This is a genomic window from Nesterenkonia sandarakina (assembly GCF_013410215.1).
Lineage (GTDB): Bacteria > Actinomycetota > Actinomycetes > Actinomycetales > Micrococcaceae > Nesterenkonia > Nesterenkonia sandarakina.
Genome location: NZ_JACCFQ010000001.1, coordinates 961,913 through 1,074,958 on the forward strand (window position 1 = coordinate 961,913; position 113,046 = coordinate 1,074,958).

Below are 113,046 nucleotides of genomic sequence, written 5' to 3' on the forward strand. Positions count from 1 at the left end.
AGCCCTCGGGGCGCCACGCTGCTTCCGGCAGCTCCTCCGCCCGACGCATCCTGCTCACCCGGTAGGTCCGCGCGGACCGACGATGCGCCGCCACCAGGTACCAGTGCTCGCCCTTGAGGACCAGCCCCAGCGGGTCCACCACCCGGGTCACTGCGCCTCCGGCGCCCCGCTGGTAGCGGATCCGCAGTCGGTGGCCCGACCACACGGCCTGAGCCACCGCTGGAAGGGCCTCCGGCCGCTCGGGCTCGGTGAACCAGGCCTCGTGGTCGAGCAGGAATCTCTCCTGAGCGGGCAGCACCGCCGCGCTCTGGCCGGTGGTCGCCGTGGCGGCGAGCATCTTCAGCCGCGCCATCTGGAACTCGGTCTCCAGGCCGAGGCCACGCGAGCCGGCCTCGCCGATGATCAGCGCCTGCAGCTCCGGGACGGTCAGGCCGGTGAGCGGCGAGCGCCAACCCTTCACCAGGCCGACGCCGCCGCCCGGTCCGGGCCGCGTCCACAGCGGCACCCCCACGGCCTGGAGTGCGGCGATGTCCCGCTCGATGGTGCGCACACTGACCCGATGACCCGCAGCGAGCTGCGCCGCAGTGGCTACCGGGGTGCGGCCGAGCTCGAGCAGCAGCGCCACCAGCCGTGCGGATCGCATGGCAGCAGTCTAGACAGATCCCGACACCGGATGTCGGGAATTGCTGGGACCCTGAGGTTCGAGGCACCGCAAGGGGCCTCACTCCAGCTCTCGCCCGCCGTGGCGCACGCGCGCACGGCACACCGCTCCAGGAGGAACCCATGACTGCCCAGTCCAGCTCAGCAGCGCCCAGCTCACCGACCTCCGCCACGCCGGCGCATCCGTCAGGCCAGTCAAGCCAGGCTGGCCACCCCCACCACCCCGACCTCTCCGGCCGGGTCGCACTGGTCACCGGAGCCACCCGCGGAGCCGGTCGGGCAATCGCCCGCGAGCTCGCGGCCTCCGGCGCGCTGACCTATTGCACCGGTCGCTCCACGCCGGAAGCCCCCTCTGACTACGGCCGGCCCGAGACGGTGGCGGAGACCGCCCGGCTGATCAACGACGCCGGCGGCATCGCGCATCCGGTGATCGTGGATCACCTCGAGATCGAAGCGGTCCGGGCGCTGATCGCGCGCATCGACGCCGAGCAGGGACGCCTGGACATCCTGATCAACGACATCGGCGGGGAGGCCTATGTCCAGTTCGGCAAGACCCTGTGGGACTACGACCTCGACGCCGGGAAGAAGCTCTTCGACACCGGGTTCACCACGCATCTGAACACCAGCCATGCCGCTCTGCCGCTGCTGATCCGCCACCCGGGCGGGGTGGTGGTGGAGGTGACCGACGGGACCCGCAGCTATAACGCCTCGCACTTCCGCGAGAGCGTCTTTCATGATCTGACCAAGACCGCGGTGGATCGCCTGGCCTTTGCGCAGGGGCATGAGCTCGCCGCCCACGGTGGGACCGCCGTGTCGGTCTCTCCCGGCTGGCTGCGTTCGGAGATGATGCTCGAGGGCTTCGGGGTGACCGAACAGACCTGGCGCGCCGCAGCGGAGGCCAACCGGGGCAGGACCGATGTCGTCCCGCCCTATGAATTCGTCATCTCCGAGACCCCGGCGATGCTCGCCCGCGGTGTCGCGGCCCTGGCGGCGGACCCGGCACGCGAGCGCTGGAACACGCTCTCGACCAGCTCCTACGAGCTTGCCCAGCACTACGGCCTCACCGACATCGACGGGTCCCGGCCGGATGCATGGAGCTTCATCACCCAGCTGGAGACCACCGAGGCGGCGAGGCTGGAGGCCTCGGACTACCGCTAGAAGTCCCGGGCCATGTCCTGGAAGCGGGCGTAGTGACCCTGGAAGGCCACCGTGATGTCCCGGGTCGGGCCGTTACGGTTCTTCGCCACGATGATGTCGGCCTCACCGGCGCGCTCGGTCTCCTTGTCGTAGACCTCAGGCCGGTGCAGCAGCATCACCATGTCCGCATCCTGCTCGATGGACCCGGATTCGCGCAGGTCCGAGACCTGCGGCTTCTTGTCCGGGCGTGATTCCGAGCCACGGTTGAGCTGGGAGAGCGCGATGATCGGGACGTCGAGCTCCTTGGCGAGCAGCTTCAAGGTACGGGAGAACTCGCTGACCTCCTGCTGGCGCGACTCCACCCGCTTGCCCGAGGAGAGCAGCTGCAGGTAGTCCAGCACCACGAGCTTGAGGTTGTTCCGCTGCTTGAGCCGGCGGCACTTGGCCCGGATCTCCATCAGCGACATGTTCGGGGAGTCATCGATGAACAGCGGCACGTCGTTGAGCCGGTCCACCGCCTCGGACATCTTCTCCCAGTCCTCGTCACGGATGTTGCCCTTGCGCAGATCCGAGAAGAGGATCCGGGACTCGGCGGAGAGCAGGCGCATCGCGATCTCATTGCGCCCCATCTCCAGGGAGAAGAAGGCGGCGGTCATCTTGTTGTTCACCGCGGCCGCGCGGGCGAAGTCCAGCGCCAGGGTGGACTTACCCATGGCCGGGCGGGCCGCGATGATGATCATCTGGCCGCCATGGAAGCCGTGGGTCAGGTCATCGAGCTCGCGGAAACCGGTGGGGATCCCGGTGAGCCCGCCGTCGTGGGCCGAGTTCGTCTCGATCTCATCGATGGTGGGTCCCAGCACCTCGGAGAGCGAGACGTAGTCCTCGCTCTGCCGGTTCTCGGCGACGTTGTAGATCTCCGACTGCGCCTGGTTCACGATGCCCTCGACCTCACCGTCGGCGGTGTGCCCGAGCTGCACGATCTTGGTGCCGGCGTCCACGAGTCGGCGCAGGATGGCCCGTTCCTGCACGATCTGGGCATAGAAGCCGGCGTTGGCGGCGGTGGGCACCGACTGGGCCAGGTTGTGCAGGTAGGCCGGTCCGCCGATGCGCTGGAGCTCCCCGCGCTTGGTGAGATGATCCGAGATGGTCACGACGTCGGCGGGCTCGCCGCGGCCGTAGAGATCGATGATCGCGTCGTAGATCAGCTCATGGGCGGGCCGGTAGAAGTCCGAGCCGCGCAGCACCTCGACGACGTCGGCGATGGCATCCTTGGAGAGCATCATGCCGCCGAGCACGGACTGCTCGGCCACCATGTCCTGCGGGGGTGTGCGGGAGTCCACCCCGGCCGGGGATCCAGTGTCGTAGAGCTCGGTAGTCACCCCTTTACGATACTCGGTGCCCGCAGCCCTTCGACCACTGCCCCCAACCAGGTGTGCATGGTCTCCCGGGCCTGTGGGGTATCGGGATAGCGGCAGCGCAGATGCAGCCCGGTCTCGTTGACCACGAACCAGATCATCACCCCGTCGGTCTGGACCACGGCCGAGACATGCTGCGCATTCAGCGCCTGATCGACGTTGACCGGGAGCCGACGGTGATCCAACCAGCTCATCGCGAACATCCCCGGTTCGGCGGGCATCCCGCCATAGGGACGCATGATCGGAGCCATCGGATGCGAGCCCAGTCGGATCGCCTCCTTGACCGCCTGGTAGCTCCCGCGCAGGCTCTCGTCGTCGTTCTCCAGCACCGCGTTGGTGATGAACCAGCCCACCGAGTCGAACCAGCGCGGCTCGTCCCGGCTGTGCACCGGGAACACCGTGCGCAGCGGCTGGTCCCCGAGCTCCCGAAAGAGCCGCGTCATCACGGACACGGCGACGGCGATCAGCCGGACCCCCTGCTCCTTGGCGTGGGCCTCCAGCACATCCAGCTCCGCCGAGTCCAGCACGTCGCGGACCTCGACCTTCTCGCTGACCGGCAGCGAGATGTCCCCCAGCGGCAGCGGGAACCTCGGCATCACCCCGCCCCCGGCCTGAAGGATCTCCCGCCATCGCGAGACGATCTCCTCCGGCGGGAACGGTTTGTTCTCCATCGCCAGGGTGTGCGCCGCGAAGGACTCCGGCACCTTCAGCCCATGCGCCACCGGGCGCCCCGCTCGCAGGTTCTCCAGGACCGCGGTGAAGTCCCGCACCAGCACCAGCAGGGACCAGGCGTCCACGTGGGCGTGATCGGAGCCGATCACGATCTGCGGGGAGCCGGCGGTGTCCCGCACGGCGGCAGACTCGCCGTCGTCGATGACACAGAGCCGGTGTGAGGGGGTGCCGAAGGGGTCACACACGGAATCGAAGTGCGCCCGCAGAGCCGCCTTGACCTCGGCGGCGCTGAGCTGATCGCTCGGAGCGTCAAGGTGCGCGGTCTGCAGCCCTGTCCCGCTGTGCATGCTGAACCCGACCGGGCGGCTTTCACGCTCCGGCGCCTCGAGCTGTTCCCAGGCGCCGGGCAGCATGGTGACCTCCCGCAGATACAGATCGGTGATCGGGCCTCCGGAGCGTTTGCCGGGGCCAGCGTGAGCGTGATCTGCATCACTTCGGCGTGGTGCGTGTTCTGGGCGCCAGTCGAAGACCGTGCGCAGCGTGCCGTGACGTTGGATCACCACCTGCCAGGCGGCAGCGATCTCTTCCAAGGAGGCCGGGCCGTCGAGCTGAAAAGAAACCGCCATCCACGATCCGGGCCGCGACCCGAAGCTGACATGGCGGTTCTGATCAAAGGACACCGGCAGCCCGCGGGGCGGATCCGGCGTCGGCGCTGCGGCTTCTGGCGGTCCAGCGGTGAAGCCGAGGCCCGCGCCGACGTTCGGATCAGGTTCGGCGGCGGCCTGGGCCACCACCGAGTAGCTGGAGAGACGTCCCGGCCTGGCGTGCATCTGTGCCACATTGGTCAACCGCATACGGCGTAGTGTAGATGGCGTTCACGACGCCAGGATGGTTCCGGCGCAACTTGTTGTTCACCTGAGACGCAGGAGTCAGAGACCGTGGGGCTTTTTCAGACGGCCGGGGCGAAGCTCGCGTATGAGCTCACCGGTGAGGGGCCGACCTTCGTCCAGCTGCACGGGCTGACCTCCTGCGCCTCCCGGGAGCGCCGCGCCGGGCTGGATATGACCCTGAACCTTCCGGACTGCCAGGTGCTGCGCTACGACGCGCGGGGGCACGGCTCCTCCACTGGTCGGGCGGTCCCCGAGGACTATCTCTGGCCGCGGCTCGCCGAGGACCTCCTGGAGCTGCTCGATGAGCTCGCTCCCGGGGAGACGGTCCACGCCGCCGGCCCCTCGATGGGAGCCGCGACCCTGCTCTATGCCGCGCTGCGCGATCCCGACCGCTTCGCGTCACTGACCCTGATGGTCCCGCCCACCGCCTGGGGCACCCGCTCCGGGCAGGCCGAGACCTATCAGAGGTCGGCTCAGCTGGTGGAGGACCAAGGGATCGGCGCCTTCGTCCGGGTGGGCCGTCAGGTGCTCCCGCCGCCGGCCTTGGCTGACCGGCAGAAGGAACGCGTCCCCGCGGTCAGCCAGGAGCTGCTGCCCTCGATCTTCCGCGGTGCTGGGATGACTGATCTGCCAGATCCAGAGGCGCTGCGCGAGCTCAGGGTCCCCACCCTGATCCTGGCCTGGGTCGACGACTACGCGCACCCGGTCTCCACGGCCGAGAAGCTCCACCAGCTGATCCCGAACTCCAGGCTGCAGATCGCCGAGACCCCGGAGGAGCTGGACACGTGGCCACGCCGGGTGGCCCGCTTCGTCGCGGCGCATCCGGTCGCGGGCGCAGTCCGCCGCTGAGGATCGGATCGCCGGGCACGCAGCAGGATCACGAACCCTGGGTGCGTGATCCCCTTCCCTTCGCCGGCGTCCCGGCGATCCGATGTGCCTCCAGGCCCGCCGTCTCATGCCCCGCATCGCGGTGCAGGGGCGCGGAACCAGGCCCGCCTCGGATTCCCCGAGGCCTCGGACACGTCGAGCATGGGACACCGGGAATCGCTTCCCAGCCCCCTGTCTCCGTTCCGGCCGCGGATCGCGGCGCCGCGTGAATGCGCGCTGGAGGAGTCCAGCCAATATTCACGTCCGAGGGACTTTCCACACTGTATGTTCCGGGGCAGGCAGGAGCAATAGCCCAGAATGCCCCTGCCTGTGGAGAAAATGTGGACTATGCGGCGTGTCTTGTGCACAACGTGTGCAGGAAGCTGTGGACAGAGTCGGGATAACGGTCCAGTCAAGCCTCTGAACTGCAGTTATAGGTTCTTCACACTGTGCACTGCGGTTTTCTGATACCAATTTTTCCATCATTATGTGGCCTTGCCGTAACCCTGCCGTTAAGTGTATGCGGGCACCATCGCCGTGTTTTCCACAGCTTGTCCACAATCTGGTGAGAACGCCCAGGCAGGCGGTTCGTTCCCCAGCGGGTAGCGTAGGGAGTCCCACACTTCAGGAGTCTCCCGGTGCAAGAATCGATCAACACATATCTCCGCGAAGTCCTCAGAGAGTCCGGTGAGGATGTCAGCGGCAAGCTCGCCGCCTACATCCCCCGACTGCGTGACGCTGATGAGAACCTGCAGGCGCTCGCCCTGGCGACGGCCGACGGCCAGGAGTGCTCCGCGGGAGACGACGAACACCTGTTCACCATCCAGTCGATCTCCAAGCCCTTCGTCTATGCGCTGGCTCTGGATGACATCGGTCTGGATCGGGTCCGCGACATGGTGGGGATGGAACCCTCCGGCGAGGCGTTCAACGAACTCTCCCTGGAGGGTGGGACCGGACGTCCGCTGAATCCGATGATCAATGCCGGTGCCATCGCCACGCATCATCTGGTGGACCACAGCAGCCACGAGCAGCACCCCGGGGGTCAGGAGAGCCTCTCACGCACCCCTGAGGTGCGCAGCCGGACCACCCGGATCCTCGACGGCCTCTCCGCCTTCGCCGGGCGCCAGCTGGAGATCGACTGGGATGCCGCGGAAGAGGAGTACGCCACGGCGTACCGCAATATGGCGATCGCCCACATGCTGAAGTCCCACGGCTCGCTGGAGACCGAGCCGGATGAGGCGGTCCGCGGATATATCGACCAGTGCTCGATCATGGTCACGGTCAAGGACATCGCCCGGATGGCCGCCACGCTGGCGAACAACGGCGTCAATCCGGAGAACGGCGCGCGTGTGATCTCCGCAGAGTCGGCCCGCACCACGCTGGGGATCATGGCCACCTGCGGCATGTACGACGCCTCGGGTCGCTGGCTGACCCAGATCGGCATCCCGGCGAAGTCGGGGATCTCCGGTGGCATCATCGGAGTCCTCCCAGGTCAGGTCGGTATCGCCTCGTTCGCGCCGCGACTCAATGAAGAAGGCAGCAGCGTCCAAGGCGTGGCCATGTTCCAGCATCTCTCCAACGAGCTCTCACTGCATCTGATGAGCAACCAGCGGATCAACGTGATCGAGGAGCTTCAGCGACGCGTCTGAGCCGAGTCGGCAGGACCCCCGCAGCGGAGACCAGCCGGGCGGGACTGCACCTGGTCAGGCCACGGCGGCTGTGCCGCCGCCTGGAACGGGATCTCGGCCCTCCTCGCGACGGCGCAGCAGGCTGGCGTGCGTGGGTGCCTGCGGAGTCCCCTGCGGGGCGCGGGCGGCCACCTCCTTGCGCAGGACCGGGACCACCTCTTCACCGAGCAGATCGATCTGCTCCAGCACGGTCTTCAGGGGCAGCCCCGCGTGGTCGATCAGGAAGAGCTGTCGCTGGTAGTCCCCGGCGTACTCCCGGAAGCTCAGCGTGCGTTCGATGACCTGCTCAGGGGTGCCCACGGTCAGCGGGGTCTGCGCGCTGAAGTCCTCCAGCGAGGGCCCGCCGCCGTAGACCGGTGCCCGGTCGAAGTAGGGCCGGAACTCGCGAATGGCGTCCTGCGAGGTGCGGCGCATGAAGACCTGGCCCCCGAGACCGACGATGGCCTGCTCCTGGGTCCCGTGGCCGTAGTGCGCGTAGCGGGAGCGGTAGAGGTCGATCATCCGCCCGGTGTGTTCCTTGTTCCAGAAGATGTTGTTGTGGAAGAACCCGTCGCCGTAGTAGGCGGCCTGCTCCGCGATCTCAGGAGACCGGATGGACCCGTGCCAGACGAAGGGCGGGATGTCCTGTAGTGGACGCGGGGTGGAGGTGAATCCCTGCAGCGGGGTCCTGAAACGCCCGGAGAAGTCGACCTCGGTCTCGCGCCAGAGCCGGTGCAACAGTGCGTAGTTCTCCACCGCTAAAGGAATCCCGGAGCGGATGTCTTTGCCGAACCAGGGGTAGACAGGTCCGGTGTTCCCGCGTCCCAGGGTGAGATCCACCCGGCCCTGGGCCAGGTGCTGGGCGAAGGCATAATCTTCTGCGATGCGCACCGGGTCTGTGGTGGTGATCAGCGTCGTCGCCGTGGAGAGCTGGATCCGGGTGGTCTGGGCGGCCAGGTAGGCCATCAGGATCGGCGGGTTCGCCGGCGCGACGAAGGGCGGGTTGTGGTGCTGGCCCACGGCGAAGACATCGAGGCCGACCTCCTCGGCCCGTTTCGCGATCGCCACCATCGACTGGATCCGCTCGTGCTCGGAGGGCACCCGACCGGTCGTGGGATCAGGTGTCATGTCCCCGATGCTGAATACGCCGAACTGCATAGCTGCTCCCTGCGCCGTCACGGTTGACCCGGTCTCCCCGGGGCACTGTTCAAGATTTCAACAACACCCAGCATAGCGGGCACAAGAAGGCCCCGGCCTCCCAAGGGAGTCCGAGGCCTTCTCAGTTCTCAGCCGCGAAGGGGCCGGGATATGTGCTGCCTACTTGGAACCGACGACCTGAAGGTCGAGGGTCGCTGAGACATCGGCGTGCAGGCGGACAGTGGCCTTGTAGTTGCCGACTGCCTTGATGCGCGCGGGGATCTCGACGGTGCGCTTGTCGATGGAGCCCAGGCCGGAGGCCTCGACTGCATCGGCGATCTGCGCGGAACCGACGGTGCCGAACAGGCGGCCGGAGTCGCCGGTCTTCACGGTGATCTTCACGGGGGCAGACTGCAGCTTGGTGGCCACTGCCTGTGCTTCCTCGACCGTTGCGATCTCGCGAGCCTTGCGAGCGGAGCGCAGGCGCTCCACGTCCTTCTCGCCGCCCTTGGTCCAGGCCAGTGCGAAGCCACGCGGCAACAGGTAGTTGCGTGCGTAGCCGCTCTTGACCTCGACCACATCACCGGAAGCGCCGAGACCGGTCACTTCCTGAGTCAGGATGAGCTTTGCCATTGGGTTGTTCCTTTCCTTCCCAGTCAGTCCTGGATCAGCCGCGGCCAGCGCCGGCGTACGGCAGCAGTGCGACTTCGCGAGCGTTCTTGATCGCCTGGGCGATCTTGCGCTGCTCCTGGACAGTCACACCGGTCACCCGGCGTGCACGGATCTTGCCTCGGTCGGAAATGAACTTCCGCAGCAGAGCGGTGTCCTTGTAGTCGATGACCGTGATGTCAGCAGCCTTCAGCGGGTTCGCCTTGGGCTTTGGCTTCTTGAGTTCAGCCTTTGCCATCGTGGTGCTCCTTTTCATTCTCGGAGCCCGCACCTGTGGGATGCGGGATGGTGGATAGTGTGTGTTCTTGAGCCGCTGCTCCGTGGCTCAGAGACGCGTGGCGCCTGCTGAGATCAGAACGGTGGCTCGTTGTTGTCAGGGGCTCCCCAGTTTCCGCCGCCGGAGGGCTGTCCGCCCCACGGGTCCTGCGGCGCGGAGTCGTTGCTCCAGCCGCCGGAACCACCGGATGACGAGCCGCCGCCGGAGTTTCCGCCGCCGAAGCCGCCTCCGGAGGCTGCACCGCCGCCGAAGCCGCCGCCGCTCGGGCGGCCGCCCTGGCCGCCGCTCGAGCGCTGGACGCTGGCGGTGGCGAAGCGCAGCGAGGGACCGATCTCGTCGACGTCGAGCTCCCAGGAAGTGCGGTTCTCGCCCTCCTTGGTCTGGAACGACCGAGCCTTGAGCCGACCCTGGGCGATCACGCGGGTGCCCTTGGTCAGTGACTCTGCGGCGTTCTCCGCGGCTTCACGCCACAGGGAACAACGGACGAAGAGGGTCTCCCCGTCCTTCCATTCATTCGCTTGACGGTCGAAGAACCGCGGCGTAGACGCGATGGCAAAGTTGGAGACCGCTGCCCCTGAAGGGGTGAAGCGGAGCTCTGGATCTGCCGTCAGGTTGCCTACAACGGTGATGATGGTCTCGCCGGCCATGGAAGTGCTCCTTGGTTGCTGGTTCGCCCTGACAGGTGGATCGTCCACCTGGAGGATTAATCGATCTTCTGTTCCTCGGGGCGGGTGATCTTGGTGCGCATGATCGTCTCGTTCAGGCGCAGCAGTCGGTCGAGCTCAGCGGCGGCGTCGGGAGTCGAGTGGAAGTTGACGACGGCGTAGACCGCTTCCGTCTTCTTCTGGATCTCGTACGCCAGGCGGCGTCGGCCCCAGACGTCGACGCTTTCCACGGAGCCGCCGTCCTTCTTGACGACCTCCATGTACTTGCCGAGGGTCGGCTCTACGGTGCGCTCATCAACCTCGGGGTCGACGAGCACCATCAGTTCATAGTGACGCATTGTGTTAACCCACCTCCTTTGGCCTTGCGGTCACGGGATTTCCGTAACAGGAGGGTCTATCTGCATCGGCATCTGGTCCTGCTCGGCCGGCCCTCGGCATGAGGGCAGGCTGAAACCAGGTCAGACAACCTGCACTATGGTACCGGCTTTGCCCGCGCGTGACGAACGGGTCGGCTCAGCTGTGCAGCGGGGTGGCGAAGAAGCTCGCCACGGCGTCCCGGAGGTGACCGAGGTCCTCGACCCCGCACATCTCCCGCGCGGAATGCATCGAGAGCAGCGCGATGCCGACGTCCACGGTGCGGATCCCGAGCCGGGTCGCGGTGATCGGCCCGATCGTGGAGCCGCAGGGGAGGTCGTTGTTCGAGACGAACTCCTGAGTGGGCACCCCCGCGGCACGGCAGACCTGGGCCCACATCGCGGCACCCGGGGCGTCGGTGGTGTACCGCTGGTTGGCGTTGATCTTCAACAGCGGCCCGCCGTTGGGCAGCGGGCGGTTCGCCGGGTCATGGCGCTCGGAATAGTTCGGGTGCACCGCGTGACCGGCGTCGCTGGAGAGGTGCCAGGAGGCGGCCAGGGCCTGCGCCCGCTGGGTGGCGGTGGCCCCGGGCTGACCGGCCGCGCGGCCGAGACCCTCATAGATCCGCTCCAGCACCTCCTGGAGGAACGGCCCTGCGGCGCCGGAGCGCGAGGCGGAGCCCAGCTCCTCATGGTCGAAGGCGGCGAGCATCGGAATCACCGTGCCGGTCTCGGCCTGATCGGCGATGCTCTGCAGGGCGGTGAGCCCGGCATGGACCGAGGAGAGGTTGTCCAGACGGCTCGAGGCGAAGAACTCCTGGTTCGAGCCGAACCTCGCCGCCGGCTGGGCGTCGGCCAGCACGATGTCATATCCATCCACCTCGGAGGGGTCCACACCGGCCGCCTCGGCCAGCAGCGCCAGCACGTCCGCGGCTGCGGCCTGCTCGGAAGTACCAGCCAGCCCCAGGACCGGGCTGGTGTGTGCCTGCTTGCCCAGCTTCAGCCCCTCGTTGACCTGACGATCCAGATGGATGGCCAGCTGCGGGATCCGGGCCACCGGGCCGGTGCAGGCCAGGTGCGTGACTCCGTCGCGGGTGACCAGACGCCCAGCCAGGCGCAGCTCCCGGTCCAGCCAGGAGTTCAGCAGCGGCCCGCCGTAGACCTCGACCCCGGCCTGCACCCAGCCCTGGCTGATGACCGTGGACCTGGGCTTGAGCTTGAATCCGGGGGAGTCGGTGTGCGCACCGAGGATCCGCAGCGGGGTGGTCGGAGCGGCATTGGCGGGCAGCACCCAGGCCAGCACGGCTCCGTCGCGCAGGACCACATAGCCGCCGGGCTCGGCGGGCCAGTCCTGGTGTTCTCCCAGCTGGGTGAAACCGGCGCTGACCAGGCGCTGCGCCGCGACGGCGGCCGCGTGGTAGGAAGACGGGGAGGCGGCCACATAGGCGGCGAGATCTTCGACGAGCTCTTCGGATGTCATGCCCGCCATCCTAATCAGAGCCTCGATTCCTGCGGGGCCCGCTGCTAGCGTGGCCGCATGTCATCACTCTGGGCCGGCCTGCTCCTCAATCTCCTGTTCTTCCTGGCAATGCTGCTCATCGTGATGTTCGTGCTGCACGCCACGATCCGCGCCGCGGTGCGCAATGCGCTGCGCGACCACGACTCCTACCGCCAGGAGCAGGCCCAGGCCGCAGACCGGAGCCGCAGCCAGCCCGAGACCTGACCAGCCGTGCGCCCCTAGAGCGGGCCGAGCAGACCGGTCTGGAACACGTAGACCACGGCCTGCACCCGGTCCCGGAGCTGCAACTTGGTCAGGATCCGGCGCACATGGGTCTTGACCGTGGCCTCGGAGAGGAAGAACTTCGCCGCGATCTCCGCATTGGAGAGCCCCTCGGCCACGGCGAAGAGCATCTCGGTCTCACGCTGGGTCAGCGCCTCCCGCGGGACCCCATCATCCATCGCCTCGGCGATCTCCCGCCCATCGGGCAGGGAGGGCGCCGCGCCGTCGGCCCCTGCGCGGACCCCACGAGGCTGACCGGGACGGGGATCCTGTGGGGCTGGGGCCTCGGCCGGGACAGCCCCGCGCAGGTAGACCTCCAGCAGCCGCTGGGTGATCCGCGGGGCCACTACGGCGTCGCCCTCGGCCACCACCCGCACCGCCTGGACCAGGTCCTCCGGGGTGACGTCCTTGAGCAGGAAGGCGCTCGCGCCAGCCTGCAGCCCAGAGAACGCATACTCGTCGAGATCAAAGGTGGTCAGGATGATCACCCGGGTCTGCGGGAACTGCGCGACCACCCGGGTGGTGGCCTCGATGCCGTCCATCCGGGGCATCCGCACGTCCATGAGCACCACGTCCGGGCGGCGTGCCGGGTCAAGGGAGTTCAGCTCGTGCAGCGCCTCGATCCCATCGGCGGCCTCCGCCACGACCTCGAAGTCCTCCTCACCCTCCAGGATCAGCCGGAACCCCATGCGCAGCAGATGCTGATCATCGACCAGCATCACCTTCAGCGGCCCGCCGCGCGGCTCCTCCTGGGTCTGCGCGGCCTGGAGCTGTGCAGGGTGTGCCTGTGCGGCTTCGAGCTGTGCTGCCTGTGCCTGTGCGGGGTGTGCCGCGTCGTCGTCGTGGTGGTTGTGCACCTGGTCATCCCTTCTGCGGCGGTTCCAGCACCGCGCGCACCATCCAGCCCCGGCGCGGTGCCGGGCCTGCGTAGACCGATCCGTTGTAGAAGCCTGCGCGCTCGGACATCCCGTGGATGCCCTGGCCGCTGCCCACCGATTCCCGGCGCTCCCCCTGCGCCGGGTGCACCCCGTCATCGGTGACGGTGAGCACCACCTGCCCGCAGGAGGGCATGCCCAACGCCGCCTGATCCGCCGCGCTGAGCCCCTGGGCGCTCAGTCGGCGTGACTCGCTGGGCTCCGGTCCGGGACGATGCTCGATCTGCACGCTGACAGCGGTGACCTGGCGGCCGTAGCGCAGCACATTGGTCAGCGACTCCTGCAGGATCCGGTGCACGGTGAGACCGAACCCGGCGTCCTCGGGAAGGGCGGGGCCGGTCAGGCTCACCGTCAGCGGCAGGCCGGCCTGGCGGAAGTTCTCGTAGAGCTCCTCCAGCGATTCCCCGATCGGGCGGCGGGCGGCGCCGACGTCCTGACCCTCACGCAGCACCCCGATCACGCGGCGCATATCCCCCAGCGCGGTGCGCCCGGTCCCGGAGAGCTCCTCCAGGACCTCTCCGGCCCGGTGGGGATCCTTCCGGGCCACGATCCGGGCGCCGTCGGCCAGCGAGATCATCACCGAGAGGGAATGCGCGATCACATCATGCATCTCCCGGGCGATCCGGTTGCGCTCGGCCACCTGTGCCAGCTGCTGGTTTCGCCGGGCCCACTCCAGGACCTCCTGCTCGTGGCTGCGGCCGCGGCGCACGGCGGCGCCGATCCCCGCGGAGATCCCCACGGTGAAGAACATCATCACCGCCAGGATGCTCAGCGACTCGAACTCGCTGAGCCCCATCGGGTCGTAGTAGTTCTCCATCCACCAGCTGGGACCGTGCCGCTCGGTCCAGATCTCGGTGCGCAGGAAGCTCAGATAGCCCAGCACGCAGGCCGGCAGCCCGGTGATCAGTCCCACCAGCAGTCCGCGCTGCAGCGCCACGGCGTAGGCGGCGAAGCACAGCCCCCACATCTGCACCCCCTGCCAGGGGTAGAAGAGCAGCAGCGCGGCCTCAGCCAGGGCCACCAGGGCCAGCACGCTGAGCGGGTGCGAGCGCCGGAAGCACAGGGCCGCCACGATCACCGCGTATCCGGGCAGCAGCCACAGCGCGCCGCGGCCGAGATCGTAGAAGGCATAGGGGTAGACCCACAGCGTCAGCAGCACGTAGACCCCGATGACCACCGCGTTCATGGTCTTGGGGTGCCGGCGGAACCATCCGCGCATCCCGCGGCCGCGCACGATGGCCAGGTCCTCGAACCCAGGGGGCATCGCCTGTGCGGCGGGGGATTCGGTGAGCGACGGGGTGATCACGGCGTCGACTCTACCGAGGCCGACGGCGCGAAGCTCAGGCATCGCGCCGGGTGAGCAGCAGCCATCCCGGGATCAGGACGACGCCGGCCCACACCAGCAGCAGCGCTCCGGCCAGCGCCGGGGGCAGGTCGCCGGCCATCGAGGCGCCACCGATGAATTGGCGCTGCAGCGCGAAGATCTCGAATCGCATCAGCTCGATGACCCACTGCGCGCCGTCGCTGATGCCCAGCAGCAGGCCCAGCACGATCGGCCCGCTGAAGAGCAGCAGACAGTAGGTGATCACCGCGCCGGCGGTGCTGCGCAGCAGGGCCCCGAGGCCGAACCCGAGCGAGGCGGTGATGATCACCGCGGCCCAGCTGCTGAACACCAGCCACCAGAGTCCCGGATCCAACAGTTCGGGCATCACGTCATAGAACCCGGCCAGCGGCAGCAGCACCAGGAAGCTCAGCGCCACCAGGACTGCGGTGAGCCCCGCGATGAACCCGCAGACCGCCAGCAGCTTGGCGGTGAAGAACATGCTGCGATTGGGCACGGCGGCCAGCGAGGATCGGATCGAGCCGGTGCTGTGCTCGGAGGTGATCGCCACCGCGGCGAGCGCCCCCATCAGCAGCGTGACCAGGGTGAAGCTGGAGAAGACGTTCTCGAAGAGGGTGAACCCGTCCAGCGGCGCCGCCGAGTTCTGGAGTGCGGAGTTCTGCTGTGCCGTGTCGGAGAGCTGCGCCCGGGTGCTGAGCACGGTGCCCAGCAGCGTGAGCAGCATCATGCTCAGCGCGACGAGGCTGAGCCACCAGTTCAGTCGCAGGCTGGTCAGCTTCAGCCATTCCGCGCGCAGCGCCCGCGGGAAGCTCAGCTCTGCGCGGCCCAGCGCCGCCGGCGGTGCGGTGGTGATGCCGCCGGGGCCGGCGCTGCCTGGGGCGCGGGATGTGTGCGGGTTCATGAGAGTCCTCCGGAGCGATGTTCGACGTAGTCCCCGGTGAGCCTGAGGTAGGAGTCCTCCAGCGAGGAGTGCAGCGGGGTCAGTTCATGGACCACCACGCCCAGCTCCAGGGCGCGGCGTCCGATGCTGCGGGCATCGACCCCGCGCACCTCGAAGGTCTCGGCGTCCTGACAGGTCAAAGTGACCTCCGCTCCGGCCAGGCCGGCCATCAGCGTCTGGGAGTCTTCGGTGCGGACCAGCACCCGGGTTTCCCCGGCCGTGTCGAGGAAGTCTCCCAGCGGCTGATCGGCGATGATCCGACCCTGCCCGAGCACGATGAGGTGGTCAGCGGTCTGTGCCATCTCCGACATCAGGTGCGAGGAGAGGAACACGGTGCGGCCCTGGCCGGCGAGCCGGCGGACCAGTTGGCGGACCCAGCGCACCCCTTCCGGGTCCAGCCCGTTGATGGGTTCATCGAAGATCAGCACCTGAGGGTCGCCCAGCATCGCCGCGGCGATGCCCAGGCGCTGACTCATCCCCAGGGAGTAGCCCTTGGTCCGCCGGTCGGCCACCGAGCTCAGCCCGGTCATCTCGATGACCTCCTGGACCCGGGACCGGGGGATCGCGTGGGTGGCGGCGAGGATGCGCAGCTGCTGCTCCCCGGTCCACCCGGGGTGGCCTGCCCCGGCGTCGAGCACCGCCCCGACCTCGCGCAGGGGTGCGCGGTGTTCAGCGAAGAGCTTGCCGTTGATGGTGATCTGCCCGGCACTGGGGCGGTCCAGTCCCATGGCCAGTCGCATGGTGGTGGACTTCCCGGCCCCATTGGGTCCCAGGAATCCGGTGACCCGGCCCGGTTCCAGCGCGAAGCTGATGCCGTCCACCGCGGTTCTGCTCCCGTAGGTCTTGCTCAAGCCGCTGGCTGTGATCATGCTTCCACGCTAGATCCGCCCGACCCCCGGACACATCACGCTGAAGGATGATCCTGCGGGCGGCTCGGAGAGTTCGGTTTCACGGGAAACATCCTGCTGGAGTAGGTCCAGGCGCGCAGCGGCGCCTCCAGGGGGCCACGGGTGAAGAAGTGCAGCCACAGTCGTGAGAGCCCCAGCTGGCTCAGCCACAGCAGGACGACGACGGCGCCCACCTGGCTGGCGCTGAGCTCTCCCGCCAGTCCCAGACCCAGCGGGGTGCCGAGCGCGGAGAAGATCAACGCGAGCACCAGGGACTGTCCCAGGTAGTTGCTCAACGACATCCGGCCGGCCGGCGCCAGCAGCCGCACCAGCCATCCGAGCCCCGGATGACGCAGGATCAGCAGCGCTGCGATCACATAGCCTGTGGCCTGCACCGGGCCGGCCAGGAAGATCAGTCCCGAGCTGAGCGTCTCCGCTCCGAGCCCGCCGGAGTCGGCGCCCCAGAGCATCCACGCGGCGCTCAGGCTGAGCGCGCCGCCCACCGCCAGGGCGGGAAGCATGAGCGCGAGCAGCCGCGCCGTCGGAATCTCCCCGGCGATGATGCGCTCCAGCATCCGAGCGCGCCCGACCACCAGCCCGAGCAGGAAGGCGGCGAGCGCGACCGGGCCCTGCACCAGCAGGATCGAGGGCGCGACGAGGGCGTAGGCGCCCAGCTGGAAGGCCAGGTAGCTGCCCAGACTCCCGGTATAGCCCGCGCGGGCCTCCTCAGCGGACACGATCAGCCCGGAGCTCGCCCCCGTGGCGCTCTCCATCATGGCCCCGTCGATCATCCCGGAGGACTCCATCACCGCGGTCAGCGCGCCGATGCCGAGGATCGCCAGAGCCACCACGGCCCAGAGCCCGCCGGCCAGCAGCAGCGCGGCGCGGGTGCTGATCCCACGCAGCCCCAGCAGCGCGAAGCCCAGCACCGCGTAGGCGAGCAGGATGTCCCCGACGAAGAGGAAGATCCCGTGCAGCACACCGAGGACCGCCAGTCCCAGGAAGCGACGCTGGGATCGTGAGACCTCACTGACCCCGGCGCGGTGCGCGGAGCCGGATTGCAGCACGAAGGAGAGCCCGAAGAGGAAGGAGAAGATCACATAGGACTTGCCCTCGAAGATCGCCGTGGCCGCAAAGGCCACCCATTGATCCGCACCGGCGAGCCCGGCGTCCCCGCCGACGTCCTGGCTCATCCCGGCCGAGCGACCGCCGCCGGTGAGGTTCTCCGGGAACGCGAAGTACCAGACGTTGACGGACAGGATTCCCAGCAGGGCCAGGGCGCGCAGCGCGTCGACGGCGTGAAGTCTCTCCATCCCCCCAAAATACCGGGGCGTACGTGGTCTACCGGGGACACCGTCCGCACGGTAGACCACGTAAGCCCCGGTAAAACGGAGGGGGGAGGGTCAGCGGTCGATCTCGCCTCGGATGAAGGCCTCCACCTTCTCGTGGGCGACATCATCATGGAACTGCTCCGGCGGGGACTTCATGAAGTAGCTCGAGGCGGAGAGCAGCGGCCCGCCGATGCCACGGTCCAGCCCGATCTTCGCCGCCCGGATGGCGTCGATGATCACCCCGGCGGAGTTCGGTGAGTCCCAGACCTCCAGCTTCAGCTCGATGGAGACCGGGGCGTCGCCGAAGTTGCGACCCTCCAGCCGGATGAACGCCCATTTGCGGTCATCGAGCCACTGGATGTAGTCGCTGGGCCCGATGTGGACATCGCGGTCCGCCAGGGGCGCCGAGGTGTTGGAGGTGACGGCCTGGGTCTTGGAGATCTTCTTGGACTCCAGCCGGTCGCGCTCGAGCATGTTCTTGAAGTCCATGTTCCCGCCCACGTTGAGCTGATACGTCCGGTCCAGGTGGACCCCGCGATCCTCGAAGAGGTGGGCCAGCTCCCGGTGCGTGATCGTCGCCCCGATCTGTGACTTGATGTCGTCTCCGACGATCGGCACTCCTGCCTCGGTGAACTTGGCTGCCCACTCCGGAGTCCCGGCGATGAAGACCGGCAGGGCGTTGACGAAGGCCACCCCGGCGTCGATCGCCGCCTGGGCGTAGAACCGAGCCGCCTCCTCGGAGCCGACCGGCAGGTAGCACACCAGCACCTGGACCTGCGCCTGCTTCAGCGCGGCGACCACATCCACCGGTTCCGCGGCGGACTCCTCGATGGTCTCCCGGTAGTACTTCCCGAGCCCGTCCAGCGTCGGTCCGCGCTGGACCGTGACGCCGGTATGCGGGACCTCCGCGATCTTGATGGTGTTGTTCTCCGAGGCCGAGATCGCCTCCGCCAGGTCCAGGCCGACCTTCTTGGAATCCACGTCGAAGGCCGCGACGAAGCTGACATCGCGCACGTGATAATCCCCGAAGCGGACATGCATCAGCCCGGGAACGTTCTGATCATCAGGAGCATCCTTGTAATACTCCACGCCTTGGACCAGCGATGCCGCACAGTTTCCGACGCCGACCACGGCGACTCGGATGGGTTGTTCTGCCAAAAGTTCTCTCCTTGGTGTCCTGATGGCCCCCGGTGCGTGACGCATGGGAACCCGAAGGTGATCTCAGTCATAGAGGTGTCTCCGAGAGTGAAGCCTATAGCCCATGGACCCCGAGGGTTATCGTGGAGCCGATGACCCAGTCCCCGAAGACCCCGACACCGGTCGCCCCAACCCGGGACGACCCGCTGCTGCGGCACCTCTCGGAGCGCCTCGGCGGACCCGCAGGCCGCCGGCTGCGCCCCCGGCGATCACCCGCCCCGCTGCTGCTGGGGCTGACCCTGCTGGGAATCCTGCTCTCCGCGCTGACCAGCCAATACTGCCGGATCAACGGCTGGGGCGGGGTCGAGGTGTACCACGCCGGCTGCTACTCGGACATCAGTGCGCTCTTCGCCCAGCGCGGGCTCGACGACGCGCCGTGGGGCCCCCTGCTGGGCACCGGATATTTCGAGTATCCGGTGCTCACCAGCCTGATCGCGGCGCTGCTGGCCGCCGCGACCCGGTTCCTGCTCGCCCAGGAGATGACCGCGGCACTGGGCTGGAGCGTCGAACGCGGCTCGCTGCTGTACTGGGATCTCAGCTTCGCCGCCGCTGCGGTGGTGTGGCTGGTGCTGGTGCTGGTGGTGATGAAGGCCGCGGGTGCACGGCCCTGGGACGCTGCGATAGTGGCGGTCTCTCCTGCGGTGATCTTCGGCATCGGGATCAACTGGGACATCTGGGCGGTGACCGCGATGGCGCTGGCCATCCTGGCCTTCCAGCGCGGGGCCCATCTCAGTGCAGGCGTGATGATCGGCGTCGGAGTCTCCTTCAAGCTCTTCCCGCTGTTCATGCTGGGCGCCGTGCTGGTCCTGGTGCTGCGCCGCGACACCGGCCTGGGCTTCGGGGTCTTCCTGAAGGTCCTCGGCGCAGCGGTGGTCAGCTGGCTGATCCTGAACCTGCCTGCCATGGCCCTGAGCTCCAGTGCCTGGTCTGAGTTCTTCGAGCTCTCCGCCGAGCGCGGCGCCGGATACTCCTCGCCCTGGTACCTCTGGCAGCTCATCGCTGAGGGCCGGGGAGCCTCCGGGCTGAGTGCGACGGCGATCTCGGGATTCTCACTCGGGCTCTTCGCCGCCGCCTGCGCAGGCATCCTGCTGCTGGGTCTGCGCGCAGAACATCCCGCGCGGATGGTCCAGCTGCTGTTCCTGATCGTGGCCGCGTTCCTGCTGCTGAACAAGGTCTACTCGCCGCAGTTCATGATCTGGCTGGTTCCGCTCATCGCGCTGGCGGCGCCACGCTGGCGGGATGCGCTGATCTGGCAGGGGTTCCAGCTGCTGCACTTCTGGGCGGTGTGGATGCACCTGGCGGGCATCGTCGGGGATCACGAGGCGCAGCATTCCTTTGACACCGCGCTCTACATCACCGCGGTGCTGGGCCACATCGGTGCCACGCTCTACCTGATGATCCAGGTGGTGCTCGACATCCTGCGCCCCCAGCGAGACCCCGTGCGCCAGGTCGGCCGCGGCCCAGAGCCCGGTGCCGCTCGCACGCCTGAACCTCGTGCCGCTCGCACGCCTGAGCCCCAGGTCGGTCGCGGCCCAGAGCCTGGCTCCGCACCGGAGCCGGCGCCGGGCTCAGCGCTGCGCTGAGGCCCACTCCTTCAGGATCTCCACGGCCTCTGCCTTCTCCACCGGCCCGTGCTCCATGCGGTGTTCGAGCAGGAACTTATACGCCCGGCCCACCTCGGGTCCTGGAGCGATGCCCAGCACCTCCATGATCTGTTCCCCGTCCAGGTGCGGGCGGATCCGGTCAAGCTGTTCACGTTCGGCGAGTTCCACGATGCGCGCCTCGAGGTCGTCGTAGGCGTGGTCGAGCCGGGCCGCCTTCTTCTTGTTCCTGGTGGTCACATCCGATCGGGTGAGCCGGTGCAGACGCTCGAGCTGGTCTCCGGCGTCGGTGACGTAGCGGCGCACCGCGGAGTCGCTCCACCCCTGGTCCCCGTAGCCGTAGAAGCGCATGTGCAGCTCCACCAGCAGGCTCACCGCGGCGATGCTGGCCTTGTCGAAGCGCAGCTCCTGCATCCGTCGTCGGGTCTGCTTGGCCCCGACCACGTCGTGGTGCCGGAAGCTGACCCCGCCACCGGGTTCGAAGCGCCGGGTCTTGGCCTTGCCCACGTCGTGCATCAGCGCCGCGAAGCGCAGCACGAAATCGGGTCCGGGCACCGGGCCGTCCTCGTCGGTCTCCAGGGCGCAGGCCTGTTCCAGCACCTGCAGCGAGTGCTGGTACACGTCCTTGTGCCGGTGATGCTCATCGTCGGTGAGCTTCAGCGCGGGCACCTCCGGGAGCATGATCTCCGCGAGCCCGGAGTCCACCAGCAGGTCGATCCCGGCACGCGGGTCCGCGCCGCAGATCAGCTTGACCAGCTCCTCGCGGATCCGCTCTGCAGAGACGATGCTGAGCCGGGCAGACATCTCGGTCATCGCAGCGAGCACCTCTTCGGCGACCTCCATGCGCAGCTGCGAGGCGAAGCGCGCCGCGCGCATCATGCGCAGCGGGTCATCGGAGAATGACTCCTCCGGGGTGGCCGGGGTGCGCAGCACGCCCAGGTGCAGATCCTTCACGCCCCCGTGCGGGTCCACCAGTTCGAAGCCCGGCAGCTTCAGCGCCATCGCGTTGACCGTGAAGTCCCGCCGGATGAGGTCCTCACCCAGGTCGGTGCCGAAGTTGACCTGCGGCTTGCGTGAGCCAGGGTCGTAGGCCTCGGCGCGGTAGGTGGTGATCTCGATCGAGTCCGCGCCCTTGCGGATCCCGATGGTGCCGAAGTCCCGGCCGATGTCCCAGTGCGCGTCGGCCCAGCCGGAGACCGTCTCGATGATCTCATCTGGGGTGGCGGCGGTGGTGAAGTCCAGGTCCGGGGAGGTGCGTCCCAGGAAGAGGTCCCGTACGGGACCTCCGACCAGGGAGAGCTCGAAGCCGTGGGCGGCGAAGCGTTCGCCGAGTTCGACGACGACCTCGGGCAGCCAGGCGCCGTCGGGAAAACCAGAGGGAAGGTAAGGCATAGCGGAAACAGTGTCCCATATGCCTCGCCGGGTGCCGCTCCCACCCGCCTCAGCACTGGGATCCACGCCCGGCGCGGGACATCACGCCATGATCACAGCGACGATCCGATTAGAGTGTTCTGTATGAACAGACCGGAGACCGGCGATGAACGGCGCACCCCATTGACAGTGTCAATGGGTGCCCGGCGTGTGCCGGCCCGCCAGAGCACCCGGCAGCAGGGGAGCCTTCCCACGGTCGAGGAGGTCAGCGCAGGAGGCGTGGTCATCCGTCCCGCATCCCCCGGTTTCGAGGTGGCCATCATCGCGCGCTACAACCGGGGCGGACGCCTGGAATGGTGCCTGCCCAAGGGCCATCCCGAAGGCTCAGAGACCTTCGAGGAGGCCGCGCTGCGCGAGGTGGCCGAGGAGACCGGAGTTCAGGGCGCCATCCTGACCTCCCTGGGCAGCATCGAGTACTGGTTCACCGTCCCCTCGCACCGGGTGCACAAGACGGTGCACCACTACCTGATGGAGGCTGTGGGCGGGGAGCTCAGCATCGAGAACGACCCCGACCATGAAGCCGTCGACGTCGCCTGGGTGGACATCGACGCACTGGAGCGGACGCTCTCCTTCCCCAATGAGCGCCGGATCGTGAACCTCGCGCGTCAGGTGATCGATGAGTCTGTGCAGTCCAGCTGACCCGGCTATAGTCCTCTGACGATGACTGCTGCTTCCCCCCATCAGACCGACCCGGGCGCTCCGCCGCCTCCGCCTGCGACTCCGGCGACCCCGGACGGCACCGCAGCCAGCGAGAGCTCCGCAGAGCCCGTAGGCCCCGCGGGCACCTCCGGCTCCGGCTCAGACCCCGCGGCGGATCAGAGCCACCTGCCCGCCAAGGGGCTGGCCCGGGCCAGCGCGATCATGGCGGCGGGGACGCTGGTCTCCCGAGTGCTCGGCTTCGTGCGCACCGCGCTGCTGGCGGTGGCCATCGGGTCCACCACTCTGGTCGCGGATGTCTTCGAGAAGGCCAACACCGTCCCCAATGTGATCTACCTGCTGCTCGCCGGCGGGATGTTCAACGTGGTGCTGGTCCCGCAGCTGATCAAGGCCGCCCGGCGCCCCGACCGGGGCGCGGACTACACCTCCCGGCTGCTCACGCTGACCACCACCGTGCTCGCGGTCTTCACCGTGCTGCTGACCCTCGCGGCGTACCCGATCGTGCTCGCCCTGACCCGGAACTGGACCGAGCCGATGCTCGCCCTGGGCACTGCCTTCGCGATCTGGACGCTTCCGCAGATCTTCTTCTACGGGCTCTACGCGGTGACCGGGCAGGTGCTCAACGCCAACGCCCGCTTCGGCTGGTACATGTGGGCCCCGGTGCTGAACAACTTGATCGCCATCGGGGTGATCCTCAGCTTCATCATCACCTTCGGCCGGTATGCCGCCAGCGACGACCAGCTCACGGAGTGGACCGCGCAGCAGACCATCTGGCTCGCCGCCGGGCACACCGTCGGGATCATCGCCCAGGCGCTGCTGCTGCTGTGGCCGCTCTCCCGGCTCGGGCTGAAGCTGCGCCCGAAGTTCGGGCTCAAAGGGATGGGCCTGGCCTCCACCGGCCGGATCGCCGGGTGGACCCTGGTGACCATGCTCATCGGCAACATCGCCAACCTGCTCTATATGCGCCTGATCTCCGGAGCGACGGCGACCCGTGAGGGGATGGGGGAGCTCGGCGCCTCGGTGCCCGGTGAGTACGCGGCCAACGTCGCCGAGCTGATCGCGATCCTGCCGCACTCGGTGTTCGTGCTCTCCATCGCCACGGTGCTCTTCAACCAGCTCGCCCGCGCGATGGACCTGGGCCGCTATTCCCGGGCCCGGGAGATCATCAACGAGGGGCTGCGGATCTTCGCGATCCCCGTGATGTTCTGCATGGTGGCCGTCTTGGTCCTGGCCGGCCCGCTGGGCCGGATCTTCGGCGGTGCCGCGGCCGACGCGAACCTCGCCGGCGCCGCCATCGGGCAGCTGCTGGTGCTGCTGGCCCTGGGCATGCCCTTCCGCTCCGCCAGCTTCTACCTGATGCGCGTCTTCTACTCCGCGGAGGACGCGAAGACCCCGATGCTGATCTACGCGATCATCGCGGCGGTGGGCCTGAGCACCGCCTACGGGTTGGCCCAGGTGGTCCCCGACGAGCTGATCCCCTACCTGGTCATCGGACTCTTCACCGCGCTGCACATGCTGCAGTACCTGATCTGCCACCTGCTGGTGGTCCGCCGCTGGGGCGGCTTCGACTTCGCCTCGGTGCTGGGAGCGTATCTGCGTTCCGGGGCCTGCGCGGCCACCGCCGGGCTCGCCGGGGCGGCGACGCTGTGGCTGCTCGGCGGCTACAACTGGGGCTTCGCCTGGAACACCATCTTCACCGCGGTGATCAGCTGCGCCGCCGTCGGGGTGGTGATGGCGGTGGTCTTCGTGGTGATGCTGCGCTGGCTGCGCGTGGAGGAGTTCACCGCTGCCATCGCGCCGCTGGCCAGGCGCGTTCCAGCACTGTCCCGCCTGGCCCGGTAGGCTTGGGATGATCAGTTGCTGGCCGTCCGGAGCGGTGGCCAGGATGTTTCCCGGACCGAGGAGAACTTGTGGCGCAGCCTTTCGGCGTCGGCGATCTAGTGGGTGGGCGCTACCGCGTCACCCATCACGTGGTGACGTCTGCCGACCAGGACATCGTCTTCCAGGCGAGCGATGAGGTCCTGGACCGAGATGTGAGCATCCTGCTGGCCTCACGCTCGAACGCGAAACAGGTGGCCACCTCGGCACGGGAACTGGCGATGGGGTCACGAGACTCCGAGGTCCAGGTGCTCGACCTCGGGCTGACCGATGAGCGGACCTACCTGATCTCCACCCTGGTGGACCCCAACACGCTGCTGGATCTGGTGGTCCCGGACACCGCCCCCTACGTGGAGCCCTTCTTCACCGACTCGTTGGGATCCGAGCTCTTCGGGCAGTCCCGGGTGATGGAGCCCGAGACCTACGAGGACGACGACGAGTACTACGCCGGCCTGCACGCCGGGGCCTCCGATGATCGCTCCCAGGATGCCGCACGCCGCTTCCGACGACGTCGGCCCGCCTTCCTGGACAAGGTGTCTGACTCCTTGAATCGACGGCTGAACACCGAGAACGACGCCGCCGCGCTGGCCATGGCCGCAGGCCAGAAGGATCCAGAGCACACCGCGGCCGCGGACTTCCTGCGCCTGGACATGGAACTGACCTCTGCCGACCCGGCTGGGGACACCCCGGAGGACTTCAGCGGCACCCGGGAGATCGCCTCGACTGCACCCCCCGCCACGGCCTCCGCCGCTGCAGCAGTTCCGGCGGCACCCGGGTCAGCATCTCAGGCCCCGGCGACGGAGCCTGACGGAGCCTCCGGGGGCACACCCGTCTCCACCGCCTCCACTTTCCATGGGGAGGCGTCTGACCACGGGGAGGCCGCAGGTGCAGCCGGTGCCCGTCAGGACGATCTGGACGGGGATGAGGTCGTGGACAATCCCCCGGACTCCCCGATCGACACGTTCAACCCTCCGCCAGGTCCACCGGAGGCCTCGCAGCCCCCGCTGCCCGGACCGCCGCGGTCACGTCGCCTCAATGAATCGGTCTCCTTCACCGGTCTGATCCGGCCGGTCCCGCGTCTGGACGAAGAGACCACGCTGCAGGGGACAGCTGAGCCCTCCGCAGACTCGAATGCTGACGCTGCGGAAGCGGCAGGCGGCAGCACGGTCCCCGCGGCCGGTGCAGCTGCTGCTGGATCCGCTGCTGCATCCTCTGGGGCGGCCTCTGATGGCGCCGCGGGCTCACGCTCGGTCCCTGCGACCGCGGAGCCCGCTGACACGGACTTCCGGGATGAGAAGCCCGGAATAGGACGCTGGATCACCGCTGCAGGGCTTGCCGCGCTGTTGCTGATCGCCGCCGTGGTGATGTTCTTGAACCTGCGCGGCGGGGAGTCCGAAGACACCGCCGCCACTGCAGATCAGACCCAGGAGGAGGCTGACGAGGGCGCTGCAGCAGAGGGCTCCGACGAGGCCGGGGACCAGGAATCCTCCTCCGAGGAGTCCGCACCCGCTGAGACCTCCGGTCCAGAACCGGAGATCGCGGGCATCACCCGGGTTGTGCCGGATTCCCCGGATCTGATCGCCGATCGCGACGGGCAGCTTTCCAACCTCTTCGACGGCGACCCCTCCACCACCTGGGTCACGCTGTCCTTCGCCACCGCCGATTTCGGTGGCTTCAGCTCAGGCGTCGGCCTCATCGCCGAGCTGGAGGAACCCACAGAGATCTCCTCCGTCACGGTCAACCAGGTGGGCGAGAGCTCCGGGGGCGCCTTCGAGGTCCTGGTCAACGATTCACCCAGCTTCGAAGGTGCCCAGCAGGTCGCAGAGGGCACCTTGAACTGGGACGAGACCACCGTGGAGGTCGACGCCGAAGGTGCGGCAGGCTATGTGATCATCAACATCACAGAGCTGCCGAGCCAGGATTCGCCCAACGCCGACGGGCTTCCCTTCAGCACCGAACTGGCACAGATCCGCATCGACTGAACCCTCACTGCGGTGGGGTGCCGGACATGGCTCCAGTAGGCTGGCGGGTGATGGAATAGGGTGAACATCGATGATGTTCAATATTCCAGACACCACGACCGTTGCTAAGGACATGTGATTGTGACTGAACAGACCCCTGACCAGGTTCATGACGTGGTCATCATCGGCTCCGGCCCTGCTGGCTACACCGCGGCCGTCTACATGGCCCGTGCAAACCTGAACCCCATCATCCTCACCGGCTCTGTGACCGCAGGTGGGGAGCTGATGAACACCACCGAGGTGGAGAACTTCCCGGGCTTCCCCGAGGGCATCATGGGCCCTGACCTGATGATGAACATGGAGCAGCAGGCACGCCGGTTCGGCGCGGACATCCGCCACGAGGATGCCACCGAGCTGCTCCTGGATCAGCCGATCAAGCAGATCACCACCGGTGCCGGGGACGTGCTGCATTCCCGCGCCGTCGTGCTGGCCACCGGATCCGCCTACCGCGAGCTCGGCGTGCCGGGCGAGAAGGCGCTCTCCGGCCACGGCGTCAGCTGGTGCGCCACCTGCGACGGCTTCTTCTTCCGGGAGCAGAACATCGCGGTGGTCGGCGGCGGAGACTCCGCCATGGAGGAGGCTCTGTTCCTCACGAAGTTCGCCTCCAAGGTCACCGTCCTGCACCGCCGCGGTGAACTGCGCGCCTCCCAGATCATGGCGGACCGCGCGAAGGCCAACGAGAAGATCGAGTTCATCTGGAACACCGAGGTCACCGAGGTCCAGGGCGAGGGCAAAGTCAGCCGGCTGCTGCTGCGCGACACCACCACCGGGGAGCCATCCTCCCTGGATGTGACAGGTGTCTTCGTGGCTATTGGTCATGACCCCCGCACCGAGCTCTTCAAGGATCAGATCACGCTCACCGAAGAAGGCACGGCTTGGGTCGAGGGGCGTACCTCCAGGACCTCGCTGCCCGGCGTCTTCGCCGCCGGAGATGTGCTTGATCCGACCTACCGGCAGGCGATCACCGCTGCAGGCTCCGGCTGTGTGGCGGCCCTCGACGTCGAACACTGGTTGGCGGACACGCTGAACTCTGAGGCCGCCAAGGTGCCGACTCCCCCTACCAACACTGCCCCCGTACCGTCCTAAGAAAGGAGATCTACATGTCAGATCTCAAGAACGTCACCGATGCAAGCTTCGAGCAGGACGTCCTGCAGGCCGATAGGCCGGTTCTGGTCGATTTCTGGGCCGAGTGGTGCGGCCCCTGCCGCATGCTGACTCCGATCCTCGAGGAGCTGGCCGCCGAGAACCCGGAGAAGATCGAGGTCGTGAAGGTCAACGTGGATGAGAATCCCGGCACCGCGGCCAAGTTCGGGATCACCTCGATCCCTGCGGTCTACGCCTTCAAGGGTGGCGAGCACGTGCAGTCTTCGATCGGCGCGAAGCCCAAGCAGGTCCTTGAGCAGGAGTTCGCTGATCTGCTGAAGTAGCAACCGGCCCCGAACTTCGGGGCTCTTACAGGTGGGGCCCGGAACGCAGCTGCGTTCCGGGCCCCACCTGTTTCACGTGAAACTCGATGACCCCTTCCAGGGGCGCGAGGTCAGCGATTCATGGGCGCGAACCGATCATGTCCATCAGACGGTGCAGATCATCGATGGAGCCGAAATCGATCGCGATCCGGCCCTTCTTGGCTCCCAGGGTGATCTTGACCTGCGTGTCGAGACGATCCGTGAGCGCTTCGGAGAACTCCTCGAGCTGACGCACCCGAGGGCTCTTCGCGCGTTCCCGGCCCAGGTCTCCCGTGTTCTGGTCGCGCTGGGCCAGGGTCACGGCCTCCTCGGTGGCACGCACCGACAGCCCCTCGGCCACGATCCGTCCGGCCAGCTGATCCATCTGCTCCAGAGACTTCAGCCCCAGCAGGGCCCTGGCGTGCCCAGCAGAGAGCACCCCGGCGGCCACCCGGCGCTGCACGGCCGGGGGCAGCTTCATCAGACGCAGGGTGTTGCTGATCTGCGGTCGGGATCGCCCGATGCGCTCCGCCAGCTCGTCCTGGGTGCAGTTGAAATCATCAAGTAATTGCCGGTATGCAGCGGCTTCCTCCAAAGGATTGAGCTGCGATCTGTGGATATTCTCCAAAAGAGCGTCGCGGAGCAGATCATCGTCGGTGGTCATCCGCACGATGGCTGGAATCGATGTCCGCTCGGCGGTCTTGGAAGCCCGCCAGCGCCGTTCACCCATGACCAGCTCATACTGGTCAGGTCCCGCAGGTCGCACCACGATGGGCTGCAGCACGCCGATCTCTCGAATCGAGTGGATCAGCTCATCCATATGCTCCTCGTCGAACTCCTGACGAGGCTGACGTGGGTTCGGCACGATCGCATCCACTGGGATGGACCTGAACTCGGCTCCGTCCACCGTGCCGCCGGTTTCACGTGAAACGGTCTGGGTCCAGGCAGCCTCGGTGGGCTCGCTGGCCGGGAAAGAGTCCTTGGTCGCCTGATCTGTGCCGGATCTATCTTCCAGCGACGAGGCATTGCTGGCCGCAGGAGCGTGCCCCGTTGCGGCCGTGCTGGATCTAGACGCGGTACGCGAAAGCACGTCTGGCATGGGAGCACGCTGGCCACCGGGGGATCGCCTGGACGAGGTGCTTGGCGGTGCAATGGTGGCAGATTCCCGGGCGATGACCTGCCGATCCAGGTCTGATTTCGCTGAGAAGAAGACATCTATCGGGCGCGGAGCTGGTGCCCGGATTCCCCCGGTTTCGCGTGAAACCTGCTGGGATCCCGCTGACGAGTCCGCGCTATCCGCCGACTCTGGAGCCCGTGAGTCATCGCGCCGGCCCCGGCCAGCCGTCTGGGAGGCAGAGTCCGACCTTCTCGCTGGCTCGGCCCCGGTCTCGGACTCCTCATGCGTCGACCCTGTACCTGCCGCGCCTTCAGCCACCGACCCTACACCTGCCGACCGCTGCTCTGCCCTCGCGGGCGGTGCGGACTCTGCTGCTGCTGCCTCGTCCGCCGCAGCCTGCTCGGCAGCCGCAGCCTCTTCGGCCGCATCACTGTTGATCAATGCCCCTAAGCCCCGACCAAGCCCGCGACGTTTGCGTTCTGCCATGCGGCAGCCTCCTAGCAGATAGAACCGGCGCCGTTCCACGTGCAGGACGGCCGCATCTATTCTACGGAGCAAAACCACGGGTTCGGGTCAGGCGAGACACCAGGGTTCAGCGTTTCACGTGAAACCTGGGGCCGCACCCAGGCGTGACTTTGCGCTCAAGGTGTGGTTCCATCCATATCGTCGCGCTTTGTCGACCAGCCCGTTGCGCGCGATCGCGGTGTCTCCGCAAGAGATGCTCTCGAGTCTGGCAGTCGCAGAGTCCACCCGCGCGGCGCTTTCTGCCAGGTGATCTTGGCTCTGTTCCACGTGAAACACCAAGACCTCCATCGAGAACCGCCTGCTGCAAGAAGTGGAGCATGCGCAAGCAAGCGTGCACCGCAGTCGCCGACATAAGGGATGGCGACTTGAAGGACGGCGCCGTGGTGGGATCAACACCGCGACAGCGCAAGCAGGTTTCACGTGAAACCCACGCTGTTCACGCGCCCGAAGCAAGAAAAGTGCGCGTTTCACGTGAAACTCTTTCTAGAACGGGCCGAGGCGCTGGTGACGACCGAGTTCGCGGAGGGGACATGGACTCTACCTGGACTCACCCCCCCTGCCACTGACCGCACACCAGCGCGCTGTTCGTGCAGATGACCCCGTGGCCGGCATCTGATCTGTCATCCCGTGCAGTAGGTCTCCGGCCAGCCTCGACCAGGCGGGCGGTCCGGGAGGAGCAGGATCCTACGAGCGCCGTGATCCAGTGATCCATGAATCAGCAGTATCTGCGCCCCAGACGCTTTGCTGCGCGATTGCGCCGCAAGTGCAGGATCGGATGATTCTCAGCACACAGGTCCAACGTTCCACGTGAAACGCCCTCCGGACAGAGAAAGTCCGCTGAGGTGGGCTTGACGGGCAACGCAGCCACTCGAGAAGGCACAGATTGCCGCTGGAGGTTCCACGTGAAACGCGCCAGACCAGTGACAAGCGATCCGGCACAGCAGGTTTCACGTGAAACGAGGTCAGAAAGTGCATTGCCCGTTACTACACGGCCACGACCGCCATGGCGGCAGATCACTCGGCCCTCAGCTGACCTCCGCCGGCCAGTCATCTCGCCGGAGCCACACGAGTCGCTCTGCACACCCAGCCGCCGCAGCGCCGACAGGTCCACGGCCACATGAACTCCGAACTCAGGAGCGCTGAACCAGCTCCGCGGCCGCCTCGAGGTAGGCCAGCGCTCCCGTGGAGGAGCGGTCGTAGGTGATCACGGTCTGCTGGTAGGAAGGCGCCTCGGAGATGCGCACGCTGCGTGGAATCACAGACTTCAACACCGAGTCCGGGAAGTGCTCGCGGACCTCACCTGCCACCTGCGAGGCCAGATTGGTGCGGCCGTCGTACATGGTCAACAAGATCGTGGAGACCTTCAGGGGTGGGTTCAGATGCTTCTGAATCATGCCGATGTTGTTGAGCAGCTGACTCAGGCCCTCCAGTGCGTAGTACTCACACTGGATCGGGATGAGCACCTCCTGGGCAGCGACGAAGGCATTGACCGTTAGAAGCCCAAGACTGGGTGGGCAGTCGATGAACACGAAATCCAGCCGCTGGAGTCCGTTCTCCTCGCGGTAGCGGTGATACTCCGCCAGCGCGCGGGCCAGCCGCTGCTCTCTGGCGACGAGGGAGACCAGTTCGATCTCGGCTCCCGCGAGGTGGATCGTCGCAGGCACCACTTGGAGTCGCGGGATGTCCGGACAATCAGTGACCACATCGGCCAAGGCGAAATCCTCGATCAGAACGTCGTAGACGGAGTCCGTGTCCGCGGAGTGCTCGACCCCCAGTGCGGTGGACGCATTGCCCTGCGGATCGATGTCGATCACCAAGACGTTGAAGCCCTGATCAGCCAGCGCTGCAGAGAGGTTGACCGTGCTGGTGGTCTTGCCCACCCCGCCCTTCTGATTGGAGACGGTGATGGCTCGGGTGTGTCCCGGTCGAGTGAGCTCGGTCGTGGTCAGCTTCTTACGGCGACGATTCTCATCGGCGAGTTCGGCCGCCAGGGGAGAGGACGCGGTCAGGGACTCCAGGATGGACGAGCCCTCTGCAGTGCTGGCGGCGGCGTTGGCGGCCTTCGCCGCACCACTGGTTTCACGTGAAACGCGCTTCTCCTGCACGGGCCACCCTTTCCTTGTCTTCACTGGGCCACTGCGGCATGCTCTCCGCTTCTGCAGAGGCACCGCGGGCGCACGGGTATGAGTCTAGATCACTGCAGTCCTGGCCGGCGGCACACATGCTCGAGAGTCAGTCTCAGCATCCCGGGACGCGGGTCTCAGCGTCGTCCTGCTGAACGACGCCGGCACCGCACCACGGTGCTGGGTTCCTCCAGGAGACCTTCGCCGAGCAGTTCCACGGTTGGCTCTGCGAGCTTGTGCTTGCTGAAGGACTTTCCAGCGGCAGCGATCTCGCCACGAGCGCTGCGACCCTTGATCAGCAGCAGCTCGCCGTCGTCGGCCAAAAGTGGGACTGTCATGGGCAAAAGCTTCTTCAGTGCTGTCACAGCGCGGGCGGTGACCACCTCGGCCATCACCTCATCGGTGACCTCCTCGGCGCGGGCCCGGATCAGCTGCACGTTCTCGAGCTGGAGATCCTCCACCACGGTGCTCAGCCATTCCACCCGGCGCTCCATCGGCTCGATCAGGATGAAGTCCACATCGGGGCGGGCGATGGCCAGTGCGAGACCTGGCAGGCCGGCACCCGAGCCGACGTCGGCCACTGTGGTCCCAGCCGTGAGTTCGGGGCCGAGCACAGCACAGTTGAGCACATGGCGGGACCACATGATGGGCACCTCTCGGGGACCCAGGAGGCCGTGCTCGATGCCCGTGGAGCACAGGTGGGAGACGTACTGCTTGGCCAGATCCAGCCGGTCGCCGAAGAGCTCTTCGGCGGCGCGCTGTTCCTTCTCGGTCAGCTCAGGGGCCAAGAGCTCAGGTCCCTGTCCGGGGATCTCCGGCTCATTGAGCTGGGCGTCGCTGACCTGCTCTGCGATCGCTTCCTCGCGGTCCTGCTGCGGATCGCTCATGACTTGCTCCTTGGGATGAAGGACCGAATGACTGGCTTCTCTGTGCTCGGGGGCCGTGTCGCGGGGAGTCGTCTACGATCAGGCGGCTGAGATGACCACGTGGCGACGCCGGCCTTCGCCCTCGGACTCGCTGAGGAGCCCAGACTCGGCGACGAAGTCGTGGACGATCTTGCGCTCATAGGCGCTCATCGGCTCCAGGTGCTCGTCCTCACCGCGGTCCTTGACCTTCGCGATCGCGGTCTCCGCCTGTTCCTTGAGCTCCTCCTGGCGCTGGTCGCGGTGTCCGGCGATGTCCAGGATCAGACGGGTCCGTTCACCGGTGGCGGTGAGCACTGCCAGCCGGGTCAGTTCCTGCAGCGCATCGAGCACCTCGCCGCGGTCCCCGACGAGGTCATCGAGCTCTTCCCCGTTCTCCTCCGTGAGGATGGAGACATAGGTGCGTCCGCCACGTACTTCGATGTCGATGTCACCGTCGAGATCCACGATGTCGAGGAGCTCCTCGAGGTAGTCCGCAGCGATGTCACCCTCGTCGGTGGCGCCTTCGGTGCTCGCCTGATCACCTTCAACGGCCTCAGCATCCTCGCTGCCGGCCTCGGCGTCCTCATCACGCACCGAGGCGGGCTCGGCTGCCTCAGAGGCGCTGTGCTGCGACTCAGACGCCGTCGTCTCCTGCGCTGCCGCCGGGTCAGAGGCCTCGGTCTCGCTCAGCTGGGTCTCGTTCTCGCTCATGGCTGCTACTTCTTCCTCTTCTTCTTCTTCGCAGGCTGGGAAGTCTGCCCCAGGTGCTTTCCGGTCGGCTTGGGCTGCTCGGCAACCGGCTTGGGCGCCTCGTTGAAGGGCGCCAGTCCGCGCGCGGCACGCCGCAGGTTCAGTTCCTTCTCGGCCAGCGACCCCGGTGTCGGGTTGTTGCGGATGACCCACCACTGCTGACCCATGGTCCAGAAGTTCGTCGCCGTCCAGTACACGAGCACGCCGACCGGGAAGTTCACGCCACCGACCACGAAGACCAGGGGCAGCACGTAGAGCATCATCTTCTGGGTCTGCGCGAACTGGCCCGTCAAGGCCGCCTCGGACATGTTCTTGCTCATCAGCTGCTTCTGCGTGAAGAACTGCGTCGCCACCATCGCCACGATCATGATCGAGGTCAGGACCACCACGTCCCACCGGGTGGGATCGGCGCTGAAGGCCGGCAGGAAGATGTCCGACATTCCCACACCGAAGATCTCCGAGCCGTCGAAGCTCTGCACCTCTGCGGCGGTCAGCGCACCGTAGCCGTCGAGCTGGTTCTGCTCCTCGCGCATCCGGTTGAGCATCCAGAACAGCGCGAAGAAGATCGGCATCTGGGCCAGCAGCGGCAGGCAGGTCATGAACGGGTTCACGTTGTGCTTCTTGAACAGCGCCTGCTGCTCCTGCGCCATCTGCTGGCGCGAGACCGGGTCCTTCTTGCCCTTGTACTTGGCCTGCAGCTTCTGCACTTCGGGCTGGATGATCTGCATCCCGCGCTGGGACTTGATCTGCTTGACGAACAGCGGGATCAAGATGATGCGGATCACGAGCACGAGCAGAACAATGGAGATCACCCAGTTCCACCCGGAGTTGAAATCCATTCCCACAGCTGTCAACAGCCCGTGGAAGGTGCTCAGGATGAAGGAGACGGCCCAGGTGAAGGGCCACATGATTGTGTCGAAAAAGCCCATGTATCTCTCAGATGTCGTGGCCAGGCGTCATATGCAAGCGGCCTGCCGGCTCGGCGGCGTCGATGGCATCAGTCATCGTCGCCGAGGGGTATCGGTGGGTGGTTTGTCTCTATGATCGTCGGTACTCCACCTTGCGGCCAAATCCTTGCCGTGGGCGGGACCGGGTCTACTCCACCACCGGTGAAGGGATTGCAGCGAAGGATCCGCCACAGCGTGAGCGGGATGCCGCGCATGACCCCGTGAGTGGTCACCGCTTCCAACCCGTATGCAGAGCAGCTCGGATAGAAGCTGCATACCTGACCGTACAGCGGTGAGATGACTCTGCGGTATCCCCGCAGCAGCCAGCACAGTGCGAGCGAGGGTGAGGAGCGGAGCAGGCCCCAGTGGCCCCGCCGCAGCTCGGGCTGGGTGATCCCCGAGACCGTGCGCCCGGGGATCTCCCCGTCTTCCACGTAGAAGTCGCGGTGTCGCACCCACTGCGTGGTCGCCGCACTCTGATGCCGATGGCGTGCACCGTGCAGGTGCGAGTCCTGACTCTGATTCATGCCCGCACCCTTCGACGCAGCGCTTTCCGCTGGGCCCGCTGCGCCGCCGAGACCACCTCGGTGCGCAGCTGAGAGTGGTTCAGCTCGGTGATCTCTGGGGAGGCGCGGATCACGATGTCACGGGAGGCCTCTGGAACCGGCTCGAGCGCGCCCTCTCGCATCATCTCCATCACGACATGTCGCAGCCGGCGCTGTACGCGGTGTCGGACCACGGCATTGCCCACGGCCTTGGACACGACCAGGCCACAGCGCCAGGGCGCAGGATCACTGAGACTTTCCTGCGAGCGCAGCAGCACCGAGACCACCAGCCCGGTGCCCCCGGCTCGAGAACCGTGGCGCATGGCGGCTCGGTGGTCACCTGAGGAGGTCAGACGGTGTCCCTTGGGAAGCACGGCGTGTGATCTCCCTTCGCTGGAACCGACGTGGCGCGGTGCAGGCACCGAACCTGGGTCTGTACAGGGGGCCTGGATGCACGAACGGCCCGATCCCTGATGGTTGGGACGGGCCGCGGTGTTGGTCCAGAAGCACGTGGCTCGGACCGGCTGACCGATAGGTCAGCGTGAATCGCTGTGAATCAGGCCGAGAGTTCCTTGCGGCCCTTGGCACGGCGGGTCGAGATGATGGATCGGCCGGCACGGGTGCGCATACGGGAACGGAAACCGTGCTTGCGGCTGCGACGGCGGTTGCTCGGCTGGAAAGTCCGCTTGCTCACTGTGTACTCCCACTTGGATGGTTTGAAGTCGTTAGGGCCCCGGAAAGCTTCTGCGTGCAGGCACGGCAGTACTCTGGGGCGACCTGTCAACACTAGGGGGCTCCTGAGGGCCGCGTCAAGTCGCTCCGGATCAACCCCTTCAACAGCTGTGTAGAACACTGTGTATAAAGGCGGTTGGGACCCATTGGCCGGGGGTGCGGACTGGCTTATCGTTGAGCTCCCGGCGCTGGCCGGGGTCTCGAAAGGACTGGTCATGACTGGTCACGATCCCGTGATCCAGGTGCAGGGGCTCAGGAAGCGCTTCGCTGAGGTCCGCGCGCTGGATGGGCTGTCTCTGACGGTCAACCCGGCTGAGGTGCATGGTTTCCTGGGACCGAATGGATCGGGGAAGTCCACCACGCTGCGGGTGCTGCTGGGTCTGCTCCGCCCGGACGGCGGGACGGTCAAGGTCTTCGGCGCCGATCCGTGGCGGGACGCGGTGACCCTGCATCGCCGCCTCGCCTATGTTCCTGGCGAGGTGGAGCTCTGGCCCAACCTCTCCGGGGGTGAGGTGATCGATGTCTTCCTGCGGCTGCGCAGCCGCGACGCCCACTCCAGGGCGGTGACTCGGCGCCGCGAGGAGCTGATCGAACGCTTCGGCCTGAATCCGAGGAAGAAGACCCGGACCTATTCCAAGGGCAACCGGCAGAAGGTCGCTCTCATCGCCGCTCTGGCCGCCGACGTCGACCTGTTGCTCCTCGATGAGCCCACCGCAGGCCTGGACCCGCTCATGGAGATGGTCTTTCAACAGGTCATCGCGGAGACCCAGCGGCAGGGGCGTTCGGTGCTGCTCTCGAGTCATATCCTCGCCCAGGTGGAGGCGCTCTCGGACCGGATCTCGATCATCCGTCAGGGTCGCACCGTGGAGACCGGCACGCTCGCGCAGATGCGTCACATGACACGGACCACCATCGAGGTCGAGACGCAGCAGCCCGCCGCAGCGCTGGAACGCCTCGAAGGCGTCCACGACCTGCGCCTGAAGAACACCGCCGGTTCGCCCCGGACTGTCCTGGAGGTCGACAGCGAGCATCTCGCGCAGGTCACCTCCTATCTGGCCTCGCTGGGCGTGCATTCCCTGGTGGCCCATCCCCCGACGCTGGAACAGCTTCTGATCCGGCACTACGGCGTGATGACCGAGCCTGATCCATCTGCTCCCAGCACGTCAGCGTCATGATGAGCCTCCAGACCCGTGCCGCCTCGCGAAGCCCCGAGGACGCCCGCACCAGCGCCGGCGGAAACCTGGTGGGCACCGGCATCATGCTGCGCTTCATGCTTCGCCAAGACCGGGTGCGGCTGAGCCTCTGGGTGGTCGGCATCGGTCTGATGAGCTTCTACGTGGCAAACGCCGTTCAGGCCCTGGTCACCGATGAGGCCGAACTGGCGCAGCTGGCAGGTCTCTTCGCGGATCCGGTGGGACGCCTGATGACCGGCCCCGCCTACGGCATGGAATCACCGAGCTTCGAGCGCTTCTATGCGGCGGGCTATGTGCTCTTCATCTACATCCTCACCGCTCTGATGAGCATGTTCACGGTGATCAGGCATACGCGTGCGGAGGAGGCCTCGGGCCGGGCCGAGCTGCTGCGCGCGGCTGTGCTGGGCCGGCATGCCACACTCACCGCGGCGCTGCTGCTGGCCCTGCTCGCCAACGCTGCCGCGGCCGCGCTGGTGCTCCTGGGGGCGCTCTCCGGGGGTTTCGCGCTGACCGGTTCTCTGCTGGTCGCCGGTTCAGGCGCCTCCGTCGGTGTGCTCTTCGCCGCAGCGGCTGCGCTGTGCGCTCAGCTGACCGAGACCTCGCGCTCCGCCTCGGCACTGATCGGGACTCTGCTCGGGCTGGCCTACCTGATCCGGATGATCGGAGACATGGCCGCGGTGCAGGGAACCACACTGTCCTGGTTCTTCCCACTCGGCTGGTCCCAACAGACCGCACCCTACGTCGAGGACCGCTGGTGGCCGCTGCTGCCGGCTCTGATGCTCACCGGCGCCGCGGTCTCCGGGGCATATGCGCTGAGCACCCGTCGAGACCTCGGTGCGGGACTGCTGGCGTCACGTCTTGGCAGGTCCCACGCCCACCCCCGTCTGGGGACCCCACACGGGGTGGCGCTGCACACGCTGCTCGGGGGACTGCGCGGGTGGGGGATCGCCGTGATCGCCTGCGGTGCGCTCTTCGGCGGCTACGCCCAGTCCATGGGGGACACCGCGGCTGATCTCCCAGAGGAGTTTCGCAGCTTCTTCAGCGGCGAGTCCGTGATGCTGGGATACCTGGCGTATATGGCGATGTTTCTGGCGCTCTTCGTGGCCGCAGCAGGGGTCGGCGGCGTCGCGCAGCTGCGCACCGAGGAGAAGCATGGACGGGCCGAGCTGCTCTTCAGCGCCTCCCTGAGCCGGGCTCAGTGGCTCAGGGCGCATCTCACGGTGATCCTCGGGGGGCTGGGCGTGATTCTGACGCTCACCGGGGTGGCCACCGGCGCCGCGGCAGCCGCTGTGCTCCAAGACGATCCGGGTCCGCGCTTCCTCGAGATCCTGCTGGCGAGTCTGCATCAGGGCCCGGCAGTCCTGGCCGTCGTGGGAATCACGCTTGCCGCCTTTGGCTGGGCGCCCCGGTTCGCCGCCGCGCTGGGGTGGCTGATCCTCGGCTACGCGGCGGTGATGACCAACTTCGGTCCGCTGCTTGACCTCCCGGAGGTGTTCTCCGCGTTCAACCTCTTCGGGCACCTCGCGCTCTACCCGGTGGAGCCTGTGGCATGGGGCCCGGTCCTCTGGCTCAGCGGCATCGGGGTCGGCGGCATCGTGCTTGGATTCACAGGCTGGCGACGACGCGAGATCAACAGCGTCTGACCTGCCAGGACGCGGGAGAGGCGGTTTGTTCCACAGGGCTCTCCACAGAAGCTGTGGAATACTATGGGCAGAATTTCGACGACCTACACGAGGGGAGCAGCGTGCCTGCTGAGTCCGAGATCGATGTGCCGCGCCAATGGCAGCAGGTTCTCGCAGAGCTCCGGGAGAACCACCGCATCGGGGCCCTGAACCTGACCGACGTGGGACGGGCCGTCCCGCAGGGAGAGCAGCTCCTCGGTGACACCCTGCTGCTGACCGTCGCGGTGCCCCATGAGCGGGTGCGGGAACTGATGCAGTCGACTCTGACGGTGCAGCTCAGCGAGGCGCTGCGCACCGTGTTCGGCCGGGAGGTGCTCTGCGCGTATGTGATCGACCCCGAGATGTCCCAGCGTCAGCGCGAGCACCCGCCCGAGAGCGCCGCGAGCTCGGCACCTTCGGCGGCCTCGGCCTCCTCCACGGCGGTGGACGACCTTTACCCCAGCGAGACCCCCATCGAGGCGCCCCGGCGGGCAACGGAGGTGAACACCGCGAGCTATGACCGCGCCGAGCGCGCCCAGGAGCGTCGCGGGATCGGAGCCGACCGGGCTCGCGAGGAGTTGGGGCAGCCAAGCTACATGCCCCCTGACTACTCACACTACGAACGCGGCGCCGCGACCCCCCAGGAGCAGCGTCCGATGGAGCGCCGCGCCGCGAATCGTTCGGTCCCCGCTGAGTCCTTCACCGCCAGCGGCGGTGGCGAGTCCTATGAGACCTCCCGGTTGAACCCGCGCTACACCTTCGACACCTTCGTCATCGGCTCGTCCAACAGGTTCGCTCACGCGGCCGCCAACGCCGTGGCCGAGGCCCCCGCGAAGGCCTATAACCCGCTGTTCATCTATGGGGACTCCGGGCTGGGCAAGACTCACCTGCTGCACGCCATCGGGCACTACGCCCAGCGGCTCTATTCCGGCATTCGCGTGCGTTATGTGAACTCCGAGGAGTTCACCAACGACTTCATCAACTCGATCCGCGACGACGAGGGTGCCAGCTTCAAGCACCTCTACCGCAACGTCGACGTCCTGCTGCTCGATGACATCCAGTTCCTGGCGGATAAGGAACGGACGGTCGAGGAGTTCTTCCATACCTTCAACACCCTCTATAACAACAACAAGCAGGTCGTGATCACCTCTGACCTGCCCCCGAAGCAGCTCTCCGGCTTCGAGGAACGCCTGCGCTCCCGGTTCGAATGGGGGCTGATCACCGATATCCAGCCCCCCGAGCTGGAGACCCGGATCGCGATCCTGCGCAAGAAGGCGACCGCGGAGAACTTCTCCTGCCCCGACGATGTCCTGGAATACATCGGTTCCAAGATCTCCACCAACATCCGCGAACTCGAGGGTGCGCTGATCCGAGTCACCGCCTACGCCGCGCTGAACAAGCAGGCCGTGGACCTCGCCCTGGCGGAGCAGGTGATGCGCGATCTGATCTCCGATGACCACGCCCAGGAGATCACCTCGGAACAGATCATCAACGCCACGGCCGACTACTACAGCTTCACCGTGGAGGAGCTGACCTCGAAGTCGCGCAATCGCACCCTGGTCACCGCGCGTCAGATCGCGATGTATCTGCTGCGCGAGCTCACCGAGATGTCCCTGCCGAAGATCGGTCAGGCTCTGGGCGGACGCGACCACACCACCGTGATGTACGCGGAACGCAAGATCCGGGAACTCATGGCGGAGCGTCGAGCCGTCTTCAATCAGGTCACCGAACTGACCAACAAGATCAAACAGCAGCGCTGAACCGATAGAGCCGACCGGGGCAAGTCAAGTCCGTCGCTGACACCTGTGGATAACTCTTTGCTCCACAACTCACACGGATGTCATTTCCTGGGGCTCGTGGCATCCGGGCTAGTTGACACCGAGGATATCCACAGCTTTTCCCACATATCCACAGGCTGCGGTGGAGTTTTCCCGATTCTTGTTAACAGCTGTGGAGAGAACCGTGCACCTCGCGGTGTAGAAACTCGGATTTCTGTGGATAACTTCATGCGGCCTGGGGAATCGGGGTCAACAGGCCGTAATGGTCTCCACTGCCGCTGCACAACCACAACGGAGCCGCTCCACGTCCTGGTGCACAACCGGATACGCCCCGCTACCGGGATGCAATGGGTTATCCACAGATTCCACAGCACCTGTTAACACTTCTGACCCTTAACCTTTTGATCTACAAAGAACAATCACCACGGCCTCTGAAGCACCCCAGACCGAGCACCTGCAGAACACTCGGCTCGTTGATCAGGGGCCGTGCTGCGACGCTATGGATCCCAGATCTTGTGGCACATGCCCGACACAGCCGCTCATATGGTGGTCCCCGAGCTGGTTGCTGGCTTCTGGCGCGCTCTTGCAGGTAAGCTCAACACTCGACACAGCCACCAGATGCTTGACATTCCCCGCAGGACTGTCGAAGAACCACAGAAGGGCAGGGATCAGTGGAGTTCACTGTTGAGCGGGACGTTCTTTCCGAAGCGGTCTCCTGGGCCGCCCGTTCGCTGTCTCCCCGACCCCCGGCACCAGTGCTGGCCGGACTGCACATCACTGCTGCGGACCAGACGGTCACGATCTCCAGCTTCGATCATGAGATCTCCGCGCAGCTGCACATCGAGGCTCAGGTCCAGCAGGAAGGGACCATCCTGGTCTCGGGCAGGCTGCTCAATGACATCGTGAAGTCTCTTCCCAACGCTCCGGTGACCGTGCATCTGCAGGACTCCCGGGTCCAGCTGACCTGCCGGTCCTCGAAGTTCACGCTCTCCACCATGCCGGTGGACGAATACCCGGAACTCCCAGGGATGCCTGAACTGGCAGGCACCGTTGACGGTGCCGCGTTCGCCCGGGCCGTCTCCCAGGTGATCACGGCGGCCTCGAAGGACGACACCCTGCCCATCCTCACCGGCGTGAAGGTCGAGATCGAGGGTGACACCATCACGTTCCTGGCCACGGACCGGTACCGACTCGCCATGCGTGAGATCCACTGGTCGCCTGCCGAACCGGACATCTCCACCTCGGTGCTGATCAAGGCCAAGACGCTGAACGACGTCGCAAAATCTCTGGCCGGAGCCGGGGCCCTGCAGATCGCGCTCTCAGAGAGCACAGAGCTGGTCGGGTTCTCCTCCGGAGGGCGCCGCACCACGTCAGTCCTGGTGGACGGGGACTACCCCAAGATCCGTCAGCTCTTCCCCGAAGAGACGCCGATCCACGCGGTGGTCAACACCGCAGAGTTCATCGAAGCCGCTCGCCGGGTCTCCCTGGTCTCAGAACGCAATGGGCATGTGCGGCTGCAGTTCACCCAGGACAACGAGGTCATCCTCGACGCCGGGGTGGACGACGCCGCCTCAGCTTCAGAGATCATCCCCGCCACACTCACCGGAGAAGCCATCACCGTCGGGTTCAACCCGGCCTACCTCAACGAGGGGCTCAACGTCATCGACACCGAGTTCCTGCGCTTCTCCTTCGTCTCCGCACCGAAACCAGCGATGATCACCGGCCAGGCCGAGGCTGAGGGTGAGAAGTCCATCGACTTCCGGTACCTGCTGATGCCGGTGCGCCTGATCAACTCCTAGCCGCTCACCGCCCAGGAGACCATGCGGATCTCGCAGCTGACCCTCACAGACTTTCGCAGCTACGCCCAGGCCGAGCTGCAGCTGCATCCTGGCCCCAACGTGCTGCTGGGGTTCAACGGGGTGGGCAAGACCAACATCGCAGAAGCCATCGGGTACCTCTCCACACTGAGCTCCCACCGAGTGAGTCAGGACGGCCCGCTGGTCCGTCACACCGCGAAGCAGGCCTTCATCCGGGCCGAAGCACATCGGGGGACCCGCCAGGCGCGCCTTGAGGTCGAGATCAATCCCGGGCGCAGCAATCGGGCCCGGATCAATCGTGGAAACCCGGTGCGCGCCACCGATGTGCTGGGCATCCTGCGGACGGTGCTCTTCGCCCCGGAGGACCTGGAGCTGATCAAGGGCTCCCCCGGGGTCCGACGTCGGCTTCTGGATGACCTTGCGGTGCAGCTGCGGCCGGCCCTGGGACGCGTTCGTCTTGACTACGAGAAGGTGCTCAAACAGCGCAACGCGCTGCTCAAGTCGATCCGACACCAGGGGTTCACCGCTACACACGAGTCCACCCTCGAGGTCTGGGATCACCAGCTGGCAGAGGCCGGGGCGCACCTGCTCCACGCGCGGCTGAAGATGCTCAGCGCGCTGCGTCCGCATGTGGCCACCGCCTACCAACAGCTCTCCGGCAGCGTGCGCACCGCTCGGCTGCAATATCTGAGCTCGCTGGACGCCCCGGAGGACCCCGGGGCGCCTGAGGCTCCCGGGCCGGAGAGTGAGGCCGAGAACGTGGACCCCGCAGCACAGCCCGGGTCGCTCGACGTCTCCGCGCTGGAATCGTGCTCCCGCGAGGAACTCACAGCCCTGATGCTGCAGCGTCTGAACCAGGCCCGCCGAGAAGAGCGCGAGCGTGGCATCACCCTGGTGGGTCCGCACCGCGATGACCTCTCCCTCACCCTGGATGAGGTTCCGGTCAAGGGCTTCGCCTCGCATGGGGAGACCTGGTCCTTCGCACTGTCGCTGCGCCTGGCGGCCTACCGGGTGATGGTCGATGACGATCCTGAGGAAGGGGCCCGTCCGGTCCTGATCCTCGATGACGTGTTCGCCGAGCTCGACGCCAGGCGTCGTCGTCGACTTGCAGAGCTCGCCGCCGAGGCGGAGCAGCTCATCGTCACCGCCGCTGTGGACGACGACGTCCCGGAGAGTCTGCTGGGCAACGCCCTGCGCGTGGAATCGGTGGACCAGATCAGCCAGGTGACCCTCCATGAGCCCGGCTGAGAATCCCGCAGAGAACCCCGCTAGGCACCCGAGTCAGGACCATGAGGATGCCGCCAAGATCCTTCTGGCGAGGATGCGCGCGGCAGCGCGTGGACGGGGAGAACATCGGATGCGCGGGGTTCCGCGGGGCTCCTCACTGGCTGGTGACCCGCGCAGCGCAGCCGGGCAGTCGGCCTCGCGCGGCACAGGTGCCGGGGACTCCGCCACGGAGCGTCGAGACCCCAATCTGCTGGGCGGGGTGGTCGGAGGGTTGATCAAGACCCGCGGATGGAGCTCCCCGGTGGCGGTGGGCTCGGTCGTCGCGCGCTGGGAGCAGCTGGTGGGGTCCGCCATCGCCGAGCACTGCACCCCGGAGAAGTTCGAGAACGGCGTGGTGGAGGTGCTCTGCGACTCGACCGCCTGGGCCACGAACCTCAAGCTCATGCAGCCCCAGCTGATGGACGTCTTCAACCGGGAGCTGGGCCCCGGCATCGTCACCGGACTCGCGATCCGCGGTCCCGCGGCGCCGAGCTGGAAGAAGGGCCGCTACTCGGTGCGCGGCCGGGGCCCCCGCGACACCTACGGCTGACACGCCAGGCTGCGATATGCCGCACTCGGGCCCTCACAGTGGAACCCATCCTCACCCGGGCATCCCCGAGCAGGTCCCAGGGCCGTTCATCGGCCGCTGATCATGCCTTCTGTGCGCTCACAGTGCCCGAAGAATGCGGATTCTGCTGCCTCGGCGCGGTAGACTGGACCGACGGCCCGAGAGTACCCACCCCTCGGGCTGGTCTGTGTCATGACAGGGTCAGCAACCTCGACCTTCCCGGCAACTCAAGGAGACGGCATAGCCCGTGACCTCGGCTAACGAGAACAAGCAGCATCAGGGCAACTACGGCGCCTCGGACATCACCGTCCTGGAGGGCCTGGAAGCGGTCCGGAAGCGCCCCGGCATGTACATCGGCTCCACCGGTGAGCGCGGTCTGCACCACCTGGTCTACGAGGTGGTCGACAACTCGGTGGATGAGGCGCTGGCAGGGTACTGCTCGCACATCCAGGTCACGATGCAGGAGGACGGCGGCGTTCGGGTCGAGGACGACGGACGCGGCATCCCGGTGGACATGCACCCCACCGAGGGCAAGCCCACCGTGGAGGTGGTGATGACCGTGCTGCACGCCGGCGGCAAGTTCGGCGGCAGCGGCTACGCCGTCTCGGGCGGTCTGCACGGGGTCGGGATCTCCGTGGTCAACGCGCTCTCCCGCAAGGTCCGCACCACGGTGCGCCGGCAGGGTCATGAGTGGAGCATCGGTTTCGGCAACGGCGGCGAGACCACCCAGCCGCTGACCCAGGGCGCGGAGACCCAGAGCACCGGCACCACGATGGTCTTCTACCCGGACCCGGAGATCTTTGAGAGCATCGAGTTCGACTTCGAGACGCTGCGCGCGAGATTCCAGCAGATGGCCTTCCTGAACAAGGGGCTGCGCATCACCCTGCGCGACGAGCGCAAGATCCCCGGCAACGAGGTGGTCCACGATGAGGTGCTCGAGGAGCACCATGAGGAGGCCGCGGAGCTGGAGCCCACCGAGGCCGGCGGCGGACACGACGGGATCATCGAGACGCCCAAGGGCCGGGTGGTGGTCTACCAGTACGACGCCGGGCTGCTGGACTACGTCAACCACCTCAACGCGACCAAACGGGCAGAGGTGGTCCACGACGATGTGATCGCCTTCGACGCCGAGGACGCCGATCGGGGCATGGCCGCTGAGCTGGCGATGCAGTGGACGCTCTCCTACTCGGAATCGGTGCACACCTACGCGAACACGATCAACACCCACGAGGGCGGCACCCACGAAGAGGGCTTCCGCGCCGCGATGACCACACTGATCAACCGGTACTCCCGGGAGAAGCAGATCCTGCGCGAGAAGGATGACAACCTCACCGGCGAGGACATCCGCGAGGGACTCACCGCGGTGATCTCGGTGAAGCTTCGCGAGCCGCAGTTCGAGGGCCAGACCAAGACCAAGCTGGGCAACACCGAGGCCCGTGGCTTCGTGCAGAAGGTCGTCAACGAGTATCTCGGGGACTGGCTGGAGCGCAATCCCGGCCCGGCCCGCGACATCGTGCGCAAGGCACAGTCCGCCGCGCATGCCCGGGTGGCCGCCCGCAAGGCGCGCGAGAACGCCCGCCGGAAGTCCCCGCTGGAGACGATGGGCATGCCCGGCAAGCTCGCCGACTGCTCCTCCAAGGACCCGTCCGAGTCCGAGATCTACCTGGTGGAGGGCGACTCCGCCGGGGGCTCCGCGAAGCGAGGCCGCGACCCGCGGACCCAGGCGATCCTGCCGCTGCGCGGGAAGATCCTCAACGTGGAGCGGGCACGTCTTGATCGGGCGCTGGGCAACCAGGAGGTCCAGTCGATGATCACCGCCTTCGGCACCGGCATCGGGGAAGACTTCGACCAGGCCAAGCTGCGCTATCACAAGATCGTGCTCATGGCCGACGCCGACGTGGACGGCCAGCACATCACCACGCTGATGCTCACCCTGCTCTTCCGCTATATGCGTCCGCTGATCGAGCACGGAAACGTCTTCCTGGCCCAGCCGCCGCTGTACAAGATCAAGTGGCAGACCGGGCCGCAGGACTACGTCTACACCGACGCCGAACGCGATGTGGCGCTGCGTGAAGGCCGGGCCGCCGGGCGCAAGCTGCCCAAGGAGCTGGGCATCCAGCGGTATAAGGGCCTCGGTGAGATGGACTACTCGGAGCTGTGGGAGACCACCATGGACCCCCAGCACCGCACGCTGCTCCAGGTCTCCATGGAAGACGCCGCGGCCGCCGATGAGGTGTTCTCCATCCTCATGGGTGAGGACGTCGAGTCCCGCCGCGGGTTCATCCAGCAGAACGCCAAGGACGTCCGCTTCCTCGACATCTGACCCGCTGCCAGCCCCTCACGGCGCAGCCGCGAGACGATGCCGATTTCCGCATAAGGGAGAACACCACACGTGAGCGATAACACCGAAGAACCGCAGGACCCGCAGGGCGGCTCCGCCGAGGCCGTGGAGGGCGTCGTCGTCGACGGCCCGGCGACCTCGGACCGGATCCGCCAGATCGACCTGCAGACCGAGATGAAGCGGTCCTACCTGGACTACGCGATGGCAGTGATCGTGGGCCGTGCGCTGCCCGATGTGCGCGACGGGCTCAAGCCGGTGCACCGCCGGGTGCTCTACGCGATGTACGACGGCGGCTACCGCCCGGACCGTTCGTTCAACAAGTGCGCCCGCGTGGTCGGTGACGTGATGGGCAACTATCACCCGCACGGCGACTCGGCGATCTATGACGCCCTGTCCCGGCTGATCCAGGACTGGGTGATGCGCTACCCGCTGGCCACCGGCCAGGGCAACTTCGGCAACCCCGGCGACGACGGCCCGGCGGCCCCGCGTTACACCGAGACCAAGATGGCCCAGCTGGCCATGGAGATGGTCCGGGACATCAACGAGAACACCGTCGACTTCCAGGACAACTACGACGGCAAGCAGCAGGAGCCCGTGGTGCTGCCCTCGCGGTTCCCGAACCTGTTGGTCAACGGCTCCTCCGGGATCGCGGTGGGCATGGCCACCAACATCCCGCCGCATAACCTGCGCGAGGTCGCCGACGGCGTGAAGTGGTACCTGCAGAACCCGCAGGCCTCCCGGGAGGAGCTGCTCGAGGCGCTGCTGCAGCGGATCAAGGGCCCGGACTTCCCCACCGGTGCGCAGATCCTGGGCACCCGCGGGATCGAGGAGGCCTACCGCACCGGTCGCGGTTCGATCACGATGCGCGCGGTGGTCAGCGTGGAGGAGCTGCAGGGACGCACCTGCCTGGTGGTCACCGAGCTGCCGTACCACGCGAACCCGGACAACCTGGCCCGGAAGATCGCGCTGCTGGTCAAGGACGGAAAGGTCTCCGGGATCGCGGATCTGCGCGATGAGTCCTCCGGCCGCACCGGTCAGCGCCTGGTCGTCGTGCTCAAGCGCGACGCCGTGGCCAAGGTGGTGCTGAACAACCTCTATAAGCACACCCAGCTCCAGGAGAACTTCTCCGCGAACATGCTGGCCCTGGTCGACGGCGTGCCGCGGACCCTGAGCCTGGACGCGTTCGTCCACCACTGGGTCACCCACCAGATCGACGTGATCGTCCGGCGCACCCAGTTCCGCCTGGACAAGGCCCAGCGCGAGGCCCACATCAAGATCGGTCTGCTCAAGGCCCTGGATGACCTGGACCGGGTGATCGCCACGATCCGGGGCTCCTCCACGGTCGAAGAGGCGCGGCAGAACCTGAAGTCGCTGCTGGATATCGACGACGACCAGGCTCAGGCCATCCTGGACATGCAGCTGCGCAAGCTGGCCGCCCTGGAGCGCCAGCGCCTGCAGGACGAGTACGACGAGCTGATGAAGATGATCGAGGACTTCCAGGACATCCTGGCCTCAGAGGACCGTCAGCGCCGGATCATCGGCTCCGAGCTGGACACCATCGTGGACAAGCACGGCGATGACCGACGCACCCACATCCAGCTCGGCTACGACGGGGACATGTCCATGGAGGACCTGATCCCCCAGGAGGACGTGGTCGTCTCGATCACCCGCGACGGCTACGTGAAGCGGACCAAGATCGACAGCTACCGCGCCCAGCACCGAGGCGGCCGCGGGGTCCGCGGTGCCCAGCTGCGCACCGACGACATCGTCGAGCACTTCTTCGTGACCACCACGCACCACTGGATCCTGTTCTTCACCAACCTGGGCCGGGTCTACCGGACCAAGTGCTACGACCTGATCGAGTCCGGTCGGGACTCCAAGGGCCAGCACGTGGCGAACATCGTGGCCTTCCAGCCGGATGAGCACATCGCCGGGGTGCTGCCGCTGCGCACCTACGAGGACGCCCCCTACCTGGTGCTCGCCACCAAGCGCGGCCTGGTGAAGAAGACCGTGCTCAGCGACTATGACACCCCACGCCAGGCCGGAGTGATCGCGATCAACCTGCGCGAGGACGACGAGCTGGTCTCGTCGAAGCTGATCTCGGCCACCGACGACCTGATGCTGGTCTCCCGAAAGGGCCAGTCGCTGCGCTTCACCGCCACCGATGAGGCGCTGCGTCCCATGGGTCGCGCCACCTCGGGAGTCACCGGGATGAAGTTCCGCGAGGATGATGAGCTCCTGGCCGCCGATGTGGTCACCGAGGACTCCTTCGTCTTCGTGGTCACCGAGGCCGGGTACGCCAAGCGTTCCGATGTCAGCGAATACCGGGTCCAGGGTCGCGGTGGCCTGGGCATCAAGGTGGGCAAGCTGGTGGAGGATCGCGGCGATCTGGTCGGGGCCATGGTGGTCGAGGGCGACGACGAGGTGCTGGTGGTCATGGAATCCGGCAACGTGGTCCGCTCTCCCGTGGCAGGGGTGCCCTCCAAGGGACGCGACACCATGGGCGTGATCTTCGCCAAGCCCCGGAAGAAGGACCGGATCCTGAAGGTGGCGCGGAACTCCGGGGTGACCCTTGCCGCCACCGGAGAGGACGCCGCCTCAGAAGAGGCTCCCGGGCAGGAGAACCCAGCGGACCCCGAGGCGCAGATCGAAGGGACACCCGAGGCCGGCCCCGGCCACGCTGAGCCGTCCCGGGCAGCCGATGCAGTAGCGTTGGACCCTGACGAAGCGGACCGGGACGAAACGGACCGGGATGAAGCGGATCAAGATCATGCCTGATGGAGGACTTCAGTGAGCGCAAGCAACGGCGCAGGTAATTCAGGGAGCCAGGCGGGCTCCTCCGCGGCGCGCCCGGCGAACCGGTTCCCCGCGCCTCGGCCGCGCGCCCAGGCCGCCGGCGGAGCCACCACCTCCACCCGGCCCGGCTCTGACCAGTCAGGGACACCTCGGCCGCGACCGACTGCCGGAGCCCGCCCCAGCGGGCAGGGCAGCCGTCCCGCGCAGGGTCAGCGCCCCAGCCGCCCCCAGCCCGGCCTGGTGCGCCCGACGCCGAAGGCGAAGGTCCGCAAGGCACGCCTGCTGATCTCCAAGGTGGATCCCTGGTCGGTGCTGAAGATGAGCTTCCTGCTCTCCGTGGCGCTGGGCATCATGACAGTGGTCGCAGCCGTCACGCTGTGGACCGTCATGGATGTCTCCGGGATCTTCAACAGGGTCAATGAGCTGCTCGGCCAGATTCTGGGCACCGAGGGCGGCGGAGGGTCCTTCCGTGTGGAGGAGCTCGTCACGATCGCCCAGGTGGCGGCGTTCGCCACGATCATCGCGGTGGTCAACGTGGTGCTGCTCACGGTGCTCTCGATGCTCGCCGCGGTGCTCTACAACCTCTCCGCCTCCCTGGTGGGCGGGGTCGGGGTGACGCTCACCGACGACTGAGCGGCCCAGATCCCAGGATTTGGACCCGTCGCCGGGAACAGGGTAATGTGTAGTGGTCGCCCTCGCGGGGGTGACGCACCTGAAACAGGTGTCCGGGCGTATAGCTCAGGCGGTTAGAGCGCATCGCTGATAACGATGAGGTCGGAGGTTCAAGTCCTCCTACGCCCACCCGGACTCCAAGGAGGGAAACATGAAACGCATCGTCTTTGTGGCTCTCTCTGTGGCGGGGATCCTCGGCTATCGCCAGTGGCGCAGGTCCGAGGACACCCGGCAGGTCTGGTCTCAGGCGACAGATTCGCTCTGATAATCTGAGAAGCACCTTCGGGGGCATGGCGCAATTGGTAGCGCACCTGCTTTGCAAGCAGGGGGTTAGGGGTTCGAGTCCCCTTGCCTCCACCCGAGGCTAGAGAACCGAGGAAGCTCCCCGCATCTGATGTGCGGGGAGCTTTTTCGTGCTGTGGACGCTCCACCGAGCCGAGGCTCAAGAGTCCGCGGCGCCGCTGCGAGGGCATCCCTTCTGGGACGTCACGGCGGGCCAGCCTCGGGCGCGGACTTCCTTCTGCGCGAACTTGAGCTATAGTCTCGATCTAATGGATCACTCTAGAGTCTGAAGAGGTGCCTGACACAGGTGTACGACTTAGAACGCGCAGCACTTCGCCGCCGACGATATCGTCCCGCGAGTGCTGCGAACGCAGGAATCCCTGATCGCCTTCGGTGCACGAGGCAGGTGACCCGGTGATCGAAGTCCTGCTCCTTCTGCTGGGCATCCTGGCAATCCTGGTCATCATCGCAGGCAACGGCTATTTCGTCGCCCAAGAGTTCGCCTACATGTCCGTGGACCGCAATAAGCTGCGAGCCCTGGCCGCTGAGGGTGACAAGTCCGCGAAGCGCGCCCTGGACGTCACCGGGCGCACCTCGTTCATGCTCTCCGGAGCTCAGCTGGGCATCACCGTGACCGGTCTGCTCGTCGGCTATGTGGCCGAGCCGCTGGTCGGTGAGAGTCTCGGCGCCATGCTCGGCGGGATCGGGATCCCCGCCGCACTGGGGATCACCATCGGCACCATCACCGCGCTGGCCGTCTCGACCATCGTGCAGATGATCTTCGGCGAGCTGTTCCCCAAGAACTACGCGATCGCCAACCCCACCCCGCTCTCGCTGGGCCTCGCCCGCTCGACCAAGCTCTACCTGGCGGCCTTCGGCTGGCTGATCTGGATCTTCGACGTCTCGGCGAACGCGCTGCTGAAGCTGCTTCGGATCGAACCGGTGCACGACGTCGAGTCCAGCGCCACGGCGAAGGACCTCGAGCACATCGTGACCAGCTCCCACGAGAGCGGCGACCTCGCCGAGGAGATGTACCTGACCCTGGATCGGATCCTGGACTTCCCGGACCACGACGTCGAGCACGCCATGATCCCGCGCTCGCGCACAGGGCTGATCCACCCAGACACCACGCTCGGAGAGATCCGCGCCCTGATGGCCGAGGAGCACACCCGGTATCCCGTGGTGGACACGCAGGACGAGCCGATCGGCGTCGTCCATCTCGTGGACCTGCTGGGCACCAAGTTCACCGACGCGGCCGCGGCGACCGAGATCATGCGCGCCCCGGTGATCGTGCCGACGCTGATGCCGCTTCCCGAGGCGGTGCGCACCCTGCGCGACGCCAATGCCAAGCTGGCCTGCGTCATCGACGAGTACGGCGGCTTCACCGGCGTGGTCACCATGGAGGACCTCGCCGAGGAGATCCTCGGCGAGATCACCGATGAGCACGACGACGAGGCCCCTGCCGGTATCGAGAATGTCGGTGAGAACCACTGGCGGGTCGACGGCGACCTGCACCTGGACGAGGTGGAGCGGGTGATCGGCCAGGACTTCCCAGAGGGCGACTATGAGACGCTCTCCGGGCTGCTGATGTCCCAGGAGGGCGCTCTGCTGACCGAAGGTCAGCAGGTGCGCATCGATCTGCCGGCCGATCCTGCTGACTATGGAGAATCCTCGCCCCCGACGCGTTGGGTGGATGTCACGGTGATCAGCGTGGACCGCCACGTTCCCGAATCGGTGCATCTGCGCCTGACCGAGCACTTCGAGGAGGAACGATGAGCGACTGGCTGATCCCGACCATCGCCACCATCGGCATCATCGCGGTCTCGGCGTTCTTCGTGATCCTGGAGTTCGCGCTGCTCGCCGCTCGCCGCCACCGTCTGGAGGAGGAGGCGGAGCACAGCCGCTCCGCCCGGGCCGCGCTGCGCGGGCTCAATGAGCTCACCGTGATGCTCGCAGGAGCCCAGCTGGGCATCACCGCGTGCACCTTCGCACTGGGGGCCGTGAGCAAGCCTGCGGTGGACTACGCACTGACTCCGATCTTCGAGTCCTGGAACATGCCGCTCTGGGCCGCCGATGTGCTGGCCTTCGCTCTGGCGCTGTTGCTGATGACCTTCCTGCACCTGGTCGTCGGTGAGATGGCCCCGAAGTCCTGGGCGATCGCGCATCCAGAACGCGCGGCGAAGCTCATCGCGCTGCCCGCCCAGGTGGTCCTCTGGGGCTTCCGACCCTTGCTGCTCTGGATCAACAGCATCGCCAACCGGCTGGTCTCGGCCACCGGTGTCACACCCGTGGACAGTGCTGCCGCGGGAGGCTATGACTCCGACACGATCCGACATCTGGTGGCGCATTCCACCCAGACCGGCACGCTGGACCAGGCCTCGGCCTCACAGATCTCCCGCGTGATCGATCTGGAGACCCTGACCGTGGACGACGTCATCGCAGCGCGCACCCGTCAGGAGACCACCACGGTGCCGTTCTCCGCCACGGCCGCCGACGTGCAGGCTGCCGCCCAGCGCACCGGGCACCTGCGGATCCTGGTCCTGCCCGAGTCGGGGACCAGTCCGCTGGTGGTCCATGTCCGGGACACCCTGACCGTGGAGCCGGAATACCCGGTCAGCGAGCTGGCGCGCCCGGCCCTGGTCGTCTCCACCGGCGCCTCGGTCTACGAGGCGTTCCAGACCATGCGGGAGGCCGGTGAACAGCTCGCCGTGGTCTATTCCAACGGGGTGCTGGCCGGGGCGATCACCTGGAACGACATCCTGAAGCGGATGTGGCCCACCATGGAGGAGCAGTGGAGCGAATCTGAGGCCACAGCCCAGGCCCGCACACAGAGTGCGGCGGCACCCCGCTAGGCGGGCCGCCACCTCACGGGCCCGTCTTCCACGGGCCTTGCCATACGATGCCGGATCCACAGCCTGTGGGTCCGGCATCGTGGTTTCTGTGGAGAACCCCCTGGGATGCGTTATCCACAGGGTTTATCCACAGTGTGCATAAGTTACACGCGTGTGTTTCCCCTTGTCAGAGCGATATCCACAGGATTTTGCAGATTGTGCATAAAACTGTGGAAGAGTCCTGCACAACCTGGGGATGACCCGGTCGAGACTCAGCCGGCGGGAGTGACCAGCTGCATGCCCACAATGATGAGAAGCAGCAGGAGCCCGGTGATGCCCAGCAGCCCGAGGCCCTGTCGGCGGGCCTGCCGCGCAGCGTCCCTGCGTCGGTCGCCGGAGGCCGCGGGAGCGGACTTGGCGAACACCAGGGCGCAGAGCGCGCCGACCACCAGTCCGCCGAAGTGACCCTGCCAGGAGATGCCGGGGATCACGAAGCTGATCACCACATTGATCCCGATCAGGGTGAGGATCCCGCCGGTCTGCGATCCTGTGGCGCGCATCAGGATGAACAGCGCGCCGAAGAGCCCGAACACCGCACCGGAGGCGCCGAGGGTGGGGGTCATGGCGGGGGTCAGGAAGAGCACCGCCACGGAGCCGCCGAGCGCGGAGAGCAGCAGCAGCGCGAGGTAGCGCAGCGCCCCCAGGGCCGGTTCGATGGCGCGCCCGATGAACCACAGGGCGAACATGTTGAAGAGCAGGTGCATGGCGTTGCTGGGGGAATGCACCAGCGCGGAGCTGAGCATCCGCCAGGGCTCGAAGACCCACGGGGAGGTCTGCAGCGGGGCATACCAGAGCGCCGCGGTCACCGGATCGGGGTTGGCTCCGGTGATGGTGCCGCTGAGCAGCTGCAGGCCGAAGAGCACCACGCACAGCCCGATGAGGCTGAAGGTGATGATCGGGCGCTTCCCGGGTCGCACCACGGCGCCGAACTGGGAACGCGCCGGTGGCCGGCGGGCCTGCCACTCGTCCCGGGCGCGCGCCAGGCAGTCTACGCACTGGAACCCGACCGGGGCCTGACGCAGGCACTCAGGACAGGCCGGGCGGTCACAGCGCTGACACTGCACACTGGCCGGCCTGTCCGGGTGCTGCGAACAGAATGTTGCGTTGATCGTTCTAGATCCTCAGAGCTTCTCGATGTCGATCTTCTCGATGACGACATCGTCCTTCGGGCGGTCCCGGTTATCGGTGGGAACCGTGTTCAGGGCGTCGACGACCTTCTGCGAGGCTTCGTCGGTGACCTCTCCGAAGATGGTGTGCTTGCCCTGGAGCCAGTTGGTGGCGACCGAGGTGATGAAGAACTGGGATCCGTTGGTGCCCGGGCCGGCATTGGCCATGGCCAGCTTGTACGGGGAGGTGAAGTCCAGCTCCGGGTGGATCTCATCACCGAACTTGTAGCCCGGGCCGCCGACGCCGAGACCCAGCGGGTCCCCGCCCTGGATCATGAAGTCAGAGATGATCCGGTGGAAGACGGTGCCGCTGTAGAGCGGGGTGTCCACCATCTTCTCGCCGGACTCCGGGTGGGTCCAGTCACGCTCGCCGGTGGCGAGACCGACGAAGTTCTCCACAGTCTTCGGCGCATGGTTGCCGAAGAGCTCGACGCGGATCTCTCCCTGGGAGGTACGGATAGTTGCCTGATGTGTTGCGATAGCAGTCATGAGCCTCATTGTCTCACTCCTGGTGGTTGCGTGTTCTCAGTCTCGGTGCATGATGAAGGGATCGGCTGGGCCGTAGCAGGCCAGGAAGAGACCACGTAAGCTGAAGCCAGCAACCGATCCGGATTCGGAGGACATGCATGTTCGGCAAGAAGAAGAAGCGGAACCACAGCTGGGAGCACCTGGTGCTCGCAGGGGTGGAGACCGCACGTGATTGGACCGCACCAAAACTGGGTGCGGCAGCAGATTGGGCCGAAGGTACCTACCGCAAGGGTGCCCCGAAGGTGCACGACGCCTCGGGCCGCGCTCTGAGCGCTGTCAACGACGGCGCCTCGGTGGCGGGGAAGAAGATCAAGGAGTACTCCTCGGTCGCCGGCGGCGGCATCTCGTCCCAGTATGAGAAGCTTCCCCCGCAGGCCAAGGCCGAGGTGGCCAAGGTCATCGCCAAGTACGACACTGCCAAGACGCAGTTCACCTCGGAGTATGTTCCCGCCACCTCCGCAAAGCTCGGCGGCTACGCAGACAAGACCGCGAAGCTGATCCACCGCGCTGAGCTGGATCCCCGCGTGGAGAAGGCGCTGATCAAGGCCACCGGTGACAAGAAGATCGTCAAGAAGCTGCGCAAGAGCTCCGAGAACTACGCCAAGGGCGCTGCCAAGACGCTGAAGAAGCAGCAGCGCTCGAACAGCCGCAAGAAGGGTCTGCTGGTCTTCGGACTGGTGGCCGCGGCTGTCACGGCAGGAGTGGCCGCATGGCGCGCCAGCCAGCCGGTGGAGGATCCGTGGAAGAAGCCCGCTCCGGTGACCCGGCCAGCGACTTCCTCCACAGCGGCTCCCAAGCCGGTGACCTCGTCCACCACGCCCGCCGCATCGGCTCCCAAGCCGGCGGCACCGGGCGGTTCGACGGCACCGAGCAAGGTGGCAGGCACTCCTGCTGCTGCGCCGAAGTCAGCTCCTGACGCCCCGAAGAGCTCCGGCGCGCCGGAGTCCAAGGCGGGACCCTCGGGCGTGACCAACGTCAATGCGCAGAACGCCGACGAGGCCAAGGGCAACAACGTCCCCTCCCCGAAGCCGGCCACCTGAGCCGACGTCGTGCGGAGAACGTAGCAAGATAGGAAGCGGACCTGGCGATCACGCCAGGTCCGCTTTCTACGTTCGGGCTCCTGTGGTGGACCAGCCGCGGGGTGAGCTCAGATCGGCTGTGCCGCCGGTGCTCAGCGGATCGGGTTGAGCTGCGCGGCCTTCTCGGCCGCACCGGTCTGGCCCATGCTCTCCAACCAGTTGCCCAGCATCCGGTAGCCACCCTCGGTGAGCACCGACTCCGGGTGGTACTGCATGCCCCACAGCGGCGCCGTGCGATGCGCGAGGCCCATGATGACCCCGTCCTCGGTGCGGGCCGTGACCTCCAGCACGGCAGGGATGGTCTCGGGCGCCACGGTCAGAGAGTGATAGCGGGTCGCCACGAAGGTCTCCGGAAGCCCTGCGAAGGAGGCGTGTCCGGTGTGGGTCACCGGAGAGGTCTTGCCGTGCATCAGCTGCTCGGCGTGGGTGACCGTGGCACCGAAGGCTTCGCCCAGGCCTTGATGCCCCAGACAGACCCCGAGCATCGGCTCCTGGGCCTCCGCGCACCAACGGATCAGCTCCACTGAGACGCCTGCCTCGCCCGGAGTCCCGGGGCCGGGGGAGATGAGCACGCCGTCGTGCTTCGCGGCGAGCTTCTTGGCATCTTCGACCGAGAGGTCGTCGTTGCGGATCACGGTGGCCTCGGCGCCGAGCTCGCGCAGATACCCGACAAGGGTGTAGACGAAGCTGTCGTAGTTGTCCACGACGAGGATGCGGGCGGGGTTCTCACTCATGCGGGGTCCCTTCGGCCCGGCCTTGCGCCGGGAAGGTCATCGATTCAAGCGTGGAGTCATTGAGCGGGCTGTACTGGCTCAGCCAGGGAAAGACGAACTGCATCAGGAGGAACACGATACCGGCGAGGATGGCCAGGGCCAGCAGGATCTGCACCAGCAGAGGCCCCGGCAGGGAGCGGAAGAGCCAGGCGTACATGCTCAGGATCCTCCCTGGGAGATCGCAGCTGGTGCCGGCGCGCTCAGCGGCGCGAAGTCCACGAGCTCGGCGTGGGTGATCAGCCGTTCCCGGTTGGAGAAGAGCGGATGGCAGGTGGTCAGTGTGAGCAGCGAACGATCAGCCTGCGCCTGCGGCTCCCCGGGCACCGGCAGGATCACCTCGGACTGATGGGGCAGAACCACGTGGGTCTCGTAGACCTCATAGGTGTAATAGCCGTCGGGGGACTCGACGTAGATCTCATCCCCCGCGGTGAGCCGATCCTGATCGCGCAGAACATCACCGTAGGTGAGCCGGTGTCCCGCCACGGCGAAGTTCCCCGGCTCCCCGGGAAGCTGGGTGTCCGGATAATGCCCCAGACCCCCGGTGTTCAGCGTCTGGTCATCCACTCCGGAGCGCACGGGGGCGGACCAGTCCGCTGAGATGGCGGGGGCGTAGACCACGGCCATGGCACCGGATTCCACGGCGGCCATGTTCTCCGGGCACGCCGCCGCCGCTCCGTCGCCAAGCTGCTGACACTCCTGCTGCGCCTGTGCGGCCTGCTGCGGCGCGGAGTCCGTGTCCTGCTGCTCGAGGCGGGCGTGGAACTCCTCCTCGATGGCCTGAGCCTCCCGGTTCGCATCGAGTCCGGTCCACCACACCTCCCACACCACGAAGAGCAGACCGAGCACGCCCAGGGTGATCAGCAGCTCGCCGGTGACCCCGAGGATCCGGGCGCCGGGGCGAGCGCCGCGGTGTCCCGACATGAATCCTCCGAAGGCTGGGTGGGGCGTCCATCACGGTGAAACGGTAGAATGACGCGCAGACCGCGGCCAGCACCACCAGGGTGCCCGGCCGCGAGACCAGGATACCGAACCGAGATCCGTGCCGGATCCAGAGGGGATCGAACCGACGTGGCTGAGTCCAAGCAGCGCAAGAACCGCAGGACGCGTGGCAAGACCGAGACGAAGAAGTCTCCGCTGAACGACGCCGATCCCAAGGACGTCAGAGACCTCGACCTCGAGGACGAGTCGCTGCCGCTCTGGTACCGGGCCACGATGATCGGTCTGATGATCCTGGGACTGCTCTGGATGATCGTCTGGTACATCACCCAGGGTGCCGCCCCGGTGCAGGCCGCCGGGGGCTGGAACATCATCATCGGCTTCGGCATCGCCATGGTCGGATTCTTCATGACGATGCGCTGGAAGTGACGATGTGCTGGACGTGCCGATGCCCCGCAGATGACGGCGTCTGAGATGCGGATGCCCCCCAGGAGACGGCGCGCGCCTAGCGTGGCCGTCGCGTGGCTGTGGCCCTCGCGGCGCGGGTGAGCTCCTCCACCGGCTGACCAGTCCCGGCAGGCTCGATCTGCGGCTGGATCTGCTCCTGGTAGCGGTTCTCCACGGCCTTGGCGATCAAGAAGTCAGCGATCGCAGGGTTCTTCGGCAGCAGCGAACCATGCAGATAGCTGCCCACGATGTTCTTGAAGCGCGCGCCCTCGTAGGAGTCCTTCGCGTTGTTGCCCTCGCCCCTGGTCACCCGCGCCAGCGGCTGGACCCCCGGGCCGAGGTAGGTCTGTCCGGAATGGTTCTCGTAGCCCAGGATCTCGCCGAACTCCGCAGACTCGGCCACCACATTGCCGATCAGACGAGTGTCGGTGCCCTCGGTGTGCAGGTCCAGGATGCCCACACCCTTGATCTCCCGGCCCTCGCGGGTGCGGAAGGAATGGCCGAAGAGCTGATAGAGCCCGCAGATCATCAGCATCGGCGTGCCACCCTCAGCCAGGCGGTGCAGCTTGTCTCCGATGCGCAGCAGGTCCTGCTGGATCTTGTCCTGGCCGCTGTCCTGGCCGCCGCCGCCGATGACCACGTCGACCTGCTCCGGGAACTCGTCCTCAGGGTCATAGCTGTGCAGGATCGGCTCATAGCCGCGCCACTGCAGACGCCGCTGCAGCACCAGCGCATTGCCGAAGTCCCCGTAGATGTTCATGTCCCGGGGATAGAGCTGGAGGACATGGACGGGCTTGGATGCAGCCATCAGAAGGCCTCCACTTCGGTATAGGCGCTCAGCCGCTTCCGCAGCGCGAGCATCGCGGTGTAGGTGCAGAAGATCCTGGCGGGCTTGTCGGGATTCTCATCCAGGAAGCGGGTGAGCGCGAGCGAGAGGTCGGGCTCCACCGCGTCGAAGTCGACGTCGTCGTATTTCAGCCGCAGCGCCATGTCGTAGGCGCGGACCCCGGAGACCATCCGCACGCCCTGCTCGGCGAGCGAGGCGAACTCCACGTCCCAGAGCCAGCTCATGTCTCGGCCGTCGGCGTAGTTGTCGTTGATCGCGATCATCGTGGCGACGCCCTCGGCCGCGAAGGAGCTCAGGCCCAGGCGGAAGCCGGAGGGGTTCTTCACCAGCACCAGGTCCAGCGGGCGGCCCTGCACGGTGAGGCTCTCGCCGCGGCCGAAGGCTGGAGACACCTTGGAGAGCGAATCGATCAGGGCCTGAGGGTTCACGGCCTCACCCAGGGCCTGGCGCACCACCGCCAGCGCGGCCGCCGCGTTGAAGGTGTTGTAGGCGCCGTTGACGCTCAGCGAGGTGGTCACCGCCTCGCCGTCGATGGTGAACCGGCCGCCGCCCTCCGTGAGCTCCTCCAGGACCACATCGGCATGCGGATGATCCGCCGCGCCCGCGGGCCCGGAGTGGAAGTCGTCATCGCTGGGGAAGTGGCTGCGCAGGGATTCGCTGAGCCCGAAGTAGTCCACCCGCTGGGTGTCCAGGGTTCCGGCGATCGCCCGGACTCGGGGGTCCTCGCGGTTGAGCACCACGGCCTCGACCGTGTGCGCGGCGATGGTGCGCAGCATCCCGGCGGTGGTGTCGATCTCTCCGAAGCGATCCAGCTGATCGCGCATCACGTTGAGCAGCAGGCTGTGGTTCGGGCGCACGGCTTTGACGAAGTGCACCGCGTGGGCCTCATCGAGCTCGAGCACCGCGATATCGGCGTCGAGCTTCCCGGTGAGCCGCACCTCTTCGAGGATGGAGGCCACGACGCCGCGGGTGAAGTTGGAGCCGCTTCGGTTGGTGAAGACCTTCAGGCCCTGGCCCTGCAGCAGCTCCACGACCATCTTGGTGGTGGTGGTCTTCCCGTTGGTCCCGGAGACGACGATGACGCCTCGGGGAAGCCGGTGCAGCGTGCGGGCCAGGAAATGCGGGTCCAGCTTCTCCACGACCAGTCCGGGGAAGGCCGAACCGCCGCCCCCGCGCAGCTTCGTCACGGTGCGGGCAGCTCGGCCGATGAGCACCGAGCCCAAAGAGCTCAGGGTGCCGCCGAGGCGGCGCGGTGAGGTGGGGAGTCTGGACATGGGGTCGATTATTTCATCTCATTCCTGGGGTGCCGCGCAGCCAGGGCCGCCCGGTTCTCCGTGGTGCAGTTCTCTGTTGTGCAGATCCCCGTCGTGCAGTTCTTGTCGGGGCACCGGGGCACCGGGGCACGGGGGCTCAGCCGTCGTTGCCGCCGCGGCGATTGCCGGTGCCGCTGTCGTCTCCGCTATCTCCGCCGCGGCTTCAGGGGTTGCCGGCGGAGCGCCCCGGGGATGCTCCCGGGCTGCCTGCCCCGCTGGGACTCTGCCCGCCGTTGTTCGCCCCGCCATTGGCCTCCGGAGACTCCTGTTCCTGGGGCGACTCTTCGGGGGCCTCGGAATTCTCCTGCTCAGCGTCAGCCTCCTCCTCCCCGGAGCCGCCCTCGGGATCTCCGCTCTCCTCGGCGCTCTCGCTGGGCGACTCCTCGGGCTCCGGGCTGGGAGACTCCTCCGGCTCCGGACTCGGGGACTCCTCATTCTCCTGAGCGTCCTCGCCCTCCGGATCGGTCGCCTCGTCCTCCTCCGGTTCAGGTTCAGGAGCCTGTTCCGGGGCCACCGCCACGACCAGGGTCACGGTAGAGCCCTGCGGGATGGTGTCACCGGCGACCACGGAGGACCCGCCCACCCGCTGGCCCACGACGGTGCCGGCGGGATAGTCGGTGCGCTCGTCCTCGACGGTGGCCACGCTCAGCCCCAGGTTCTCCAGGATCGACTGCGCCTCGGTGAGACTGCGATTGAAGACCCCGGGCATCTCCACCAGTCCGGTGGAGAGCACCAGATCCACCTCGGATCCGGGCTCCACGCTGGAGCCTGATTCCGGGTCGGTGCTGATCAGCATGTCGGTCTCGATGCTGGGGTGGTTCTCCCGACTGATCTCTCCCACCTCCAGGCCCACCTCCTCGAGGGCCTCGCGGACCTCGTCCTCGGAGGAGCCCTGCAGCCCGTCGGGCACGCGCACACTCTCCGGCCCGGTGGAGATGTAGAGCACCACGGCGGTGTCCGGCTCCACCGTGGTCTCGGCCTCGGGGTCGGTGCGGATCGCCAGGTCCGCCTCGATCTCGGGGTGGGCTTCGGTCTCCACGCTCGGGTTCAGGTTCGCTGCGGTGAGCTCCTCGCGCGCCTGGTCCTCATCCATCCCGGTGACATCTGGGATCGAGACCTCAGAGCTGTTGAGCGTGCTCATCAGAGCCCAGGTGCCCGCGCCGGCCAGGGCGAGGATGAGCAGCGTCCAGATCAGGATCAGACCTCCGCGACGACGACGTGGTCGCTCCTGCGGCTGGTCATAGCTCTGATAGAGGTCCGGGTCCTCGGGAGTCCGCGCGGAGAGTTGAGGGGCCAGCGGGGCGGCACCTGCGGCCAGGACCTGGTTGAACTCCTGGCGGCCGCCGACTGCGGTCATCGCGGCGGTCGGGTGGTCCTCGTCATCCACCCCGATCCCGATCAGTGCCTTCTGGATCGCCTGGTTGAACTCCTCGGCGGTCTGGAACCGCAGCGCCGGGTCCTTCGTGAGGGCCTTGCCCACCACGGACTCCATCGCCGGGCTGACCTGGTGGTTGAACTCGCTGACCTGGGGCGGCTCTTCGCGGACGTGCTGGTAGGCCACGGACACGGGGGACTCGCCCTGGAAGGGTGGTCGGTTGGTGAGCAGCTCGAAGAGCACACAGCCGGCCGAGTAGAGGTCTGAGCGGTGGTCCACCACCTCGCCGCGGGCCTGTTCCGGGGAGAGGTACTGCGCGGTGCCCACCACGGCAGAGGTCTGGGTCATGGTGGAGGCCGAGTCCGCCAGGGCCCTGGCGATGCCGAAGTCCATCACCTTGATCGCTCCGGTCTGGGAGACCATCACGTTGGAGGGCTTGATATCGCGGTGCACGATGCCCTTCTCGTGGCTGTATCCCAGGGCACCGAGGATGCCGTGCATATACCCGGCGGTCTCGCGCTCCGAGAGCGGGGTGTGCAGCGCCTGATCGATCTTGGTTCGCAGCTGTGCGCCCACCTGGGCGGCAGGCAGGTGCTCCTCGGCATCCTGGACCCTGCCGGTGTCGCCCAGGGCCAGCACGTCATCCTCGGACTCGGTGGCCGCGTCGGGAGTCGCCGCGATCCGGGTCGCCTCGTCGTCGACGTCGGCGGTGTCGGTGATGCGCGGGGTCCCGTGCAGGATGTGGCGCAGGGTGACCCCGTCCACGTACTCCATCACGATGAAAGGCGTCTTGATCGCGTGATGGGACTGGTCCTCGACCTCCGCTCGGCCGGAGTCGTAGACCGCGACGATGTTCGGGTGGTTCAAGGAGGCGGAGGACTGACCCTCGCGGCGAAAGCGACCCTGAAACTGGGGGTCGCGTGCCAGATCCGGGCGCAGCATCTTCACCGCGACCTTGCGATCCAGGGTGAGGTCGTGGCCGAGGTAGACGTCGGCCATCCCACCGCGTCCGATCAGCGATGTGATTCGGTAGCGGCTGTTCAGGACGCGCTCAGCAGTCTCGGTCATATCTCGGTTCCTGTCTCCGATCCTGGCCCATCCTCCGCCGAGAATCCAGCCCGGTTCGGATCCTGGGTGCTCTCCGGGCCGGATTCGGCGCCGAGCTGTTCCTCGCCGCTCGGGGCGCCAGCGCCTTGTTCATCACGCGGTGTCGACTCCGCCTCGGGGTTCGAACCACCGGTGGGATCGGCCTCGGTCGCTTCGGGCTGATCCTGGGTGTCCTGCGGGTCCTGCGAGGGAGAGGGGGTCGGCGTCGGGGAGCCCGAGGTCCCCTGATCCGGTTCCGCGTCGTCCTGACCTCCGGGGTTGCCCTGCTCGGGGCTGCTCTCACCCTGGCCCGGCTGGCCCTGATCCTGCTGATCCGTCTGATTCCCCGGCGCCTGGTCCTGATCCTCGGGTGCGGTGTCGCCGGACCCGGCGGAGTAGAAGAGGGTCACCGTGGACCCCACCGGGACGCTGCCCAGCGGAGCGACCCCGGTGACCACTCCCTCGGGCTGACCCGAGGCCACGGGTTCGGCCTGGACCTGCAGCCCGGCCTCCTGCAGCGCGGCGCTGGCCTCCTGCAGGGAGAGTCCGAGGAAGGCGCTCTCGAGGATCTCGACCATCTCGGTTCCCGGAGTCAGGGTCTCGGTGACGGTCGGGGTCGGTGTGGGCTCGTCGTCCTCGCCGCCCCCGCCGAACTGCGGGAAGAACCAGGAGCCCAGCAGGGCCAGCAGCACCAGGACCAGCAGCGCGATCAGCGGCCAGTACCACCGACGACCCCCGTGGAGGCGGCGCTGATCCTTCCCCTTCTCGGCCTCTCCGGCATCGGTGGGCGCCCCGGAGCGCGCCCCTGCCCCCGACGGGGCGGCAGCGGCATACTGCGCGGTGTGCTCCGGAGCCTCGGCGGGCTGTTCCGGAGTGCGGGCCGAGGGGGCGCGGCCGCTCGGCGGCGCGACGACGGCGGTGGGTGTGGTGTCGGTGCGCGGTATGGCCGTGGTCGGGTCCTCCTCGTCCTGCGCGCCGTCCAGATGCGAGGCCATGGCCGGCACCGCCTTCAGCGCCGACTCGGTGTCGTGGCGCAGCAGCGCATCGGCGGCCTCGGCGAGCTTGGTCGCGGTGAGCGGTCGCTTGCCGGGGTCCTTCTCCAGCATCGACATGATCAGCGCCCGCACCGGCTCCGGGACGGTCTCCGGCAGCGCCGGCGGCGGTTCGTTGACCTGCTTGAGCGCGATCGCGATCTGGGACTCACCGGTGAAGGGACGGTGCCCGGCGAGGGCTTCGTAGCCGATGATGCCCAGCGCGTAGATGTCCGAGGAGCCGGTGGCGTGCTGGCCGGTGGCCTGCTCCGGGGAGAGGTACTGCACCGTGCCCATCACCTGCCCGGTGGCGGTCAGCGGCACCTGGTCGGCGAGCCGAGCGATCCCGAAGTCGGTGATCTTCACCCGACGGGTGGGCGTGATCAGCAGGTTCCCGGGTTTGACGTCGCGGTGGACCAGGCCCTGGTCATGGGCGACCTGCAGGGCGCGGCCGGTCTGGGCGATGATCGAGAGCGTCTTCTCCCAGGACAGCGTCTTGTCCGTCTCCAGCAGCACCGAGAGCGGGCGCCCCGGGACGAGCTCCATGACCAGGTAGCCCGAGCCGGACTGCTCGCCGTAGTCATAGATGTCCGCGATGCCGGGGTGGTTCAGCAGCGCGGTGTGCCGCGCCTCGGCGCGGAACCGACGCAGGAACGCCTCGTCCCCGGTGTATTCCTCTTTGAGGATCTTGATCGCCACGGTGCGTCCCAGCACCTGGTCGGAGGCCTTCCAGACCTCGCCCATGCCGCCGATGGCGATGCGTTCGGTGAGCTGGTAGCGCTCACCCATCAGAATCCCGACCACCGGCCTCATTCGATCGCCGCCTCGAGCATGGTCAGCATCTGGGGTCCGGTCAATGACGAGCCGGTGTCGTAGTCGATCCGCTCATAGGCCACGGTGACTGCATACTGCGGGTCCTCGGCGGGGGCGAAGCCGGTGATCCAGGAGTTCACCTCTCCGGTATCGCCGACGTCGGCGGTGCCGGTCTTCGCCGCGACCTGGAAGCTTCCGGTCTGGGCGCGGGTGCCGGTGCCGGACTCCACCACCTGCACCATCATCTCGGTGATCTCATCAGCGACCTCCTCCGAGGTCACCTCGGAGAGCGTCTCCGGCTCGGAGGCTTCGAGCAGCTGCAGGTCAGAGCCGCGGATCGCGTCGACCAGATTGGGCTTCATCAATGTGCCGCCGTTGGCGATGGCGGCGGCGACCATGTTCATCTGCAGCGGAGTGGAGGTGACGTCGAACTGTCCGATGGAGGACTGGGCCAGGGCCGCATCGGAGAGGTCCTGCGGGAAGTTCGAGGTGTCCACGCGCAGCGGGATGCCCAGGTCATCGGAGTTGAATCCGAAGTTCTCGGCGGCCTCCCGGATGGGGTCCTCCCCGAGCTCCATGGCGGCCTCGGCGAAGGGCGTGTTGCAGGACTGCGCCACGATCCAGGACAGTTCGGCCTGCGGGCGCTGGGCGCAGATGCCGCGGTCGAAGTTCCGCAGCTCGGTGCTCGATTCCGGAAGGGTGATCGAGTTCGGGTTCTCCAGGACGGTGTCCGGCTCGTAGTCCCCGGACTCCAGCATCGCGACCAGGTCGACCAGCTTGAAGGTGGAACCGGGAGCCATCGTGGAGGAGATCGCCCGGGAGGTGTAGCGCAGGTCCGGGTCGGCCTCGAGCTCCTCCTGGTTCTGCACCAGCTGCGCGGAGTCCTGCACGGCGAGCCGGTTGTTGTTGTAGCTGGGCTTCGACGCCATCGCCTTGATGTCACCGGTGGCGACCTCGGTGACGATGATGCTGCCCCGGGTGCCGTCGGGGATCTGGTCGTAGGCGAGCTGCTGCAGCTCGCCGTCGAGGGTGAGCTCCACCTGCCCGCCGTCCATGGTGTCCCCGGTGAACACCGAGGCGATCCGGTCGAAGAACTGGCTGTCCGAGTGTCCGGAGAGGTATTCGTTCAGCGTGCCCTCCAGCCCGGTGGGATTGGCGGCGATGGAGTAGGTGCCGGTGATCCCGGAGTACAGATCGGGTTCGTGGTAGACGCGCTGGTAGTCGAAGCTGGCGTTGTCCGAGGGCACAGACTCCGCGATCGCGCTGCCGTCCACGGTGATCGCCCCGCGAGGTGCGCCGCGGTCCTCGTAGACCTGACGCACGTTGTTGGGGTTGGCGTTGAGCTCATCGGTCACGCCCACCTGGATGATGGAGAGCGCGACGAAGAGCGTGATGAACAGGCCGACGGCGACGACCCAGGTGTGACGAATCGCGTTGTTCACTTCGTCCCTCCCTGGTCGGCTGGGGTGTGCTGGTCGGCTGGTGCGTGGTTCAGGCGGGTGGGCTCCTCAGCGTGGTGCCGATTTGCGCTGTGCCGGTGCACCGCGCTCTCCCGGGCTCCCGGGCCGCCGGAGTGCTGCAGTCTGGACTCGGTGCCGAAGGAGGACTCTCCGGTGGCGTTGACCATCGGGCCCACGATCACCGGCTGTCGCGCGGAGTGCGAGATCAGCAGCACCAGGGCCACGATCAGCCAGTTGGCCAACAGCGCAGACCCGCCCGCGGCGAGGAACGGCGTGGCCAGACCGGTCATCGGGATGACCCGGGTGATGCCGCCGACGACGACGAAGACCTGCAGCACCAGCACCACGGCGAGGCCCACGGCAAGCAGCTTCCCGAAGGTGTCGCGGGTACCCAGTCCGGCGCGCATGTAGCGGCTGAACAGCAGCAGGTAGAGCAGCAGCATCGCGGAGAGCCCGATGAGGCCGAGCTCCTCGCCGAAGGCGGCGATGATCATGTCCGAGTTCGCCAGGGAGATCATGTTCGGGTTTCCCGAGCCCAGGCCGGTGCCGACCAGTCCGCCGTGCGCCATGCCGAAGAGGCCCTGGACCACCTGGTAGGAGCCGCCGAAGGTGCGCTCATAGATGTCCTGGTCGAAGGCGTTGAGCCAGATGTCCACCCGGTCCCGGAAGTGGTTGACGAACTGATACGCCAGGGCGGCCCCGATGAGCATGAACACCGCACCGATGGCGATCCAGGAGAAGCGTGAGGTGGCCACGTAGATCACGGCGACGAAGAGCCCGAAGAACATCAGCGCGTTGCCGAGGTCGTTCTGCACCACCAGCACCCCGATCGCGATGACCCAGGCGATGAACATCGGCGCCAGGTCGCGCAGCCGGGGGAAGGTCACCGGTCCGAACTTGCGCCCGGCCAGCAGGATCAGATCCCGGTTGTTGGCGAGGAATCCGGCGAAGAACACGGCCAGCGTGATCTTGGCGATCTCACTGGGCTGGAAGGAGAGCGGTCCGAGGTTCACCCAGATCCTGGCCCCGTTGAGCTCCTGACCCAATCCGGGGACGATCGGCAGGAACAGCAGCACCACGCTTGCCGCGAGAGAGATGTAGGTCAGCTGCCGCAGCCGCCGATGATCCTTGAGCAGCCACATCAGCACCATCGCGGCCACGATCGAGACGCCGGTCCACAGCAGCTGCCGGTCTGCGACCCCGGAGAAGGACGGGGTGAAGTCGAGCCGATGGATCATGGCGATGCCGAGCCCGTTGAGGGTCACCACAATGGGCAGGATGAACGGGTCCGCGTATTTGGCGCGCAGTCGCAGCACCACGTGGAAGGTCAGGACCAGGCCGGCGAAGACGGCACCTTCGATGTAGTAGTCGGTGGTGATCGGCTCGTCCAGGGCGAAGGCCACCAGCATCTGAGAGCCGATCGCCACGGTCAGTGCGATCAGGAGCAGGAGAAGCTCCAGGTTGCGGCGGGGCTTGTAGGCTTGCTGCGCTGCTGCGTTCACTGCTCACCTCCCTGATTCTGTGCTGCTGGGTCCTCGGCTGACTGGTCCTCGCCCGAGGGGCCCTCAGATGACTCCTCGGTGGCCCCGTCTTCGTCCTGCGGCGCCGACCCGGTGGCTTCCTCAGATGGCTCATCCTCGGTGGGTTCATCGCCAGGACTCGGCTCGTCCCGATCGGCGTTGGCCACCGCCATGGCACGCAGCTGGGAGACGATGTGCTCCGCGTGGTCCCGGTCATCGGCGGCGATTCCGCGCTGGAGGCGCTGCTGGTGGTACTGGGTGAGGTCTTCCAGCGCGATATCGGCATGCTCGTCGACCTCGGAGAGCCGGATCGGACCCAGGGACTGCGAGACCCCGCTGTAGATGGCGACTTCGCCCTCGTCCTCACCCACGTAGTACTGGGTCTGGGTCCAGACGTAGCCCAGAAAGGTGACCACGGCGACCAGCACGACCAGCAGGGCCACAAAGGTGGGCAGGAACCAGGAGCTGCGACGCCGGGTCGTCTCCAGCGCCTCCAGCTCCTCCTGGTCCAGGACCAGCTCCTCCTCGATGCTCTCGGGCTCCTCGGCCAGTCCGGCGCCGGCGCGGTGCGGCCCGTCCTGCGCTGGGTTCTGCGTCGCAGCTGACCCGGAGCCGCCGGAGCCGGCCTGCGGATCGGACGCCTCGGCGGCGGATGCGGCACCAGCGCCGGCAGCGACGCCGGCTGTGCCTGCAGGGCTCGCGGTCCCGGAGGTCTCCGGGCCTGGCTCAGGGCTGTCGGTCTGCGGGTTGCCGGTCTCCGGGTGCGGCGCCGCGGATCCAGTGGGGTCCTGCTCCTGCGGATGCTCATCCAAGAGCTCGGAGTAGGTGTGGCGCACCGGGCGCAGCGGCTGGCCGGTGAGCAGGGCGGCCATCGGGTGTTCGTCCACGTTGCGCGCGACCACAGGGATCGTCCCGGTCTCGGCGGCCTTATTGGCGGCACCGACGAGCAGGTGCGGGCGCGCTCCGAGCTTCTTGCGCACCATGGCGGCGGAGAGCGGGGAGAGGGTGTCTTCGTCGTCGTGGGCGGAGAATGCCTCGGAGTTGACCACCGGGACCATGTCCAGCTCCATGGTCGCGTCGGTGCCGCCGTAGTCGGAGGAGGCCGCCGCCACGGCGGCCTCGCTCAGCGGCAGCTCGTCGCTGGGAGCCAGCGCGGCCTCGTCGGCCTCCATGACCTCCAGGCAGACCACGGTCACGTTGTCCGGGGCACCGCCGCCGAGGGTCAGCTCGACCAGGTCATCGACGATCGATTCCAGGCTCTGCGTGGAGCGCAGCTTCTGCTCGATCAGTCGTTCCGAGACCACGGCGTTGAGCCCGTCGGAGCAGAGCAGCCAGCGCTCGCCGGCTTCCAGCGGGAAGGAGGTGATGTCGAGTTCGGGGGAGGCGTCGACGTCTCCGAGCACCCGCATCAGCACGTTCTTATGCGGGTGGTACTCGGCCTGATCCGGGTCCAGCCGCCCTTCGTCGACCAGACGCTGGACGAAGGTGTGGTCCTTGGACACCTGCCGGAAGCGTCCCCGCTTGAGCCGGTAGGCCCGGGAGTCTCCGATGTGGGCGAACTGCAGCCGGTCCTGGGTGATCAGCAGTGAGGTGATCGTGGTGCCCATCCCGGCGAGCTTCGGGTTGGCTTTGACCAGCTTGTTCAAGAAGGAGTTCGCGGTCTGGATCTCATCGGGCAGCACCGTCTCAGGGTCCGCGAAGCCGCGGGTGTCCAGGTGCGCGAGGTCCAGCACCGTCGACGCCGAGGCGACGTCACCCCCGGCGTGGCCGCCCATGCCGTCTGCCACCACGGCGAAGTAGCGCCCCGCGTAGCCAGAGTCGTCGTTCTTCGAGCGCACGGCACCGGTGTCGGAGCGCGCGGCGAAGCGGAATACCAGAGCCACGGGCTAGGTCCTCAGCTCCAGGACGGTCTTGCCGATCCGGATCCGGTCTCCAGGCTCCACGGTGGAGGCGCGGGTGAGCTGCTCCTCCCCGAGCCAGGTGCCGTTGGTGGATCCGAGGTCCTCGAGGAACCAGCGCGAGCCCTGCGGGAAGAGCCGGGCGTGCTTGCCGGAGGCATAGTCATCCTCGAGCACCAGGGTGCACTCCTGGGCGCGGCCCATCATGATCGAGGCAGAGCCCAGCGGGAGCTCCGTCCCGGCCAGGGGTCCCTCGCTCACCAGCAGACGCCGAGGCCGCGGACGCGGGGTGGGGCCGGAGTGGCTGGCGCCGGCGGGAGCGGGGGGTCCGCTGCGCTGCGCGGGCGCGGGATGCGCGGCGGCGGCCCGGGCGCGGGAGCGCTTGGAGATGGTCATGTCCCGGCCCTGTGCTGCGATGATCGAGAGGATCAGGATCCAGAGCAGCAGCAGCACTCCGAACTGCAGCACCGTGACAGCGAGTTCACTCATGGGTCGGTGTCCTTCAGCTCTGGCGGAAGCGCAGGCGCGCGTTGCCGAGCGAGATCAGGGCGCCGTCGATGAGCTGGACCTTCGGAGTCTCACCGGTGAGCTGCTCGCCGTCCACGTAGGAGCCGTTGGTGGATCCCAGGTCCCGGGCGTACCAGGCACCCCCGGAGCGGAAGAGCTCCAGGTGCTTCCGGGAGACCCCGGTGTCGGGAACGGTGATGTCAGCCGAGGTGGAGCGCCCGATCACGGTGGAATCCGGGCGCAGCGGGTAGCTCTGCTCCTCGTACTCCAGGCTCGCGGCGGCCGCCGGGGCGGGAGGCTGGTGGGCGGGGACCGTGGGCTGGGCCATGGTGGAGGGCAGCGGGGCCGCGGCGCTGGGGCCAGCCGCAGGAGAGGACTGGGCCGGAGCGACCGGTCCCGACTGCGGGTCCCTGTCGGTGCGGGACTCGATGCTCAGCTGCCCGCGCTTGAGCTCGGTGTTCTTCACGAAGGTGGCCTTCACCGGTCCCAGCAGGGTGTATCCCTGGGATTCGGCATGGCGCAGGATCTCCTCACAGAGCTCCTCGGCCAGGGCGACGCCGTACTTCTTGGCCTCGGTGAAGTCCTCTCCAGCGAGCCGGATCTTGTACAGGTTCGGAGCCAGGTGCTGGCCTTCGGCGATGGTCTTGGACTCTCGGTCCATGTGGCGGCGTACGGCGGTGGCGATCTCCACGGGTCCCAGACTCCCTCCTCGTCCTGAGAAGGCACCGCGGACGGCCTTTTCGATGCCGCGCTCCAGGTTGTCTAGCAGTCCCACCGGCACCTCCTTCTTCTGATGAATGTCTGTCCACGCTCAGCAAGCTCGGCTCGCGAGGTGGGCAATATGTCCTGAGTCTACTGTCTCACTCCCCGCCTGTGCGGTTCGCCGGTCGCCCGCGCGGTGAACTGCTCGGACGCGCCGCGCTGTGACTCTTGCCACATTCCGGGAGGAGGTGCTACCTTCATCTCACCGTGAGAGCGCTCTCATAAGAGGACTTGGGGACCCGCTCGCACCTCATATCGAAGGAGATAGCTGTGATGAGGACTACTGATCACGCGGAGCACAAAGACTCCGCAGCGGATCGCCCCACCGGGCCATCCGCCTCGCCCCACGCCGGGCGCCGCCACCGTCGGGTCATGCAGTCAGTGGCGGTGAGCTCGGTGCTGGCACTGGGGCTCAGCGCCTGCGGAGGTGCTGCCGATGGCGACGACGAAGGCGGAGCGGCCGACGGGGAGGCGGTCACCCTCAGCGTGACCACCTTCAACGAGTTCGGCTATGAGGAGCTCTTCGAAGAGTACGAGGAGCTCAACGAGAACATCACCATCGAGCACAACAAGATCGACACCGCCGAGAACGCCCGCGACTCGCTGCGCAACAGCCTGGGTGCCGGTCAGGGAGCCTCGGACATCGAACCCATCGAGGTGGACTGGCTCGCAGAGTTCCAGCAGTACCCCGACCGCTTCGAGGATCTCACCGATCCCGAACTGGAGGACCGCTGGCTGGATTGGAAGTATCAGGACGCAGTCCTTGAGGACGGCAGCCTGATCGGCTACGGCACCGACAGCGGGCCGCAGGCGGTCTGCTACCGGGCCGACCTCTTCGAGGAGGCCGGACTGCCCACCGATCGTGAAGAGGTGGCCGAGTTCCTCGGAGACTCCTGGGAGGACTACTTCGCCGCCGGTGAGGAGTTCGTCGCCGAGTCTGACTCCGCCTGGTACTCCGGCTCGGACAACATCTGGCAGGGCATGATCAACCAGGTCGAGGTCCCCTACCAGGACGAGTCCGGGGAGATCATCGCCGACACCAACCCCGAGGTGAAGGATCTCTACGACCAGCTTCTGAAGGCCTCGGTGGAGAATGAGCTCTCCGCGGGCCTGGCCCAGTGGAGCGGCGACTGGTCCGATGCCTTCCAGCGCGAAGAGACCTTCGCGACCATGATGTGCCCCGGCTGGATGCTGGGCATCATCGAGGGCAACGCCGCCGAGGTCGAGGGCTGGGACATCGCCAACACCTTCCCAGGTGGCGGCGGCAACTGGGGCGGGTCCTACCTGACCGTTCCTTCCCAGGGCGAGAACATCGAGCAGGCCAAGGAGCTCGCGGCCTGGCTGACCGCCCCGGAGCAGCAGCTCAAGGCGTTCGGGGTCGTCGGGGCATTCCCCTCCACCACCGAGGCGCTGGAGGCAGACGAGCTGCTCTCGGCCACCAACGAGTTCTTCAACGACGCCCCCACCGGCGAGATCCTGGCCGAGCGCGCCGACGCCGTGGAGACCCAGCCGCTGAAGGGCACCGAGTACCTGACCATCAACGTGGCGATCCAGGACGCGATCAACCGGGTGGACGTGGACGGGATCGATGACCCCGACGCCTCCTGGGAGAAGTTCGTCAACGACATGGAAGCTCTGCGCTGATCATGTCCGCCCCAGCTGCGCAGGTACCAGTCAGCACCACACGCAGCGGCGGGTCCGCGCCAGAACCGAGGACCGGTCGCCGGAAGCCGAAGCTGAGCTTCCGGCACCGGGCCTCGGCCTGGGATCGTCGATACTCGCCGTACCTCTACATCAGTCCGTTCTTCATCCTCTTCGCCGTGGTCGGGCTCTTCCCGCTGATCTACACCGCATGGGTCGCCACCCACGACTGGGACCTGATCATGGGTCAGGGAGAGTTCATCGGTGGCGAGAACTTCATGGCGGTGCTGGGGGAGCGGGGCTTCTGGATCTCGCTGCGCAACACGCTCTCGATCTTCATCCTCTCCTCCGCGCCCCAGGTGGTCATCGCGATCCTGATCGCCTACCTGCTGGACTACAACCTCCGGGCCAGGACCTTCTGGCGGATGGGCGTGCTGATCCCCTACGTGGTCACCCCCGTCGCCGTGGCGCTGATCTTCTCGAACCTGTTCGGGGACCGATTCGGTCTGGTGAACTCGATCCTGGAGACCGTGGGCATCGACGCGATCGGCTGGCACTCCGGGACGCTTCCCAGCCACCTGGCCATCGCCACCATGGTGAACTTCCGCTGGACCGGGTACAACGCGCTGATCTTCCTCGCGGCCATGCAGGCGGTGCCACGTGACCTCTATGAGGCGGCGGCGATCGACGGCGCGGGCAAGGTCCGCCAGTTCATCTCGGTGACCATCCCGAACCTGCGTCCCACCATCATCTTCGTGATCATCACCTCGACCATCGGCGGGCTGCAGATCTTCGACGAGCCGCGGATGTTCGACCAGTACGGTCGCGGCGGCACCGACGGGCAGTGGCAGACCATGACCATGTATCTCTACGAACTCGGCTGGACCCGTTCGGACTTCGGGCAGGCCTCTGCGGTGGCCGTGCTGCTGTTCCTGCTGATCGTGGCCATCGGACTGATCAACTTCGTCATCACCCGCCGCATCTCAAGCTCGGAGGTCAAGCGATGAGCGCGCTCGAAGAGAAGCCGCTGCCGATCATCCCGCGCACGGGACCGGCCAGCGCACCGAAGAACGACGCCGACCCGTTCGGCCGCCGCGGATCGGGGCCCGGAGACGGTTCCCGCCGACGTCGGCGAGGCGGCTCCGGCGGCCCTGGCCGCGGACCGGGGTGGATCGTCTACGGCTGCCTGGCAGCGGTGATTCTGGGCAGCATGTTCCCGCTCTGGTGGTCCTTCCTGATCGGAAGCCATGACTCCACCATCTTGTCCCGGGACTCCTTCCCGCTGCTCCCGGGTGGGAACTTCTTCTCCAATGCCGTCGAGGTGATCGACACCGTTCCCTTCTGGCGGGCCACGATGAACTCGGTGATCGTCTCCACCGTCACCGCGGTCTCGGTGGTCTTCTTCTCCACCCTGGCCGGCTACGCCTTCGCGAAGCTGCGCTTCAAGGGTGCGGTCCCGCTGCTGGTCTTCGTGATCGCCACCATGGCGATCCCCACCCAGCTCGGCGTGGTCCCGCTCTACCAGGTGATGGCCCGGCTGGGCTGGACCGGGGAGCTGCAGGCGGTCATTGTGCCGGGACTGGTCACCGCCTTCGGCGTGTTCTGGATGACCCAGTACCTGCGCCAGGCGATCCCGGACGAGCTCATCGAGGCCGCCACTGTGGACGGGTGCTCCATGATCCGCACCTTCTTCCACGTCGCGCTGCCCGCCGCGAAACCGGCGGCGGCGATGTTGTTCCTCTTCACCTTCGTCCTGAACTGGACGAACTTCTTCTGGCCGTTCATCGTGCTCGGCCCGCAGAACCCCACCCTGCCGGTGGCGCTGCAGCAGCTGCAGGCCGCGCACTTCGTGGACTACTCACTGGTCCTGGCGGGAGCCACCATGGCCACCATCCCGCTGCTCATCCTGTTCATCTTCACGGGCCGTCAGCTCGTATCCGGAATCATGCAAGGAGCCGTCAAACAATGACTTCCTCACTCACCGCCCGCACCACCGACGCCAGCAGCGCTGTGGCTTTCCCCACCGACTTCCTCTTCGGCTCGGCCACCGCGGCCTACCAGGTGGAGGGCGCCGCGGCAGAAGGTGGCCGGGCCCCCTCGGTGTGGGACACCTTCGCCCACACCCCCGGGAAGGTCCACGAGGGCGAGACCGGAGACGTGGCCTGCGACCACTTCCACCGCTTCCGGGAGGACGTGGCGCTGATGAAGCGGCTGAACCTTAAGGTCTACCGGTTCTCGGTCAGCTGGTCCCGAGTGATGCCCGATGGGGTCAACGTGAACCCGGAGGGGCTGAAGTTCTACTCAGACCTGGTCGATGAGCTGCTGGCCGCGGGCATCCTGCCCTGGCTCACGCAGTATCACTGGGACCTGCCCCAGGCGCTGGAGGATGCGGGCGGCTGGGCGAACCGACAGACCGCTGAGCGCTTCGCCGACTACGCGGTCACCCTGCATGAGGCCCTGGGAAGCCGGGTCCGGCACTGGACCACGCTGAACGAGCCCTGGTGTGCGGCCTTCCTCGGCTACGCCAACGGACACCACGCTCCGGGCCGGACCTCACCGGAGGATGCCCTGGCGGCGGCGCATCACCTGCTGCTCGGGCACGGGCTCGCGGTCGGCGCGCTGCGACGTCGTGATCCGGAGCTCGAGCTGGGACTGACGCTGAACTTCACCGACTACCGCCCCGCGGACCCGGCCTCGCCGGGAGACGTGGATGCCGCCCGGCGTCTGGATGGCAGCTTCAACCGGTTCTTCGCCTCCGCGATCTTCCACGGGGCCTACCCGTCCGATGTGCTTGAGGACCAGGCCGGACTCTGGCGCGAAGGCCTGGTCCAGCCTGGAGATCTGGAGATCATCTCGACGCCGATCGATGTGCTCGGAGTCAACTTCTACACCGGAGAGCTGCTCACGGGTGCGGACCCGGAGCACGCCGCCCAGGCGGCCGCCGCGGCACGCGCCCAGGGAGCCCCGAACCCGAACGTGGGATCGGAGCATGTCTCCTCGATCCCGCGCGGGCTGCCGGCCACCGCCATGGGCTGGGAGGTCTTCCCGCAGGGGCTGCATGACCTGCTGCTGCGGCTGCACCGGGAGTACACCGGGCCCGCCGGGGTGGCGCTCTATGTCACCGAGAACGGCGCGGCCTACCCCGATGCGCCCGATGCCGCGGGCTTCGTCCAGGACGACGACCGGCTCAGCTACATCCGGGAGCACCTGCACGCGGTGCACCAGGCGATCTCCTCCGGCGCGGACGTGCGCGGCTACTTCGTGTGGTCGCTGCTGGACAACTTCGAGTGGGCCTTCGGCTACGACCGCCGGTTCGGGATCGTGCGGGTGGATTACGATACGCTTGCGCGCATTCCGAAGGCCTCCGCGAACTGGTATGCACAGGTGGCGGCCACGGGCGTGGTGGACTGACCAGGCCACCTGGCCCTGGTGCGCACATCCGACGAAGGGGGAACTGATGCCGGCTCGGCGACTGCCGACTCTGGAGGATGTGGCGGCCAGGGCAGGGGTCTCACGCGCCACCGCCTCGCGCGCGGTCAACCTCGATCCGCGGGTGCGCTCGCAGTCTCGGCTCGCGGTGGAGGCTGCGGTCACCGAGCTCGGCTATCGGCCGAACCGGGCCGCGCGCTCGCTGGTGATCCAGGAGGTGGACTCCATCGCCGTCGTCGTGCCCGAGGCCGAGGACCGGGTCTTCGCGGATCCGTTCTTCGCCTCGATGCTGGCCTCGATCACCCAGCGGCTGGCGGACTCCCCGGTGCAGGTGCTGCTGGCCATGGGTCAGCCGGGGGGCCGGCAGAAGATCGAGCGGTATCTGCGCGGGGGATACACCGATGGGGCCATCATCGTCTCGCATCACCGCGACGACGACCTCTCGGGTGTGCTCCATGAGACCAAGCTGCCCGCGGTCTATGTGGGTCGACCCTACGCCGGGGACGTCGGGATCCCCTGGGTGGATGTGGACAACAACTTCGGGGCCACCCTCGCGGCGGAGCATCTGATCGGCCTGGGACGACGTCGGCTGGCCACCATCGCCGGGCCGCAGGACATGGCGGCAGGCTCGGACCGGCTCGCCGGGTGGAGGGCTGCGCTGGATGGTGCCGGCCTGGACTCAGACCTCGTGGAGTTCGGGGACTTCACCTCGGCCTCCGGGGCGGCGGCGATGGAGCGTCTGCTCGAGCGTGCCCCGGAGCTCGACGGAGTCTTCGTCGCCTCGGACCTGATGGCGGTGGCCGCCATGCACGAGATGCAATCTCGAGGGATCGCGGTGCCGGAGCAGATCGCGGTGGTCGGATTCGATGACTCACACGCCGCGCAGCTGACCCGCCCGCCGCTGACCACAGTGATCAACCCGGTGGGGGAGCTCGCTGGCCGAGCCGTGGACCTGCTGCTGCAGCTGATGAAGGGGGAGGCCGTGGACCCGGTGGTGCTGCAGACGCAGATGGTGAAACGGACATCTGGGTGACATTCCGATGAACTTGCTTCAGTTTTGAAATAAATTGCGGCAGACTGCTGTTGGCATCATCGACCAACCACGATGGCTCCGCGCGTTCGGCGCGGACCGGCAACCCTTAGGAGACCTCTTCATGGCACATCTGACCACCGGCACCTGGAACCTCGACTCCGCACACTCCGAGATCGGCATGACCGTGCGCCACGCCGGGATCTCCAAGGTGCGGGCCATCTTCGAGGAGGCCGAGGCCACCCTCGTCGTCTCCGAAGGTGACGTGGCGACCCTGGACGCCCGCGTCAAGGCCGTATCCTTCAACTCCAAGAACGCCGATCGCGACGCCCACGTCCGCGGCGAGGACTTCCTGGATTCCGAGAACCACCCGGAGCTCACCTTCGTGGCGCAGAACATCACCGCCAGCGGCGAGGAGTTCGAGATCTCGGGCGATCTGAGCATCCGCGGGGTCACCAAGCCGGTGACCTTCGAGGTGGAGTTCGGCGGCCAGGCCGTGGATCCCTTCGGCATGACCCGCGCAGGTTTCTCCGCGAACACCGTGATCTCCCGCAAGGAGTTCGGCCTGACCTGGAACGCAGCCCTGGAAGCCGGCGGCGTGCTGGTCGGCGACAAGGTCTCGATCGACCTCGAGGCAGCCTTCGTCCTGGAGCAGTGATCGCGTGACCGCAGGGCCCGACCACGAAACCTGGTAGATGCAAACACCAGGGGCCAGGGTCGGGCCCTGCGGCGTGCTGCCGCCCTTCCCGGCTCAGGAGGAGGAGAACGCCGCGTCAAAGGCGGCGTCCGAGGGCTCGAACGGGTGGGAGCGCACGAACTCCAGGGCCTGGGGCGCGCCGATGAGCCGGTCCATTCCGGCGTCCTCCCACTCCACGGAGAGCGGACCGGTGTAGCCGATCGCGTTGAGCATCCGGAAGGCATCCTCCCAGGGCACATCCCCACGTCCGGTGGAGATGAAGTCCCAGCCGCGTCGAGGATCGGCCCACGCCAGATGCGAGGACAACCTGCCGTTGCGACCGTTGAGCCGCTTCTTCGTGTCCTTGCAGTGCACGTGATAGATCCGGTCCTGGTAGTCCCAGAGGAATCCCACCGAGTCCAGGTCCTGCCAGACCATGTGGGACGGATCCCAGTTCAGACCGAAGGCCTCGCGGTGCCCGATCGCCTCCAGGGCGCGCTGGGTCGTCCAATAGTCATAGGCGATCTCCGAAGGATGCACCTCGTGGGCGAACTGGACCCCCACCTCGTCGAAGACATCCAGGATCGGGTTCCAGCGGTCGGCGAAGTCCCGGTACCCTGCCTCCACAAGCTCCGGTGAGACCGGAGGGAACATCGCCACGTACTTCCAGCTGGCGGAGCCGGTGAAGCCGGTCACGGTCTTGACCCCCAGCCGGGCCGCGGCCCGCGCGGTGTACTTCATCTCCTCAGCCGCCCGCTGCCGCACGCCCTCCGGGTCACCGTCACCCCAGATGTGATCGGGCAGGATGTCCCGGTGGCGGGCGTCGATCGGATCGTCGCAGACCGCCTGCCCGCGCAGGTGATTCGCGATCGTGTAGACCTTCAGCCCGTTCTTCTCCAAGATGTCCAGGCGGTCCTTCACGTAGGCATCGTCCTCAGCTGCGCGCCGTGGGTCCAGATGATCCCCCCAGCAGGCGATCTCCAGGCCGTCGTAGCCCCATTCCCCGGCGAGCCGGGCGACCTCCTCGAAGGGCAGGTCCGCCCATTGTCCGGTGAACAGCGTGACTGGTCGTGCCATGGTCTTCAGCTCCGTTCCTGATCGTGGATCTCGGTCCATTGGTGGGAGGCCCCGCTCGAGTGTTGGATCGCCTCCAGCACCTGCTGCACATGCAGTCCGTCCTCGAAGGAGGGCCGCGGGTCCTCCCCGGCGGCGATCCCACGCACCAGATCCACCACCTGATGGGTGAACCCATGTTCGTAGCCCAGTCCGTGGCCGGGCGGCCACCAGGCCTCGAGGTACGGGTGCTCCGGCTCGGTGGCCAGGATCCGGGTGAACCCCGAAGTCCGCGCCGGTTGAGTCGCATCGTAGTAGTGCAGGACGTTCATGTCTTCGAAATCGAAGCTGACCGCTCCCCGGGATCCTGAGATCTCGATGCGCAGCGCATTCTTCCGGCCCCAGGCGAAGCGGGAGGCCTCCAGGATCACCGGGGCTCCCGAGGTCAGTCGAGCGGTGACCAGCGCGGCGTCGTCCACCGTCACCGGGCCCATCCCGACGGCGTCGGGCGCCTCGACCGCGGTGCCGAGACCGCTGCCGAGTCCACCTGCGCTGCCGCCGATGCCCCCCGCCGCGACGGCGACCTTGGCGGCGAGCGGACGTTCAGCGACGATGGTGTCGAGCATCCCGGAGACCCCGGCGAAGCGCTGACCGGTGAGGAAGTAGGTCAGATCCACGATGTGGGCTCCGATGTCTCCCAGCGCCCCGGACCCGGCCCGGGTCTTGTCCAGCCTCCAGGACAGCGGAGCGGTCTCATCCCCGAGCCAGTCCTGCAGATACTGCGCCCGCACCTGACGCACCTCACCGATCCGGCCCTCGGAGATGAGCTCCTGAGCCAGCTTCAGCGCCGGCACGCGACGGTAGGTGAAGCCGACCATCGCGTGGATGCCCTGGGCTCGGGCGCGGTGGGCGGCGTCGTTCATCCGCTGCGCCTCCGCGACCGAGTTGGCCATCGGCTTCTCCACGAGCACGTGCTTGCCGGCCGCCAGCGCGGCTTCAGCGATCTCCGCGTGCGTGTCTCCGGGCGTGCAGATATCGACCAAGTCGACATCCTTGCGCTCGAGCACCCGCCGCCAATCGGTGGCAGATTCCACCCAGCCCAGCCGCTGCGCCGCCTGCTTGCTCCGCTGCACGTCACGACCGACGATCACCCGCATGCGCGGTTCCATCGGAAGGTCGAAGAACCGTGTGGCGGATCTCCAGGCCTGGGAGTGCACCCTGCCCATGAAGGCGTGCCCGATCATCGCCACGCCCAGGCGCGGCTTGTCTCGCTCAACCATGGCTGCCGCTCAGGATTCGAAGGCGTATGGCAGGTACTGGTCCACGTTCTCTTCGGTGACCACCGGGGCGTAGAGCTGGATCTCGCGCGGGACCTCGATCTGGACGAGGTCACCCAGGGCCCGTCCCTGAGCCAGCAGTCGAGCCAGTCGGACGCCGTCGGCCGCCTGGGTGGCGGGGTAGATGACTGTCGCCTCGACCACCGAGTCTCCGGACTCGATCTCGCGCATCATATTGGCTGAACCTGCACCGCCGACCATGAAGAACTCATCACGTCCGGCGTTCTCTATGGCGGCGAGGACCCCGACGCCCTGATCGTCGTCGTGGTTCCAGATCGCATCGATCTCCGGTGCTGCCTGAAGCAGGTTCGCGGTGGCGCTCTCTCCGCCGGCGACGGTGAAGTCCGCCGCGACCCGATTGTCCACGTCCAGGCCGCAGTCGCTGAGCGCCTGCTCGAAGCCCTCACTGCGGTCCTGGGTCAGCGGGAGCGAGTCGATGCCGGCGATCTCCGCCACCACCGCGTCCTCTTGATCGCCCAGCTGCTCACAGATGTACTCGCCGGCGGAGACTCCCATGCCGTAGTTGTCCCCAAGGATCGTGGTGCGAGCGGCGAAGGGGCTGGAGAACTCCCGGTCCACGTTGACCACCGGGATGCCGGCCTCCATCGCCTCGGTGGCCACCTCGGTCAGCGCGGCGCCGTCGAAGGGCAGGACCACGATCGCGTCGACATCGTCATTGATGAACTGTTCGATCTGGCTGATCTGCTGGTTCACGTCGTCGGTTCCCTCGGAGACGCGCAGGTCGACGTCTTCGAACTCTTCGCCCTGGGCCTGGGCGCCTTCGGTGATGGCGCCGATCCAGCCGTGTCCTGCGGCGGGCCCGGAGAAGCCGATCACGACTTCCTCACCGGGCTCCGCGTTGTCACCGGCCGGTTCGGCGGCGGCCGCCGCGGCGTCGTTGTCCTCTGTGTTGACCTCCTCCGGATCGTTGGAGAGACAGCCGCTGACGAGCAGGGTGGCTGAGATGAGCGCAGCGGCCGAGAGGTACCGGCGTGGGATGCGAGACATGATTCCTCCTGATGAGAGTTGATTCAGCTGTGCGAGTGTGTGATTCGAGATGAGTGGATGTGGGGTCACGTTCGGCTGTGGCTGGAGAAGCGCTGCTGCAGCAGCACGGCGCCGACGATGATGGCGCCGGTGACGACTGCCTGGACCGAAGAGTCGAGGTTGTTCTGGACGAAGACGTTGCGCAGCACCGCGAAGACCATGACGCCCAGGACGGTGCCGAAGATGGTGCCCCGGCCACCGGCGAGCAGGGTGCCACCGACAACGACGGCGGCGATCGCGTCGAGCTCGTAGAGGTAGCCGTGGGTCGAAGAGCCTGAGGTGGTCCGGCTGATCATCATGACCGCGCCGATGCCGGCGCAGAGTCCGGCGAGCGTGTAGATCATCACCAGGTGGCGCTTGACCTTGATGCCTGCCAGTCGGGCGGCCTCGGGATTGCCGCCCACCGCGATGGTGCGTCGTCCGAAGGTGGTCCGGTTCAGCAGGAACCAGCCGGCGGCGGCGACGATCAGGAACATCCAGACGATGATCGGGATGCCCAGCAGGTCACCGCGGAAGGTGCTGGTGAAGCCTTGGACGGTCACGATCTGGGTCTGCCGCCCGGAGATCAGCTCGGCGAAGCCGCGCGCGGCGACCAGCATCGCAAGCGTCGCGATGAACGGGACCACTCTGCCGTAGGCGATGATCACCCCGTTGAGCAGACCCGCCGCGGCACCCACCGCCAGAGCGGTGAAGAACATGATGAACCAGTGGATGTCGGTGGCCATCGCCTGAGTGCCCAGAGTCGTGGCCCAGATGGTGGCGAGTCCCATCACGGATCCCACCGAGAGGTCGATTCCGCCGGAGGTGATCACGAAGGTCACACCGACGCTGATCACCCCGATCACGGCCGCCTGCTGCAGGATCACCATCAGGTTCGCGACGCTGAGGAAGCGGTCACCGCCGGTGATCACGCCCAAGGCGATCAGGGCCGTCAGGGCGAGGATCAGTCCGAGGCTGTGCCCCAGGCTGAGGTTCGACCCCGCGACCGTCCTCTTGGGCTTGTCCTGCACTGGGCTGAGGTCTCGGCTCGGAAGCTCCTCCTCGGCAGAGGTTCCGGCGGGGGAGCCTGTTGCTGTTGTCTCACTCATCCGTGAGCTCCTTCCATCACAAGATCAAGCACCTGGTGTTCGTTGATGTCCTTGGTGGATCCGGTGTGGACCACGCGGCCGTCGGCGACGACCAGGACTCGATCGGCGAGCCCCAGGACCTCTTCGATCTCGCTGGAGACCATCAGCACCGCCGTGCCCTGCCGGCTCAGTTCGCGGACCAGACCATAGATCTCAGCCCGGGCGCCGACGTCGACGCCGCGAGTGGGCTCATCCAGCAGCAGCACCTCGCACCCGTGGACCAGCCAGCGGGCGAGCATCGCCTTCTGCTGGTTGCCTCCGGAGAGTGTGCGGATGCTGCGCTGCACATCGGCAGGGGAGAGGTGCAGCGCCTGGGCCTGCGCGCGGGCCGCGCTGCGTTCGGCACGCTCGTTGAGCAGTCCGGATCTGCCGAAGCGGGCGAAGGTGGAGAGGGTGATGTTGCGATAGATCGGTTCATCCAGCAGCAGTCCCTGGCTCTTGCGCTCCTCCGGGGCCAGGCCCACCCCGTGCTGCACCGCGTCCGGCACGGACCCGCGGCGCAGGCGCCTGCCTTTCACCCGGACCTCTCCGGTGGTGGCGCGGCGAGCCCCGTAGATGGTCTCCAGGATCTCTGAACGGCCTGCACCCACCAGGCCCGCCAGTCCGACCACCTCGCCCGGGCGGACATCGAAGGAGACCGGTTCGAAGACGCCCAGGAGGCTGAGTCCCTCGACTTCGAGCAGCGGCTGATCGCTTGTGGGCCCGATCGCAGCACCGCCGAAGTCAGAGATGACCTCGTGTCCGGTCATCAGCGCGATGAGTTCTCTGGTCGGGGTGTCGCTGACCTCGAGGCTGGTGGCCACGGTGCGCCCATCCTTGAGCACCGTGATCCGATCACCGATGCGCCGGATCTCTTCGAGGCGGTGTGAGATGTAGACCACCGCAACCCCCTGGTCTCGCAGCGTGTGCACCACGCGGAACAGGTTCTCCACCTCTTCCGGGTCCAGGACCGCGGAGGGTTCGTCCATGATGATCAGCTGGGCGTCGTGGGAGAGGGCCCGCGCCATTGAGACGATCTGTTTCCCGGCTGCGGAGAGCCGTCCGACCTCACGCTGAGCGGGGATCTCCGGATGGCCCAGGCGTCGGAGCAGATCACGGGTGTGCTCCAGGCTGGTGGATCGACGCAGCACGCCTCCGGTGCTGAGCTCGTGGCCGAGGAACACGTTCTCGGCGACGCTGAGCCCGTCGACGACGTCGAGCTCCTGATACATCGTGGCGATGCCCAGCCGCAGGGCCGCCATGGTGCTGTCGATGCTGACCGGCTCGCCCTTCCAGGAGATCTCACCCCCGGTGGGCTGGTGGGCCCCGGAGAGCACCTTGATCAGCGTGGACTTCCCGGCACCGTTCTGGCCCAGCAGGCAGTGCACCTCGCCGGGGCGGATGTCCAGGTCCACGCCGTCGAGGGCCTTGGCACCGGGGAAGTGCTTGCTGATGCCCCGCATGCGCAGGAGCTCCGACCCAGCATTTTGTGTGACCATGATCACAATAGTGAGCGCACTTCTGTCGGGTGTCAATCAAAAGTCGACCGGAATGTGAAAAACTTTAAAACTCCCGCAGTCAGAAGTGGGGGTGGTTTACTTGATCCATGGCCTACGTCTCCGTGATCGATGAGCAGAACGCAGTGGCCTCCGCGCCGTCTGGGAACACCCTGCCCAACAGCGCGGGCGCACTGTTCCAGCTGTTTCGGGACGGCACGCCGCGGACCCGGTCTGACCTGACCGCTATGACAGGATTTGCGCGCTCCACGATCTCCGCCAGGGTGGAAGAGTTGCTGAATGCCGCGCTCATCCGGCCGGCGGGTGAGAACTCCTCCACCGGCGGTCGTCCCCCGAGCACCTTCACCGTCAACCCCCTGGCCCGCTCCGTGCTGGCGGTGGATCTGGGGGGCACCCACGCCCGCATCGCCGTGACCGATCTGGCCACCAGGGTGCTCAGCGAGCGGCAGCAGGAGCTCGACATCACCCAGGGCCCGGTGGCTGTGCTCGACGCGGTGGGGAGAATCGGCCTGGAGCTGCTTCAGGAGGCCGGCCGCAGCCCGGAGGACCTGCTGGGCGTCGGGGTGGGTGTGCCCGGACCGGTGGAGTTCGCTACCGGCCGGCCGATGAGCCCGCCGATCATGCCCGGATGGGATCATTTCGACATCCCCGGACATCTGCGCCGCTGGTTCCCCGGGCCGATCCTGGTGGACAACGACGTCAACGCGATGGCCCTGGGAGAGCACGCCGTGGCCTATCCGCAGGTGGCCAACATGATGTTCGTGAAAGTGGCCACGGGGATCGGCTCCGGGATCATCAGCGACGGTCGACTCCAGCACGGCGCGCAGGGGGCGGCCGGGGATCTCGGGCATATCGCCACCCCGGACGGGGATGCGACGCCCTGCACCTGTGGGAATTCGGGCTGTCTGGAGGCGGTGGCCTCCGGGCCGGCGATTGCGGCCCAGCTGCGGGAACGTGGCTTTGACGTGCCGAACCATGCCGCGATGTTGGAGCTGGTGCGCTCCGGGGATCTGGAGGCCCTGCGCACCGTGCGCCAGGCCGGACGGCAAGTCGGATCGGTGCTGGCCGGCTGCGTGAACCTGCTCAATCCCTCGGTCATCGTGATCGGCGGGGTGGTCTCCACCGCCGGGGAGCATTTCCTGGCCGGCATCCGCGAAGCCGTCTACTCCCGATCGCTGCCCCTGGCCACCCAGCATCTGCGCATCGTGGCCAGCCAGACCACCGCGCGCGCCGGAGTGCTCGGCGCCTCAGCGCTGGTGACTGGTCACGGGCTCTCGGTCGAGAACGTTAACCGCCTGATCGGCTGATCTGTTTCAGGTCGACCCTGAGGTCACCGTGTGCTCGGACTCCCCGTCACGCTGTGCCTGGGCGCGCTGCTCCTGGGCGTTGCGCAGCGCCAGAACCAGGGCGGCGCCCAGCATCACCAGGGCGAGCCCCCAGCCGATCGTCGCCGTGTAGTCCGGAGCCTGTGGAATGGCGGAGAGCACGATCCCGATCGGGGCGAAGAACAGCAGCGCATTGATGATGTTTCTGCGACGTGCCATGTGTTCAGCCTCATTCTCGGAGAATCGGATTGTGACGCAGTTCTCTACGCTACCGGAGCCCTGGACAATGAAACAGAAAACCGCTCATCAGGATTGACGGCTGAGACCTCAGCCGATGTCATGGAGAAATGGATGTGCTTCTTCCAACTCTCAGCTTGATCATCGGCGCGGTATTGTTCACGATCTCGTTCCGCATGGTCAGCCAGGCCAATCCCAGCGAACGCATCCCCCAGCTCTGGGGCCGTCCGGCGCGCCACCCGCGTCGGATCTACGCGGTACGAGCCGCGGCCATCGGGCTGCTGCTCCTGGGAGTCGCCGGCTGGATCTCGACGCTCGGCTACGCCGGCCTGCTTCTGCTGCTGCCTGCCTTCCTGCCGGCGATGATCATGAACGTCCTGCATAACCGACGGGTGGCACGGGGACAGCATGGGCAGCGCGGGCACCCGGCGGCACAGCCTGCCGCCGCAGACTCGCCGCTCGGTCCCGGCCAGCGCTGACCCGCCCGCGGTGAAGACCGGCGTCGGCAGGGGCTTACAGCCCGAAGGCGGCGCCGACCCGGCGCTGCAGCCGCGCCCACTGGCTTGCCGGATCCAGCTGCGCGGAGAGTGTATGCAGCTGCACCGCCACCGGCGTGCTGACCGGTCCCTCCGCGGTGTGGTCCGCCGGTTCACCCTCGGCGTCGATCACCTGCTGCACCATGGATCCGGGCATCAGGTTCATCAGCGCCAGTGCGAGCTGCCGGGCCTGACCAGGTTCCAGCTCGAAGGGCGCCACCACCACACAGGGCTCGACGTCGATGGGGCGGGAGAGCGCCCGGCGCGCCACGTCGAGCCCGCCGATCACCGACTGTCCCAGGAACCAGCCGAGCAGCACCACGATGGCACCCCAGCGACGCGGCCACTCTCGCGGAGAGCGCGCTGAGGAGGGCGGGAGCAGCACCAGGCTCAGCGCCGTGGCCAGCGCCACAGAAATCACCCCGTAGATCACGTAGTCCGCGCCCCCTCCGGAGAGCGCCCACCAGAGCAGCCCGAGAAGCAGCGCACGCAGCACCCCGGCCACCACGAAACGGTTCATGAGCTTCTCCCCACCAACAGCATCGTGGCCGCGGTGACCACCGTCAGCAGCACCACCAGCACCAGGCCGGTGGACTCCCATCCGCTCAGACGGGCCTCAGTCCAGGAGACCCCGCGCCTTCCGCGCTGCGCCGCGGCGGAGAAGGCTGTGCCCCACCGCTGCGCCGCGGCGGTGGTGAGTCGGTGCGCCCCATCCAGCGTCCGGCCGCCGTCTCTCCGAGCGCGACGCAGCAACGACTCCTCCGCCAGCAACAGGTCACCCGGTGGAATCACGGCCGTCTCAGCGTCGGTGAGCCGGTCCGGCAGCCACTCACGCCGGGCCGCTGCCCAGGTCAGCGCCGCTAGCAGCACGCCCAGCAGAATCGGCCAGGTCGCGTCCCACAGCGTGCTCGGCTCCCAGCTGGGCACCGCGACGCCCTCGGCCTGCACCGGATCGGTGACCCACCGGGCGCCGATCAGCCACGGCACCAGGATCCCGGCCGCGCAGACACCCAGCCAGGAGTACAGCTCCCCATCCGCGCGACGGCGTGGATCGCCCTCTGTCCTGAAGAGGACCACCGCGAAACGCAGCAGCAGCAGGGTGGAGCCGGTCGCGACCAGCGGAAGCAGCGTGTCCAGCCCCACGCCGAGCACCTCGATCCCGCTGACCGCCTCCTTGGAGACGTACTTCCCGAAGGCCCCAGAGGTCAACGGGGCGCCCGCCACCGCCAGTCCCGCGCCGAGCATCCCGAGCAGCACCAGGACCCCGGTCCTGCCCCGGGCGTAGTGCTTGACCACCGGAACCCCGAGGAACAGCGCGCCCTTGGCCAGGCCATGATGGATCGCGTAGACCACCGCAGCGGCCGACGTCGCCGGCTGCAGCTCGGGGAGCATCAGCCCTACGGCGATGAGCACGGTGATGAACCCCATCTGCGAGATCGTCGAATAGGCCAGGATCACCTTCGGGTCCCGCTGCAGGACCCCCAGCACGACGGCGGCGAAGGCACCTGCCAGCGCCAGGGCCAGCAGCACCGCACCGGCGGTGGCTCCCTCGGGCAGGAACCGCAGCCAGCCGATCAGCCCGGCCTTGACCATCGCCCCGGAGAGCACCGCGGAGGCCGCCGGGGGCGCGGCGGGATGAGCCAGGGGCAGCCAGACATGCAGCGGGATGGTGCCGGCCTTGACCCCGAAGCCGAAGATCAGCAGCCCCTGGATCAGACCGGTGTGCGCGGAGCCGGCGGCCTGCCCAGCATCGGCGAGCAGGAAGCCCCCGGCGGAGGTCACCAGGATCAGGGCGGCCAGGATGGCGGTCTCGGAGAGCACCGACATCACCAGATACACCTTGGTGGCCCGCTGCGCCGCCGCGGTCCGGTAATGAATCACCAGCCCCGCCGCAGAGAAGCTCATCAGCGCGAAGCTCAGGTAGAAGCTGGCGACGTCGGCAGCCAGGTAGGTCCCGATGTTGCCGGTGAAGCTGAGCAGCAGGAACGCTGAGAGCGCGCCCGAGCCGCGCTCGGTGTCGCGCAGCTTGATCCAGCTGATCGCCAGCAGGGCAGCGCCATAGAGCAGCGCGGCGATCAGCAGCAGCGGTCTGGCGTAGAGGTCCACCGCGAAATATGCACCGAAGAGCAGCCACGGCACCTCCAGGCTCGCCGCCGCTGTGCCAGGGCCCGCCAGCACCGCCAGCAGCACTGCGGGAACCACAGCCAGCGGAGCCAGCACGGTGAGCCGACGTCGCATCCTGAATGCCCGCAGCGGGGACAGCAGTCCGCTGAGTCCCAGTCCCAGCACCAGCACCAGCGGGGTCAGCAGGGTCACGGTGATCAGCAGGGAGGGTGAGGTGAGCATCAGCCCAGCACCCCCTCGGCGATGAACCGCGCGATCTGCAGCGGGGCGAAGGCCAGCGAGGCCCCGATCCCGACCAAGAGCGTCAGCACTGCGGTGCTCAGCGCCGGGATCAGCAGGCTCTTGGGCTCACGCACACGCAGCGGGTCAGCTGAGTCTGCGGTCTCAGAGTCACCGCTGAGCAGCGTCTCCGGGTCCACCTCCTCCGGGTCGACGAACCACAGCGCGTAGACCACCGGCAGGAAATACGCCGCATTCAGCAGCGAGGAGCCCACCAGGACCCACAGCACCCAGGGATGTTCCGAGGCCATCGCGCCGGTGCCCAGCTGCCATTTGGAGATGAACCCAGCAGTCGGGGGCAGTCCGATCATCCCCAAGGCGCCCACGGTGAACGCCGTCGAGGTCAGCGGCATCCGCCGTCCGGCCCCGCGCAGCTGAGTCACCGTATGGGCCCGGATCACCTCCGCGAAGAGCCCTGCGCAGAAGAACAGGGTCACCTTCATCAGTCCCTGGTGCACCAGGTGCACCACCCCGCCGGTGGTGGCGAGCACGTTGACCATCGCAACTCCGAGCACCACATAGCTGACCTGGGAGACCGTGGAATAGGCGAGCCGCTTCTTGATCTCCTGCTGGCGCAGCGCCTGATAGGACCCGTAGAGGATGGTGAACGCCGCGAGGATCAGCAGCGGGGTCAGCACCCCCAGCTGCGCGGCGGCGTCGACCCCGAAGACGTCGTGGAGCACCCGCACGATCCCGAAGACACCGGCCTTGACCACTGCCACCGCGTGCAGCAGGGCTGAGACGGGGGCAGGAGCGACCATGGCCAGCGGCAGCCAGCCGTGCAGCGGGAACAGCGCCGCCTTGACCCCGAGTCCGCCCACGAGCAGCACGAAGATCAGCAGCGCGGGCACCGGGTTCGAACCCACCAGCTCGGCGACCCCCTCGGCGCCGCCGTCGGCGAAGTCCACCGGGCCCACATACATGGTCAGCCAGACCACTCCGACGAGCACGGCGAGCCCCCCGCCGAGCGCGTAGCGCAGGTAGATCCGGGCCGCCCGCAACGAGGCAGGCGTTCCCCAGTGCGCCACCAACGGGTAGGTCACCACGGTGAGCAGCTCGTAGAACACCAGGAACGTGATCAGGTTCCCGGAGAAGGAGATGCCCACTGTGGCGGTGACACAGAGACTGAAGAACCCGAAGAACCGGCTCTTGTTCTTCGACCCGCGCAGGTACCCCAGCGCGTAGATGGTGGTCAACAGCCACAGCAGCGCGGAGAGTCCGGCGAAGAACAGCGCCAGCGGATCCACCCGCAGCACCAGGTCGATGCCGGGCAGGAAGGGTGCCGTGAACTCCGGCCGGGCGCCGTCGGCGACCACCGCCGGGACCAGGGCGATGATCAGCAGCACCTTGACCACCGCGGCGGTGAGGTTGATCCCGGCACGCAGTCGCACACTGTTCTCCGGCAGCGGGAAGATCGCGACGGCGGCGGTCAGCGAGAGCAGCACCATCACCACCGGGATGGCGGGAAGCAGCTCCGCCGGGATCTGTTCGAGCCAGGTCACCATGGGGCGCCCACCTCCAGGATGTCGCTGAGCCAGACGCCGAGAAAGCCGGTGAGCACGGTGAGCAGCCCCAGCACGAAGGGTGCCAGCTGCGCCTTCCCGGTGGTGCTGGCCTCGGCCACGTGCTGCGCGGTCCTGGCCTGGGGCAGGGCGAGCGCCGTCTGGTCGTCTTCGCTCATCACCAGCAGCGGGGCCACGGCCTTGAGCAGGTAGGCGGCGCTGAACAGCGTCCCGGCCACCAGGACCAGCAGGATCCAGTAGTCTCCCGCGGCCACGGCGGAGGTGGCCAGCAGCCACTTTCCGGAGAACCCGAGCGAGAGCGGCAGCCCGATCAGGCCCACCGCGCTGAGCCCCATGCTCATCACCAGCATCGGATGCGCCCGCCCGGCGCCGCGCAGCTGCGCGATCTCATCGGTGCCGTAGCGGTCTTTGAGGTGTCCTGCGCAGAGAAAGAGGCTGGACTTCGCCACCCCGTGTCCCAGGGCAAGGGCAACGGTCCCGCTCAGTGCGCCCGCCAGCACGGCGCCGTCATCCAGGGTGGTCTGAGCCTCCAGCGCGCTGGAGCTCGGGTCTAGCAGCAGCGGCAGCAGCAGGAACCAATAGCCGACCTGGGCCACGGTGGAATAGGCGATCAGCGGCTTGAGTCGGCTCTGCCGCAGGGCCATCACCGAGCCCAGCAGCACCGCGGCGGTGCCCATCCCGGCCAGCACCCACGCCAGGGCGGTGAGCTCCGGCAGCGGCCCGGCCACCCACAGCCAGCTGCGCAGCAGCACGAACAGCGCCGCCTTGATCACCAGCGCCGAGAGCAGCGGGGAGACCGCGCTGGGCGCCGCGGAGTGCGCCGGGATCAGCCATCGATGCAGCGGCACCAGGGCGATCTTCAGCGCCAGCCCCAGGCTGATCAGGCACATCGCCAGCACGACGGCGGCGAGGTCGGCGTCGTCCTCGGCGGCGAGCTCCGCGATGCTCTGACCCGAGGCGATGATGTCCAGGGTGCCGGTCACCGAGTAGATCAGCGCCACTCCGATCAGGAAGAGCAGCGAGCCCAGCACCGCGATGAAGAGGTAGCGCAGCGCTGCGGGCCAGGCCTCGCGACCGCCCAGGGCCACCAGCGCCACCGCAGTGAGACCCACCAGTTCCAGCCCGACATAGGTGTTGAACAGGTCACCGGAGAGGAACACGGCGTTGAGCCCGGCCCAGCAGCCCAGCCACAGCGGCCAGAACCCGGCGTGTCCGGGGCGCCACCCTCTGTCGGTCGCCGCGCTCGCAGGCCCCGGCGCTGCGGCGGTGCCGTCTGGGTCCGTGACGCCGGGCAGCGCCGCACGGTGTGTCCCGGTGGCCGCGGGACGCGCGGCTGCGTAGCAGCTGAGCACCGTCCCGATCACCGTGGTCATCGCCAGGAACACCGCGGAGAGACCGTCCGCACGCAGGGTGATGCCCAGCGGGGGATCGAAGCCGCCCAGGGCCAGCTGGAGCATCCGCCCGGAGCTGACGTGGACCAGGATCGGCGCGCTGAGTCCAAGCACCGCCACCGAGGTGACCACACCCAGGACCCGCCGCGCGCGGGAGCCCAGCAGCACGCTCAGCGCGCTGGCCAGCAGCGGAATCAGCACCACCGCGGCCAGACAGAACGGCGCCAGGTTCAGCGGAGCGGTCATCGCTGAACCTCCCCGTCCGGGGCGTCGCCGCCGTCCCTTGAGCCCTCGATCCGACGGATCAGGACCGCTCCCAACCCGGTGAAGGCCACGGTGATGACCAGTCCCGTGATCACCAGCGCCGAGAGCACCGGATCAATGCCGGCGGCGGCACCGTCACTGACCGGGCCCTCGGGCTCCGCGGCGCGGGCCGCCAGGGCCATGATGATCATCAACGAACCGATGCCGGTGACGTTCAGCGCGATCAGGCGGGCCACAAGATCGCTGGTGAGCAGCATCCGGACCAGCCCGATCACCGCGATCCCGGTGCCGAGCAACAGATACCACTGCACCTGGCTGAGCTCCAGCATGCCGAGTGCGGGGCTGCCGGCAGCGTGCAGCCCGAGGTCCAGCCCGTCGGTCCTCATGTGCTCACCTCCGGCTGCGTCGGATTCTCCAGGGACAGGTAGATCGCGTAGAGCCCGGCCGCGATCCCCAGCGTCAAGAGGATCTCCACTGTGAGCAGCACCGGGAAGGAGAACGGCGCCTCCAGATGCGCCAGGGCCGTGAGGCTGAACGCGAGGACGCCGGCGACCAGCAACGGGCGCAGCCATCCCACGGTGAGCTTCGCCAGCGGCACGTGGGCGCTGCGCAGGAGGATCAGCACCGCGCAGAGCACCGCCCCGGACTGGAACGCGCCGCCGGAGTCGGTGCTGCCGGCGAAGAGCAGCCACAGCCCGGCCAGGAAGAGCACCGGGGCGAAGACTCGCATCAGCCAGTGCAGGCTCGCAGGGACCGGCGGGGCGGCTGTCGCGGGGAGCCCGAGGTGCGGGCCGGCCTCGCCCCGGCCCAGGCTGAGCACGGCGACCGCAGTGAGCATCAGCACCGCTGATTCCAGCAGCGTGTCGTAGAACCGGAACACCAGCAGCACCCCGGTGATCTCATGCTCCACCCCGGTGAGGTCCATGCCCTCGGTGAGCGCGGCCTCCCAGGCGGGCAGCGACTGTTCGGCGCGCAGCCAGACAGCGCCGGCGATGAGGGTCAGGGTGATGGCGCAGAGCGTGCCCATCGCTGGTCGCAGCCAGGGCCACCGGGGCGCGCTCGCACCGTCGGGGGCGGGCGCGGTCGGAGAGCTCACGGACACCCAGACCAGCAGCGCGGCGAGGATCCCACCTCCGATGCCGGCCTCGGCCAGCGCCACATCCACGCTGCCAAGCCGCAGCCACGCCAGCGTGGCCAGCACGCCCAGACCCAGCAGTCCCATGGACTGAGCGGTTCGCGACCGCGGAAGCACGGTGCACAGCACCGAGGCGATCAGCCCCGCGCCGAGCACCAGATCCGCCGCTGGCACCCCGCCGGTCACGGGGTGGGCTCCGGGGAGCCTGAGGTCGCGGGGTCCGGATCCGGCGTCGAGCGCTCCGGGCCGGCGTCGAGTCCGCCGAGCACATGGGCTGAGACGGACGCCGCAGCCAGAGCCAACACCCAGGTCATCATCAGCACGCCGGCGGCGGTCCAGCTGCCCAGCAGCAGCGCGACGCCGCCGAGCACCAGGCCCAGGCCCAGGTTGTCAGCCTTGGTGAGTGCATGCAGGCGGCTGCGCAGATCGGGGAAACGGATCAGTCCCAAGGTGCCCACGGTGAAGAAGAAGGTCCCGAGCAGGATCAGAGTCAGCGCCAACCACGGAGTCAGCCCGCTCATCTCGGCCCCTCCGCGCGCGCGGACGGCCTGGGCAGTCCGGCGCGCACCGCAGCAGCCACAGCGGCCGTGCCGGTGAGCACCAGGGCCACATCGAGATACCGGGAGCCACCCTCGGAGAGCACTGCGAGCACCGCCGCCAGCGCGGCACCGGTGGTGCCGGTGAGCAGGACCACCAGCAGCCAGTTCCCGGAGAGGCCGCGCCGGGAGAAGACTGCGAGAGCCAGGACGTAGTTGCCCAGCAGCACGGCGAACACGGCGAGCAGCACTGCCTGGATCATCACCGCTCCTTCTCTGCCGGGGTCGCGTCTCTGGCCACGCCCGTCCTGGAGGGGAGCTCGTGACCCCCACCAGCCTAGCGATCCGAGCGCCGCGGCCAGGACATTCCCAGGGCCTCTGTGCTCGGTCTCTCAATCCCGGCTGACTGATCAGCCGCTCACCCCTCGGCCGGGCGGTCCCAGACGTGACCACCGCGGGGTCCGCGCCATGGGGCGCTCCCCGGAACGTGGACTTCGCTAGAGTCAGAGCATGAGTGAACAGACTCCACACCAGAACATCACCTTCTCGCTCGCCGGCGCCGACGCGCAGGCCCAGACCGGTCACGGCTACCTGGCTCTTCCGGCGAGCGGCTCCGGGCCCGCAGTGATCGTGATCCAGGAATGGTGGGGCCTCACCGATCACATCAAGGACGTCACCGACCGCCTCGCCGCCGCGGGCTTCGTGGCCCTGGCCCCGGATCTCTACGGCGGGTCGATCACCCATGACGGCGCCGAGGCCCAGGAGATGATGTCGAAGCTGCCCGCCGAGGAGGGTGCCCGGATGCTCGCCGGAGCCACCGATCACCTGCTCGGGCTGGACGCGGTCAGCTCCGCCACTGTCGGTGCCATCGGATTCTGCATGGGCGGGGGCTTCGTGCTGGCCATGGCCGCGCAGCAGGGGGACAAGGTCTCCGCGGCCGTGCCGTTCTACGGGGTCGGCCAGGGCGTGCCGGAGAGCTACGCCGGGATCACCGCAGCGGTGCAGGGACACTACGCCGAGCACGATGAGAGCTACCCCGTGGAGCAGGCCCGCGAGCAGGAAGAGGCGATCCGGGCGGAGTCCGGCGCGGAGGTCAGCTACTTCTACTACGACGCCGGCCACGCCTTCCACAACGACACCAACGCCATCGGCACCTACGACCCGCAGCGGGCCAAGCTCGCCTGGGACCGTGCCGTGACGTTCCTCAAGGAGAAGGTGGCCTGACTCAGTGCTGGGCGCGCTTCCAGTTCGTGCTGACCTTCTGCATATGCAGCCGGGTGCGGTCAGCGCGGAAGAAGTCGCGAGCGTACTCCACCGGGTTGTCACCGTCGTCGTAGGTGATCCGGTGGATCTCCAGCAGTCCAGCTCCCTCGGAGATCTGCAGGAGCGCTGACTGTTCTGCGGTCGCCGTCGTCGCCTCCACCGTCTCCTCCGCCCGGTCCACCAGCAGACCGTGGTCCTGAGTCAGCAGTGCGTAGAGGGAGCCGGTCAGATCAGCGGCCAGCAGTCCGGGGAAGCGACGGGCCGGCAGCACTGAGGTGTCCAGCGACCAGGTCGCGCTGCCGGCACGGCGCACCCGTGTGATGCGCAGGACCGGGGCAGTCCCGGGAAGCTGCAGTGCGCGCTGCTCTTCGGGGAACGGCTGTGAGATCTCCGCGCGCAGGAGCTGGGTCTGCACGATGAGTCCCTGGTGACGGACCATGTCAGGAACTCCCTGAACCGTGTTGAGATGGCGTTGGATCTTCCCGTCGTCGGCGAAGACCCCGCCGGACTGGCCCAAAGCCCGCCGGACCTGATGCTCGGTCTCCAGCCGGTCCAGCGCGCGACGCAGGGCGCTGCGCGGGACCTGAAGCTGCTCCGCGAGGCCACGCTCGGTGCCCAGGCGCTCACCGGGTCGGAACCGTCCGTCTCGCAGCAGCCTCAGCAGGTTGAGATAGACCACCTCGGTGGGTGCCGGGTCCTCCGGGGATCGGCTCATCGGCTCAGCTCGAAGGGCATGGCCGGTCTCAGCTCAGAGCCTTGAGGGAGGCGTCCAGGGCTTCTGAGGCCCAGTCGATGTCGGTGTGGGTGAACGGCAGCGGTGGGCGCAGCTTCAGCACATTGCCGTGCGGGCCGGCCACCGAGGTCAGGACGCCACGCTGACGCAGCTCTTCGAGCAGGTTCAGCGCGAGCCCGCGATCGGGTTCCTTGGTCGCGCGGTCCTTGACCAGCTCGAAGCCGATGAAGAGTCCCGCACCCCGGACATCTCCTACCGACTGGTGGGTCTCGCCGAGCTGGGTGAATCGTGTGAGCGCCGCTGCGCCGAGATCTCGGGCGTGCTCCTGCAGTCCCTCCTGGCGGATCACTTCCAACACGGCCTGGGCGGCCGCCATGGACACCGGGTTTCCTCCGAAGGTGTTGAAGTAGGGCACCGTGTCGCTGAACGACGCGAGGACATCAGCCTTGGCGAACAGCCCTGAGACCGGGATCCCGTTGCCCATCGGTTTGCCGGTGGTGATCATGTCCGGAGTCACTGCGTGAGCCGCGAAGCCCCAGAATTGGTCCCCGGTGCGAGCGAAGCCTGGTTGGACCTCGTCGGCGATGAACACTCCTCCGGAAGAATGGACCACGTCGACAGCTTCCTTGAGGTAGCTCCCCGGAAGCACGCCGTCGGAGGAGAAGATCGAATCTGCGATGAAGCCCGCGAACTTCACGCCCTTGGACTCCATATCGGCGATCGCGGCGCGGACCTTCTCCGCGAACCAGGATCCGATCTCCGCCACCCCGGTCCGATACCTGTCTGGTGCTGGAAGCAGCCAGACGTGTTCACCGATGGGCTGCCCGCTGCCCAGGGCAGGAGAGACCAAGGAGCTGAGTTCGGAGTTGCCGTGATACGCCTCGGTGGTCGCGATCAGTCCGGTGCCCCCGGTGTGGGCCTTGGCGACCCGCAGGGCGAGATCATTGGCCTCTGAGCCGGTGCACATGTACATGGCCTTGAAGTCCCCGGCGTCGAGGTACTCAGGCAGCGTGGCAAGAAGGTCATCGGTGTAGTCCAGGATCCGTTCGTGCAGATACCGGGTATGGGTGTTCAGCCGCAGCATCTGCGCGTTCACGGCCTGGGCCACCGCAGGGTGGGCGTGCCCGATCGACGCGACATTGTTGTACATGTCCAGGTACTTCTGGCCCTCGGCGTCCCAGAGGTACTGGCCCTCGCCGCGGACCAGGTGGACCGGCCGGCGGTAGAACAGGCGATAGGAGCCACCCAGCACATCGTCCCGCCGTTCGGTGAGTCTGCGGGTCTGCGGATCAAGGTCCGCGGCATGCTCCGCGCGGAAACTGTTGTTGTCCATGATGGTGGAACGCAGGGCCATGAGAGTCCTTCAAGATCGATGCCGGCACGGGAGGCACCCAGCCCTCCGATTCGTCGTGGTGGATCCATCGTCTCAGCCCGTCCCGACACCTGCCCCGTCGGCAGGTTTCCGGGGCGTTACAGAGAACACGGCGGGGGTGAATGGTTCGTTACGCGCAGGGGGCCGCATGAATGGCCTGTTAAACCTCTCCCACATTCTCGCTTCTTCAGTGCTCCTGGAGGCAGCGGCGTGGCACAGTGGGACCGGCACCCAGCCCTCCTCGCCCGCATTCGAGGAGAATCCCTTGCAGAAGAACACCACCATCACGCCCCCCGTCGCGATCACACCCGCCGCAGAGCCGCCGATGCGACTCGCGGACCAGGCGGTCGCCGTCGAGCCGTTCACCGCCTTCGCCACGCTGGGTCGAGGAGAGCCCGCCCCAGACTGGCTGACCCGTGAGGTCACCAGCGCCTGGGGCCTCGATCCGGAGCGGACCCGGCTCGCCCTGATCGCGGTCTCCGAGAATGCGACCTTCCGAGTCGAGGTCGATGCCCACCCCCATGCCGTGCTGCGGGTTCATCGGCCTGGGTATGTAGATCCCGCCCAGATCAGGTCCGAGCTGCAGTGGGTGCGGTCGCTGGGGGAAGACGTGGACATCAGCGTCCCCGACGTGGTCCCACGGGCGGACGGCGAGCTGCTGCACACCTTCAACCGGGGCTCCGCCGACGGCGCCCCGGCGGGGGAGGCGCCCTGGCACATGGTCGCGTTCGCTTTCGTCCAGGGCGCGGTGCTCGAGGACATCATCGATGTCCTGCCTGATCCGTCCTCGTACTATCGACGGATCGGGCGAGCCACTGCGGAGTTCCACCGTCACGCTGAGAACTGGCAGCCGCCCCTGGGCTTCGACCGCTTCCAATGGAGGGTCCAGGACATGATCGGGCGGTCCAGCCGATGGGGTGACTGGCGAGCCGCCCCGATGCAGCCCCAGCAGCACCAGATCCTCCAAGCCGCCGAGGCAGCCGCTGTGAAGCAGGTGCAGCTCGGTGCTCCCACGCATCAGGGCTGGGGTCTGATTCACGCGGACCTGAGGCCCTCAAACATCATGATGCACCAGGACCGGCTCACCGTGATCGACTTCGACGACTGTGGCTACGGCTGGTTCCTCTATGACTTCGCTTCGGCGCTGTCCTTCATCGAGCATGAGCCCTACGCCGGGCAGATCGCCCGTGAATGGATCATCGGGTATCGAAGCGTCCGCGAGCTCACCGCCGAGGATCTACGCTTCGCCTGCGCGCTGAGCATGCTGCGCCGATTGACGATGCTGGGCTGGACCACCACCCATCGTCGTGACGCTCTGCCTCCAGAGATCTGGGACGCACAGCTCCCGGGGTCCGTGGAGGTGGCGCAGCGCTATCTCGAGTCCCCCTCCTGGCTGCTGAGCTGACCCGCGCCGGGGCAGGTCAGCCGGTGAAGGCTTCGACGATCTCCGGGATCTCCCGCAGGTGCCGGCGGAGCACCTCGATGGCCCGTTCGGCGTCGTGGTCCTGCAATGCCGCGAGCAACTCGCGGTGTTCCCTCTCGATCAGCCCCAGGCGTTCGGTGGCCTCCACCAGGGTGCGCACGGCCAGGCGGGTATGCCGCGGACCCAGGGATTCATACATCTCCGCGAGCACCGAGTTGCCCTGGTGGCGGACCAGGTTCAGGTGCAGCATCTGATCCATCTGGGCGAAGCTGCGCCACTGCTCCCGGCGCCCGGCCTCCTCCATATCGTCGAGCAGCTGGGCCATGCCCGGAGGCGGACCCTTGCGGCGGCGACAGATCTTCGCGATGGCGTCGGACTCGACGACGAACCGGGCCTGGTAGATCTCGCGCAGTTCACGGGAGGTCATCACCCGCACCTGGGCGCCGCGACGGGGCACCAGGTCGACGTACTTCTCGGCCTGGAGCCGGTGCAGAGCCTCGCGCACAGGGGTCCTCGAGGTGCCGACCTCGCGGGCGAGCGTCACCTCATCGAGGAACTGTCCCTCCGCGACGTCGCCGGAGAGGATCGCCGAGGCGATCCAGGAATACGCCCGATCCCGGGCGCTCGGCAAGGTTTTTGAGGAATCGTGGTCGTTTCTCTTGTGTGATGGCACACACTCAGTCTAACGTAGTTCCACATGTTGCACTCTTTTTGTATACAAGCAACACACAAGAAACATGCACGTGGTGTATTAGAGCTTCAGGACTATTGAGAACCCCACTGCGGAAGGAACCGGATGAATCGACACACACAGGAGGCTGGACTTCACGGGGTCTGGCTCTCCGAGCCATCAGCCTCCACGGTGGAGGTCGCCGCGCTGGCCGGATACGACACGGTCGTGCTCGACGTCGAGCACGGCTCCTTTGATCTCGCCGCACTCAACTGGCTGCTGCCCTTCATCCGAGCCAAGGGCATGGAAGTGATCGTCAAGGTCTTGGGCCCGCAGCGAGAAGCGATTCAACAGGCTCTCGACCTGGGAGCCAACGCCGTGGCCATCCCACATGTGGAGTCCGTGGCACATGCCGAACAGGTCTGCGGCTACGCCAAATTCCCACCACTGGGTGATCGCTCCTTCGCCGGCGGCAGAGTCTCGGACTACCGAGGCTTCGACGACGCCTGGGTCGCCGAGCAGGACTCCGGCACCCGGTGCTATCCCATGATCGAAGACGCCTCCGCCTTCGCGGACATCGAACAGATCCTGGCGCTGGACTCGGTGGACGGGATCTTCATCGGACCCTCCGACCTCTCGCTGCGGCGAGACCGCGGCGCCTACACCGCCGGCGAGGACGACCTGACGGATATCGCCTACCTGGCCGATGCCGCAAACGCGGCGGGCAAGCCGTGGATCCTCCCCGCGTGGAGCCCAGCGGAGCAGAAGCTGGCCGTAGAGAAGAACGCACACGTGATCATCGCCACCATGCAGTACGGAGCCCTGTTGACGGGTCTCTCCGGCGCCAGCGCGGCGCTGCGCGAGATCCAGGCGCAGGCGGGAGAGTGAGCGCCATGTTGAAGACAGCGATCGCCCAGTTCACCCCGGGCGCGGACAAGGACGTCAACCTCGCCTCGATGGAAAAACTGATCCGTCGAGCCGCAGACCAGGACGCCGCACTGATCGTGCTGCCGGAATACGCGATCTTCACGGTGCCCACGATGGACGACCGATTCGTCGAGAGTGCCGAGTCGCTGGACGGGCCGGCAGTCACCCGGCTGAGAGAGATCTCTCAGGAGCTGGGCGTCACTCTGGTCGCGGGGATCAACGAGACCGCCCAGGACGGCCGGATCTACAACACCCTCGTGGGTCTCCAGGGCGGGGAGATCGCAGCGGTCTATCGCAAGACCCACCTCTACGACGCCTTCGGCTATAAGGAGTCGGACCGGGTGCTCGCCGGTGCGCTGCAGGCGCCCCAGCTGATGTCCGTGGGCGGCTTCACCGTGGGCATGCAGACCTGTTACGACCTGCGTTTCCCGGAAGTGACCAGGACCCTGGTAGACGCTGGGGCCGATGTCGTGGCGCTGCCTGCCGAATGGGTTCCAGGGCCGCTCAAGGAGTTCCACTGGAACACCTTGATCCGGGCCCGCGCCATCGAGAACACCATCTACGTGCTGGCTGCCGATCAGGCCGCGCCCACTGGTGCCGGAAACAGCGCCATCCTCGACCCGATGGGCAACACGCTCGCAAGCGTCGGGGAATCCGAAGACCTCGCGCTCGCGGAGCTCTCGCAGGAGCGTCTGGAAGCTGTCCGTCTGTCCAATCCCGCACTGTCACTGCGCCGCTATCGCGTCGCACCGATGAATGGATGAGTCACATGAATAACACTCGCAACGGCACACGTCCCACCTCCAGCGTCCTGTGGCGCAGCGCCGCGATCGGCGCGGTCGGCATTCTGGGGCTCTCCGCCTGTGGCGGAGGTGATGGGGGAGGGGAAGGCTCCACGGAGGAGACCTTCACGTTGACCTATACGACCTACTCCAACGACACCTCCGATCAGTCGCTCACGGTGCAGCGCTGGGCCGAGGAGGTCGAAGAGCTCACCGAGGGTGGTGTCACGGTCGATTTCCACTATTCCGAGAGCCTCGTGGGTGCGGAGGAGTCGCTGCAGGCCACCATCGATGGTCGCGCGGACATGGCACAGGTCGGTTCGCTCTACGCCGCCTCGGATCTGCCGATGTACACCGTCTCCGAGCTGCCCTTCGAGACCGATAACCCAGAGGCGCAGATGGTCGCCCTGGATCAGCTCTACCAGGAGAACGACGCCTACCGCGGTGACTTCGAGCAGCAGGGCGTGCAGCAGCTCTTCCCGCTGCCGATCGGCATCGCCGTGGTGGGACTCAACGAGGCTGCTCAGACCCCCGATGACCTCTCGGGTCTGAGCATCCGTTCCGGCGGGGTGGTCTCTGAAGCCATGATCAGTGTGGGGGCCAACCCGGTGAGCATGACCGCCACCGACGTCTATGAGTCCATGGAACGAGGCGTCATCGACGGCTACACCTCTTTGGGCATCGCGAATCTCTCGACCTTCGGGCTCTCTGAGAGCACCTCACAGATCTTGGAGCCGGGAGTCGGCTCTTACGCCTCCTCGGTCGTGGTGGTCAATGCCGAGTTGGTCGAATCCATGCCCGAGGCCTATCAGGAGGCACTGCGTACCGCGAGTGAGAACGCAGTGGGCTACGGGCTGGATGAACTCGACACCCTGGGCAGCCAGGCCTGCGAGGAGCTGCAGAACTCAGGAACCGAGTTCTCCAGCTTCTCCGAGGAAGACGTGACGGCATGGCAGGAAGAGGCCGGCATCGCCGAGGCCTGGGTGTCTGATCAGGGCGGAGAGGCGGAATCCGTGCTTGAGGACTACCGCCGGTTCATCGACGAGACCACGGAGAGCTCCGACTACTCGGACCCGCTGGTCGCCTGCATGGGCGAGTGACGTAGTCGATGAGCGCCTCACTGCCACGCCCAGCTCGCTGGGTGGCCTCTGCCTTCAGCATCATGGCAGGCCTCTGCCTGCTGGCTCTCGTGCTGCTGACCGTCGCTGACGTCGTCAGCCGCAACGTCCAGGGTCGTTCCATCCTGGGCACGGTGGAGATCTCCACCGTGCTGCTGGTGGCCGTCGCCTTCCTGGGACTCGGCGCTGCCGAGATCACCGGCAAGCACGTGTCAGTGAGCCTCATCGAAGCGCGACTTCCGCGGCTGGGTCGGCTGGCGCTCTCGGTGCTGCGCGTTCTGCTGCTGGCGGGCGTCGGCTCGCTGCTGATCCTCGGGCTGAGCGAGGTATACCTCGGGGCGGTGCAGCGAGGCGAGACCACCAACGGTGTGCTTGGCCTTGCCACCGCCCCGTGGAAGCTGATCTTGGTGATCTCGTTCCTCGTGTTCTTCATCCTCGCGCTCTGGCGAGAATTGCACCAGTTCCTCGCCCTGCGCGCAGCCCGTCCCGAGAGTGGAGTGAAGGCATGACGACCGAAACGATCGTGGCACTGATCGTCGTCCTGATCGCCTTCCTCGGCCTGTTGGCGATCCGCCTTCACGTGGGGCTTTCGTTGATGATCGCCGGCGCGCTGGGCATCGTGATGCTGCTCAGCACCGATGCGGCGCTCAGCACGGTGGCGAATCAGCCGTACTCCACGGCGGCGAGCTACACGTTGACCGTGATTCCGCTGTTCATCCTGATGGGCGTCTTCGCGGTCCACGCGAGACTTGCCGAGGCGGGGTTCGACGCCGCCACTCGGGCGTTGGTGAAGGTCCCCGGTGGACCTGCCCTGGCATCGCTGACTGGGTCGGGGTTCTTCGCGGCCGTGACCGGGTCGAGTGTGGCCACAGTGGCGACCATGGCGCGGGTCTCAACGGATGCGATCCTCAAGGCCGGATACGGGATCCGTCTTGCCGCAGGTGTGGTGTGTGCCGGCGGCACCCTGGGCGTGCTGATTCCGCCATCGATCATTCTGGTGCTCTACGCGGTGGTCACCGGTGTCAGCATCGGGCCGATGCTGCTGGCAGGCATCGGACCAGGACTGTTGACGATCCTGGCCTATGCCGTCACCATCGTGCTGCTCGTGCTGATCGGTCGTCGACGGCAGAAACGCACTCAGACGGGAGTCTCCACCTCGGATGCGCGAGGACTCGACCTCGGCAGCGATACTTCTGAGGTCACCGGCCCGGGTGCCGCTGGTCTCCCGGCCTCCCCCGCAGCACGTCCGGAGAAGCCGAATTTCGACGTCATGGGGCTGTTGTTCCTGGCGGTCATCTTCCTGGTCTCGATCGGCACCATCTATATGGGTGTCGCCACTCCTACCGAAGCGGCATCCTTCGGCGCCATGGCTGCTCTGCTGATCCTGTTGATCCGGACCCGTCCGCCCAAATGGCTCAGCGTGGTCCGGGATTCACTCACCGAAGCGGTGGGGCTGACGGCGATGACCTTCCTGCTGATGGTCGGAGCAGGCGTCTTCACCTACTTCCTGGCCTTCTCAGGTGTCAGCCGAGCCCTTGTGGACACTGTGGTGGACGCGGACATGTCCCCCTACGTGGTCCTGATCTGCTGCCTGTTGCTGCTGCTGCCGCTCGGCATGTTCCTGGACGGGGTCTCGATGATCCTCATCGCAGCCCCGTTGCTGCACCCGATCCTCAGCGCCTACGGGTTCGAAGAGATCTGGATCGGCATCCTGGTGGTCAAGGTGGCAGAGATGGCGCTCATCACGCCGCCGGTGGGCATGAACGCCTTCGTGTACTCAGGCTCGGTGCCCGAGGCGGGACTGGGCACGATCTTCCGTGGCATCGCCCCGTTCATCATCGCTGACGTGGTGGTGGTCGCTGTGCTGATCATGGTGCCGGAGATCGTGACCTTCCTGCCGGAGTATTCCGCCGCAGAGTGAGGAGTGGGCGGGTGACTATCCGCTCATATGACCTACGGTGAGTGAAGCTTCCGTAGACTGGATCGATGAGATTGGGAGCGATTCCGGGGGCGACGCCGGATAAGTGGGTGACGCGCTGGAGAGAGCGCTACCCCGACTTCACGCTGCGCGTGGAGCGCTTCGACGAGGCTGGCCAGCTGGAGCGGGTCCGCGCCGGCACCGTCGACGTCGGCTACATCCGGTTCCCGGAGGGTGCAGCGGCCGGAATCGGCGAGGATCTGCACCGAGTCTGGCTCTACCGGGAGGCCCCGGTGGTCTGTGCCTCCCGGGATCACTGGGTCGCAGCCGCTGAATCCTCGGTGACCTGGGAGGAGATCGCGTCGGAGCCGTTCCTCGATCCGGCAGAGCTGCGCGCCCAGATCTCCGCGCCGGGGGAGGATCAGTCAGCGACCGAGCACCCCGAGCTCGACCGTGACCCTGACGCTGCTCCGGTCCCGCCCTCGGAAGGTGCTGAGCCAGACCCCGCAGCGCAGCTGGATCCGGTGCACACGCCCAAGCGCGGGGTCGATCTGGCGGCGGGCGAGCGGATGGCGCTGGAGATCGTCGCCGCGGGCACCGGTCTGGTGATCCTGCCGAGCTCGGTGGCGCGGATGTTGAGCCGCCGGGACATCGTGATCCGAGAGGTTCAGGGCGTCCCGGGCTATGACGTGGGCCTGGCCTGGCTTCGGGAGGCCGATGGCCCGGTGATCCAGGAGTTCATCGGGGTGGCGCGCGGGCGAAAGCCTGGCAGCGGGCGCAACGAGATCAGCCCCGCCTCCGAGACCAGGTCGGCCTCGAAGGCGTCGACATCGGACTCCAGGTCGAAGACAGACCCGAAGTCGAAGTCCGGTGCTAGGCGGGGAGCTGCTGGCGCAGCGCCTCGGCGCTCGCGGTCGGGTCCGAAGCCTGGGTCACGGCGCGGACAACCACCACGCGGTCGGCGCCGGCCGCGGTGACCTCACCGATGTTGCTGGCATCGATCCCGCCGATGGCGAAGAAGGTCTTCCGGCTTCCCAGCCGCGCCGCCTGTGCCGGCAGCTCCAGACCGACGGCGGCCCGTCCTGGTTTCGTAGGTGTCTCCCAGATCGGTCCGGTGCAGTAATAGTCCAGGCCGATGTCAGAATCCGCCTCCCGCACCTGCTCGATGGTCTGACAGGAGCGTCCGATCACGACGTCGTCGCCCAGGACCAGCCGAGCCTCTTGCGTGCTCAGATCCTCCTGGCCGACGTGGAAGACATCGACCCCCGTGATCAGCGCGACGTCGGCCCGATCATTGGCCGCCGAGAGCCCACCGTACTCATCTGCCACCTGGCGCAGCAGGACCAAGGCGGCGATCTCGGTCTGGACGGTCACCTGCTTATCGCGGACCTGAATGATGTCCACACCGCCGGTGTAGCACGCCACATAGAACTCGCGCAGCGCGTCGAAGTCGAGCTCATCCACCGGACCCGCCTCGGGGCGCGTGACGAAGCGCTGCAGGTCTGTGCACACGTAGAGACGCGAGCCAGACAGGCGCTCCCGCCGCATACGACCCAGATGTTTCGGGTGCGGGGTGTGTGCCATGGTGTCATTCTCAGTCATGCCTCCTACATTAGGGCACCCCTGCAGCGCCGTGCCTGCTTCCGTGCCGGAACCCGGAGAGGTGAAGCTCAGAGCCTCGGTATGCCTGAGTCCGCACTGGCGGCCCCGGGCACGCAGAAGCGGCCAGGACCTCTCGGGTCCTGACCGCTTCGTCGTGATAGATCTGGCCCGGGGCCGGTCAGGGGAGCGTTCGGCTCAGGCCTGTGCCACCAGCGTCAGGAACGCGTGGTTGAAGTCCTCGAGGTCGTCGGGGGTCCGTGAGGTCACCAGGCCGTCGCTGACGACGGCGGACTCGTCCACCCATTCCGCTCCGGAGTTGGTCAGGTCTGTCTTCAGGGACGGGAAGCTGGTGACCCGGCGACCCTTGACCTGGTCGATCTCGGTGAGGATCCACGGGCCGTGGCAGATTGCGGCCACCGGCTTCTTCGCCTCGAAGAACGCCGAGACGAAGCGCTGGGCGGCTTCGTCGATCCGCAGGCTGTCCGCGTTCAGGGTGCCGCCGGGCAGGATCAGCCCGTCGAAGTCCCCGGCGGAGGCGTCGCTCAGCTGGACATCGACGTCGAAGTGCTCCGAGTGCGTCCAGTCGCCCTCCATCGCCTGCAGCGACTGCTCGTTGGGGGAGACGATGCTGGGGGTCCCGCCGGCCGCCTTGATGGCGGCGATCGGCTCGCTGAGCTCAGGCAGCTCCACGCCGTCGGTGACCAGCAGAGCGATGTTCTTCCCGGTGATCTGGGGGGTGTTCTCAGCCATGATGATGCTCCTTGTGATCGAAGGTCAGGTCAGGCCCGTCAGGGTCATCTGCTCCTGTGGAATATAGTGCGCAGCGCTGATCGGTCCCAGGATGCTTCCTGTGCGCGCGCTGAAAATCAACTGCGATCTTGCTGATGGGCACACTGGATGCACCGGCGAAACGCGGGGTCAGAGGACCTGGGAGGCCTGGTCGAACTCGAACCGCTCGCCGCGCGGGTACTGGGCGGCCTCGTCGCTGCTGGGGCCGTGTCCCAGGTTGAGCACCATCAGGGTCTTCCAACCGGTCTCAGCGTGGACCTCGGTGTCCACGCCCTCGGGGTCGAGTCCTCCCATCGGACCGACGTCGAGCCCGACCGCTCGCAGCGCCAGGATGAAATACCCGGCCTGCAGGTAGGCGTTGTCGCGGCCCATCTTTTCGCGGAATTCGACCCGTGGGGCGAACTTCTCCCGGAGCCCGTCCATCTGCGGGTACAGCGTGGGCATGTGCTCGTGCCAGTTCGGGTCATAGGCGAGCACCACGCTGATCGGTGCGGCGGAGGTCTTCTCCCCGTTGTCGCCTTTGAGATGTCCGACGACGGCGTCGCGCCGTTCCCCGGGTTCCAGCACCGTCAGGCGCATCGGCTGGCAGTTCATGGAGGTCGGGGCCCAGCGGGCGTCCTCGTAGGCCTGCTGGATCAGCTCCAGGTCCACGGTCCCTTCCGAGAAGAGGTGCGTGGTATGGCGACCCTCGAAGAGTTGGTGTATGGTCTGGCGGTCCACTGGTGCAGTCACCGTGGGCATGGGGACTCCTCGTGCTTGTCGATGTGCGCGTGCAGATGCCGCGTGCGGCTTCACTGAACAGCAACGTCGAGGCCTGCGCAGTTCTTCCCCGGAGCCTGTGTACTATGAGCCCATGTCACGCCAGACCACCGGCGCCGGGGCAGTTCCCTCCGGTCCCGACGAGGTCACGCTTGTCGCTCGCGCCCAGGACGGTGACCTGGTGGCATTCGAGCAGCTCGTGGACCGTTATGAATCCCGACTGCTCGGACTCTGCATCCGCATGCTGCGTCATCGCGCCGACGCTGAGGACATCGTTCAGGACACGTTCCTCACGGCCTGGCGCCGACTGGACACACTCGATGAGCCCTCAGCGTTCAAGGCCTGGGTCTTCCGGCTTGCCAGCAATGGCTGCCTGGATCTCCTGAGGCGTCGTCGCTCGCGCGGAACCGAGGCTGTTGATCCTGCTGACATGGTGGAAGAATCAGCGGCAGGTCCCTCGGTGGAGGAGCGGGCGGAGACCTCCGCCGCGGTGCGGGAGCTTGATCGAGTGCTGGTCACCCTCTCCCCGGAGCAGCGGATCGCCTGGCTGCTCCACGAGATCGAGGGCCAGTCCTACGCCGAGATCGCCGAGGTGCTGGGCGTGACCGAAGGGAGCGTGCGAGGACGGATTCATCGCGCACGCCTGGCCATCGTCGAGGGAATGAAAGGATGGGCATGACACAGCCGCCCTCAGACCCGCGCGAACCCGCAGAGAAAGATGTCTTCGATGACATCAGCGAGGCGCAGGCCCTGGAGAGCTATGACCGGCTGCGCACCGTGGTCGATGACTACCGTCGCACCGAGACCGCCGCCGGCGAGGAGCTCACCGGGTTGAAGGCTCGCATCATGAGCATCGTCGAGGACGAGGCAGCTCGAGGGCCCAGCACGTCCTTGTACTCCTCCGCTGGTCTTCCCTACGCCATGACCACCGCCTCACTGCGTGCTCAGGTCCGCGCCGCGGTGGACGCGGAACCTGGTCTGCGCGCCCGCAGGGTCAAGGTCCTCTCGGAGAGCGCGCCGGGCGCCCCGCTCGACCTGCGAGTCACCTTCACGATGTCTGCCGGACAGTCGCTGATCGAGTTCGCTCCGCGGCTGCGAGCTCGAATCGCAGAACGGATCGAGCTGATCATCGGCGTGCGAGCCGGGTATGTGGACCTGGTCGTAGAGGACATCCACGATGAGTGACATCAGCAGCGGCGCCCCGCAGGACGGTGGCGCATCCCAGGACAGTGCTGGGCACAGTGACCGCTCAGCCTTGGAAGCCGCGGTCGTGGAGTCGGTCTCCTCCGTCCCGGGAGTGGCGCGCCTGGTGCCGAGCTTCCGGCAGGTGCTCACCGCCGCCGCGCAGCGACTGCTCAAAGCCGACGCGACGCCCGCCACCGGGGTGGACATCGTCAGGGAGCCCGCCGGCGTCGTCGTCTACGTCGACCTCTACACCGACGGCAGCCGCCCTGCCGGTGTCGTGGTCGATGATGTCAACGCCGCGATCCAGGCGCTGATGCATCAGGAGCTGCCCGCGGGTGCGGAGGCAGTGCAGGTCAGGGTGCGCGTGATGGGTGTCTCCGATGCCCGCTGAGGGCGCTGCCACCGCTGCTGGCTCAGCAACCGGGAGCGCTCCGAGTCCGCTGGTCACCGATCGGGGCGTCACCACGGTCGAGGAGATCGTGGTGCGCAAGCTTGCTGGACTTGCCGCCCGCCAGGTGCCCGGGGTCCACGCCCTGGGCAGCGCCGCACGTCGGTCCTTCGATGCGCTCTCCGAGCGGATTCCGGGCTCTCGCACGCAGGCTGGCGGCGGGGTCGCAGTGGAGACCGGTCAGCGGCAGGCGGCCGTGGATCTGATCGTCATCGTCGACTATGGGGCCCCGATCGTCGAGGTCGCCGGGAAGATCCGCCGCGAGGTGGTCCGAGCGGTGGAACATGGCACCGGGCTTCAGGTCGTCGAGGTCAACATCACGGTCGCCGACGTCCACATCCCCGGTGACGAGGACCCGCCCGGGGAAGTCGACCGGGCGCTGCGCTGAACGCCCGGACCCCTGACGCTGCTCCAGGCTGAATGTCGCGGGCCAGGTCCGTCCGGGTGTGCGCGCGAACTCGGCGCACCTGGTAACCTCGAAGCCTGGCCGGAACAGGCCAGATGCGGGCGTAGCTTAATGGCAAAGCTTCTGCTTCCCAAGCAGACGACGCGGGTTCGATTCCCGTCGCCCGCTCTGTGAACACCAGGGCGAACACCGCAGTGATCGGTGCCGGCGTGATCGGTCTGCTGACCGCCTGGCAGCTGCGTCTGACCGGTTCTGACGTCACCGTCATCTCTCCGAGCATCGCCCAGGACGCCTCCTGGGCCGCCGCCGGCATGCTCGCCCCGATCAGTGAGGTCCAATACGGTCAGGACGATCTCTGGCCGATCATGACCGCGTCCCGTGCGGAGTACCCGCAGTTCCTCGCCACGCTCTCCCGCGCCACTGACGTGCCCACCGGCTATCGCGGGAACGGCACGCTGCTCATCGCCGCCGACCGCTCCGACCGTGACGCCGTGGCCGAGCTGGCAGTGCTCCAGCGCGAGCACGGCATGGAGGTCACCGCACTGACCAGCTCCACGTTGCGCCGTCGTGAGCCGGGCCTCGCCCCGGGGCTCTCCAAGGGATGGGATGTCCCCAGCGATCACCAGATCGATCCGCGCCAGCTCGTCGCCGCCGCCCGCGCCGCCCTTGAGGCGGAGCTGGACGCGCAGCAGTTCCCCGAGGCCGGAGCCCCGGTCCGATGGCTCACCGCCACGGTCACCGCCGTCGAGGAGTCCGCTGTCGAGGAGTCCGCTGCCGCAGCCCCGCCCGGGGAGCGCGGAAGACCGGCGCGGCGCTTCAGCGTCACCACCGACGACGGCGCGGCGCACCGCTTCGACTCCGTGCTGCTCATCCCCGGGCTCGGCTACCCCGAGATCACCGGGCTTCCAGAGACCTGCCCGCTGGATCTGCGTCCGATCCACGGGGATGTGCTGCGCCTGCAGGTCACCCCGGCCCAGCTGATGCCCGGGGAGTCCCACATCCTGGACGCGACGGTCCGAGCGAAGGTGAACGGCCGCTCCGTCTACCTGGTCCCGCGCGCCGACGGCGGACTGGTGATCGGCGCCTCCTCCCGGGAGGACGGTCTCACCGGCACCCACGCCGGATCCGTCCAAGAGCTGCTCACCGACGCCGTCGCCGTGCTCCCAGGGGTCAAGGACATGGAGCTCACCGAGGTCACCACCCGCGCCCGCCCCGGCACCCCTGACGAGCGGCCCTACCTGGGACAGCTGCGCCCGGGACTGGTGGTCTCCACCGGGTACTCCCGGCACGGAATCCTGCTCGCCCCGCTGGCCGCCAGGCTCGGTGCCGCGCTGCTGCACGCTGCTCCTCAGGATCTCGCGCCCCAGGATCCCGAGCCCCAGGATCTCGCGCTGCAGGATCCCGAGCCCCAGGATCCCGCGCTGCAGGATTCCGAACTGCAGAGCCCAGGGCCGTCAGAGCCGTCAGAGCCGCTAGAGTCGACCGGCGACCGGGCCGCCAGGCTCAGCGCTCAGGACCGCCAGCTGCTGGCGAGCATGCGGCTCACCCGGCACCAGGACTGACTCACTAGACTGGTCCCGGCCCGCACTCGCTGGCCCGAGGCCTGCACCGGACCAGGAACACACCTGGCCCACGCCGTGTTGTGCCAAGACCACCCGCACCAGATGACGTGGAGAACCATGCTCACCGTCCGCATCAATGAAGAACACGTGAAGCTGCCCGAGCAGGCCACGGTGGTGGACGCCGTCGCGCAGACCACCGGGCGCGCCCTGAACCCCGACGGAACCCCCGCCGACGGCGGCAGGCTCGGCGTCGCCGTCGCGATCGGCGCCGCCGTCGTCCCGCGCAGCCGCTGGGCCGCGACCACCCTGACCGGGGGCGAAGAGATCGAGATCGTCACCGCCGTGCAAGGCGGCTGAGAAGAGAGCCTCATGACCACACCATCGCCCGCAGCAGATCTGCCCGCCCTCGAGATCGCCGGCTACACCCTGGCCAACCGCTTGATCATGGGCACCGGCGGCATCACCGACCTCGATGCGCTCGAACGCGCCCTGCTGGCCTCGGGAACCACGTTGACCACGGTCGCGATGCGCCGATACAGCCCGGAGACCAAGACCTCGGTGTTCTCCATGCTGCAGCGGCTCGGGATCGACATCCTGCCCAACACGGCAGGCTGCTACACGGTCAAGGACACGGTGCTCACCGCCGAGCTGGCCCGCGAGGCGCTGGAGACCGACCTGATCAAGGTGGAGGTCATCGCCGATGAGCACACGCTGCTCCCCGATGTGATCGAGACCCTGGAGGCCACCGAGCAGCTGGCCGACCGCGGTTTCATCCCGATGGTCTACACCTCCGATGACCCGGCCGTCGCGCTGCGCCTGGAACAGGCCGGCGCCGCGGCGGTGATGCCGCTGGGGGCGCCCATCGGCACCGGTCTGGGCATCCTGAACCGGCACAACATCGAGCTGATCACCTCCCGGGCCAGCATCCCGGTGGTCCTGGACGCCGGGATCGGCAGCGCCTCCGAGGCCGCACTGGCCATGGAGCTCGGCTGCGACGCCGTCCTGGTCGCCTCCGCGGTGACCCGCGCGCAGCGCCCCACCGAGATGGCCACCGCGATGCGGCTGGCCGTGCACGCCGGCTACCTCTCCGCCCGCTCCGGCCGGATCCCGCGGCGCGAGCACGCCCAGGCCTCCTCCGCCTTTGACGGCCGGATCTCCCCGATCGACGAACTCACCTGAGGAAGCTGCCACGATGAATGATCTCTCCCAGTTCTCCCGCACCCAGATGGAACGGTTCCAGCGGCACTTCTCCCTCGACGGCTTCGGCATCGAGGCCCAGGCGAAGCTGCTGAACTCCCGGGTGGTGGTCATCGGCGCCGGGGGTCTCGGCGCACCGATCCTGACCTACCTGGCCGCCGCCGGGGTCGGCACCATCGAGGTGATCGACCACGACGTCGTCGACCGCTCCAACCTGCACCGCCAGGTGATCCACTCCGAGACCAGCATCGGTGAGCCCAAGACTGCCTCCGCCGCTGCGGCGATGCGCGGACTCCACCCCGAGGTGGTCATCCACGAACACCGGGAACCGATCACCGCCGCCAACGCCTTGGAACACATCGCCGAGGCGGACATCGTGGTGGACGGCTCGGACAACTTCGCGACCCGCTACGTGGTCGCCGATGCCTGCGAGATCGCGGGAAAGCCCATGGTCTCCGGCTCGATCCTGCGCTTCGCCGGGCAGGTCAGCCTGTTCTGGGCCGGACACGGACCCACCTACCGCGACCTCTACCCCGAAGCCCCCGACGCCGGGGAGGTCCCCACCTGCGCCCAGGCCGGCGTGCTCGGCGTGCTGCCCGGGGTGATCGGCTCGATCATGGCCACCGAGACCATCAAGTTCCTCACCGGGATCGGTCGCAGCCTGCTGGGACGGGTGCTGATCTATGACGCGCTGGACGCCAGCTTCCGCGAGGTCAGCCTGCACCCGGACCCGGATCGAGTCCCGGTGACCAGCATCGGCGCCGACGTCGCCGGACTGGGCGGGTTCAGCCCCGAGGCTCCCGCGGCTGCACCGCACCCTGCGGATGAAACGTCACCGGCGGCCGAACCGCACCCGGTCCCGGAATCCGGCCCGGACGCCGTCGAGGACCTCGACTTCAACCCCTTCACCGGGGACCCCAAGCTGGCCGATGAGCTCACACCCCGGGAGCTCCGGACCCTCATGGAGGCTGGGCGCATCGGAGGCATAGTGGACGTCCGGGAGCCCTGGGAGCACCAGCTGGGCACCATCGAAGGTGCGGTGAACATCCCGCTGGGGACTCTGCACCAGGACGACGCCGGGGTCGCCGGTCTCGACGCCGGCGCGGAGAAGCCCGTGGTGCTCTACTGCAAGGTCGGGGTCCGCTCCCGGCAGGCGCTGGAAGTGCTGCGCCAGCGCCACCCGCAGGCGCAGCTGCGCAACCTCATCGGAGGCTACGAACTTTATAAACAGCTCTGAGCCTCGCGGGGTGCGGTAGTTTAGTGGGGTGAGTGCATACCTGGCGGTCATCGGTGAATGCTTGGTAGATGTCGTCCATTCGGAGACATCTGCCCCCAAGGCGCACGTCGGGGGATCGCCGTTCAACGTCGCGGTCGGGCTCGCCCGGCTGGAGCACGACGTGGTCTTCGCCGGTCGCCGCGGGGACGATGACTACGGACGGATGATCGCGCGCAGTCTGCGCGCCCAGGGCATCACCGCCCTGCTCGACGCCGACGCCTCCCCGACCTCCGTCGCTCGGGCCACCCTGGACCCCACCGGGCAGGCCAGCTACGAGTTCACCCTGGACTGGACGCTTCCCAGCGCCGCCGAACTGGAGCAGAAGTTCTGCGACCTGGCCCGGGAGGCGAAGCCCGACGCCGCGGCAGAGGCTGCCCCCGAGTCCGGCCCGCTGGAGCACCTGCACACCGGGTCGATCGGGGCCATGCTCCAGCCCGGCGCCGAGACGGTCAAGGGCGTGCTGGACCGGGCACGGACGGTCGCGACCATCTCCTATGACCCGAACTACCGCCCCACGCTGGTGCCCAACCGCGAGGAGGCCCGCCGCCAGGCCGAGGAGTTCATCGCCCGGGCCGACGTCATCCAGGCCTCCACCGATGATCTGGACCTGCTCTACCCCGAGCGCAGCCACCGCGAGACCATGGAGGCCTGGCTCGAGATGGGCCCCGCCCTGGTCACCGTGACCCGCGGACCCTCAGGGGCTATGGGACTGACCCGGGCAGGTTTCGCCGAGCAGGAGGCCTTTTCCATCGAAGTGGCCGACACGGTCGGCGCCGGAGACTCCTTCATGGCCGCCACGCTCTCCACGCTGCGCGGGATGCACCTGCTCGGCGCCTCACGACGAGCCGCGCTGCGCGAGATCAGCACCGAACAGCTGGGCACCGTGCTGCGCACCGCCGCGCGCGCCGCCGCGATCAACTCCTCGCGATTCGGCGCCCAGCCGCCCACCGCAGAGGAGCTCACCCAGGCCCTCGAGAGCTGAGCCGATGACCGAGCTCTCCTCCCGCGCCCCCGTCCCTTCGCTCGCCGCAGGCCCGGTCCACCTGATCGCCAGCGATATCGACGGGACCATCCTCAGCTACACCCACACCCACTCCGGCTCCGTCTCGACCCGCACCGTCGACGC

The 113,046-nt window shown here is 67.3% G+C and carries 109 protein-coding genes and 3 tRNA genes (2 of these 112 only partly in view); 54 read left to right on the plus strand and 58 right to left on the minus strand.

Features of this window, described 5'->3' with window-relative positions:
- A protein-coding gene (locus HNR11_RS04560; RefSeq protein ID WP_179441319.1) for a helix-turn-helix transcriptional regulator crosses the window boundary here: on the minus strand, positions 1-643 show its 5' portion. Its footprint begins 413 nt before the window's first position; only the first 643 of its 1,056 coding nucleotides appear in the window; its start codon is at positions 641-643; its stop codon lies off the left edge, out of view.
- Between the two features lie 140 nt (positions 644-783).
- On the opposite strand from HNR11_RS04560, the gene HNR11_RS04565 reads away from it, so the two are divergent.
- Positions 784-1,818 carry an SDR family oxidoreductase gene (locus HNR11_RS04565; protein ID WP_179441320.1) on the plus strand — a complete coding sequence of 345 codons (1,035 nt, stop codon included), beginning with the start codon at positions 784-786 and terminating at the stop codon, positions 1,816-1,818.
- Here the strand turns inward: HNR11_RS04565 and dnaB are convergent.
- Positions 1,815-3,176: a replicative DNA helicase gene (gene dnaB, locus HNR11_RS04570; RefSeq protein ID WP_310735428.1), complete on the minus strand. Its 1,362-nt coding sequence runs from the start codon at positions 3,174-3,176 to the stop codon at positions 1,815-1,817. The two genes, HNR11_RS04565 and dnaB, sit on opposite strands and share 4 nt — an antisense overlap.
- On the minus strand, positions 3,173-4,738 hold the full coding sequence (locus HNR11_RS04575; RefSeq protein WP_179441321.1) for a condensation domain-containing protein: 1,566 nt from the start codon (positions 4,736-4,738) through the stop codon (positions 3,173-3,175). Before HNR11_RS04575 ends, dnaB begins: the two co-directional genes overlap by 4 nt.
- A gap of 84 nt (positions 4,739-4,822) precedes the next feature.
- Here HNR11_RS04575 and HNR11_RS04580 point away from each other — a divergent pair, with 84 nt between their 5' ends.
- Together HNR11_RS04580 and glsA are read left to right on the plus strand one after the other, a co-directional pair.
- The gene (locus HNR11_RS04580; RefSeq protein WP_179441322.1) at positions 4,823-5,623 is read left to right on the plus strand and encodes an alpha/beta fold hydrolase; all 801 of its coding nucleotides are present in this window, start codon (positions 4,823-4,825) and stop codon (positions 5,621-5,623) included.
- 656 nt (positions 5,624-6,279) lie between these two features.
- Positions 6,280-7,290 carry a glutaminase A gene (glsA, locus tag HNR11_RS04585; RefSeq protein ID WP_179441323.1) on the plus strand — a complete coding sequence of 337 codons (1,011 nt, stop codon included), beginning with the start codon at positions 6,280-6,282 and terminating at the stop codon, positions 7,288-7,290.
- A gap of 54 nt (positions 7,291-7,344) precedes the next feature.
- Here the strand turns inward: glsA and HNR11_RS04590 are convergent, their stop codons facing one another.
- From HNR11_RS04590 to HNR11_RS04615, 6 genes are all read right to left on the minus strand, one after another.
- Complete coding sequence (locus HNR11_RS04590) at positions 7,345-8,466, minus strand: LLM class flavin-dependent oxidoreductase (protein WP_179441324.1); 1,122 nt, start codon at positions 8,464-8,466, stop codon at positions 7,345-7,347.
- Between the two features lie 159 nt (positions 8,467-8,625).
- On the minus strand, positions 8,626-9,078 hold the full coding sequence (gene rplI, locus HNR11_RS04595) for a 50S ribosomal protein L9 (RefSeq protein WP_058887886.1): 453 nt from the start codon (positions 9,076-9,078) through the stop codon (positions 8,626-8,628).
- Between the two features lie 34 nt (positions 9,079-9,112).
- On the minus strand, positions 9,113-9,352 hold the full coding sequence (gene rpsR / locus HNR11_RS04600; protein WP_036475751.1) for a 30S ribosomal protein S18: 240 nt from the start codon (positions 9,350-9,352) through the stop codon (positions 9,113-9,115).
- 113 nt (positions 9,353-9,465) lie between these two features.
- Positions 9,466-10,038, minus strand: a complete 573-nt coding sequence (locus HNR11_RS04605; RefSeq protein WP_058887887.1) for a single-stranded DNA-binding protein — start codon at positions 10,036-10,038, stop codon at positions 9,466-9,468.
- 56 nt (positions 10,039-10,094) lie between these two features.
- The gene (gene rpsF / locus HNR11_RS04610) at positions 10,095-10,394 is read right to left on the minus strand and encodes a 30S ribosomal protein S6 (protein WP_058887888.1); all 300 of its coding nucleotides are present in this window, start codon (positions 10,392-10,394) and stop codon (positions 10,095-10,097) included.
- A gap of 175 nt (positions 10,395-10,569) precedes the next feature.
- Positions 10,570-11,889 carry a M18 family aminopeptidase gene (locus tag HNR11_RS04615; RefSeq protein WP_179441325.1) on the minus strand — a complete coding sequence of 440 codons (1,320 nt, stop codon included), beginning with the start codon at positions 11,887-11,889 and terminating at the stop codon, positions 10,570-10,572.
- A 57-nt stretch (positions 11,890-11,946) separates the two neighbouring features.
- Here HNR11_RS04615 and HNR11_RS04620 point away from each other — a divergent pair, with 57 nt between their 5' ends.
- Positions 11,947-12,132 (plus strand): hypothetical protein, encoded by a 186-nt coding sequence (locus HNR11_RS04620; RefSeq protein ID WP_179441326.1) that lies wholly within the window; start codon positions 11,947-11,949, stop codon positions 12,130-12,132.
- A gap of 14 nt (positions 12,133-12,146) precedes the next feature.
- Here the strand turns inward: HNR11_RS04620 and HNR11_RS04625 are convergent, their stop codons facing one another.
- The 6 genes from HNR11_RS04625 to HNR11_RS04650 form a co-directional block, all read right to left on the minus strand.
- Positions 12,147-12,908 carry a response regulator transcription factor gene (locus tag HNR11_RS04625; protein ID WP_179442859.1) on the minus strand — a complete coding sequence of 254 codons (762 nt, stop codon included), beginning with the start codon at positions 12,906-12,908 and terminating at the stop codon, positions 12,147-12,149.
- 142 nt (positions 12,909-13,050) lie between these two features.
- Positions 13,051-14,430, minus strand: a complete 1,380-nt coding sequence (locus HNR11_RS04630) for a sensor histidine kinase (protein ID WP_343050584.1) — start codon at positions 14,428-14,430, stop codon at positions 13,051-13,053.
- Between the two features lie 34 nt (positions 14,431-14,464).
- The gene (locus HNR11_RS04635; RefSeq protein WP_179441327.1) at positions 14,465-15,367 is read right to left on the minus strand and encodes an ABC transporter permease; all 903 of its coding nucleotides are present in this window, start codon (positions 15,365-15,367) and stop codon (positions 14,465-14,467) included.
- A complete protein-coding gene (locus HNR11_RS04640) occupies positions 15,364-16,275 on the minus strand; it encodes an ABC transporter ATP-binding protein (RefSeq protein ID WP_179441328.1) in 912 nt (303 codons plus the stop codon). The genes HNR11_RS04635 and HNR11_RS04640 overlap by 4 nt, the downstream gene beginning before the upstream one ends.
- Positions 16,276-16,310: 35 nt before the next feature.
- Positions 16,311-17,606 (minus strand): DUF418 domain-containing protein, encoded by a 1,296-nt coding sequence (locus HNR11_RS04645; protein WP_179441329.1) that lies wholly within the window; start codon positions 17,604-17,606, stop codon positions 16,311-16,313.
- Between the two features lie 90 nt (positions 17,607-17,696).
- A complete protein-coding gene (locus HNR11_RS04650) occupies positions 17,697-18,782 on the minus strand; it encodes an inositol-3-phosphate synthase (RefSeq protein WP_179441330.1) in 1,086 nt (361 codons plus the stop codon).
- Positions 18,783-18,913: 131 nt separating this feature from the next.
- Here HNR11_RS04650 and HNR11_RS04655 point away from each other — a divergent pair, with 131 nt between their 5' ends.
- The gene (locus HNR11_RS04655) at positions 18,914-20,404 is read left to right on the plus strand and encodes a hypothetical protein (RefSeq protein ID WP_179441331.1); all 1,491 of its coding nucleotides are present in this window, start codon (positions 18,914-18,916) and stop codon (positions 20,402-20,404) included.
- Here the strand turns inward: HNR11_RS04655 and HNR11_RS04660 are convergent.
- Positions 20,390-21,814 (minus strand): CCA tRNA nucleotidyltransferase, encoded by a 1,425-nt coding sequence (locus tag HNR11_RS04660; protein WP_179441332.1) that lies wholly within the window; start codon positions 21,812-21,814, stop codon positions 20,390-20,392. The genes HNR11_RS04655 and HNR11_RS04660 overlap by 15 nt on opposite strands.
- A gap of 123 nt (positions 21,815-21,937) precedes the next feature.
- Here HNR11_RS04660 and HNR11_RS04665 point away from each other — a divergent pair, with 123 nt between their 5' ends.
- The 5 genes from HNR11_RS04665 (at position 21,938) to trxA (ending at position 27,836) form a co-directional block, all read left to right on the plus strand.
- Positions 21,938-22,492, plus strand: coding sequence for an NUDIX hydrolase (locus tag HNR11_RS04665; protein ID WP_058887898.1), 555 nt, complete (start codon positions 21,938-21,940; stop codon positions 22,490-22,492).
- A gap of 21 nt (positions 22,493-22,513) precedes the next feature.
- On the plus strand, positions 22,514-24,352 hold the full coding sequence (gene murJ, locus HNR11_RS04670) for a murein biosynthesis integral membrane protein MurJ (protein WP_246310319.1): 1,839 nt from the start codon (positions 22,514-22,516) through the stop codon (positions 24,350-24,352).
- Between the two features lie 68 nt (positions 24,353-24,420).
- Positions 24,421-26,370 (plus strand): hypothetical protein, encoded by a 1,950-nt coding sequence (locus HNR11_RS04675; RefSeq protein WP_179441333.1) that lies wholly within the window; start codon positions 24,421-24,423, stop codon positions 26,368-26,370.
- A 114-nt stretch (positions 26,371-26,484) separates the two neighbouring features.
- Entirely contained in the window at positions 26,485-27,495 is a 1,011-nt protein-coding gene (trxB, locus tag HNR11_RS04680; RefSeq protein WP_375139275.1) for a thioredoxin-disulfide reductase, read from the plus strand.
- Positions 27,496-27,509: 14 nt separating this feature from the next.
- On the plus strand, positions 27,510-27,836 hold the full coding sequence (gene trxA, locus HNR11_RS04685) for a thioredoxin (RefSeq protein ID WP_179441335.1): 327 nt from the start codon (positions 27,510-27,512) through the stop codon (positions 27,834-27,836).
- 118 nt (positions 27,837-27,954) lie between these two features.
- Here trxA and HNR11_RS14350 read toward each other — a convergent pair whose 3' ends face one another.
- The 5 genes from HNR11_RS14350 to yidC form a co-directional block, all read right to left on the minus strand.
- A complete protein-coding gene (locus HNR11_RS14350) occupies positions 27,955-29,457 on the minus strand; it encodes a ParB/RepB/Spo0J family partition protein (RefSeq protein WP_179441336.1) in 1,503 nt (500 codons plus the stop codon).
- Positions 29,458-30,626: 1,169 nt separating this feature from the next.
- Positions 30,627-31,514: a ParA family protein gene (locus tag HNR11_RS04695; protein WP_218849828.1), complete on the minus strand. Its 888-nt coding sequence runs from the start codon at positions 31,512-31,514 to the stop codon at positions 30,627-30,629.
- 242 nt (positions 31,515-31,756) lie between these two features.
- Positions 31,757-32,506: a 16S rRNA (guanine(527)-N(7))-methyltransferase RsmG gene (gene rsmG, locus HNR11_RS04700; protein WP_179441337.1), complete on the minus strand. Its 750-nt coding sequence runs from the start codon at positions 32,504-32,506 to the stop codon at positions 31,757-31,759.
- A gap of 78 nt (positions 32,507-32,584) precedes the next feature.
- Positions 32,585-33,235, minus strand: coding sequence for a Jag family protein (locus HNR11_RS04705; RefSeq protein ID WP_246310320.1), 651 nt, complete (start codon positions 33,233-33,235; stop codon positions 32,585-32,587).
- Between the two features lie 5 nt (positions 33,236-33,240).
- On the minus strand, positions 33,241-34,182 hold the full coding sequence (yidC, locus tag HNR11_RS04710; protein WP_232301719.1) for a membrane protein insertase YidC: 942 nt from the start codon (positions 34,180-34,182) through the stop codon (positions 33,241-33,243).
- On the opposite strand from yidC, the gene HNR11_RS13980 reads away from it, so the two are divergent.
- A complete protein-coding gene (locus HNR11_RS13980; RefSeq protein WP_232301725.1) occupies positions 34,076-34,318 on the plus strand; it encodes a hypothetical protein in 243 nt (80 codons plus the stop codon). The genes yidC and HNR11_RS13980 overlap by 107 nt on opposite strands.
- Here the strand turns inward: HNR11_RS13980 and yidD are convergent.
- The 3 genes from yidD to rpmH form a co-directional block, all read right to left on the minus strand.
- Positions 34,272-34,748 (minus strand): membrane protein insertion efficiency factor YidD, encoded by a 477-nt coding sequence (yidD, locus tag HNR11_RS04715; protein ID WP_179441338.1) that lies wholly within the window; start codon positions 34,746-34,748, stop codon positions 34,272-34,274. The genes HNR11_RS13980 and yidD overlap by 47 nt on opposite strands.
- Positions 34,745-35,188 (minus strand): ribonuclease P protein component, encoded by a 444-nt coding sequence (gene rnpA / locus HNR11_RS04720; RefSeq protein WP_343050585.1) that lies wholly within the window; start codon positions 35,186-35,188, stop codon positions 34,745-34,747. The genes yidD and rnpA overlap by 4 nt, the downstream gene beginning before the upstream one ends.
- Positions 35,189-35,322: 134 nt before the next feature.
- Positions 35,323-35,460: a 50S ribosomal protein L34 gene (gene rpmH / locus HNR11_RS04725; protein WP_083504652.1), complete on the minus strand. Its 138-nt coding sequence runs from the start codon at positions 35,458-35,460 to the stop codon at positions 35,323-35,325.
- 253 nt (positions 35,461-35,713) lie between these two features.
- Here rpmH and HNR11_RS04730 point away from each other — a divergent pair, with 253 nt between their 5' ends.
- From HNR11_RS04730 to HNR11_RS04790, 14 genes are all read left to right on the plus strand, one after another.
- Entirely contained in the window at positions 35,714-36,673 is a 960-nt protein-coding gene (locus HNR11_RS04730; protein WP_179441340.1) for an ABC transporter ATP-binding protein, read from the plus strand.
- A complete protein-coding gene (locus tag HNR11_RS04735; RefSeq protein ID WP_218849653.1) occupies positions 36,673-38,334 on the plus strand; it encodes an ABC transporter permease in 1,662 nt (553 codons plus the stop codon). The genes HNR11_RS04730 and HNR11_RS04735 overlap by 1 nt, the downstream gene beginning before the upstream one ends.
- A gap of 290 nt (positions 38,335-38,624) precedes the next feature.
- On the plus strand, positions 38,625-40,112 hold the full coding sequence (gene dnaA, locus HNR11_RS04740; protein ID WP_425488275.1) for a chromosomal replication initiator protein DnaA: 1,488 nt from the start codon (positions 38,625-38,627) through the stop codon (positions 40,110-40,112).
- Positions 40,113-40,801: 689 nt separating this feature from the next.
- The gene (gene dnaN / locus HNR11_RS04745; protein ID WP_179441343.1) at positions 40,802-41,929 is read left to right on the plus strand and encodes a DNA polymerase III subunit beta; all 1,128 of its coding nucleotides are present in this window, start codon (positions 40,802-40,804) and stop codon (positions 41,927-41,929) included.
- Positions 41,930-41,950: 21 nt separating this feature from the next.
- A complete protein-coding gene (gene recF, locus HNR11_RS04750) occupies positions 41,951-43,195 on the plus strand; it encodes a DNA replication/repair protein RecF (RefSeq protein WP_179441344.1) in 1,245 nt (414 codons plus the stop codon).
- Complete coding sequence (locus HNR11_RS04755) at positions 43,182-43,763, plus strand: DciA family protein (RefSeq protein ID WP_179441345.1); 582 nt, start codon at positions 43,182-43,184, stop codon at positions 43,761-43,763. Before recF ends, HNR11_RS04755 begins: the two co-directional genes overlap by 14 nt.
- A gap of 265 nt (positions 43,764-44,028) precedes the next feature.
- Positions 44,029-46,104: a DNA topoisomerase (ATP-hydrolyzing) subunit B gene (gyrB, locus tag HNR11_RS04760; RefSeq protein WP_058887908.1), complete on the plus strand. Its 2,076-nt coding sequence runs from the start codon at positions 44,029-44,031 to the stop codon at positions 46,102-46,104.
- Positions 46,105-46,173: 69 nt separating this feature from the next.
- Positions 46,174-48,900: a DNA gyrase subunit A gene (gene gyrA, locus HNR11_RS04765; protein WP_179441346.1), complete on the plus strand. Its 2,727-nt coding sequence runs from the start codon at positions 46,174-46,176 to the stop codon at positions 48,898-48,900.
- 12 nt (positions 48,901-48,912) lie between these two features.
- Positions 48,913-49,551: a DUF3566 domain-containing protein gene (locus tag HNR11_RS13855; protein WP_179441347.1), complete on the plus strand. Its 639-nt coding sequence runs from the start codon at positions 48,913-48,915 to the stop codon at positions 49,549-49,551.
- 94 nt (positions 49,552-49,645) lie between these two features.
- Positions 49,646-49,719: transfer RNA gene (locus tag HNR11_RS04775), tRNA-Ile, on the plus strand.
- Between the two features lie 22 nt (positions 49,720-49,741).
- Positions 49,742-49,855 carry a DLW-39 family protein gene (locus HNR11_RS13860; RefSeq protein WP_218849654.1) on the plus strand — a complete coding sequence of 38 codons (114 nt, stop codon included), beginning with the start codon at positions 49,742-49,744 and terminating at the stop codon, positions 49,853-49,855.
- Between the two features lie 19 nt (positions 49,856-49,874).
- Positions 49,875-49,947 (plus strand) — tRNA-Ala (locus HNR11_RS04780).
- Positions 49,948-50,286: 339 nt separating this feature from the next.
- Complete coding sequence (locus HNR11_RS04785) at positions 50,287-51,648, plus strand: CNNM domain-containing protein (RefSeq protein ID WP_179441348.1); 1,362 nt, start codon at positions 50,287-50,289, stop codon at positions 51,646-51,648.
- Positions 51,645-52,724, plus strand: coding sequence for a CNNM domain-containing protein (locus HNR11_RS04790; protein ID WP_179441349.1), 1,080 nt, complete (start codon positions 51,645-51,647; stop codon positions 52,722-52,724). The genes HNR11_RS04785 and HNR11_RS04790 overlap by 4 nt, the downstream gene beginning before the upstream one ends.
- Before the next feature lie 251 nt (positions 52,725-52,975).
- Here the strand turns inward: HNR11_RS04790 and HNR11_RS04795 are convergent, their stop codons facing one another.
- Positions 52,976-53,680: a rhomboid family intramembrane serine protease gene (locus tag HNR11_RS04795; protein ID WP_343050586.1), complete on the minus strand. Its 705-nt coding sequence runs from the start codon at positions 53,678-53,680 to the stop codon at positions 52,976-52,978.
- Between the two features lie 204 nt (positions 53,681-53,884).
- A complete protein-coding gene (locus HNR11_RS04800) occupies positions 53,885-54,418 on the minus strand; it encodes a peptidylprolyl isomerase (RefSeq protein ID WP_058887911.1) in 534 nt (177 codons plus the stop codon).
- 137 nt (positions 54,419-54,555) lie between these two features.
- Between HNR11_RS04800 and HNR11_RS04805 the strand changes: the two genes are divergently transcribed.
- Positions 54,556-55,497, plus strand: a complete 942-nt coding sequence (locus HNR11_RS04805) for a hypothetical protein (protein WP_179441350.1) — start codon at positions 54,556-54,558, stop codon at positions 55,495-55,497.
- A gap of 131 nt (positions 55,498-55,628) precedes the next feature.
- On the opposite strand, the gene HNR11_RS04810 is transcribed toward HNR11_RS04805, so the two are convergent.
- The 3 genes from HNR11_RS04810 to HNR11_RS04820 are packed head-to-tail and all read right to left on the minus strand — an operon-like array spanning position 55,629 to position 57,230.
- Positions 55,629-56,270 (minus strand): aminodeoxychorismate/anthranilate synthase component II, encoded by a 642-nt coding sequence (locus HNR11_RS04810; RefSeq protein ID WP_179441351.1) that lies wholly within the window; start codon positions 56,268-56,270, stop codon positions 55,629-55,631.
- Positions 56,263-56,466 carry a hypothetical protein gene (locus HNR11_RS04815; protein ID WP_179441352.1) on the minus strand — a complete coding sequence of 68 codons (204 nt, stop codon included), beginning with the start codon at positions 56,464-56,466 and terminating at the stop codon, positions 56,263-56,265. Before HNR11_RS04815 ends, HNR11_RS04810 begins: the two co-directional genes overlap by 8 nt.
- A 2-nt stretch (positions 56,467-56,468) precedes the next feature.
- A complete protein-coding gene (locus tag HNR11_RS04820; RefSeq protein ID WP_179441353.1) occupies positions 56,469-57,230 on the minus strand; it encodes a class E sortase in 762 nt (253 codons plus the stop codon).
- A gap of 147 nt (positions 57,231-57,377) precedes the next feature.
- On the opposite strand from HNR11_RS04820, the gene HNR11_RS04825 reads away from it, so the two are divergent.
- Entirely contained in the window at positions 57,378-57,674 is a 297-nt protein-coding gene (locus HNR11_RS04825) for a cell division protein CrgA (protein ID WP_343050587.1), read from the plus strand.
- 76 nt (positions 57,675-57,750) lie between these two features.
- Here HNR11_RS04825 and HNR11_RS04830 read toward each other — a convergent pair whose 3' ends face one another.
- The 9 genes from HNR11_RS04830 to HNR11_RS04870 all read right to left on the minus strand — a co-directional run bounded on the left by HNR11_RS04830 (position 57,751) and on the right by HNR11_RS04870 (position 70,317).
- Positions 57,751-58,500 (minus strand): type 1 glutamine amidotransferase, encoded by a 750-nt coding sequence (locus tag HNR11_RS04830; RefSeq protein ID WP_179441355.1) that lies wholly within the window; start codon positions 58,498-58,500, stop codon positions 57,751-57,753.
- Positions 58,500-59,813: a Mur ligase family protein gene (locus tag HNR11_RS04835; RefSeq protein WP_179441356.1), complete on the minus strand. Its 1,314-nt coding sequence runs from the start codon at positions 59,811-59,813 to the stop codon at positions 58,500-58,502. The genes HNR11_RS04830 and HNR11_RS04835 overlap by 1 nt, the downstream gene beginning before the upstream one ends.
- Before the next feature lie 202 nt (positions 59,814-60,015).
- Complete coding sequence (locus HNR11_RS04840; protein WP_179441357.1) at positions 60,016-62,295, minus strand: protein kinase domain-containing protein; 2,280 nt, start codon at positions 62,293-62,295, stop codon at positions 60,016-60,018.
- Positions 62,292-64,157 (minus strand): protein kinase domain-containing protein, encoded by a 1,866-nt coding sequence (locus HNR11_RS04845; protein WP_179441358.1) that lies wholly within the window; start codon positions 64,155-64,157, stop codon positions 62,292-62,294. Before HNR11_RS04845 ends, HNR11_RS04840 begins: the two co-directional genes overlap by 4 nt.
- Entirely contained in the window at positions 64,154-65,599 is a 1,446-nt protein-coding gene (locus tag HNR11_RS04850; RefSeq protein WP_179441359.1) for a penicillin-binding transpeptidase domain-containing protein, read from the minus strand. The genes HNR11_RS04845 and HNR11_RS04850 overlap by 4 nt, the downstream gene beginning before the upstream one ends.
- Positions 65,596-67,119 carry an FtsW/RodA/SpoVE family cell cycle protein gene (locus HNR11_RS04855; protein WP_343050588.1) on the minus strand — a complete coding sequence of 508 codons (1,524 nt, stop codon included), beginning with the start codon at positions 67,117-67,119 and terminating at the stop codon, positions 65,596-65,598. The genes HNR11_RS04850 and HNR11_RS04855 overlap by 4 nt, the downstream gene beginning before the upstream one ends.
- A complete protein-coding gene (locus tag HNR11_RS13865) occupies positions 67,116-69,020 on the minus strand; it encodes a PP2C family protein-serine/threonine phosphatase (RefSeq protein WP_343050589.1) in 1,905 nt (634 codons plus the stop codon). Before HNR11_RS13865 ends, HNR11_RS04855 begins: the two co-directional genes overlap by 4 nt.
- A 3-nt stretch (positions 69,021-69,023) precedes the next feature.
- Positions 69,024-69,524: an FHA domain-containing protein FhaB/FipA gene (locus HNR11_RS04865; protein WP_179441360.1), complete on the minus strand. Its 501-nt coding sequence runs from the start codon at positions 69,522-69,524 to the stop codon at positions 69,024-69,026.
- A 13-nt stretch (positions 69,525-69,537) separates the two neighbouring features.
- Complete coding sequence (locus HNR11_RS04870; RefSeq protein WP_179441361.1) at positions 69,538-70,317, minus strand: FhaA domain-containing protein; 780 nt, start codon at positions 70,315-70,317, stop codon at positions 69,538-69,540.
- 359 nt (positions 70,318-70,676) lie between these two features.
- Here HNR11_RS04870 and HNR11_RS04875 point away from each other — a divergent pair, with 359 nt between their 5' ends.
- The 6 genes from HNR11_RS04875 to HNR11_RS04900 all read left to right on the plus strand — a co-directional run bounded on the left by HNR11_RS04875 (position 70,677) and on the right by HNR11_RS04900 (position 77,062).
- A complete protein-coding gene (locus tag HNR11_RS04875) occupies positions 70,677-71,948 on the plus strand; it encodes an ABC transporter substrate-binding protein (protein ID WP_179442866.1) in 1,272 nt (423 codons plus the stop codon).
- 2 nt (positions 71,949-71,950) lie between these two features.
- Positions 71,951-72,952, plus strand: a complete 1,002-nt coding sequence (locus tag HNR11_RS04880) for a carbohydrate ABC transporter permease (protein ID WP_179441362.1) — start codon at positions 71,951-71,953, stop codon at positions 72,950-72,952.
- Entirely contained in the window at positions 72,949-73,914 is a 966-nt protein-coding gene (locus HNR11_RS04885; RefSeq protein WP_179441363.1) for a carbohydrate ABC transporter permease, read from the plus strand. Before HNR11_RS04880 ends, HNR11_RS04885 begins: the two co-directional genes overlap by 4 nt.
- Positions 73,911-75,356, plus strand: a complete 1,446-nt coding sequence (locus tag HNR11_RS04890) for a GH1 family beta-glucosidase (protein ID WP_179441364.1) — start codon at positions 73,911-73,913, stop codon at positions 75,354-75,356. The genes HNR11_RS04885 and HNR11_RS04890 overlap by 4 nt, the downstream gene beginning before the upstream one ends.
- A gap of 46 nt (positions 75,357-75,402) precedes the next feature.
- Positions 75,403-76,407 (plus strand): LacI family DNA-binding transcriptional regulator, encoded by a 1,005-nt coding sequence (locus HNR11_RS04895; protein ID WP_179441365.1) that lies wholly within the window; start codon positions 75,403-75,405, stop codon positions 76,405-76,407.
- Between the two features lie 121 nt (positions 76,408-76,528).
- Entirely contained in the window at positions 76,529-77,062 is a 534-nt protein-coding gene (locus tag HNR11_RS04900) for a YceI family protein (protein ID WP_179441366.1), read from the plus strand.
- Positions 77,063-77,155: 93 nt separating this feature from the next.
- On the opposite strand, the gene HNR11_RS04905 is transcribed toward HNR11_RS04900, so the two are convergent.
- The 5 genes from HNR11_RS04905 to HNR11_RS04925 all read right to left on the minus strand — a co-directional run bounded on the left by HNR11_RS04905 (position 77,156) and on the right by HNR11_RS04925 (position 83,122).
- Positions 77,156-78,157, minus strand: coding sequence for a sugar phosphate isomerase/epimerase family protein (locus HNR11_RS04905; RefSeq protein WP_179441367.1), 1,002 nt, complete (start codon positions 78,155-78,157; stop codon positions 77,156-77,158).
- A gap of 5 nt (positions 78,158-78,162) precedes the next feature.
- Positions 78,163-79,413 (minus strand): Gfo/Idh/MocA family protein, encoded by a 1,251-nt coding sequence (locus HNR11_RS04910; RefSeq protein ID WP_179441368.1) that lies wholly within the window; start codon positions 79,411-79,413, stop codon positions 78,163-78,165.
- Between the two features lie 9 nt (positions 79,414-79,422).
- Complete coding sequence (locus tag HNR11_RS04915; protein WP_179441369.1) at positions 79,423-80,478, minus strand: substrate-binding domain-containing protein; 1,056 nt, start codon at positions 80,476-80,478, stop codon at positions 79,423-79,425.
- Positions 80,479-80,543: 65 nt separating this feature from the next.
- Positions 80,544-81,605, minus strand: a complete 1,062-nt coding sequence (locus tag HNR11_RS04920) for an ABC transporter permease (RefSeq protein ID WP_179441370.1) — start codon at positions 81,603-81,605, stop codon at positions 80,544-80,546.
- Entirely contained in the window at positions 81,602-83,122 is a 1,521-nt protein-coding gene (locus tag HNR11_RS04925) for a sugar ABC transporter ATP-binding protein (RefSeq protein ID WP_179441371.1), read from the minus strand. The genes HNR11_RS04920 and HNR11_RS04925 overlap by 4 nt, the downstream gene beginning before the upstream one ends.
- 107 nt (positions 83,123-83,229) lie before the next feature.
- On the opposite strand from HNR11_RS04925, the gene HNR11_RS04930 reads away from it, so the two are divergent.
- Positions 83,230-84,447, plus strand: a complete 1,218-nt coding sequence (locus tag HNR11_RS04930; protein ID WP_179441372.1) for an ROK family protein — start codon at positions 83,230-83,232, stop codon at positions 84,445-84,447.
- A 6-nt stretch (positions 84,448-84,453) separates the two neighbouring features.
- Here HNR11_RS04930 and HNR11_RS04935 read toward each other — a convergent pair whose 3' ends face one another.
- Complete coding sequence (locus tag HNR11_RS04935) at positions 84,454-84,684, minus strand: hypothetical protein (RefSeq protein ID WP_179441373.1); 231 nt, start codon at positions 84,682-84,684, stop codon at positions 84,454-84,456.
- A gap of 134 nt (positions 84,685-84,818) precedes the next feature.
- On the opposite strand from HNR11_RS04935, the gene HNR11_RS04940 reads away from it, so the two are divergent.
- A complete protein-coding gene (locus HNR11_RS04940; protein WP_179441374.1) occupies positions 84,819-85,181 on the plus strand; it encodes a hypothetical protein in 363 nt (120 codons plus the stop codon).
- Positions 85,182-85,215: 34 nt separating this feature from the next.
- On the opposite strand, the gene HNR11_RS04945 is transcribed toward HNR11_RS04940, so the two are convergent.
- The 8 genes from HNR11_RS04945 to HNR11_RS04980 are packed head-to-tail and all read right to left on the minus strand — an operon-like array spanning position 85,216 to position 92,753.
- Positions 85,216-85,758 (minus strand): Na+/H+ antiporter subunit E, encoded by a 543-nt coding sequence (locus HNR11_RS04945; protein WP_179441375.1) that lies wholly within the window; start codon positions 85,756-85,758, stop codon positions 85,216-85,218.
- Entirely contained in the window at positions 85,755-87,584 is a 1,830-nt protein-coding gene (locus tag HNR11_RS04950; protein ID WP_179441376.1) for a complex I subunit 5 family protein, read from the minus strand. The genes HNR11_RS04945 and HNR11_RS04950 overlap by 4 nt, the downstream gene beginning before the upstream one ends.
- On the minus strand, positions 87,584-89,146 hold the full coding sequence (locus HNR11_RS04955) for a complex I subunit 5 family protein (protein WP_179441377.1): 1,563 nt from the start codon (positions 89,144-89,146) through the stop codon (positions 87,584-87,586). Before HNR11_RS04955 ends, HNR11_RS04950 begins: the two co-directional genes overlap by 1 nt.
- Positions 89,140-90,801 (minus strand): complex I subunit 5 family protein, encoded by a 1,662-nt coding sequence (locus tag HNR11_RS04960; protein WP_179441378.1) that lies wholly within the window; start codon positions 90,799-90,801, stop codon positions 89,140-89,142. The genes HNR11_RS04955 and HNR11_RS04960 overlap by 7 nt, the downstream gene beginning before the upstream one ends.
- Positions 90,798-91,205: an NADH-quinone oxidoreductase subunit K gene (locus HNR11_RS04965; protein ID WP_246310321.1), complete on the minus strand. Its 408-nt coding sequence runs from the start codon at positions 91,203-91,205 to the stop codon at positions 90,798-90,800. Before HNR11_RS04965 ends, HNR11_RS04960 begins: the two co-directional genes overlap by 4 nt.
- Entirely contained in the window at positions 91,202-92,140 is a 939-nt protein-coding gene (locus HNR11_RS14245) for a hydrogenase subunit MbhD domain-containing protein (RefSeq protein WP_179441379.1), read from the minus strand. Before HNR11_RS14245 ends, HNR11_RS04965 begins: the two co-directional genes overlap by 4 nt.
- On the minus strand, positions 92,137-92,475 hold the full coding sequence (locus tag HNR11_RS04975) for a monovalent cation/H(+) antiporter subunit G (RefSeq protein WP_179441380.1): 339 nt from the start codon (positions 92,473-92,475) through the stop codon (positions 92,137-92,139). The genes HNR11_RS14245 and HNR11_RS04975 overlap by 4 nt, the downstream gene beginning before the upstream one ends.
- Complete coding sequence (locus tag HNR11_RS04980; protein ID WP_179441381.1) at positions 92,472-92,753, minus strand: hypothetical protein; 282 nt, start codon at positions 92,751-92,753, stop codon at positions 92,472-92,474. Before HNR11_RS04980 ends, HNR11_RS04975 begins: the two co-directional genes overlap by 4 nt.
- Before the next feature lie 247 nt (positions 92,754-93,000).
- Here HNR11_RS04980 and HNR11_RS04985 point away from each other — a divergent pair, with 247 nt between their 5' ends.
- A complete protein-coding gene (locus tag HNR11_RS04985; RefSeq protein ID WP_179441382.1) occupies positions 93,001-93,714 on the plus strand; it encodes a dienelactone hydrolase family protein in 714 nt (237 codons plus the stop codon).
- 1 nt (position 93,715) lies between these two features.
- On the opposite strand, the gene HNR11_RS04990 is transcribed toward HNR11_RS04985, so the two are convergent.
- Positions 93,716-94,468 (minus strand): GntR family transcriptional regulator, encoded by a 753-nt coding sequence (locus tag HNR11_RS04990; RefSeq protein ID WP_179441383.1) that lies wholly within the window; start codon positions 94,466-94,468, stop codon positions 93,716-93,718.
- A gap of 28 nt (positions 94,469-94,496) precedes the next feature.
- Positions 94,497-95,840: an aspartate aminotransferase family protein gene (locus HNR11_RS04995; protein ID WP_179441384.1), complete on the minus strand. Its 1,344-nt coding sequence runs from the start codon at positions 95,838-95,840 to the stop codon at positions 94,497-94,499.
- A 283-nt stretch (positions 95,841-96,123) separates the two neighbouring features.
- Here HNR11_RS04995 and HNR11_RS05000 point away from each other — a divergent pair, with 283 nt between their 5' ends.
- The gene (locus tag HNR11_RS05000; RefSeq protein ID WP_179441385.1) at positions 96,124-97,263 is read left to right on the plus strand and encodes a phosphotransferase enzyme family protein; all 1,140 of its coding nucleotides are present in this window, start codon (positions 96,124-96,126) and stop codon (positions 97,261-97,263) included.
- Between the two features lie 16 nt (positions 97,264-97,279).
- Here the strand turns inward: HNR11_RS05000 and HNR11_RS05005 are convergent, their stop codons facing one another.
- Entirely contained in the window at positions 97,280-97,954 is a 675-nt protein-coding gene (locus tag HNR11_RS05005) for an FCD domain-containing protein (protein ID WP_179441386.1), read from the minus strand.
- A 123-nt stretch (positions 97,955-98,077) separates the two neighbouring features.
- On the opposite strand from HNR11_RS05005, the gene HNR11_RS05010 reads away from it, so the two are divergent.
- The 6 genes from HNR11_RS05010 (at position 98,078) to HNR11_RS05035 (ending at position 103,673) form a co-directional block, all read left to right on the plus strand.
- On the plus strand, positions 98,078-98,839 hold the full coding sequence (locus HNR11_RS05010; RefSeq protein ID WP_179441387.1) for an HpcH/HpaI aldolase family protein: 762 nt from the start codon (positions 98,078-98,080) through the stop codon (positions 98,837-98,839).
- Between the two features lie 5 nt (positions 98,840-98,844).
- Positions 98,845-99,642 (plus strand): carbon-nitrogen hydrolase family protein, encoded by a 798-nt coding sequence (locus tag HNR11_RS05015; protein WP_179441388.1) that lies wholly within the window; start codon positions 98,845-98,847, stop codon positions 99,640-99,642.
- Positions 99,643-99,647: 5 nt separating this feature from the next.
- Positions 99,648-100,760, plus strand: a complete 1,113-nt coding sequence (dctP, locus tag HNR11_RS05020; RefSeq protein ID WP_179441389.1) for a TRAP transporter substrate-binding protein DctP — start codon at positions 99,648-99,650, stop codon at positions 100,758-100,760.
- 8 nt (positions 100,761-100,768) lie between these two features.
- A complete protein-coding gene (locus HNR11_RS05025) occupies positions 100,769-101,287 on the plus strand; it encodes a TRAP transporter small permease subunit (RefSeq protein ID WP_179441390.1) in 519 nt (172 codons plus the stop codon).
- On the plus strand, positions 101,284-102,699 hold the full coding sequence (locus HNR11_RS05030; RefSeq protein ID WP_179441391.1) for a TRAP transporter large permease: 1,416 nt from the start codon (positions 101,284-101,286) through the stop codon (positions 102,697-102,699). Before HNR11_RS05025 ends, HNR11_RS05030 begins: the two co-directional genes overlap by 4 nt.
- Before the next feature lie 65 nt (positions 102,700-102,764).
- The gene (locus HNR11_RS05035; protein ID WP_246310322.1) at positions 102,765-103,673 is read left to right on the plus strand and encodes a LysR family transcriptional regulator substrate-binding protein; all 909 of its coding nucleotides are present in this window, start codon (positions 102,765-102,767) and stop codon (positions 103,671-103,673) included.
- Here HNR11_RS05035 and thiE read toward each other — a convergent pair.
- From thiE to HNR11_RS05050, 3 genes are all read right to left on the minus strand, one after another.
- Positions 103,570-104,298, minus strand: coding sequence for a thiamine phosphate synthase (gene thiE, locus HNR11_RS05040; RefSeq protein WP_179441393.1), 729 nt, complete (start codon positions 104,296-104,298; stop codon positions 103,570-103,572). The genes HNR11_RS05035 and thiE overlap by 104 nt on opposite strands.
- A gap of 195 nt (positions 104,299-104,493) precedes the next feature.
- Entirely contained in the window at positions 104,494-105,048 is a 555-nt protein-coding gene (locus tag HNR11_RS05045; protein ID WP_179441394.1) for a type 1 glutamine amidotransferase domain-containing protein, read from the minus strand.
- Positions 105,049-105,216: 168 nt separating this feature from the next.
- Positions 105,217-105,828, minus strand: a complete 612-nt coding sequence (locus HNR11_RS05050) for a malonic semialdehyde reductase (RefSeq protein ID WP_179441395.1) — start codon at positions 105,826-105,828, stop codon at positions 105,217-105,219.
- Positions 105,829-105,940: 112 nt separating this feature from the next.
- Between HNR11_RS05050 and HNR11_RS05055 the strand changes: the two genes are divergently transcribed.
- The 11 genes from HNR11_RS05055 to HNR11_RS05105 all read left to right on the plus strand — a co-directional run.
- Positions 105,941-106,525, plus strand: a complete 585-nt coding sequence (locus HNR11_RS05055; protein WP_179441396.1) for an RNA polymerase sigma factor — start codon at positions 105,941-105,943, stop codon at positions 106,523-106,525.
- A complete protein-coding gene (locus HNR11_RS05060) occupies positions 106,522-107,031 on the plus strand; it encodes a hypothetical protein (RefSeq protein WP_179441397.1) in 510 nt (169 codons plus the stop codon). The genes HNR11_RS05055 and HNR11_RS05060 overlap by 4 nt, the downstream gene beginning before the upstream one ends.
- Entirely contained in the window at positions 107,024-107,422 is a 399-nt protein-coding gene (locus tag HNR11_RS05065) for a hypothetical protein (RefSeq protein ID WP_179441398.1), read from the plus strand. Before HNR11_RS05060 ends, HNR11_RS05065 begins: the two co-directional genes overlap by 8 nt.
- The gene (locus HNR11_RS05070; RefSeq protein WP_179441399.1) at positions 107,412-107,867 is read left to right on the plus strand and encodes an Asp23/Gls24 family envelope stress response protein; all 456 of its coding nucleotides are present in this window, start codon (positions 107,412-107,414) and stop codon (positions 107,865-107,867) included. The genes HNR11_RS05065 and HNR11_RS05070 overlap by 11 nt, the downstream gene beginning before the upstream one ends.
- 115 nt (positions 107,868-107,982) lie before the next feature.
- Positions 107,983-108,053 (plus strand) — tRNA-Gly (locus HNR11_RS05075).
- A gap of 2 nt (positions 108,054-108,055) precedes the next feature.
- Entirely contained in the window at positions 108,056-109,447 is a 1,392-nt protein-coding gene (locus HNR11_RS05080; protein ID WP_179441400.1) for an FAD-dependent oxidoreductase, read from the plus strand.
- 117 nt (positions 109,448-109,564) lie between these two features.
- On the plus strand, positions 109,565-109,804 hold the full coding sequence (thiS, locus tag HNR11_RS05085; RefSeq protein WP_058887947.1) for a sulfur carrier protein ThiS: 240 nt from the start codon (positions 109,565-109,567) through the stop codon (positions 109,802-109,804).
- Positions 109,805-109,816: 12 nt separating this feature from the next.
- Positions 109,817-110,626, plus strand: coding sequence for a thiazole synthase (locus HNR11_RS05090; RefSeq protein WP_179441401.1), 810 nt, complete (start codon positions 109,817-109,819; stop codon positions 110,624-110,626).
- Between the two features lie 13 nt (positions 110,627-110,639).
- Positions 110,640-111,881: a molybdopterin-synthase adenylyltransferase MoeB gene (moeB, locus tag HNR11_RS05095; RefSeq protein WP_179441402.1), complete on the plus strand. Its 1,242-nt coding sequence runs from the start codon at positions 110,640-110,642 to the stop codon at positions 111,879-111,881.
- 28 nt (positions 111,882-111,909) lie between these two features.
- The gene (locus HNR11_RS05100) at positions 111,910-112,902 is read left to right on the plus strand and encodes a PfkB family carbohydrate kinase (protein ID WP_179441403.1); all 993 of its coding nucleotides are present in this window, start codon (positions 111,910-111,912) and stop codon (positions 112,900-112,902) included.
- Positions 112,903-112,906: 4 nt separating this feature from the next.
- A protein-coding gene (locus tag HNR11_RS05105) for an HAD family hydrolase (protein WP_179441404.1) crosses the window boundary here: on the plus strand, positions 112,907-113,046 show its 5' portion. It continues 817 nt past the right edge of the window; only the first 140 of its 957 coding nucleotides appear in the window; the start codon lies at positions 112,907-112,909; the stop codon falls past the right edge of the window.

Coding starts and splice junctions, on each gene's coding strand:
- HNR11_RS04565 (WP_179441320.1), top strand. CDS start 784: ATGACTGCCCAGTCCAGCTCAGCAGCGCCCAGCTCACCGACCTCCGCC.
- HNR11_RS04575 (WP_179441321.1), bottom strand. CDS start 4,738: ATGCGGTTGACCAATGTGGCACAGATGCACGCCAGGCCGGGACGTCTC.
- HNR11_RS04590 (WP_179441324.1), bottom strand. CDS start 8,466: ATGCAGTTCGGCGTATTCAGCATCGGGGACATGACACCTGATCCCACG.
- rplI (WP_058887886.1), bottom strand. CDS start 9,078: ATGGCAAAGCTCATCCTGACTCAGGAAGTGACCGGTCTCGGCGCTTCC.
- rpsR (WP_036475751.1), bottom strand. CDS start 9,352: ATGGCAAAGGCTGAACTCAAGAAGCCAAAGCCCAAGGCGAACCCGCTG.
- HNR11_RS04605 (WP_058887887.1), bottom strand. CDS start 10,038: ATGGCCGGCGAGACCATCATCACCGTTGTAGGCAACCTGACGGCAGAT.
- rpsF (WP_058887888.1), bottom strand. CDS start 10,394: ATGCGTCACTATGAACTGATGGTGCTCGTCGACCCCGAGGTTGATGAG.
- HNR11_RS04615 (WP_179441325.1), bottom strand. CDS start 11,889: ATGACATCCGAAGAGCTCGTCGAAGATCTCGCCGCCTATGTGGCCGCC.
- HNR11_RS04620 (WP_179441326.1), top strand. CDS start 11,947: ATGTCATCACTCTGGGCCGGCCTGCTCCTCAATCTCCTGTTCTTCCTG.
- HNR11_RS04625 (WP_179442859.1), bottom strand. CDS start 12,908: ATGCTGGTCGATGATCAGCATCTGCTGCGCATGGGGTTCCGGCTGATC.
- HNR11_RS04635 (WP_179441327.1), bottom strand. CDS start 15,367: ATGAACCCGCACACATCCCGCGCCCCAGGCAGCGCCGGCCCCGGCGGC.
- HNR11_RS04640 (WP_179441328.1), bottom strand. CDS start 16,275: ATGATCACAGCCAGCGGCTTGAGCAAGACCTACGGGAGCAGAACCGCG.
- HNR11_RS04645 (WP_179441329.1), bottom strand. CDS start 17,606: ATGGAGAGACTTCACGCCGTCGACGCGCTGCGCGCCCTGGCCCTGCTG.
- HNR11_RS04655 (WP_179441331.1), top strand. CDS start 18,914: ATGACCCAGTCCCCGAAGACCCCGACACCGGTCGCCCCAACCCGGGAC.
- HNR11_RS04660 (WP_179441332.1), bottom strand. CDS start 21,814: ATGCCTTACCTTCCCTCTGGTTTTCCCGACGGCGCCTGGCTGCCCGAG.
- HNR11_RS04665 (WP_058887898.1), top strand. CDS start 21,938: ATGAACAGACCGGAGACCGGCGATGAACGGCGCACCCCATTGACAGTG.
- murJ (WP_246310319.1), top strand. CDS start 22,514: ATGACTGCTGCTTCCCCCCATCAGACCGACCCGGGCGCTCCGCCGCCT.
- trxA (WP_179441335.1), top strand. CDS start 27,510: ATGTCAGATCTCAAGAACGTCACCGATGCAAGCTTCGAGCAGGACGTC.
- HNR11_RS14350 (WP_179441336.1), bottom strand. CDS start 29,457: ATGGCAGAACGCAAACGTCGCGGGCTTGGTCGGGGCTTAGGGGCATTG.
- rsmG (WP_179441337.1), bottom strand. CDS start 32,506: ATGAGCGATCCGCAGCAGGACCGCGAGGAAGCGATCGCAGAGCAGGTC.
- HNR11_RS04705 (WP_246310320.1), bottom strand. CDS start 33,235: ATGAGCGAGAACGAGACCCAGCTGAGCGAGACCGAGGCCTCTGACCCG.
- HNR11_RS13980 (WP_232301725.1), top strand. CDS start 34,076: ATGGAGATCACCCAGTTCCACCCGGAGTTGAAATCCATTCCCACAGCT.
- yidC (WP_232301719.1), bottom strand. CDS start 34,182: ATGTGGCCCTTCACCTGGGCCGTCTCCTTCATCCTGAGCACCTTCCAC.
- yidD (WP_179441338.1), bottom strand. CDS start 34,748: ATGAATCAGAGTCAGGACTCGCACCTGCACGGTGCACGCCATCGGCAT.
- HNR11_RS04730 (WP_179441340.1), top strand. CDS start 35,714: ATGACTGGTCACGATCCCGTGATCCAGGTGCAGGGGCTCAGGAAGCGC.
- HNR11_RS04735 (WP_218849653.1), top strand. CDS start 36,673: ATGAGCCTCCAGACCCGTGCCGCCTCGCGAAGCCCCGAGGACGCCCGC.
- dnaA (WP_425488275.1), top strand. CDS start 38,625: ATGCAGTCGACTCTGACGGTGCAGCTCAGCGAGGCGCTGCGCACCGTG.
- recF (WP_179441344.1), top strand. CDS start 41,951: ATGCGGATCTCGCAGCTGACCCTCACAGACTTTCGCAGCTACGCCCAG.
- HNR11_RS04755 (WP_179441345.1), top strand. CDS start 43,182: ATGAGCCCGGCTGAGAATCCCGCAGAGAACCCCGCTAGGCACCCGAGT.
- HNR11_RS13860 (WP_218849654.1), top strand. CDS start 49,742: ATGAAACGCATCGTCTTTGTGGCTCTCTCTGTGGCGGGGATCCTCGGC.
- HNR11_RS04790 (WP_179441349.1), top strand. CDS start 51,645: ATGAGCGACTGGCTGATCCCGACCATCGCCACCATCGGCATCATCGCG.
- HNR11_RS04800 (WP_058887911.1), bottom strand. CDS start 54,418: ATGACTGCTATCGCAACACATCAGGCAACTATCCGTACCTCCCAGGGA.
- HNR11_RS04805 (WP_179441350.1), top strand. CDS start 54,556: ATGTTCGGCAAGAAGAAGAAGCGGAACCACAGCTGGGAGCACCTGGTG.
- HNR11_RS04810 (WP_179441351.1), bottom strand. CDS start 56,270: ATGAGTGAGAACCCCGCCCGCATCCTCGTCGTGGACAACTACGACAGC.
- HNR11_RS04815 (WP_179441352.1), bottom strand. CDS start 56,466: ATGTACGCCTGGCTCTTCCGCTCCCTGCCGGGGCCTCTGCTGGTGCAG.
- HNR11_RS04820 (WP_179441353.1), bottom strand. CDS start 57,230: ATGTCGGGACACCGCGGCGCTCGCCCCGGCGCCCGGATCCTCGGGGTC.
- HNR11_RS04830 (WP_179441355.1), bottom strand. CDS start 58,500: ATGGCTGCATCCAAGCCCGTCCATGTCCTCCAGCTCTATCCCCGGGAC.
- HNR11_RS04835 (WP_179441356.1), bottom strand. CDS start 59,813: ATGTCCAGACTCCCCACCTCACCGCGCCGCCTCGGCGGCACCCTGAGC.
- HNR11_RS04840 (WP_179441357.1), bottom strand. CDS start 62,295: ATGACCGAGACTGCTGAGCGCGTCCTGAACAGCCGCTACCGAATCACA.
- HNR11_RS04845 (WP_179441358.1), bottom strand. CDS start 64,157: ATGAGGCCGGTGGTCGGGATTCTGATGGGTGAGCGCTACCAGCTCACC.
- HNR11_RS04865 (WP_179441360.1), bottom strand. CDS start 69,524: ATGAGTGAACTCGCTGTCACGGTGCTGCAGTTCGGAGTGCTGCTGCTG.
- HNR11_RS04875 (WP_179442866.1), top strand. CDS start 70,677: ATGCAGTCAGTGGCGGTGAGCTCGGTGCTGGCACTGGGGCTCAGCGCC.
- HNR11_RS04880 (WP_179441362.1), top strand. CDS start 71,951: ATGTCCGCCCCAGCTGCGCAGGTACCAGTCAGCACCACACGCAGCGGC.
- HNR11_RS04885 (WP_179441363.1), top strand. CDS start 72,949: ATGAGCGCGCTCGAAGAGAAGCCGCTGCCGATCATCCCGCGCACGGGA.
- HNR11_RS04890 (WP_179441364.1), top strand. CDS start 73,911: ATGACTTCCTCACTCACCGCCCGCACCACCGACGCCAGCAGCGCTGTG.
- HNR11_RS04895 (WP_179441365.1), top strand. CDS start 75,403: ATGCCGGCTCGGCGACTGCCGACTCTGGAGGATGTGGCGGCCAGGGCA.
- HNR11_RS04900 (WP_179441366.1), top strand. CDS start 76,529: ATGGCACATCTGACCACCGGCACCTGGAACCTCGACTCCGCACACTCC.
- HNR11_RS04905 (WP_179441367.1), bottom strand. CDS start 78,157: ATGGCACGACCAGTCACGCTGTTCACCGGACAATGGGCGGACCTGCCC.
- HNR11_RS04910 (WP_179441368.1), bottom strand. CDS start 79,413: ATGGTTGAGCGAGACAAGCCGCGCCTGGGCGTGGCGATGATCGGGCAC.
- HNR11_RS04915 (WP_179441369.1), bottom strand. CDS start 80,478: ATGTCTCGCATCCCACGCCGGTACCTCTCGGCCGCTGCGCTCATCTCA.
- HNR11_RS04920 (WP_179441370.1), bottom strand. CDS start 81,605: ATGAGTGAGACAACAGCAACAGGCTCCCCCGCCGGAACCTCTGCCGAG.
- HNR11_RS04925 (WP_179441371.1), bottom strand. CDS start 83,122: ATGGTCACACAAAATGCTGGGTCGGAGCTCCTGCGCATGCGGGGCATC.
- HNR11_RS04930 (WP_179441372.1), top strand. CDS start 83,230: ATGGCCTACGTCTCCGTGATCGATGAGCAGAACGCAGTGGCCTCCGCG.
- HNR11_RS04935 (WP_179441373.1), bottom strand. CDS start 84,684: ATGGCACGTCGCAGAAACATCATCAATGCGCTGCTGTTCTTCGCCCCG.
- HNR11_RS04945 (WP_179441375.1), bottom strand. CDS start 85,758: ATGAACCGTTTCGTGGTGGCCGGGGTGCTGCGTGCGCTGCTTCTCGGG.
- HNR11_RS04950 (WP_179441376.1), bottom strand. CDS start 87,584: ATGCTCACCTCACCCTCCCTGCTGATCACCGTGACCCTGCTGACCCCG.
- HNR11_RS04955 (WP_179441377.1), bottom strand. CDS start 89,146: ATGGTGACCTGGCTCGAACAGATCCCGGCGGAGCTGCTTCCCGCCATC.
- HNR11_RS04960 (WP_179441378.1), bottom strand. CDS start 90,801: ATGACCGCTCCGCTGAACCTGGCGCCGTTCTGTCTGGCCGCGGTGGTG.
- HNR11_RS04965 (WP_246310321.1), bottom strand. CDS start 91,205: ATGAGGACCGACGGGCTGGACCTCGGGCTGCACGCTGCCGGCAGCCCC.
- HNR11_RS04975 (WP_179441380.1), bottom strand. CDS start 92,475: ATGAGCGGGCTGACTCCGTGGTTGGCGCTGACTCTGATCCTGCTCGGG.
- HNR11_RS04980 (WP_179441381.1), bottom strand. CDS start 92,753: ATGATCCAGGCAGTGCTGCTCGCCGTGTTCGCCGTGCTGCTGGGCAAC.
- HNR11_RS04985 (WP_179441382.1), top strand. CDS start 93,001: ATGAGTGAACAGACTCCACACCAGAACATCACCTTCTCGCTCGCCGGC.
- HNR11_RS04990 (WP_179441383.1), bottom strand. CDS start 94,468: ATGAGCCGATCCCCGGAGGACCCGGCACCCACCGAGGTGGTCTATCTC.
- HNR11_RS04995 (WP_179441384.1), bottom strand. CDS start 95,840: ATGGCCCTGCGTTCCACCATCATGGACAACAACAGTTTCCGCGCGGAG.
- HNR11_RS05010 (WP_179441387.1), top strand. CDS start 98,078: ATGAATCGACACACACAGGAGGCTGGACTTCACGGGGTCTGGCTCTCC.
- HNR11_RS05015 (WP_179441388.1), top strand. CDS start 98,845: ATGTTGAAGACAGCGATCGCCCAGTTCACCCCGGGCGCGGACAAGGAC.
- dctP (WP_179441389.1), top strand. CDS start 99,648: ATGAATAACACTCGCAACGGCACACGTCCCACCTCCAGCGTCCTGTGG.
- HNR11_RS05025 (WP_179441390.1), top strand. CDS start 100,769: ATGAGCGCCTCACTGCCACGCCCAGCTCGCTGGGTGGCCTCTGCCTTC.
- HNR11_RS05030 (WP_179441391.1), top strand. CDS start 101,284: ATGACGACCGAAACGATCGTGGCACTGATCGTCGTCCTGATCGCCTTC.
- HNR11_RS05035 (WP_246310322.1), top strand. CDS start 102,765: ATGAGATTGGGAGCGATTCCGGGGGCGACGCCGGATAAGTGGGTGACG.
- thiE (WP_179441393.1), bottom strand. CDS start 104,298: ATGACTGAGAATGACACCATGGCACACACCCCGCACCCGAAACATCTG.
- HNR11_RS05045 (WP_179441394.1), bottom strand. CDS start 105,048: ATGGCTGAGAACACCCCCCAGATCACCGGGAAGAACATCGCTCTGCTG.
- HNR11_RS05050 (WP_179441395.1), bottom strand. CDS start 105,828: ATGCCCACGGTGACTGCACCAGTGGACCGCCAGACCATACACCAACTC.
- HNR11_RS05055 (WP_179441396.1), top strand. CDS start 105,941: ATGTCACGCCAGACCACCGGCGCCGGGGCAGTTCCCTCCGGTCCCGAC.
- HNR11_RS05060 (WP_179441397.1), top strand. CDS start 106,522: ATGACACAGCCGCCCTCAGACCCGCGCGAACCCGCAGAGAAAGATGTC.
- HNR11_RS05065 (WP_179441398.1), top strand. CDS start 107,024: ATGAGTGACATCAGCAGCGGCGCCCCGCAGGACGGTGGCGCATCCCAG.
- HNR11_RS05070 (WP_179441399.1), top strand. CDS start 107,412: ATGCCCGCTGAGGGCGCTGCCACCGCTGCTGGCTCAGCAACCGGGAGC.
- thiS (WP_058887947.1), top strand. CDS start 109,565: ATGCTCACCGTCCGCATCAATGAAGAACACGTGAAGCTGCCCGAGCAG.
- HNR11_RS05090 (WP_179441401.1), top strand. CDS start 109,817: ATGACCACACCATCGCCCGCAGCAGATCTGCCCGCCCTCGAGATCGCC.
- moeB (WP_179441402.1), top strand. CDS start 110,640: ATGAATGATCTCTCCCAGTTCTCCCGCACCCAGATGGAACGGTTCCAG.